Raw genomic sequence first — 110732 nt, 5'->3', positions numbered from 1 at the left:
CTCCTTGAACAGCGCGAGCACCCGCGTCTGCGTGGTCATGTCGAGCGCGCTGGTCGGCTCGTCGCAGATGATGAGCTCCGGCTCGAGCGCGAGCGCCCGCGCGATCGCGATGCGCTGCCGCTGGCCGCCCGAGAACTCCCGGGCGAGCCGCGAGCCGGCGTCGGCGGGGAGGCCGACCGCGTCGAGCAGCCGGGCGACGGTGCCGCGGGCGTCGCGACGCCCGACGGCGCGGAGCGGCTCGCCGAGGATGTCGGCGATCGTCATCGACGGGTTCAGCGACGAGTAGGGGTCCTGGAAGACGACCTGGATGCCGGCGGCCTCACGGCGCCGGCGGGCGCGCGGCATGCCCGAGATGGTGGTGCCGCGGAACTCGATCGACCCGCCCGTCACCGGTGCGAGCCCGAGCACCGCCCGCCCGATAGTGGTCTTGCCCGACCCGGACTCGCCCACGAGGCCGAGCGTCTCGCCGCGGGCGACGTCGAACGAGACGCCGCGGATCACCGGCACGGTGCGGCGGAACCCGGCGGGGAACGCGACCTCGAGGTCCCGCACGCGCAGGAGCGGCTCAGGCGACACGGTCGTCCTCCTCCGGGCTCATCGTCGCGGCGAGCAGCTCTCGCGTGTACGGATGCTGCGGGCTCGCGAACAGCGTCCGCACGTCCGCGGTCTCGACGACGCGGCCCTCGCGCATGACGCTCACCGTGTCGCAGAGGTCTGCCACCACGCCGAGGTTGTGGGTGACCAGGATCATGCCGAGTCCGCGCTCGTCGCGGATCTCGCGCAGCAGGTCGAGCACGTCGGCCTGGATGGTCACGTCGAGTGCGGTGGTCGGCTCGTCGGCGAGGATCAGGTCCGGATCGGCGGCGATGGCGCCGGTGATGAGCACCCGCTGGGCCATGCCGCCCGAGATCTGATGCGGGTACAGGTCGAACACGCCCTTCGGATCGCGGATGCCGACGCGCGCCAGCAGCTCGAGCAGGTGGCCGCGCGCCTGCTGCCGGCTCAGCGTCGTCGCGGCGCGCAGCCCGACCACGAGCTGCTGCCCGACCGTCAGCGTCGGGTCGAGGTTCGACATCGGCTCCTGCGGCACGTACGCGATCCGGCGGCCTCGCACCGCGCGGAGCGCGGCCCGGTCGCCGAGCAGCTCGGCGCCGTCGAAGCGCACCGAGCCCGCCGCGATCGCCTCCCTGGGCAGGATGCCGAGGGCCGAGAACACCGTCTGCGACTTGCCCGACCCCGACTCGCCGACGAGACCGTGGATCTCGCCGCGGCGCACGGTGATGTCGACGCCGCGCACGACCTCGCTCACCCCTGCGGCCGTCGGGTAGGCGACATGCAGGTCGCGGATCCGCAGCAGCGCCGCACCCGCGTCCGGCGTCGAGGCCGGCGCATCCGGGGACGCCGGACGGCCTTCGACCGCGCCCTCCCCGCCATGCCCGTCGGACCCTGCGACGAGCGACGCGCGCACCGCCGCCCGCTCGGCGCGCCGGAGGGCGCGCGGCGCCGACGACACCTGCAGCACGTCGCGCAGCGCGTTGCCGAGCAGCACGAGGGCGAGCGTGGTGATGCTGATGAGCAGGGTCGGCGCGACCACCGCGCCCGGGTTCGTGTAGATGCCCTGGAACGACGACTGCAGGATGCCGCCCCACGACGCGTCGCGCGGGTTGCCGAGCCCGAGGAACTCCAGCCCCGCCTGGATGCCGATGCCGGCCGCGAGCACGAACGAGCTCTGGATGATGACGGGCGCGCGCACGGCGGCGAGCACGTGCCGGAAGATGATGCGCAGGTCGGAGAGCCCGCTCACCCGTGCCGCGTCGATGTACAGCTCCTGCCGCACCTGCACCACGACCGCCCGCACGAGCCGGTAGTACGACGGCGCGATGAGCAGGCCGAACACCGCCATGGCCAGGAGGATCGACGGCCCGATCACGGTGTAGAGCGCGATCAGCAGCACCGTGCCGGGCAGCGCGAGGATCACATCCGAGATCCAGCCGGCGAGGCGCTCGGTCCAGCCGCCGAAGAAGCCGGCGAGCAGCCCGGCCGTGACGCCGACGAGCACCGACACCACGAGCACCACCACGCAGGCGAGCATCGTGCCCCGGGTCGCCCAGAGCAGCCGGGAGAGGATGTCGCGGCCGGCCGCGTCGCCGCCGAGCACGAAGTCGCTCGTGAACGGCTTCGCGTTGGTGAGCTCGATGCGGGTGAGGTTCTGGTCGAACGGCGCGATGAGGGGCGCGATCACCGCGACCACGACGATCGCGGCGAGGAACACCAGGCACACGACCGCCAGCGGGCTGCGGAGGATTCGGCGCACCAGCGACGAGCGGCGGGGCGCCTCCGCCGACAGGGCGGCACCGGCCGAGCCGGCGGCGATCTGCTCGACGCTCATGCGGCCGCCCTCGCCTTCGGGTTGATCCATGCCGCCACGAGATCCGCGAGCAGGTTGACCACGACCACCACCACGATCGTGAAGAGCACGCAGCCCATCACGGCCGGGATGTCGCCCTGCTGCGCCGTGGAGACGGTGAGGTCGCCGACGCCGGGGAGGGCGAAGATCCGCTCGATGAGCACGACGCCGCCGAGCAGGCCGATCGTCTGGAGCCCGAGGATCGTGAGCCCCGGGCCGGCGGCGCTCCGCAGCACGTGGCCGAACACGATGCGGCGCTCGCTGACGCCGCGGCTGCGCAGCGTGCGCACGAAGTCCTGGTTCAGCACGTCGGCGACGGCCCCTCGGAACTGCTGGGCCGACCCGCCGACCGATCCCACCAGCACCGACAGCACGGGCAGCACGAGAGCCACGAGCCAGCCGCCCACGCTGACCGACGGCGACACGTAGCCCGTCGCCGGCAGCCAGCGCAGCGACACGGCGAAGCCGAGCACGAGCAGGATCGCGACGATGAACCCGGGCACGGCCGACCCGAGCACGCTGAGGAACTGCAGCACGCGGTCGATCCATCCGCCGTAGACGGCCGCGGCGACGCCGACGAGCACGCTCACGACGGCGGTGAGCAGCAGGATGATCGCCGCGAGGCTGGCCGTGACCGGCACCCGTGTGGCGAGCATGCTCGTCACCGGCTCCTGGGTGAAGTAGCTCTGGCCGAGCGACCCGCTGAACAGGTCGCCCAGCCAGTGCAGATACTGCACCAGCACCGGCTGGTCGAGCCCGAGCTGCACCACCTTCTCGTGCACGGTCTCCTGCGTCGCCTCCTTGCCGAGGATGGCGCGCGCGATGCCGGGTCCGTTGCTGAAGATCAGCACGAAGGTCGTCAGGGTGACGACGACGGTCAGCACCACCGCCGATCCCAGCCGACGCGCGATCAGGCGCAGCATGACTCGCCGTCCGCTCCCCCGGCATCCGACCCGGACGTCACTTGCGGAAGTCCCAGAGGTTCGGGATCAGGTGGAACTGGTCGGTCTGGGTCGGCGAGATCGACTTCGACGTCAGCGCAAAGTAGCTCGAGGTGTCGACCCACGGCGCGTACCAGGCCTGATCGACCACGTACTCGTTGATCGCCCGGTAGTTCTCGTCGGCCTCGTCGCCCTGCAGCGTCTGCGCCTGGTCGAGCAGCGGCTGCAGCTCGGGCGACGCGGTCTTGCGCACGTTCCAGATCGAGTCCGGCTGCAGCGACTGCACGATGTCGAACAGCGAGTCGGCGGTGCCGAGCCCCACCGGGAACATCGGGAAGTCGCCGCGCAGGATCTTGTCCTGCGCCGTCGGGCCGGAGATGGTGACCTGGTCGACCGTGATGTTCAGCAGCTTCAACTGCTGCACGATCATCGGGTTCACCTTGCTGGCGCTGCCGTCATCGCTGGCCTGGTTCGGGATCTGGACCGTGAAGCCGTCCGCGTAGCCGGCGTCTGCCATGAGCTGCTTCGCCTTCTCGACGTCGTAGGGGTACTTCGCGTCGAGGTCCTTCACGTAGGCGGTCTCGTTCGGCGTGAAGATCTGCGTGATCGGCGTCGCATCGCCCTGGAACAGGCCCTTGGCGATCGCCTTCCGGTCGAACACCATGTTGATGGCCTGGCGCACGCGAACGTCGCCGAGCGCCGGCACCGTGTCGCCGGCGCGGTCCGCGATCACGAGCCCCTGCCAGCCGGAGAGGTGCTTGAGCACGTGGAGGCCGGACGAGGCGGCCTGTCCCGCCGTCGACTGATCGATCGCGGCGCCCTGGATCTCGTTCGACCGCAGGGCGTTCAGCCGCGCGTTCACGTCGGGCATCACCTTGATCACGAGGTTCTGGTACGGGTAGTTCTTCGCGTCCCAGTAGTCCTTGCGCTTCGTGTACGTGTACACCGACCCGGAGGTGGTCTTCGAGGTCACGAGCTCATAGGGGCCCGAGCTGATCGGGTCGGTGCCGACGCTCTTGCTCTCGAGCTGCTTCGGGCTCGCGACGATGCCGGGGGCGAAGCACATGAACGTCGGCAGCTGCCCGGTGGGCACCTTGGCCGTCAGTACGACGGTCGAGTCGTCGGGCGTCGTGATGGCGAGGTCTTTCACGCGGCCCGCGTCGCTGCCGCCGCCGGTCTGCATGTGCGCGATGGACGCCTTCACGGCCGCCGCGTCGACCGGCGAGCCGTCGGAGAACGTCATGCCGTCGCGCAGGTGCATCGTGAGCGTGGTCGCGTCGTCGCTCATCTCGTAGCTCTTCGCGGCGGCCGGGTTCACCTTGCCGTCCTGATCGCAGCGGAGCAGCGTGTCGTAGACGGCGTGCCAGCGCCAGATGAGGTCGCCCGCGCTCGACTGCAGCGCCGGATCGAGCGACGGCGGGCGGCCGCCGACGGCGAGCGTGAGGGTGTCGGTCGGCGCCGACCCGCCCGCCGTCGTGCAGGCGGTCAGGCCGGTGGCCGCGATGGCGAGTGCGCCGATCGCGACGGCGATGCGGCGGATGGTTGCAGGCACGTCCACTCCCTTGTCAACGTGATCCCGGGTCCGACGTCGGTGCCGGCCGGGGCTCGATTTAATCGATTAAAATCCAGAGTGCACGCGGTCGCCCGGCTTGTCAACCGATCGGCGGAGGACGGCTCGCGGTCCTGCGGGTAGCTCTGCGGCGTGGTTCACTGACGTTCGTGGCAGGTGGCGACGATCTCGGTCTGGCCGCGGTCGCGCGCCTCGCCGGCGTGTCGACCGCGACCGTGTCCAACACCATCAACCGCCCCGAGATGGTCACTCAGCGCACCCGCGACAAGGTCGAGGCGGCGATCCGCGAGCTCGACTTCTCGCCGAACCGCGCCGCCGCAGCCCTGCGCACCGGGTTCAACCGCCTCCTCGGTCTGGTGGTGCCGGACGTGGTCAACCCCTTCTACGCCGCCATCGTCGACGCGGTCTCGGATGCCGCGGATCGGCACGGCTACTCGGTGGCGCTCTGCGTCAGCCACGACGATCCCGCGCGGGAGCGCCGCCAGCTCGACACCCTCGCGGAGCAGCGCGCCGCGGGCGCCCTCGTGGTGCCGCTGACCGCGGACGACTCCCGCCTCAGCATCCTGCGACGGATCGGCTCGCGACTGATCCTCGTCGACCGCCGCGCGGATCCGGGCGTCAGCTGCTCCGTCGCGGTCGACGACCGGCTCGGCGGCGCGCTCGCCGTCGAGCACCTCGTCGGGCACGCCGACCGCGTCACCCTGGTCAACGGCCGCCGCACCATCCCGCAGTGCGCCGACCGCCGTGACGGCGCGCGTGACGCGATGCTCGCGGCCGGACGCGATCCCGATGCCATCGTCGAGTACGAGACCGACGCCATGACCATCGAGTCGGGCATCGAGATCGGCAGGCGGATCGCCGCGGAGGGCGCACCCCGGCGCATCTTCTGCACCAACGACCAGCTGGCCGTCGGCGTCATCCGCGGGCTGGCCGCCGCCGGCGTCGCGGTGCCGGATGACGCCGCCGTCGTCGGCTACGGCGACCTCTCGCTGTCCGGCGATGGCGAGCTGCCGCTCACCACGGTCGGCCAGCCGAAGCGCGCGATGGGCGACGCCGCAGTCGACCTGCTGCTCGCCGAGCTGGCCGAGGGGTCGGCACACCAGCACACGCTCACGCTGTTCGAGCCCCATCTGCTCGTGCGCGGCACGGCGTAGGCGGCGGTGAGCGCGCGCATCGAGGGCGTGTTCCACGTCCGCCTGGGATCGGGAGCACCCGTGCTCGCCCTGCACGGCGCCGGAGTCGACCACCGCGAGCTGATGCGGGCGCTCGAGGATCTGGGCGTCCTCGACCAGTGCCAGCGCGACTACGTCGACCTGCCCGGAATGGGCAGCTCTTCAGCCGAGGGCATCTCCTCGAATTCGGATGTCGTCTCGACGATCGAACGTCTCATGGACGAGCTCCTCCTCGAGCCGCCGATCATCATCGGCCACTCCTATGGCGCGTACCTCGCCCAGGCGATCGCCACCCGGCGTCCGCACGGCGTCCGAGCGCTCGTCCTCATCTGCACGGCAGGATCCGGGGCGGAGGGAGTGCCGCCGGGTCAGGTGGTCGTCGACGACGGCTCAGCGAAGGGCGCGCTCGACGCGGACCAGCTCGCGGCGTTCCATGACTACTTCGTGGTCCGCACCGCTCGCACCGCAGAGCTCTACCGCGACCGCGTTCAGCCTGGCGCAGCGGCGGTCGACGAGGCGGCCATGGAGCGGATCTTCGGCCGGTGGTCGCTCGACATCGATCCCGCGTCGTTCACCGGGCCGGTGCTCCTCATCGCCGGGAGACGCGACGGCGTAGTCGGTTTCGCCAACTCGGAGCGCCTGGCATCGCAGTACCCGCACGCGGAGGTGGAGGTGCTCGACGATGTCGGCCACGCGCTCATCCACGAGGCGCCCGGAGAGCTGGCGGGGATCCTGCGTCGATGGCTTCCCGCCGCGCTCGGCGCGTCCGGATAGACCTCGAGGGTGCGGGCGCCGGATCGCGGGTGCGGGTGCGGGTGGGCGCTCGGACCTGGACTATCGGCTCGGAGTCGCAGTTCGGTCGGCGGGTCGGCCATCCCGCGTCGTCGCTGCGTCCTCCGAGCACTACGCGAGCGGGCTCAGACACCGCAGGCGCCGCCACGATGCGCCCGAAGTCACCCGACGACGGCGATGACTGCAACACGCCCGAGCCGATGAGGCTGATCGCCTGACGTCCCGCGGAGGGCACAGGCGCCGAGGCGATCAGGCGATCACGAAGATCACGGTCACGGCCTCGTACACCGCGCCGATGATGAGCAGGGCGATCACCCAGATGTAGATCTTCAGGGTGGCACGGAGCCCCGCGCCGTAGCCCGCGCCGCGGGATCGGATGCCGTATGCGGCGGGCTGCAGGAACACCCGTCCGTGCACCCATGCGGCGAATCCGACCAGCACATATGCGGCGCCCTCGATCAGCAGGGTGACCCAGTGGATGAGGAACGTCGCGTCCTCGGCGCCCGCCGGAGTGAAGAGGATGCCCCAGGACAGTCCGCGGATCATCGTGATGACGACACCGAGGAACGGGACGATCAGGGTCGGCAACGTGGTCTGCAACAGCGAGGCGGAGAAGAGGTTGACCGCCAGGGTCACGACCGCGGCCAGCGCCACGTTGCCGCTGCGGTAGGAGTCGGCGATGACCTGTCCGAGGCCTCCCGCCGCAGGGTCGCCCTGCAGCGCCCCGAGTCCGCCAGGACGCAGCTCGGGGATCAGGACCGTGAGCAGGATGCCGAAGAGGAACAGGCCCAAGTACGTCGCGCTGAGGACGAGGAGACCGCGCCGGTGGGTTCGGGCGAGGTCGAGAGGAGCGGTGAGCACGGACATGGAGGAGACCACCTTTCGGCTGCGGACGGACGGGGAGAACGGAGGGGGACGCGAGCTCTTCGCATCGTGGCACGTCGTACCGGTACAGTGTGCCACACCCCAGAGGATCGCGGTGGGGTGCGACTCGACGCCCCGTACGATTCAGCGGAGGAGAGGAGAACGATCGATGGCCGATGAACGACGGCGGCAGATCATCGCCGCGGCGCGTTCGATGCTGAGCGAGGATCCTCACACCACGCTCTCTGTTCGCGCTGTCGCCCGACGTGCGGGCGTCGGGCCGAGCACCCTCCGCCACCATTTCCCCACTCAGGCATTGCTCTACGAGGTGGTCTACGAGTCGTTCTTCGAGGGCTCGGCGGGAGACCTGCGGATTCACGACAGCAGCGTGCCCGCGCGGGAGAGGCTCCGGGAATGCCTCCTCCAGCTCCTCCCGCCGCCCCACGCCCCGGAGTCCCCGCTGGACCCCTGGATCGCGGCCATTTCCTCCGTCTTCGGGTCGTCGGCGAACGCCGAGGCCCGCGCCGGGTGGTTCTCGTCCGTGATCCAGACGAGGCGGCAGATCGTCGGGTGGCTGCGCGTCCTGTCGCACGAGGGCGCTGTCGCCGGGGGGTCCGAGGAGCGGTCGGCGCGACTGCTCGTGACCGTGATCGACGGGCTCTCCTATGAGCGGGTCATCCCCGCCTCCCGACTCGAGCCCGACGTCGAGGCCGCCGTGCTCGAGGACGCCCTCTCGGCGGTTCTCCGGAATCGCTGACTCCGCACTCCCGCGGCGCGGCAGGTCTCGCAACTCTGCCGAGCCGGCGAGCGGCTCGAACAACCGACTGCCCGGAGGGCCGATCCGCTTCAGGAGGCCAACAGCAGCGCCGTCGCCATGACGCCGGCGAGCAGCAGGAGTGTCAGGGTCCAGTCCGGAGGGACATCCTGCGCGGCGGTCGCCCGCGAGCTGGAAACGGCAGGCCCGTCCGATGGGGATGCAGCTCGTGACCAGTACGCGCCCAACGCGAGGCGGTCGTCTTGCGAGGTCCGGAGGGCACGACCCGAACCCGATTTCCCGAAAGCGCACGAAATCCCTGGTGAACCGGGGCTTCCATCGAGCGGAGACGAGGGGATAGAAACCCGGGCACAGATCAGCCTTCAGCCCGCGGCGACGTGATCACGGATTGCCAGAGACACTGGGATCGCAACGTTGGAGGATTACCGGAAGGCGTGCGGCACTCACACGACGCTGAACCGCCCGGTGGAGGTTCCGCCGCCGAGGCCGCGATCCGTCACCGTGACCGTGTACTCGCCGGGCGGGAGCCGGTCGAAGCGGACACCCATCCCGTATCCGGTCGTGTCGCACCACGGCGAGGTCTGTCCCGGCGCTGCCCCGGCCGCGCTGGTGACGGTGACGGTGATGTCGCAACCGTCCTTTGCTGCAGTGCCGTCGCTGTGGGTGGAGGACCAGGAGATGTACGCGCCGGCGGTCGCCTGTGCGCTCGGCCGCGAGATGACCTTGGTGCCGTCGGCGAGCTCGCTGAAGCTCCCCCGACCGGACATGGGTCCGAACTTCACGGCGAACTGGGTGGCGGGTCCGCCGTACGCCGTCGGCGTCGGGTCGGGTTCCGGCTGGACCTGCAGCGCGTCGTGCGCCATGGGCCCCAGCGTCACCACGCCCATCACAATCGTCACCACGCTTGCGACCACGGCGAGCGCCGTCACCACTGGATGATCGGCACGGAACGACACGGCGGGCCTCCACGTTCGGGTCGGGGACTCGTCTCCTAGCCGGAGCGTATCGGCCCGGGACGGGAACGGGAACGGGAACGGGAACGGGAACGGGAACGAGACAATCGGAAACCTGACGCCATCGTGGTCCGGCCGGGCGGCAGCGACGCGTAGGACGTCGACGCCCCACCGTCCGACCACGGTCCGGGACTCCACCTCGTCGAATCACCTGCACAGCAGGTGCGGCTCATCGCTCGAACAGGGTCGGCGGCATCGCCGGCAGGGTGATCTCCACGACGTCACGGGTGAAGAAGAAGTCGATACTGCTGCCTGCCTAAAGGCGATCGAGGCGCGTGGGCTGTTCAAGCGACTCGCGGCGTCGGACGACGAGCACCTCGTCGACGCCGGGCGGTTCGGGCTGCGCCGCCTCGGTTGAAGCAGGCAAGACGCCAGTCCTCGGGTCAGGCGAGGACCTCGAGAAGCTGATCGACGAACGCCCACCCCAGGATGAAGATCGCGCACGCCGTGAACACGGCGCCTGCCCACATGGTGGATCGCAGCGAGTCGGGATCTCGATCGAAGGTCGTCGCGGCGCCTTCTCCCCAGATGTCGGCTGTCTGCTTGCGCCAGAAGGGCATCAGCCAGGCGCGGTTCGCCCAGACCCAGGCCAACGCGACGCCGAACAGCATCACAGAGACGAGCGCGCTCCCGATCCCGACCAGGTGCTCGATGCCGGCCTCCATAGGCTGACCGTAGCGCTCGACGACCGGATGCTGGGTCACGACCTTGACCGGAGAGGCAGGAATCGAGAGGCACTGCCGTCAGCGCGTCATCATCACAGGGAGCGCGGCCCGATCACGACGACGGAACAGGTCATGTGCGCAGGGGGCGAATTAGGGCAGAACGCCTCACGCGGCCGGAAGAAAACGCCTGTGATCAGGACTTTTACTGCGGAGACGAGGGGATTTGAACCCCTGGTCCCCTTGCGGGGACTCCACCTTAGCAGGGTGGTGCACTCGACCGGACTATGCGACGTCTCCTGGCTGATGCCTCGGCAATGATAGCCGAGCCGACCGCCAGGACCGAACGCGTCAGCCGGGCGTGCGACCGGATCAGCCCGAGTAGGCCTTCGCGCAGGTCTGCTGCGATGCGTTCTGGCCCTTGAGGCCGGAGATGACGCCCGCCGAACCGGATGCCGCGTCGGTCGGAGTGGTCGAAGGCGAGCCCGTGGTCGCCGGCGTGGTGGGTGCGCCCGTCGCGGTCGGATCCAGCTCGGATCCGCCGGCCTCGCCGACCGCCTTCGAGTCGAGGGCGATCGGGGTGTCGGCCTTGAGGGCCGACCACATCTTCGACGCGAGCTGAGTGTTCGGCTGCACCTTGCCGGCGTAGATGCCCGTGCCGCCGGTGCTGCCCGGATACTGCACGAAGACGACCTTCTCGAGCGGGATGTCCTTCAGCGCCCGCGCCACCGACACCATCGTCGTGACATCGGCGAGCGAGGTGGAGAGCTTCATGCTGGTCGACGCGGTCTGCGCGATCTTGAACAGGGCCGGCACATCGCCGAGGGTGCCCTCGTCCTTGAGCTTGCGCACGAGGGCCGACATGAACACCTGCTGCGAGCTGATGCGACCGAGGTCGCTGCCGTCGCCGACGCCGTGGCGCGAGCGGACGAACGCCGCCGCGGTCGCGCCCTGGATCACCGAGTGGCCGGCCGGGAGGTCGAGGCCGGTGTACGGGTCCTTGATCGCCTTGTCGACGCACACGTCGACGCCGCCGACCGCATCCGACATCTTCACGACGCCGTCGAAGGTGATCACGCCGGCGAAGCCGATCTCCAGGCCGCTGGCCTTCTCCACCACGTCGACGACGCACTTCAGCCCGCCGTAGGAGTAGGCCGTGTTCAGCGCGAGGCCGGTCGCCGCGGCCGACTTGTGCTTGCCGTCCTCGCTCGTGCAGGACGGGAAGGGCAGGATCATGTCGCGCGGGATGCTGACCGCGGTCGCGCTCTGATGGTCGGCCGAAACGTGCAGCAGGATGTTGACGTCGTTGAGCGTCGCACCGCCGCGCTTGCCGTACTGGGCGGCGCTCTGCGTCGGGTCGTTGTCGACGCCGACCACGAGGATGTTGAACCCGCCGTCGTAGGCGCCGATCGAGGGTGCGATGGCCTTGCTCGCGCCGCCGATGTCGACCGCGTTGTGCTTCACCTCGTCGCCGATGCGCCAGACGGCGATCGCGGCGACCGAGGCGCCCGCCACGAGCGAGACCGCGGCCGTGATGCCCAGGAACGCGAGGATGCCGCGGACGACGCCGCGACGCGGGCGCGCGCCGTGTCGCACGGACGCACGCGGGGTGCGGCCGGGACGGCGGGGGCTGTCGGTCATGGCGTATCTGCCTCGGGTCGAGGGGAGCGATGCGGCGCGGGCGGCCGGCGGCACTCGGGATGGGCGCAGTCGACCGCTGATTCTACCGGCGAAACCGGGGAGCGCCTGGGAGATCCGGCAGGCGGCCGCGAGTCGGGTGGCGGCGTCAGCGGGACGACAGGATGCGCGAGTCCAGGCCGGAGACGACGAGGTCCGCTCGCTCGCGCGTCGCCTCGATGAGCACGGCGTTCGCGCCGTCGACGTCGCGCGCCCAGGCCTCTGCCGCGGTGCGCGTGCGGCCGTGGCGGATGTGCCGGTCGACGAGCCGCGCGAGCCGGTCGGCATCCGGGGTCGCGCAGAACCAGCGCTCGCCGAGCAGCCGGGCCGCGCCGCGCCACGGCTCGGCGTCGACCAGCAGGTAGTTGCCCTCGATCACGGCGATGCGGTGGTGCGGCTCGACCGCGATCGAGCCGGCGACGGGCTCGTCGACGGTCCGCTCGAACGCCGGCGCGTAGACGGTCGCGTCGAGCTCGGTGCGCAGCCGTGCGACGAGCGCCGCGAACCCCGCGCCGTCGAACGTGTCGATCGCGCCCTTGCGGTCGTGGCGCCCGAGCCGGTCGAGGGTCGAGTTCGCGAGGTGGAAGCCGTCCATCGGCACGGCCACGGCATCCGCGCCGAGCCGCTCCACGAGCGTCCGGGCCAGGGTCGTCTTGCCGCCGCCCGGGCTGCCGGCGATGCCGAGCAGCAGCCGGCCGTCCGTGCGCCCTGCCAGCGCGCGCACCCGCTCGGCGAGCACCCCGACCGGGTCGTGCGCCTCGTCCATGCCGCTCCGTCATCCGCCCGCCTCGACGCGGGCTCCCCGCACCATACTGGGAGGCCGATGCCGCCCCGCCATACTGGGCCCATGACGGCGCGCCTCGAGCTCGAGATCGCGGTCGCGTCGACGGCGGACGTCCGCGCGGCGATCGGTGCGGGCGCGGACCGCGTCGAGCTGAGCAGCGCGCTCGAGCTCGGCGGCCTCACGCCCTCGATCGCCGCGGTCGAGGCGGCGGTGGCGACCGGAGCGGAGACGCACGTGCTCATCCGCTGCCGCCCCGGCGGCTTCGACTACGACGACGACGAGCTCGACGTCATGGCGCGCGACGCGGCCCGTGCGATCTCGGCCGGCGCGCGCGGCGTCGTGATCGGCGCGCTGACCGGCGACCGGGCGCTCGACGTCGCGGCCGTCTCGCAGCTGCGGGAGTCCGCCCTCGCGTCCCGCGCGGACGCCGCGGTCACGCTCCACCGCGCCGTGGACCTCGCCGCCGACCCCGTCGCGGCCGCGGCGGCCGCCTCGGCGCTCGGCATCGACCGCGTGCTCAGCTCCGGCGGGGCCGCCGCGGCGCGGGACGGCGTGGCGGCGCTGCGGCGGATGTCCGCACTCCCCGGCGGCGTGCGGATCATGGCAGGGGCCGGGGTCACGGCGGACGACATCCCGGGGCTCGCGGACGCGGGCGTCGCCGCCGTGCACCTCTCGGCGAAGCGCGAGGCCGACGCGGCGACCGGGGTGCCGCTCGGCGCGGACGGCGGACTCCGCCGCTTCACGGTCGACCCGGCGCTCGTCCTCGCGGCGCGAGCGGCCATCGACCGGCTCGGGGCGACGGCATGACCGTCGTCGCCCTCGCCGGCCGCGGCACGATCGCCCGCGACCACGCCCGCGCCTGGGCCGCCATCGGCGCCGAGGTGCGCTACGTGGTGGCGACGTCGCCCGGCCCCGGACTCGACGACGCCCCGGGCGCCCACGTCGTGACCGATCTCGGCGACGCGCTGGCCGATCCGGACGTGGCGATCGTGACCGTCGCGACGCCGACGCCGACGCATCCGGACCTCGCCGTCCGTGCGCTCGAGGCGGGTCGCCACGTGCTGCTCGAGAAGCCCGTCGCGCTGACGATCGCCGATGCGGACCGGATCGCGGCCGCCGCCGTCGACGCCGGCCGGGTGCTGCTCGCCGCGCAGGTGCTCCGCTTCTTCCCGGCGCACCGGGCCGCGGCGGACCTCGTGCACGCGGGCGCGCTCGGCGCCCCGATCGCGCTGCAGTCGAGTCGCGTCGGCGCCGCGGACGGCCAGGCCGCTTGGATGCTCGACGAGTCGAGCTCGGGCGGCATGCTGCTCGATCTCGGCATCCACGAGCTCGATCAGCTCGTCGGCCTGCTCGGCACGCCGACGGCGGTCACCGCGCGCCGGACGGCCGGCATCGACCTCACCGGTCTCGACGTCGAACTGACCTCGGGCGCGAGCGGCCACGTCGTGATCGGCCGTCCGCTCCCGTCGGGCAGCCCGTTCGCCGCCGGGCTCCGGGTCTGGGGCACCGAGGGCGCACTCGAGCTCACGTCCGGCGACGGCGGCGCAGCGCTGACGCTCCGGGATGCGGACGGCGAGCGGACCGTGCCGGTGGCGGACGCGGATCCGTTCGAGCTGCAGGCGCGGCACCTGCTCGCGCTCATCGACGGCGCCGCCGAACCGGTGGTGCCGTGGAGCGAGGTGCGGCTCGCGCTGCGGCTCGGGCTGGCCGCCCGCGAGTCGGTCGCGGCCGGCGGCGCGCGCATCCCGCTCGGCTGACGGGGCGCGCGGGAGCGTTCGTCAGCGCTCCTAGGATCGGAGCGTGCCGCCCGAGCCCCGCATCCTGTTCCTCGACATCGACGGCACGCTGGCCCACCGCGGCGTCGTGCCTGCGGAGCACGTGGAGGCGGTGCGCGCCGTGCGCTCGGCCGGGCACCGCGTGCTGCTGGCGACCGGCCGCCCGCGCTCGATGCTCAACGACGAGCTGCTGTCGATCGGCTTCGACGGGATGGTGGGCAGCGCCGGCTGCTACGCCGAGGTCGACGGCGAGGTGCTGCTCGACCGGACGTTCCCGCGCGAGCTGGCCGCGCCGCTCGTCGCCCGGCTCGTCGAGCTCGACGCCCTGTTCATCCTGGAGGCGCGGGACGAGATCGTCGCCCCGACCGGCGGGCTCGCGCGCCTGACGGCCTCGTTCGATGCGATCGGCGACGGCGCCAGCCACCGCATCCTCGCCGACATCGGCGACCGGCTGCGCGAGACGGACGACCTCGACGTGCCGTTCGCCAAGATCACCGTGTTCGACAGTCCGGTGCCGGTCGCCGACATCGCGGACGCCGCCGGCCCGGAGATCGGCGTCGTGCCGAACTCGATCGTCGGGCTCGAGGGCCACGCGGGCGAACTGCACCTCGCCGACGCGAACAAGGGCGTCGGGATCGACCTGGTGCTCGCCCGGCTCGGACTCGACCGCTCCGCGAGCATCGCGATCGGCGACGGCCTCAACGACCTCGAGATGCTCGAGCACGCGGGCACCGCCGTGGTCGTCGAGGGCGCGGACCCGCGCGTGCTCGCGCACGCCGACCTCGTCATCCCGGGCCCGGATCTCGCCGGGCTGGTGACCGCGTTCGAGCGGCTCGCGCTGCTCGACTGACGCTCAGACGGGCGGGGCTTCGAGACGGCGCTGGCGCGCCTCCTCAGCCGACGGGGGTGCCGGGGGTTCAGACCGGCGGCGGGGCCGTGCTCTCGCGGATGACGAGCTCGACGGGCACCATGAGCCGGCGCGGCTGCGCGTCGCCGCCGGAGATGCGCTGGAGCAGCGTCTCGATCGCGACGCGGCCCACCTGCTCGAACGACTGGCGCACCGTCGTCAGCGCGGGCCAGTGCACGTCGGTGTCCGGCTCGTCGTCGAAGCCGACGACGCTCACCTCACCCGGCACATCGATGCCGAGCTCGTGCAGCCGGCGGAGGAAGCCGAAGGCCATCCGGTCGTTCGCGACGAAGACCGCGGTGGCCCCGTCGTCGACGAAGCGGTCGGCGATCGCGGAAGCCGAGCGGCTGCTCCAGTCGCCGGAGATCGGCTCCGGCACCGGCCGGCCGTGCTCCTCGAGCGTGCGGCGCCACTCCTCGAGGCGCCGCGTCGCCGCGAACGACTCCCGCGGACCGGCGATGTGGTGCACGGTGCGGTGCCCGAGCGACAGCAGGTGCTCGGTCGCGAGGCGCGCTCCCCCGGCCTGATCGCTGTCGACGATCGTGTAGTCGTCGCCGCCGCCGGAGTCGACGAAGATCACCGGCACGCCCGGCGGCAGGGTGATGACGCTCTCGTCGTCCATCCGCCGCTCCGCGATGATGATCGCGCCGTCGACGCCCTCGTGGCCGAGCCGGTCGTACGCGTTGACGATCGTGTCGCCGTGCAGCTCGAAGGGGAGGAGCGTCACGGTGTAGCCGCGCTCCGCGGCGGTGGTCACGATCTCGCTGATCGTCCACATGTTGCCCGGCGAGCGCATGCCGGAGGTGAGCACGCCGATGGACTGGAAGCGACCGGTCGCGAGCGCCCGCGCCGCGAGGTTCGGGCGGTAGCCGAGCCGGCCCATGGTGTCGAGCACCCGCAGCCGGGTGGACTCCTCGACGTTGCCGGCGCCGTTGGCGACCCGGCTCGCCGTGATCGGGGCCACGCCCGCCTCGCGCGCCACGTCGGCGAGCGACGGGGTGCGTCGGGCACGTCGTCGGATCGGCTCTGCCGCGCGATCCTCCGTGGTGCTCACGGGAGTCACACTAGTGTCCCCGCGGGGCCCCGGAGCGTCGGATGGTAGCGATACCAATCCCGTCGTCGCCGGGCGCTCCGCCGAGGGTGCCTTACGAGTCTTCGCGGTCATCCCGCACCATCCACTCCGGACCGCGCACGCACGCGGTCGCGTTCCTGTCGACGTCGTCGTCGCGGATGCGAGACGGCCGGCTCCCGGACCGATCGGGAGGTCCGGGAACCGGCCGTCTGCTGGCTCCGGCTGCGGCGGTGCGTCAGCCGGTCATCCCGGTCTCCGCGATGCCGCGGACGAGGAACCGCTGCAGCGTGAAGAAGACGATGATGAGCGGGATCATCGACAGCAGCGCGGCCGTGAACAGGCCCGTGTAGTCGAAGGTCTGCGCCGTGAGGAACGTCGACAGGTACACCTGCAGCGTCGTGACCCCGAAGCCGTCGCCCGAGATGACGAGCGGCCAGAGGAACGCGTTCCAGCTGCCCACGAACCCGAGCACCGCGAGCGATGCGGTGAACGCGGCCTGGTTCGGCATCACGATGCGGAGGAACACGCCGAAGTGGCGCAGTCCGTCGAGCTTGCCGGCCTCCTCGAGCTCCCGGGGGAAGTTCAGGAACGCCTGGCGGAACAGGAACACCGTGAACGCGGCGAACAGCGTCGGCACGATCAGACCCTGCAGCGTGCCGACCCAGCCGAGGCTCGCGACGATGATGTAGTTCGGGATGAACGTCGTCGCCGACGGCACCATCAGCACGAGCAGCACGATCGCGAACACGACGTTCGAGAGCCTGCCCGGCACGCGCGCCAGTCCGTACCCGGCGAAGGCCGCGATGACGAGGGTCAGCGCGGTCGTGGTGATCGCCATCACGAGCGAGCCGAACAGCGCCGCCTGGAACGCCGGATCGGTCACGACCGTGACGATGTTGCCGAACTGCGGCGGGATCGGGAACACGATGAACTCGGGCGAGCTCACCTTGTCGTTCGTGGTGAACGCGAACTTCAGCAGCACCCAGAACGGGATCAGGAACAGCACCGTGACGATGCCGAGGATCACGTAGCGCACCGTCAGGCCGGGGCCCGACGGACGAAGCGGCCCACGGTAGTGGGCGCCGCGCGCCTTCCTGGGCACGTCGGCCCGGATCGACGCCGGTGCCGGCGTCTCGACTGTCGCGGTCATCCGGCCACCACCTTCTTCTCACGGCGCGCCTTGCGGCGCGGGGAGTCCTCGTCGTTGGCGCCGAACCCGATGAAGCGGTTCTGGGCGAGCGCGACGATGACCATGATCAACGTCAGGATGAGCGCGCCGGCGGAGCCGTGGCCGAAGTCCTGCTGCCCGAACGCGCGGGTGTACAGGTAGACCAGCGGCGGGCGCGCCGTCGGCCCCTGGCCGACGATGTTGTAGAACTCGTCGAACGCCTGGAAGCCGGCGATGAGCAGGAGCAGCAGCACGGCGCTCGACGTCGAGCGGAGCTGCGGCCAGGTCACCGACCAGAACATGCGCCAGCTGCTGCGCACGCCGTCGATCGACGCGGCCTCGTACAGCTGCTCGGGCACGCGCTGGAGCGCCGCCGAGAACAGCAGCATGTAGAAGCCGATCTGCAGCCAGAGACGGACCGACACGAGGAGGATCCAGAACAGCGGGAACTCGGTCAGCCACGCGTAGATCGGCGGGATGCCGAACGCGCCGAGCACCTGGTTCGCGAGGCTCGACTCGAGGCCGTTGAAGATGCCGAGCTTCCAGATCAGCGACGCCACCACGTAGGAGCAGGCGGTCGGCAGGAAGATCACGGTGCGGAAGAACCCGGCACCGTGCGGCAGCCGGTTCACCAGCAGCGCGAGCCCGAGAGAGCACGCCAGCGTCACCGGCACGATGAACAGCGTGAACAGGGCGAAGGTGCCCAGGCTGCCCAGGAACTCCGGGTCGGTGAGGAAGTCGATGTAGTTCTGGATGCCCGTGAAGCTCGTCGGGTAGACGGTGCCCCGCGCGTCGAACAGGCTGAGGACGAGGCTCCAGATGATCGGGAGCAGCGTGAAGATGAACAGGCCCAGCACGAAGGGGCCGACGAAGAGCCAGAAGGTCACCTCGTCCCGGCGCCGGGTACCCCGGCGCCGGGACGAGCCACCGCGGCTCGCGGTGAGAGTGGTCATCAGATCACTTGATCTGGGCCAGCGCGGACTCCACCTTCTTGGCGGCGTCCTCCAGCGTCGACTTGGGGTCGGCGCCGTTGACGATGATCTTCGTGCCGGCGTCGCCCATGGCGGTGCCGACAGCGCTGGTCACGTACGGGCCCTGAGCCTTGCCGAACTCCTTGAAGAGGTCGACGAACTCCTTGCCCGGGCCGGACTGCAGCTTCTCGGCCGAGTCGGCCACCGCGGTGACCGGCGGGATGTGGAAGCCGTAGCTGAGCGACCAGTCCTCCTGGTCGGCCTTCTGGTCGACCCAGAGCCACTTCACGAACGCCTTCGCCTTGTCGACGTCGGCGGCCTTCGCGGCGACCTGCTGGTTCCAGCCGCCGAGGATGACGGCCTTGGTGGCCTTCGAACCCGAACCCGGCATCGCGAAGATGCCGACGTCGTCGCCGAGCGCCGCGACGGCCTGCGGCACGGACCACATGCCGCCCCACTGGATCGGGACGACCTTGTTGGCGAACGGGGTGATGTCCCACCAGTCGGAGGGCTGACCCTGGAGGCCCATCTTCTCCTGCTGGATCTTCTGCAGGAACGAGTAGGACTCCGCGACCGCGTCGACGTTGTCGGCCCAGCCGGCCTTCTTGTTGTCGGAGGTGAAGAGCTCCGAGCCGGTGGCCCAGATGGTGCTGGCCCAGAGGCCGGCGCCGCCGTCGGTGTTCGAGAGGAAGATGCCCTTCTTGCCGCCCGAGGACAGCTTCTTGACGGCGTTGTAGAGGTCCTCCATCGTCTCGGGGACCTTCAGGCCGGCGTCCGCGAACGCCGACTTGCTGTAGTAGAAGGCCTGCGGGTCGATGATCATGGGGATGCCCCAGATCTTGCCGTCGATGGTGACGTTCTCGAGCACGGCCTGGTTGAGCTGGTCCTTGATCGGCTCGACGAGCGACGTCAGGTCGGCGTAGCGGCCGGCGCGGGCGTCGGCGATGTTGATCGCGTTGTTCTCGAACACGTCGACGCCGCTGCCGGCGAGGAGGCGGGTGTTGAGCTTCGAGGCGTAGTCGCCCGCGACCCAGTTGACGTTGACGGTCGCGTCCTTGTACGCGGCGGCGTACTTCTTGGCCGCCTGCTCCGTGCCCTTCTCGCCGTACTGGTGGTACCACTGCGAGATGGTGTTGCTGCCGCCGCCACCGCCGCCGGCACCCGGGCCTGCGCAGGCCGCGAGGAGGAGCGGCGTGGCCGCTCCGATACCGAGGGCCCCGAGCATCTGGCGCCGGGTGAACTGAGTGCTGTTGCCTGCCATGCGAACTCCTCGTTGAGTGCTGCGGGCGTCCACGCCCGCGGGGTTGTTTGGATGGTAGCGCTGTCATCCCCCGTGGTCCAGCGAAATCACCTGTCCATTTGCATCACGATTCCGAGACCTTCCCACGGGGTGCGCCGATCAGCGGCCTCCCCGCCGTACGGTGATCAGCCCGCCGGCGGGCACGGGGATGTCGGCGAGCCGGAGGTCGGCATCCGGCGGCTCCGCGATCAGGACGCCCGCCGCGTCGCGGACCGTCACGTGCTCGGCGGCACCGCCTCCGCGCAGCACGGCTCCGGCCTCCGCCCCGTTCGCGATGTGCCACTCCCGCCAGTCGCCGGCGGGGGCCTCGAGCGCGTCGCCGGCGTACCGGGCGGTCACCACCCGGTCGCCTCGGCGCGCGTGCACGGCAGTGTAGCCGCGGTCGACGCCCTCCGCCTCGAGATCGTCGCCGAGGAGCGCGTCGGCGTGCTCGCGCCAGAAGCCGAGCCAGTGCGCCAGCACGGCGCGATGGTCGGGCCGCAGCCGGCCGAGGTGCACCGAGATCTGGGGCACGCCGAACAGTGCGTGCACGAGGTGCTGGGCGACCCGCTCGGGCGAGTCGTCGTCGGCCCACATGACGGGGTCGCTGTGGATCGCGATGCCGCGGGAGGCGAGCCGCAGGTCGACGATGCCGATGCGGTTCAGCGCCGGGCTCAGCGGGCAGTCGCCCACGCGGAGCATGCTCGCGAGCTGCACGGCCTCCGGCGACAGGTACGGCTCCCGGAACTCGATCATCGGCTCGACGCCGTCCGGGAGCACGCCGCGCATCGCCTCGTGGAGCTGCTCGAGCAGCCGCAGGCCGCCGCGGGCCGTGTCCGGAGTGTCCGCGTCCGCCGGCACGGGTCCGCGGGCGGAGGCCCCGAAGCGCTCGAGGAAGTCGAGCTTGAAGCCCGCCGCGCCGCTGTCCTCCGCGAGCGCCACGAGCCGGTCGACGAGGAGGCGGCGGGTGGCCGGCGAGCGCGGGTCGAGCACCGCGGCCTCCATGCCCGGGTCGTCGTCCGCGAGCGCGTACTCGCCCTCGCGGTAGGCGCGGGAGCGGTACCCCACCCAGGGCGTGCCGATCCACCACAGCGTCGAGAGCCCCGCGGCCGCGAGCCGGTCGACGAGCGCGCGGCCGCCGCCCACCTTCGCGGGCTCGAGCTCCCAGTCGCCGCACGAGCCGTAGCCGCGCGAGGTGTCGTCGTTCTGCCAGCCGTCGTCGACGATGACCGTGCCGAAGCCCAGCTCGGCGGCCCGCTCGGCCTCGAGCGCCAGCTCCTCGGGATCGAGTGCCTGATGGAACGTGTACCAGGAGCAGTAGACCGGCGCGAGGCTGCGCGGGTCGACGGAGGGCCGGTGGAGGCCGATCGCCGCGCCGAGCGCCGGCACGGTCGCGGAGAACGCACCGCCTCCGGTCTCGAGCACGAGGTCGAGGTCGTCGCCCGGATCGTCGAGGTCGATCACGACGAGCAGCTCGGCGGTCTCCTCGACCATGCCGACCCGCACCCGGAGCAGGCTCGCGCCCGCGTGCGCCGCCCAGCCGAGCAGCACGCGATCGCCGCGCCCGACGAGCACGCCGAGCCCGGCGCCGTCGAACGGGCCGACCGCCGACGGCCCGGCCCAGGACGGCGCGAGACGCCCGCGGTTCTCGCCGCTGCCGGGCCGCCAGATGGCGATCGAGTCGGATGCCTCGGCCGTGAACGCGAGCGACCGTGCGCCCTCGCCGCCCGGCACCCGGATGCGGAGGGCCGTGCCGTCGACCCGCACCTCCGCGCTCGCCGCGCTGCCGGCATCCGCGGCGAGCCGCAGCCCGTCGATCCGCAGCCCGTCGATCCCGGCGAGCGGCACCTCCTCGGTGCGTGCCGCGCTCAGCGCGCCGGGTGCCCAGCTGCGGGTGTCGTGCATGCGGTGCCGCCTTCCGATCGCCGTCGATCCGCCGCGGCGTCCCGCTGCGGCCCGACCATCCTGCCGGGTTCTCAGGCCGGGGCGCGGCTCCCGGTTCGAGATGGCGCCGGATCCGCCGATCGGCCTGAGAACCGCGCAGCGCGGAGAGTCCGGCTCAGAGCCCGCGGGCGAGCCGGTGGTACGCCTGGTTCCAGGCGACCTCGCGCTCGAAGTCGACCAGGGTGGTGCCCTCGTCGATCACGAGCAGCTCGGTGCGGGTGAGCTTCGCGAAGTCGCGGAACACGTCGACGCCGAGCTGCGTCGTCATGACCGTGTGATGGGCGGCGCCGGCGGTGAGCCACGCGGCGGCGCTCGTGTGGAAGTCCGGGGCGGGCTTCCACACCGCGCGTCCGACCGGCAGCTTCGGCATCGGCTGCGGCAGCGCGACGTTCTCGACGGCGTTCGCGACGAGGCGGAAGCGGTCGCGCAGGTCCGACATCGCGACGACCACGGCCGGACCCGCGTCGGCCGTGAAGACGAGGCGCACCGGGTCGTCCTTGCCGCCGATGCCGAGCGGGTGGATCTCGAGCGTCGGCTTCGCCCTGGTCAGGCTCGGCGAGACCTCGAGCATGTGCGCGCCGAGGATGAGCTCCGCACCCGGCGTGAGGTCGTACGTGTAGTCCTCCATGAGACTGGCGCCGCCGGGCAGCCCGGCGCCCATGACGGAGGCGAGGCGCACGAGCACCGCGGTCTTCCAGTCGCCCTCGGCGCCGAACCCGTAGCCGTCGGCCATGAGCCGCTGCACCGCGACGCCCGGCAGCTGCTTCAGCGCGCCGAGGTCTTCGAACGAGTCGGTGAACGCGGTGAAGCGTCCGGCCTCGAGGAACGAGCGGAGGCCGAGCTCCTGCCGCGCCGCGTACACCACCGCGTCGCGGCGCGGACCGCCCGGACGGAGCTCGGCCACGACGTCGTAGAGCTCGTCGTACTCCGCGGCGAGCGCCACGGCATCCGCCTCGGCGACCGCCTCGACGGCCTCCACGAGCTCGTTGACGGGCCAGGTGTTCACGCTGACGCCGAAGCGGATCTCCGCCTCCGTCTTGTCGCCCTCGGTCACCGCGACGTACCGCATGTTGTCGCCGAAGCGGGCCACCTTCGTGGTCTTCAGCGCGGCGACGCCGGACGCGGCGCGGGTCCAGGTGCCGACGCGCCCCGCGACCGCCGGGTCGGACACGTGGCCGACCACGGTGACGCGCGGCAGGTCGAGCCGGGTCTGGATGTACGCGAACTCGCGGTCGCCGTGGGCGGCCTGGTTCAGGTTCATGAAGTCGAAGTCGATCTCCGACCAGGGCAGCGCCACGTCGGCCTGCGTGTGGAGGTGCAGCAGCGGCTTCGACAGCTCGGAGAGCCCGGTGATCCACATCTTCGCGGGGCTGAAGGTGTGCGCCCAGGCGATGATGCCGACCACGCGGTCGTCGGCGTTCGCCTCGAGGGCCATCCGGCGGATGGCGTCGGTGTCGGTGAGCACCGGCTTCCACTCGACCGTGACCGGCACGTCCGACGACGCCGCCAGCTGCTCGGCGACCCGGCGCGACTGCTCGGCGACCTGCCGCAGCGTCTCCTCGCCGTACAGGCCCTGCGACCCGGTGGCGAACCAGACGACGTTCTCGCGGAGGTCGGGGACGATGCTGCGGGTCATGGCGGATCCTTCGGTGCTCGGTGGGGCGGGCGGCGTGCTGGGGGTGGCGCGTGCGGCGCCGAGAGTGGTGCGGGCGCGTCAGAGCGCCGCGATGGCGGCGCGCTCGACGTCGAGGCCGGCGCGGTAGCGGTCGAGGTAGGCGGCGAAGCCGGCCACGTCGTCCGCGTCGGGGGCGGCGGTCGCGGTGTCGGCGCCGGCGAACACGCGCTCGTCGAGGAACGCGGCGAGATCGCCCCCGCCGGTGGCCGTGAACGCGGCGAGGACCGCGGCGCCCCAGGCGCCGCCCTCCCCCGCGCTCGCGGCGACGGCGACCGGCGCATCGAGCGCCGCGGCGAGGAAGCGCTGGGCCACGCCGGCGGTGCGGAAGACGCCGCCGTGCGCGCTCATCCGGTCGAGGGCGACGCCCTCCCCGTCGAGCACGCGCAGGCCGAGCGCGAGCGTGCCGAACACGCCGTAGAGCTGTGCGCGCATGACATTCGCGAGCGAGAAGCGGCTGTCGGGCGTGCGGACGAAGAGCGGACGCCCCTCCGCGGTGCCGGCGACCGGCTCGCCCGCGAGGTGGTTGTAGGCGAGCAGACCGCCGGCGTCCGCCTCGCCGGCGAGGGCCTCCCGGAACAGCGTCTCGTAGACGGCGTCGTCGTCGAGCGGGGTGCCGGCGGCGGCCGCGAAGCCGCGGAACAGGCCGACCCAGGCCGCGAGCTCGCTCGCGCCGTTGTTGCAGTGCACCATCGCGACCGCGTCGCCGACCGGCGTCGTGACGACGTCGATCTCCTCGTGCGCGCTCGCGAGCGGCCGCTCGAGCACCACCATCGCGAACACGCTGGTGCCCGCGCTGACGTTGCCCGTGCGCGGCGCGATCGCGTTCGTCGCGACCATGCCGGTGCCCGCGTCGCCCTCCGGCGCGCAGAGCGGGGCGCCCGGCGCGAGCGCGCCGGACGGGTCGAGCAGCGCGGCGCCGTCGGCGGTGAGCTCGCCGGCCGGGGCACCGGCGACGAGCACCTCCGGCAGCAGATCGCGGAGCGGGCCCGGCAGCGCGGACCCGGCGGCGTGCCCGTCGTAGCGGGCGAGCAGGTCCGCGTCGTAGTCGCGGACGGCCGGGTCGATCGGGAACATCCCGGACGCGTCGCCGATGCCGAGCACGCGGCGGCCGGTGAGCCGCTCGTGCACGTGCCCGGCGAGGGTCGTGAGGTGCGCGATGCGCGGCACATGCGCCTCGCCGTCGAGCACCGCCTGGTGCAGGTGCGCGATCGACCAGCGCTGCGGGATGTTGACGCCGAGCAGGTCGCTGAGCTCGGCAGCCGCGGCGCCCGTGCTCGTGTTGCGCCAGGTGCGGAACGGCACGAGCAGCTCGCCGGCGTCGTCGAACGCGAGATAGCCGTGCATCATCCCGCTGATGCCGATCCCGCCGAGCGCGGCGATCGCGACGCCGTGGCGGCGGCGCACGTCGTCCGCGAGGTCCGCGTAGGCGGCTCGCAGTCCCGACCACACGTCGTCGAGCGCGTAGGTCCAGCGTCCGTCGACGAGCGCGTTCTCCCACTCGTGCGCGCCCGTCGCGATCACGACCGCCGGGTCGTCGCCGACCAGGCACGCCTTGATGCGGGTGGAGCCGAGCTCGATGCCGAGCACCGCGCGCCCCGCGCGGACGGCCTCCGCCGCCGCGTCGGCCGCCGTCGTATCCGTGGTCATCGCCGGTCGTCCCCGTCCTGCCCGTACACGCCTTGGTAGCGGGCGTACAGCGCGTCGATCCTGTCCTGCGGGATCGGGATCAGCGGTCCCGCCTGCCGCGCGATGTGCACCGTCCGCGCCGCGTCCTCGCACATCACCGCGGCCTTCACCGCGTCGCGCGCCGAGACCCCGATCGCGAACGGGCCGTGGTTCTGCATGAGCACCGCGCGCGAGCGGTGCCCGCGCAGGGTGTCGACGATGCCGCGGCCGATCGAGTCGTCGCCGATGACCGCGAACGGGCCCACCGGGATCGGGCCGCCGAACTCGTCAGCCATCCCGGTGATCACGCACGGGATCTCCTCACCGCGAGCCGCCCAGGCGACGGCGTAGGTGGAGTGCGTGTGCACGACGCCGCCGACATCCGGCATCTCGCGGTACACGTAGGCGTGCGCCGCCGTGTCGCTCGAGGGGCTCCGCTGCGAGCCGGTGCTGCCGGGCACCACGTCGCCGTCGAGGTCGCAGAGCACGAGATCGTCGGCCGTGAGGTCGTCGTAGGCGACGCCGGAGGGCTTGATCACGAAGAGGTCGGTGCCGGGCACCCGTCCCGAGACGTTGCCGCCGGTCCAGACCACGAGGCCGTACCGCACCAGCTCCGCGTGGAGCGCGGCGACCTCGGCCCTAGCGCGCTCGATGGCGGCGTCGATGTCGCCCATCCGTCCTCCTCGACTGGATCGTGTCCCGAGATGTTATCGCTCACATTGCGCCGGGCGCCAGTGCCGCGCGCGTCGGCCGACGGCGATCGCGGCGGTCGCGCGCGACCTCAGACCGACGCCGTCGACGCCCGCTCCACCAACCACGGCGGCACCCGGTCGTCGACGCGGTCGGACGCCGGATGCCCGTCGTCGAGCCGGGCGACGAGCCGGGCGACCGCGCGCCGGCCGACCTCGTCGAAGTCCTGGTGCAGCGTCGTGAGCGGCGGGAGGCTGTGGGCGCCCTCCGGGATGTCGTCGAACCCGATGACGCTGACGTCGTGCGGCACCCGGCGGCCGAGGTCCGCCAGCCCGTGCACGAGGCCGAGCGCCATCTGGTCGTTGCCGCAGATCACGGCCGTCGTCGCGGGGTCGACGCGGGCGGCGGCGGCGTAGCCGGCATCCGCGCTCCAGTCGCCGGGCAGGTCCGGCCCGAGCTCGAGCGCCGCCGCGGCGGCCTGGCGATGCACCGCGGCGAGCCGCACGTCCGCCTCGAGGAAGTCGGGCGGTCCGGCGACGACCTGCACCCGGCGGTGCCCCAGGCTGACGAGGTGCTCGACCGCGAGGCGGGCGCCGAGCTGCTCGTCGACGGCGACGTCGCCCGGCTTGCCGGTCTGCAGGGTGACCCGCGGCAGATCGGAGGCGAGCCGCGCCACCTCGTCGAGCAGCACCGAGTAGGGCGCGATGACGACGAGCGCCTCGACCGACTGGTCGAGCAGGAACTCGAGGCTGTCGCGCACGGCCTCCGCGGTGACCGGCGTCGAGGTGACGAGCGGCTGGTAGCCGGCGGCGCGCACGGCCTGCTCGACGGACTGCAGGGTGCGCACCGGCCCGAAGTCGGCGCTCGCCGGAGCGAGCACGCCGATCGCCCGGGTGCGGCGCGTCACGAGCGACCGCGCCGCGAGGTTCGGCCGGTAGCCGACCTCGCGGATCGCGTCGAGCACCCGCTCGCGCGTCGCCGGCCGGATGCCCTCGAACCCGTTGAGCACGCGGGAGACCGTCTGGTGCGAGACGCCGGCGCGGTCCGCGACGTCGTACATGCTCGGGGCGCGCCGCTCGGTCATCCGCGCAGGCTACCGCCCCGTCAGTGCTCGACCGCCTCCATGGCGCCCTCATGCTCGGGCTTCGGGCGCGGGATGAAGATCGCGACGACGAGGCAGAGCACCGCGGCGCCGAGACCGAGCGCGAGGGCGAGCAGGAAGCCGTCCTCGCTCGGGCCGGCGACGCCGCCGACCACCGTGACCGACTGCGCGAGGATCGCCCCGACCACGGCGGACGCGACGCTCGTGCCGAGCGACCGCATGAGCGCGTTGAGTCCGTTCGCCGCGCCGGTCTCGTGCGCCGGGACGGCCTGCATGATCAGCGCGGGCATGGCCGCGTAGCCGAGCCCGATGCCGACGCCCAGCACGATGTTGATGATCAGGATCTGCCACGCCTCGGCGTGGAAGAGCAGCGCGCCGCCGTACGACAGCGCGATCACGCCGGCGCCGACCACGAGCAGCGGCTTCGGTCCGCGGCGGCGCTCGACGGCGCCCGCGACCGGCGACATGAGCATCATCGCGATGCCGGACGGCGCGAGGATCAGCGCCGCGACGACGAGCGAGAGGCCGAGTCCGATGCCGGTCGCGCGCGGCAGCTCGAGCAGCTGCGGCAGCACCACGTTCGACGCGAACAGCGCGAAGCCCATGGCCACCGACGCGAGGTTGGTGAGCAGCACCGGCCCGCGCGCGCTGACGCGGAGGTCGACCAGCGGGTCCTTCACGCGCAGCTCGACGACGCCCCAGATGAGCAGCACGACGACCCCGCCGACGAGGAGGGTGAGGGTGCGCGGGTCGCCCCAGCCCCACTCGCCGCCGCGCGAGACCGCGATGAGCACGCCGACCAGCCCGACGGCGAGTCCGATGATGCCGACCACGTCGATGCGGCCAGGGGTGCGGACCGTGCTCGCCGGCACGAGCAGCGCGTAGAGCGCGAACGCGAGCACGGCGATGCCGGCGGCCACCCAGAACAGGGCGTGCCAGTCGAGGTTCTCCGCGACCACGGCGCTGAGCGGCAGGCCGAGCGCCCCGCCGACGCCGAGCGTGGCACTGACGAGGGCGATGCCCGATCCGAGCCGCTCGCGCGGCAGCACGTCGCGCAGGATCGAGATGCCGAGCGGGATGACGCCGGCCGCCATGCCCTGCAGCACACGGGCGACGATCATCGTCGGCAGGTCGTTCGAGAGCGCCGCGAGGATCGCGCCGGCGGCCTGGAGCAGCAGCAGCGCCATCGCGACGCGGCGCTTGCCGAACATGTCGCCGAGTCGTCCGGCGACCGGCGTGCACACGGCGGCGGTGACGAGGGTCGCTGTGATGACCCAGGCGCTGTTGTCGCTGGTCGTGTGCAGCAGGCGCGGCAGCTCCGACTGGATCGGGATCAGGATCGTCTGCATGAACGAGGCACCGAGGCCCGCGAACGCGAGCACGGCGAGGATCGCGCCCGATCGCGGTCGCGCGGCGGCGGCCGCGGTCACGGGCACCTCGCTGGTCGGGGTCTGGGTCATGGTCGCGCTCGCTTCCGTTCGTGGTCCGGGAGCCGGGCTTCATCGACCGACCGTGAGACTGCGTCTCAGTCAGCGGACACCATATCATTCGGTAGACTCATCCGCATGAACGGCGGGGTGCGGGACCGGAGCCGCGCGCTCCTGCGCGCCGAGCTCGCCGACGCGGCCGCCGACTTCTGTGCCGAGCACGGCTTCGAGCACGTGACCGCGGACGAGATCGCGCAGGGCATCGGCATCTCGCGGGCGACCTTCTTCCGCTACTTCGCCTCCAAGGAGGACGCGGTCGTCGCCGCCGTGCGCACGGGCCGCACCTCGCTCGGTGCTCAGCTTCGGGCGGCCGCCCCGGCCCCCGGGACGGCCGCGATGGACGCCGTGCGCGCCTCCCTCGCCCCGACGGTCGCCATCGCGCTGCGGGATCCGAGGAAGCTGCGGGCGCGCATCCGGATGATCGGCTCCTCGGCGCCGTTGCGCACGCGCCTCGCCTCCGAGCGCGCCGAGCAGCGCGACGACCTCGCGGCCGCGCTCCTCGAGCTCGTGCCGGATCGCGCGGAGGCCCTCGCCGCCGCGACGGCGTCGATGGCCGCGATCGACCTCGCCTGGAGCCTCTGGACCGCGGACGACGACGCCGACTTCGACGAGACGCTCCAGCGCGCGTTCGCCCTGGTGCAGGGCGCGGGCGGCATCGCGATCGGGCGGCCCGCCACCCGCTGATCGCCGCCGATCGACGGGCTAGCCGGCCCAGACGCTCCTCGGGGTGAGCGGCACGAGCGACGGGCGCTCGACCGTGGTCGTGAGCTCGAGCGTGCGTTGCTCCCCGGCGGCGGCGAGCAGCCCGGTCATCACGTCGAGCGCGTGGAGGCCGAGATCGCCGCTCGCGCGGTTCGTGCCCGCGAGCAGGTCGAGCAGCCCGACCCCGCGCGACGAGTGCTCGTAGCCCGCGTCGACCGCCAGCTCGCGCCACTCGTCAGACCCGAGCTCGCAGAGCTCGACCGCGCCGTCGAAGCCGTTCGGGTCAGGCACGGTCAGGCTGCCGGACTCGCCGTGCACCTCGATCGGCCGGGCGCGCGTGGCGACGGCGTCGAAGCTCAGCAGCACGGTCGAGATCGCGCCGCCCGCGTGCTCGAGCGTGCCGGTGATGTGGGTGTCGATCTCGACCGGGACGGTCTGGCCCGCACGCGGTCCGGATCCGATCGTCCGCACGTCGCGCAGCCGCGACGCCATCCCCGAGACGCGCACGACGGGCCCGAGCAGCTGGATCAGCGAGGCGACGTAGTACGGGCCCATGTCGAGCACCGGCCCGCCGCCCGGCAGGTAGTAGAAGTCGGGGTTCGGGTGCCAGCGCTCGTGCCCCGGCGCGACCCAGCTCGCGCTGGCCGCGATCGGTCGCCCGATCAACCCGCGGTCGACGGCGGAGCGCGCCGTCTGGATGCCGGTGCCGAGCACGGTGTCCGGCGCGGTGCCGACGCGCACGCCGGCCGCGGCGCCGGCCTCGACGACCCGCCGTCCGTCGGCGAGCGTCACGGCGAGCGGCTTCTCGCCGTACACGTGCCGGCCGGCGGCGATCGCCAGCAGCGCGACGTCCGCGTGCGCCGCCGGGATCGTGAGATTCAGCACCGCCTCGACGTCGGGATGCGCCACCGCCTCCGCGGCGTCGAGCGCGACCGCGCCCGTCTCCGCCGCCACCTCCTCGGCGCGAGTGCGGTCGAGGTCCGCGACGGCCGCGATCCGCACGCCGGGATGCCCGGAAAGGGTGCTCAGGTACTGCCGGGAGATGTTCCCCAGCCCGACGATGGCTAGACCGCGCGGCTCGCCCACAGGATGCCCTTCTCGATGATGGTGCGCACGCTCGCGTGCTGCAGGATGTCGACGCTGTGGCCCGGCGTCGCGACGACGACCCGGCCCTCGCCCCACTCGCGCGTCCAGACGGCCGGGGAGGTGATCGGGCGGTGCCACGGCTGGTCCGGTCGAGCCGGATGCGTCGTGGTCGCGAGCACGTCGATGAGGTCGTCGTGCAGCACCCAGTACTGCTCGGTGGTCAGCTCGAAATCGTCGAGTCCGGCCGTGATCGGGTGCGCGCGGCCGAGGTCGGTGAGGTGCACCGTGTAGGTGAGGAAGGCGTCCGTGCCGTCGCCGAGCCGCTGCTCCGGCGGGCGGGACGGATGCGTCGCGAACTGCCCGCCGACGAGCTGGAGGTAGTCGGAGCTGTTCCGGAACGAGTCGGCGATGCCGCCGTGCCAGCCGACCAGGCCCGTGCCGCTCTCGACGGCCCCGCGGAGGCCGGCGAGCTCGTCCGCCTCGATCTCCGACATCGTCACCGACTGCAGGATGACGTCGACGCCGGCGAGGTATCCGGTGTCGGCGTAGACGGCCGTGCTCTCCTCGACCCGGACGTCGAAGCCCTGCTCGCGCAGGTACGGCAGGAACAGCTCGGTCGCGGCGACGGGCGCGTGCCCGTCCCAGCCGCCCCGGACGACGAGTGCGGTGCGCGTGGTCATGCGCGGGCTCCTTCCACCGGCGTGAGCCGGGATCCGTCGGCGGCGCTCGCCTCCACGGCGGCGAGCACCCGCTGCACGCCGAGCGCGTCGGCGAACGTCGGGCTCGGGTCGAGCTCGCCCGCGACGGCGCGCACGAAGTCGGCGGCCTGATGCGTGAACAGGTGCTCGTAGCCGAGCCCATGGCCCGGCGGCCACCAGGCCTCGAGGTACGGATGCGACGCCTCGGTGACCTGGACGCGGCGGAAGCCGGCCGTGTCGCCCTCCGCCGACTCGTAGACCTGCAGCTCGTTCATCCGCTCGAAGTCGAACGCGATCGAGCCGAGCTCCCCGTCGATCTCGATGCGGTTCGCGTTGCGGTTGCCGAGCGCCATCCGGGTCGCCTCGAAGACGCCCATCGCGCCGTCGGACAGCCGGGCCGTGAAGGCCGCCGCGTCGTCGACCGTGACGCGCCCGATCGGCGCGTCCTCGGCCGCGATGCCGCCCAGGCCGGCGGCGCCGCCGGTCGCCGCGGGCTGCGGGCGGGTCTCGACGAACGTGCGCAGCATCGCCGACACCGCCACGATGCCGGCGCCCGTGAGCCACTGCGCCGTGTCGATGCTGTGCGCGCCGATGTCGCCGAGCGCCCCCGAGCCGGCCCGCTCGCGGTCGAGCCGCCAGGTCATCGGCGCGGACGCGTCGCTGAGCCAGTCCTGCAGGTACTGCGCGCGGACGTGGCGGATGCCGCCGAGCCGGCCCTCGCCGATCATCCGGCGGGCGAGCGCGAGCGCCGGCGTGCGGCGGTAGGAGAAGCCGCACACGGCGACGACGTCGGCGGCGGCCGCGGCGTCGGTCATCCGCTGGGCGTCGGCGACCGAGTTCGCGAGCGGCTTCTCGCAGAGCACGTGCTTGCCGGCTGCGAGGGCGGCGAGCGCGATCTCCGCGTGGCTGTCGCCGGGGGTGCAGATGTCGACCGCGTCGATGTCGTCGCGCTCGACGACCGACCGCCAGTCGGTCGAGGCCTCCGCCCAGCCGAAGCGGCGCGCCGCCGCGGTGGTGCGCTCGGGATCGGTGCCGACGAGCACCGCCGGCACGGGAGCCAGCGGCAGGTCGAAGAACCGCGGCGCGGTGAGCCACGCCTGGGAGTGGATGCGGCCCATGAAGGCGGTGCCGATCTGGGCGATTCGGAGCTGGTCGGTGGTCATGCTGTCGTCCTTCGTCGTCGGAGGTCGGCGGACTCGCGCGGGTCGGCGAGCAGGCGTGCGATCGGGAGCTCGGCGGCACCGACCAGCAGCCGGTCGTCGGCCAGCCGGGCGATCGCGAGGTCGAGACGGTCGGCGGCGTGCGGCATCGCGAGCCGCGCGACGTCCGCGGCGAGCGGCGGCAGGGCGTCGTCGGCGAGGGCGGCGAGGAACCCGCCGAGCACGATGCGCGCCGGGTTCAGCGCGTTCGCGATGTCAGCGAGCGCGCGGGCGAGCACCCGGCGCTGGCGGAGCACCTCGGCCGCGGCCGCCGGCGAAGTCGATGCCGGCGCTCCGCGGAGCAGCCCGGCGAGCTCGGCCTCATCGCGGTCGGCGAGGCCGAGCGCGGCGAACAGCAGCCGCCGCGAGACCTCCTGCTCCAGCTCGCCGCCCGCGCGCAGGTCGGCGGCGTCGACGGCGACCCGGTTGTGGCCGAACTCGCCGGCGAAGCCCGAGACGCCGCCGAGCAGCCGTCCGCCGGCGATGATGCCGCCGCCGATGCCGCTCGCGCCGCCGTTGAGGTACACGAGATCGTCCACGCCGCGGCCCGCGCCCCAGGCATGCTCGGCGAGCGCGCCGAGGCTCGCATCGTTCGCGACATCGACCGGCAGTCCGGTCGCGTCCTCGAGCACGGCGCGCAGAGGCGCGTCCGACCAGCCGAGGTGCGGAGCGAGGCGCACGACGCCGGTCGACTCGTCGACGAGCCCGGGCACGGCGATCCCGATGCCGATCGGACGACGGGCGTCGCCCGGCTCCGCGAGGTGCGCGCGCAGCAGACGCGCCACGTCGTCCGCCGTGGGGGTGCGATCGACCGGGATGCGGATGCGCTCGAGCACGCGCGCGCCGAGCCCGACCCGGCCGATCGTCACGGCATCGACCTCGGGGTTCACGGCGAGCGCGACCACGCCCGGATCGGGCGAGACGGTCGGCGACGGGCGCCCCGCGCGCTGGGCGGGCGCGGCATCCCCCTCGACGACGAGCCCGAGCTCGACCAGCTCGGCGATGGCGTCGGCGACCGACGAGCGGTTGAGTCCGGTGCGCTGGGTGACCGCCGACCGCGGCAGGCCGGGGCTGCGGTGCACGAGCTCGAGCACCGCGGACAGACCGGGCCGTCGTGGGCCGGACGCCATGGACATGCGCTCAGTCTAGGGCTTATGTTGTGCGAACCGACATATCCGGTACCACCCGACCGCCATCACCGCAGATGAAGCTGGAGCACCCCATGGCAGCGACGCCCACGAAGTCCGACTACTTCACCTTCGGCCTCTGGACCGTCGGCTACAACGGCACCGACCCGTTCGGCGGACCTACGCGGCCGCCCCTCGACGTGGTGCACGTGCTCGAGCGGCTCGCCGAGCTCGGCGCGGCGGGCCTCACCTTCCACGACGACGACCTGTTCGCGTTCGGGTCGAGCGACGCGGAGCGGCAGCGCGAGATCGACCGGCTGAAGCAGGGGCTCGCCGACACCGGCCTCGTCGTGCCGATGGTCACGACCAACCTGTTCTCGCAGCCCGTGTTCAAAGACGGCGGCTTCACCTCGAACGACCGCGGCGTGCGCCGGTTCGCGCTGCGCAAGGTGCTCCGCAACATCGACCTCGCCGCCGAGCTCGGCGCCTCCACGTTCGTGATGTGGGGCGGCCGCGAGGGTGCTGAGTACGACTCGGCGAAGGACGTGCGCCAGGCCCTCGAGCGCTACCGGGAGGCCGTGGACCTGCTCTCGCAGTACGTCATCGACCAGGGCTACGGCATCCGCTTCGCGATCGAGCCGAAGCCGAACGAGCCGCGCGGCGACATCCTGCTGCCGACCCTCGGGCACGCGCTCGCGTTCATCGAGTCGCTCGAGCACCCGGAGCTCGCCGGCATCAACCCGGAGGTCGGGCACGAGCAGATGGCCGGCCTGAACTTCGCCGCGGGCATCGCCCAGGCGCTGTACCACGGCAAGCTGTTCCACATCGATCTCAACGGCCAGCGCGGCATCAAGTACGACCAGGACCTCGTGTTCGCCCACGGCGACCTGCACAACGCCTTCGCGCTCGTCGATCTGCTCGAGCACGGCGGACCCGGCGGGGTGCCCGCCTACGACGGACCGCGGCACTTCGACTACAAGCCGAGCCGCACGGAGGACGAGTCCGGCGTGTGGGACAGCGTCGCGGCGAACATGGCGAACTACCTGCTGCTGAAGGAGCGCGCGGCCGCCTTCCGCGCGGACCCGGAGGTGCAGGAGGCGCTCGCGGCGGCCCGCGTACCCGAGCTCGCCGTGCCCACCCTCGGCGAGGGCGAGGGCTACGCCGAGCTGCTCGCCGACCGATCGGCCTACGAGGAGTTCGACTCCGACCGCTACTTCGGCGGCGCCGGCTTCGGCTTCGTGCGGCTGCAGCAGCTCGCCACCGAGCACCTGCTCGGCGCACGCTAGGTTCCGCGAGCGTGACGCTCGTCGCGGGGGTCGACTCGTCGACGCAGAGCTGCAAGGTCGTCGTGCGCGACCTCGAGACCGGGCGGGTGGTGCGCTCGGGGCGCGCGCCGCATCCGGACGGCACGGAGGTGCACCCGGACGCGTGGTGGACGGCGCTGCTCGCCGCGATCGCCGACGCCGGCGGGCTCGACGACGTCGCCGCCATCTCGGTCGCCGCTCAGCAGCACGGCATGGTCGTGCTCGACGCGGACGGCGAGGTGATCCGCCCGGCGCTGCTGTGGAACGACACGCGTTCGGCCGCCGCGGCGGACGCGCTGATCGGCGAGGTCGGACGCGGCGAGCTCGCCCGTCGCACCGGATCGGTGCCGGTCGCCTCCTTCACGGCGACGAAGCTCCGCTGGCTCCGCGACGCCGAGCCGGCGCACGCGACAGCGGTCGCCGCGGTCGCCCTGCCCCACGACTGGCTCACCTGGCGGCTCCGCGGCTTCGGGCCGGCGACCGGCGACGCGCCGGATGCGGATCCGCTGGGTCCCGACCTCGACGCGCTCACCACCGACCGGTCGGACGCGAGCGGCACCTCGTACTGGTCTCCGGAGCGCGGCGAGTGGGACCGCCACCTGCTCGCGCTCGCGCTCGGCCACGACGCGGTGCTCCCCCGCGTGCTCGGCCCCGGCGAGTCGGCCGGGGCGACCGCCGCCCGGCCCGGGATCCCCGCCGGTCTCGTCGTCGGCCCCGGCGCCGGCGACAACGCGGGCGCGGCCCTCGGCCTCGACGCCCGACCCGGCGACGTGGTCGTCTCGCTCGGCACGAGCGGCACGGTGTTCGCCGTGACCGACCGCGTGGTCGGCGACGAGACCGGCACGGTGGCGGGCTTCGCGGACGCCGCCGGCGGCTTCCTCCCGCTCGTCGCCACGCTCAACGCCGCTCGCGTGCTCGACGCGGTCGCGCGGCTGCTCGGCGTCGACCACGACGAGCTCGGTCGGCTCGCACTCGCCGCACCGGCCGGGTCCGGGGGACTCGTGCTGCAGCCGTACTTCGAGGGCGAGCGGACGCCGAACCTGCCCGACGCGACCGCGTCGCTGTTCGGTATGACGCTGGCCTCCTCCACCCGGGAGCACGTCGCGCGGGCCGCGATCGAGGGGATGCTCTGCGGTCTGGCAGACGGGCTGGATGCGGTGCTCGCACAGGGCGTCGAGGCCCGGCGCGTGCTGCTCATCGGCGGCGCAGCCCGCTCCCTCGCGGTCGCGACGGTGGCGAGCGAGGTGTTCGCGCGGGAGGTCGTCATCCCGGCCGCCGGGGAGTACGTCGCCCTCGGCGCCGCGGTGCAAGCGGCCTGGGCGCTGACGGGCGACCGGCCCGCGTGGGCCCCCGCGGTGGAGAGCGCCCTGCCGGCGGGTCCGCCGAGCCCGGCGCGCGAGCAGTACGCGGCCGCCGGGCGGCCCGCCGCGGGACTCAGCTGAGCGGCGCCGCCGGCAGCCAGACCCGCATCGTGCTCGGACCCCGCGACGCCCACCGGTGGTACGGCACCAGCGCGACCGGCGCCGGAGTCGAGCGGCGGGCATCCGACTCGTCGGCACCGTAGGGCCAGCCGCCGTCCGTGAGCGAGTCGAACGACCCGGCCACCTCGACCACGTCGCCGCCCGCACGGCGGGGTGCGACCGAGGTGTCGAGCCGGAACGTGCCGAGGTCGTCCGTGCCGGCATCCACGCTCTCGAGGCAGTAGACGAGCGGACCGGCCTCGACCGCGACCGTGCCGCGCACGTCGTCGATCCGCGCGTCCGGCCGGGTGAGGCGCGGCACGACGGGGAGGTCGAGGCGCACGGTGCCGCCGGTGCGCGGTCCGGCGACCACCGCGTAGCCCGGTGCGACGGAGCTCGTGCTCCCGTCGACGGCCACGGTCGCGGCAGACGCCCATCCGGGCACCCGGAGGCGCAGGGTCCAGTCGCGCTCCGGCGCCTCGAGCACCTCGATGTCGACGCCGCCGTCGTGCGGATAGCCGGTGCGCACGGCTAGCCGCAGCGGCGAGCCGTCCGGCAGGCGGGTGTCGATGTCGCACGACACCGGGAGGTGCAGCTGCAGCCCGTCGGCATCGACCGTCGCCACGTACGCCGCCAGGCTCGCGATCGTGCGGGCGATGTTCGTCGGGCAGCACGACACCCAGAGCCACGGCGCGCGCTGCCCGGTGGCCGCGCGCACGGCGACCTCGTCCTGCGGCAGCGGGACGCCGAGCGTCGTCTGCGCGAGCGGGTTGACGTAGAAGAACCGGTCCCCCTCCTCGGCGATCCCCGCCGCGAGCACGTTGTAGAGGGTGCGCTCGAGGAGGTCGGCGTGCCGCACGTCGCCGGACTGCAGCAGCAGCCGCCACGACAGCATGATCGAGGCGATCCCGGCGCAGGTCTCGGCGTAGGCGCGGTCGGCCGGGAGCTCCCAGTCGTCGCCGAACGACTCGCCCTCGTGCCGCGATCCCATGCCGCCCGTGACGTAGGTGCGCCGCGCGACGGTCGCGTCCCACTGGCGCTCGACGGCGGCGCGCAGCTCGTCGTCGCCCGCGTCGACGGCGACGTCGTGGGCGCCCGCCGAGAGGTACAGCGCGCGCACCGCGTGGCCGCGGAGCGCATCCGCCCGCCGCACCGGCACGTCGTCCTGGTAGTAGGCGCGTCCGATCTCCGGATCGCCGAGGAGGCCGGAGCCGCGCCGCTCGACGAACAGCGCCGCCTGGTCGAGGTAGCGGCGTTCGCCGGTCGCCCGTGACAGCTCGGCGAGCGCGACCTCGATCTCCGGATGCCCGCAGATCGCGTCGCGGCCGTCCGGTCCGAACTCGGCGACGACGTGATCGGCGACGCGGACGGCGGCGCGCGTGAACTCGTCCTCGCCCGTCGTGCGCAGCCGGGCGACCGCGGCCTGGATCAGGTGCCCGAAGCAGTACAGCTCGTGGCCCCAGGCGAGGTCGGTGTAGCGGTCGGGGCGTCCCGGCACGCCGAACTGCGTGCTGAGGTACCCGTCGGGCTGCTGCGCCGCCACGACCCGGGCGGCCAGCGCGCGGAACGCCTCATCCGCCCAGGCGTCGCCGGTGCGCGCGTGCTCCCAGGCGAGCCCCTCGAGGAGCTTGTACGTCTCCGAGTCGGCGAACTCGCGGCCGGCGCGCGGGGCGTCGCTCCCGGCGGCGACGAGGTCGAAGTTCGCGTTCCAGCCGAGGCGCTCCATCCAGTCGAGCGCGTGGCGGAGGGTCGTCGCGCCGTTGACGGCTTGACGCTGCGCCCAGAAGCCGTCCGTGATCCGCACGTCCGAGAGCGGGAGCGGACGGAGCAGCGAGGACGAGGGATCGACGGGCAGCGCACGGGCGGCGTCGGCGGTGACGGGGTGCACGGGTCCTCCAGGACGGCGGCGGGCGGCGGGGTGTCTGGGAACCCTAGCCGCCCGCCGCCGCGGTCCGGGACGCGCGTGCCCCTACTTCGCGAGACTGCTCACTCGGCGAGACCGCTCACTTCGCCAGACCGCTCACTTCGCCAGACCGCTCACTTCGCCGGACCGCTCACTTCGCCGGACCGCTCACTTCGCGAGACCGCTCACTTCGCGAGGAAGGCGATCAGCGCGCGGTTGAACTCGTCGGCGTGCGTGACGTTGAGACCGTGGGGTGCTCCGGCGACCAGTACCAGCTCGCTGCCGGCGATCCCGGCGTGGGTGCGAGCACCCGATCCCTCGAACGGCACCACGCCGTCGCCGTCGCCGTGGATCACGAGCGTCGGCACGGTGACCTTCGGCAGGTCGTCGCGGAAGTCGGTCGTGCCGAACGCCTCCATCGCCTTCAGCGCCGCGTGCGTGTCCGCCTGCAGCGCCAGTCGGATGGCGTCCTGCTTCTGCTCGGGTGTCGCCTTCAGCTCGTCGCCGACCGAGTAGAACTGCGTCGTGAAGGTGTCGTAGAAGGCTGCCGGATCCGACCTCAGCCCGGCCTCCATCTGGTCCGCCTGCTCCTTCGACAGCGGCCCATCCGGGTTGTCGGGCGTCTGCGCGAGGTACGGCGGCACCGCGGCGGCGAACACGACGCTGTGCAGGCGCTCCGTGCCGAACTCGCCGACGTAGCGGGCGACCTCGCCGCCGCCCATCGAGAAGCCGACCAGTGTGACGTCGTGCAGATCGAGCTCGGTGATCACCGAGTCCAGATCGGCGGCGAGCGAGTCGTAGCCGTAGCCCGTGAAGGTCTTGTCGCTGCGTCCGAAGCCGCGGCGGTCGTACGTGATGACGCGGTAGCCGGCCGCGGTGAGCGCGGGCACCTGCTCCGACCAGGACTCGCCGGAGAGCGGCCAGCCGTGGATGAGCACGACCGGGCGTCCGGAGCCGCCGGTGTCGTCGACGTGGAGCTTCGTGTTCCGGAAGAGCCCGTGGTGGGCGGTGATCTCGGTCATGACTCCAGCATCGGCGCTCGTCCCGCCGAGACGGCAGAGCGCCAGGCGACGCCCAGCCCGCATCCGTCCTCCGTTCACCTGACGGTCACCGCACGCACATCTCCCGGCGACCGCCCCCGGTTGCGGGACTGTCCGCGGCCGCGCCACCGACCTACCGTCGAGGCATGCGCCGCGCACTCTCGATCCCGGCGGCCGCGGTGCTCGCCGCGGGCGTGCTCAGCGGATGCGCGCCGCTCTACGACTGGGACGCGCTCGAGCACCCGAAGTCGACGATGGACCCGATCCTCTTCAGCGACGTCGCCGCGACCACGGCGGCCGGCTTCACCGCCACGCCGCAGGCGCCCGAGGACGTGCTGCCGGCCTCGGAGCTCACCGCGAGCATCGACCCGACGTCGACGCGCTTCGAGGGGCACTGGGACGGCCGCGACATCTACCTCGCCCTGACGCAGGGCGGCTCCGTCGCGATGGTCACCGTTCCGGGCGGCACCGGATCGTCCGCCGGCAACACGGTGCTCGCGCTGTCGCGGCAGAGCGACGAGACCGGGGACTCGATCGACCTCGCCTACCTGCCCCAGGGCACCGGCGAGCTGCCGGAGGGCTGGAAGCCGATGACCGCCTGGATCGCCGTCCGCGAGTAGCCGCAGCCGCGTCCTCGGACTCGGCCGCGGACTCAGCGCGACGCGCCCGCGAGCCGTCGGCCGATCCGGAGATCCCGGCAGCCGAACGGACCGGCCTCCGGCATCGCGGCGCGGATCCGGGACTCGTCGAACGGCTGCGACGGACGGATGCCGACCGGCGGCTCCGGCGCGGGAGGTGCGGCCGCGCTCACGCTGTCGAAGGGCAAGCGCAAGAAGCACGCCCCCGCAGCAGCCGCAGCAGCCGCAGCAGCCGCAGCGAGCTGAGCTTCAGCCGCGCAGCGCCGCCGGGAGCCGGTCGCGGTGCGCCTCGAGCAGCTCGTCCGTCATCGCCCGCGCCTGCTCCAGGGTCAGCTGCGCGCTCGTCAGCGGGTCGAGCGCGACCGCGTGGTGCACGTGCTCGCGATCGCCGGTCAGCGCCGCGGCGAGCGCCAGCAGCTGCACGTTGATGTTCGTGCGGTTCAGCGCCGCGAGCTGCGGCGGGAGGTCGCCGAGCGCGACCGGCTGCACGCCGTTGCGGTCGACCAGGCAGGCGACCTCGACCGTCGCCTCCGCGGGCAGGTTCGAGATGAGCCCGTCGTTCGGCACGTTGCCGTAGATCACGGTCGGCACGCCGGTCACGACCGCGTTGACGATCGAAGCCCCGTACTCGACGGACGGCTCGAGGTGCTCCTTGAGCCGCGCCAGCTGCTGGTCGACGTCACCCTGCTCGTCGTGCGCGACGCAGATCTCGTAGTAGTCCCAGCGCTCCGGGATGTAGCTCTCCACGAGCTCGGCGTTCTTGCGGAAGTACGGCAGGTACTCCGACGCGTGGTGGCTCGACTCCGTCTGGAAGTAGCCGAACGCCTCCATGATCGTGGTGCGCACCTGCTCGTTGCCGCCCTCGTAGTCGGAGTCGCCCTCCGCGATGCCGGTGTGGTCGCCGTCGTCGGCGATCATGTCCGGCTTCGAGGGGCCCAGGCGGCCGGAGACGCCGGCCAGGTGCTTCGCGCGCATGAGCTCGTGCAGGCGCGGGTAGAGGTCCTCGCCGCCGCGCTTCAGCTCGAGCAGCCAGGCCTGGTGGTTGATGCCCGCCGAGACGTAGTGCATCTCCTCGTAGGGGATGCCGAGTGTGCGGGCGAGCATCCGCGTCGTGCCCTGCACGCTGTGGCAGAGCCCCACCGCGCGGATGCCCTGGGCGTTGAGGAAGCCCGTCGCCATAGCCATCGGGTTGGCGTAGTTGATGAACACGGCGTCAGGGCAGAGCTCGCGCGCGTCGGCGGCGATGGCGGCGTACGGGTCGACCGAGCGGAGGAAGCGGAACACCCCGCCGGGGCCGACCGTGTCGCCTACGGTCTGGTCGACGCCGTAGCGCCGCGGGATCTCCACGTCGTGGCGGTAGGCCTCGACGCCGCCGACCTGGAACGTGATGATCACGAAGTCCGCGCCGGTCAGCGCCTCGCGGCGGTCGGTCGTCTCGACGATGTCGGCGGCGAACCCGTAGTGGTCCCGCAGCTCGCGCGCGGCATCCGCGGTGCGGCGGAGGCGTCCGGCGTCGAGGTCCATGAGCACGAGCCGGGCGGACTGCAGCGCCGGGAAGCTCAGCAGGTCGCCGATCAGGCGGAACGGGAACACGAAGCCGCCGGCGCCGATGATGGTGATCTGAGGAGCAGCACTGGTCATGCGGCCACGCTACGGACGACGATCCCGGTCGCGCCTCCGACTTCCGCGCCAAGGCTTCCGGGATCCTCGCCGGGCGTCGTAGGGTGCGAGCGTGAGCGCTGGTGCCGACGCGGCGATCGACGTGCTCGCCGAGCCGCCGGGCATCTGGATGCACCACGGCCCGGCGCCGCGCATGCCGCGCGCCCACCGGCACGACGACCTCGAGCTCAACCTGGTCACGCGCGGGCGGCTCGACTACGTCTTCGGCGGGCGGCCGCTCAGCGTCGCGGCGGGACGCCTCGCACTGTTCTGGGCGGCGACGCCGCACCGGCTCGTCGAATCGCCGGAGATCGCGGAGCCGGCGGACGACGCCCCCGCCGAGGCGGCCTGGCTGCACATCCCGCTCGCCATCGCGCTCGGCTGGCGCCTGCCGGACGACGCCCTCGGCCGCCTGCTCCGCGACCGGCCCGTCGTCGTGGAGGCGGCCCCGCTCGGCGACCTGCCGTCGCTGTTCGCGCGCTGGGCCGCGGATCGGACCGGCTCCGACGCCGGCGACGCGGAGGCCACCGAGATCGCGCTGCTCGAGGCGCAGGCGCTCGTGCGCCGGGTCCTGCGCGCGGCCGACGCCGATCCGGTGCCCGCGCCCGGCGCCTCCGGCACGGTGTCCGACGGGGTGGCCGCGATGGCCGGCTTCATCGCGACCAGGTTCCGTGATCCGATCCGGGTAGCCGACGTGGCCGCGGTCGCGCACCTGCATCCGAGCACCGCGATGACGGCGTTCCGCTCCGCGCTCGGCGTCACGATCGGCGCCTACCTCGTGCGCTGTCGCGTGGCGGAGGCGCAGCGCCTGCTCATCACCACCGGCGCCTCCGTCGGCGGGATCGCCGCCACCTCCGGCTTCGGATCGCAGAGCGCGTTCTACGACGCCTTCACGCGCGAGACCGGGCGCTCCCCCGCCGCGTACCGGCGCGGATTCCGCGGCTGACCGCCCGGGGCCGCTAGCGTCGACTCGCTGACGGTCAGCCCGACACGACCCTGGAGGTTCCGACGATGGAGTCCCGCCTGCTCGGACGGACCGGCCTGCAGGTCGCCCCCGTCGCCCTCGGCACCGGCCCGATGGGCGAGATGTTCGGCCCGGCCACGATCGACGACGCCGTGCGCGTCGTGCACACGGCGCTCGACCTCGGGGTCAACCTCATCGACACGGCGCCGATGTACTTCAGCGCGGAGGAGCGACTCGGCGTCGCGCTGCGCGGACACCGCGACCGCGTCATCCTCGCCACCAAGGCGGGGCGCTACAGCGGCGAGCCGTTCGACTTCTCCCCGGCCCGCCTGCGGTCGAGTCTCGAGAACAGCCTCCGGCTGCTCGGCACCGACTACGTCGACGTGTTCCACCTGCACGACATCGAGTTCGTGCCGCTCGGCCCGGTGTTCAGCGACAGCGTCGCCGCGCTGCAGGAGCTCAAGGCGGAGGGCAAGGTGCGCTTCATCGGCATGACCGGGTACGCACTGCCGACCATGGAGCGGGTCATCCGCGAGACCGGCGTCGACGCGATCCTGACGTTCGCGCACGGCACGCTGCTCGACAACTCGCTCGCCGAGCGGATCGTGCCGCTCGCCGACGAGCACGGCGTCGGCGTCATGAACGCCGCGGCGGTCGCGCTCGGGCTGCTCGCGCCGCACGGCACGAACATGCCCGGGCAGCACCCGGCGGGCGAGGCCGTGCAGCGCAGCGCGGAGGCGATGCGCGCGCTCGCCGTCGAGCGCGGCGTCGACCTCGGCTACCTCGCGAACCAGTACTCGATCTGGCGCTCCGGCGCCGCGACCACCGTGGTCGGCACCACGAAGCTCGCGCACCTCGAGTCGGCCGTCCGCGCCGCGTCCGACCCGATCGACCCGGAGCTCGAGGCGGCGTTCACCGCACTGCGTCCGCCCGTCGACGAGAGCCAGTGGCCGATCGGGCTCGAGGAGAACCGCTAGCGCGGGGCACGGTTCTCAGGCTGCGCGGGCCGCGACGGCTCGACGGATCGACGACGCACCGGATGCGGCGCTCAGCCTGAGAATCGCGCAGCACCCGCTGCCGGTGCGCCTGCCCGCAGCACGGCGTCGAACGCGGCGACCAGGGTCGCGCCGACCGTCTCCGGATCGCCGAGGTAGCCGCCGATCATGGCGCCGTCGCGGAGCATCATGAGCTGGCCCCCGACCGCCTCGGCGTCATCCGCTCCGGCCTCGCGGGCGAGGTCGACGAACGCCTGCCGCATCCACTCGCGGTGCGCGTCGGCGACCCGCCGCGCCGGATGCTCGGGGTCCGGGTACTCGGCGGCCGCGTTGATGAACGGGCAGCCTCGGAAGCCGGGACGGCAGCTCTCGGCGCCGATGCCGGCCGCGATCGCGTGGAGCGCGACGACCGCGTCGTCCGCCGAGGCGCCCGCTGCCGCCGCCGCCGAGCGCTCCCAGGCGGCGCGGCGCTCGAGGTAGGCGACGACGAGGTCGTCCTTCGTGCGGAAGTGCCGGTAGAAGGTGACCTTCGTGATGCCGACCCGCTCGATGACGCGGTCGGCGCTCGTCGCGCGGATGCCGCCGGCGTAGAAGAGCTCGCTCGCGGCGTCGAGGATGCGCTCCCGCGTCGCCGCTCCGCTGCCCGCCACCCGCGTCGTCCTTCCATCCGCGGTTGCGCCGCGGGTCCGCATCACTCTATGGTCCATCATGTAGACGTACTAGTAACTCTACAATATCCAGCAAGCCCCGAGCGCGAGGAACCGCCATGTCGACCACAGCACCCACCACCCCGTCCCCGATCGCGGCGGTGCTCCGCCCGCTGTACTTCGCGCGCTTCGCGTTCGCGGTGATCTGGGCGGTGCTGCTCATCGCCGTCCCGGCTGCGGGGGCTCCGCCGCTGCTCACCGTGCTCGTGATCGTCTACCCGCTCGTGGACGCGGTCGCCGCCGCGATCGAGTGGCGCCGCGCGACCGATCCGTCGCGGTCCCGTGCGAGCGCGGCCGCGAACCTCGTGGTCAGCGTCGTCGCGGCGATCGCGCTCGGCATCGCCTCGCTGTCGTCCGTCGCCGCCGTGCTCGTGGTCTGGGGCGTCTGGGCGATCGCGTCGGGCGCCGCGCAGCTGCTCACCGGCGCCGGACGACGCCGGCTCGGAGGCCAGTGGCCGCTCATCGTGAGCGGCGGGCTCTCGGTGCTGGTGGGCTTCGCCTTCGCGTTCCAGGGCGTCCAGGGCGCGACGAGCGCCACCGGCGTCGCGGGCTACGCGATCGTCGGCGGGGTGTTCTTCCTCGTCTCGGCGCTGCGGCTGCTCCGCCGCTGAGCGCAAAGCCGGCGGCAGCCCCCGGTCGTGGCCGCGGAACGCGGGGTCGCAATGCGTCACGCACGGACGCATCCGGTCATCTTCCTGGCGCCGTCCACCCGATGGCGTGACACTCCTCAGCACGGCGCGACCGCGTCGACACGAGAGGGGAACGTCATGGGGGATCAGACGCCGGAGACGGTCACGACCGAGCAGCTGCGCGCGCTCCGGATCGAGGGGGCGCCGGCGATCGTGCTCGACGCGCGCGGCGGGCCGGTGCGCGAGAACCGCGACCGCTACCTGCGCGGCCACATCCCGGGCGCACGGTCGGCGGACGGCGAGGCACCGGCCCTGCTGCCGGGCGAGGCGATCGCGCTGCCGCCGACGGTCGCGCTGCCGCGAATCCAGCGGGCGGTGCGCCGCCTCGGCGTCACGCGCGACTCCGAGGTGATCGTCTACGACGACACGGACGACACGGTCGCGACCGCCACAGCGCAGCTGCTCGCCGGGTTCGGTCTGCGCACGCGCGTGCTGGTCGGCGGCGTCACCGGGTGGCTCGCCGCCGGCAACCGGATCGCGACGGGCGTGGCGGCCGCCCCGGTGCCGAGCCGCATCCTGCTCGGCTGAGGCGGGCGGCGTCCGGCTGAGCTGAGCGCGCGGCGGCGACTTCGTCGGTGGAGGTCGATCGGGATCCACTGCCGAATGAAGGAGATCCGGGCGGCCGACGCTTCGAACTGCAGCAGTCGCCGCCGCCGCGACGCGGAACTCCTTCATCCGGCAGGAGTTCCCTGCCGCCACTCCTTCATCCGGCAGGTCGGACCGCCGCACACGCCGTCGCTCTGAGGCTGGCGCTGTCCGGGTGAGCCGGGCGCGCGGCGGCGTCGCTCATCGGACGACGAGCGTCGCGACCGTCGCGGTCGCCGCGACGACGACCGCCCCGATCGCGATCTCAGCTACCGGACCCACCGCGTACCCGAGCCGGAACGACCCCGCGTGGCGTCCGTCGGGCTGCGCACGACGGAGGTCGGCAGCCCGCCGTCGGAGCAGTCGCCGAACCTCGACGACCACCAGGCCGATCCAGCCGGCGACGAGCACGGCCGTGATCGCCCAGGCCGTCGGCGACATCCCTACTCCCCCGGCGGGATCCGCGGGTCGACCTGGATCTTCGGCTTCGCGCGGAGCTCCTCCGGGATGTCGCCCGACAGGATGCCGGCGACGGCCTCGAGTCCGATGACGCCCGCCACGAGCTGGTCCGCGTTCAGGCGGCCGGCCGCGAACAGCTCGATGACCGGCACGAGCCCGCGCGACGCCCCGAGGATGCCGACCGCGGTGATGTCGCGGAACGCGAGGTAGCGCGTGTCGAGCGGGGTGGGCACGCGGGCGACGCCGATGAACGAGAGCCGGCCGGCCGGCTCGACCAGCTCGAGCAGCCGCTCCGGCGCGCTCGGCGCGCCCGAGGCCTCGACGGCGCCGATGTACTCCAGGCCGGGCGCCATCTCGGCGGTGAGGTCGTCCGGGCCGAAGACGGCCTCCGCGCCGGCGGCGAGCGCGGCATCCCGGCCCTCCTGACGCGGATCGACGGCGTGCACGCGCACACCGCGGTCGACGAGCAGCTGCACGGCCAGCAGGCCGATCGAGCCGACGCCCCAGACGAGCACCCGGTCGCCCGGCTGCGCGTGCACCGCGTCGATCGCGCGCCAGGCGTTGCCGCCCGGCTCGATGAGGGCGCCCTCGGTGTCGGTCATCCCGTCGGGGAGCGGCTTCAGCGCGACGACCGGCACCAGCAGCTGCTCGGCGAGCGCCCCGGGCAGATCGCCCCAGACGCCGATCTCGGAGCGGTTCGGGCAGACGTGGTGGCGCCCCGTGCGGCACAGCCGGCAGACGCCGCAGCCGACCATCGTGTCGCCGGTCACGCGCCGGCCGATCCACTCCGCGTCCGCCTCGTCGGCGGCCGTGACGGTGCCGACCCACTCGTGGCCGAGTCGGAGGCCCTCCGGCTTGCGGTGGCCCTCGTCGATGACGCCGCCGTGGAAGATCTCGCGGTCGGTGCCGCAGATGCCGACTCGCTCGACGTCGACGACGACCGCGCCGGGGCGCACGACCGGGCGCGGCACGAGCCCCACACCGCCGATCGACGGTCCTCGGACGACGAACGCCCGCATCAGGTCCGCGTCAGACATGCTCCGCCACCAGCTCCTCCAGTCGTGCGCGGACGTCCGCGTCGGGTGCGCCGACCGCCATGCGGCAGCCGGAGGCGGGGATGACCCCGCGGATCTCGAGCACGGTCTTCACCCGTGCGATGTCGCCGTCGATCGCCGTGACGGCGTCGTCGACCGCGCGCCGCGCGCGGGCCAGGGCATCCGCGTCGCCGTCGGCCAGGGCGGACCGCACCGCGAGGAACAGCTCCGGCAGGCACGACGAGACGCCCGACACGACCCCGTACCCGCCGAGTCCGACGATGTCGCCGACGAGCGCATCCTGCCCGGTGAGCACGACGAAGTCGTCGGGCACCGCGGCGCAGTACTCGGCGAGCGCGTCGGCGGACTCGCCGGAGATCTTCGCGCCGCGGATGCCGGGCAGGGTGGCGAGCTCGGCGAGCAGCTCCGGGTCGACCGCGACGCCGGTGCGCTGGCGGAACAGGTAGAGGTACAGCTCGAGCCCCGCCGCCCGCTCCGCCGCCTGCTCGAACCAGCGGACGACGTCGCCGCGCGATGCGGCGAGGTAGTACGGGGTGATGACCGCGATGCGGGTCGCCCCGGCGTCGCGCGCGTCGTCGATGAGCGCGCCGGTCTGCACGGCGCTCGCGGCGCCGGCGTGCACGTAGTTCTCGAGCCCGTCGAGCGTGCGCAGCGCGAGCCGGGTCAGCTCGTCGCGCTCGTCGCGCTCCAGCGCCGGGAACTCCCCGGTCGTGCCGGTGAGGAACCCGCCGTCGACGCCCGACGCGGCCACGAACTCGAGGATCGCCTCCGAGGCGGCGGCATCCAGCGATCCGTCGTCGTGGAAGGCGACGGGCACGGCCGTGATGATGCGGGGAATCGGTGGCGCCATGATGCTGCGGTCCTTCGCCTCTCTGCGAACGATGCGGAGGGCGAGGTCGGGATGCGATCGACGCCAGGGAAGATTCTGTCCGCCGCGAGGGGCCGCGTGCAACGGCGCGCGGGGGCGGATTCGTGCATCTTCATCGGACGTGCGGGAACGTCCCGTGCCGTCCTGATGTTCTCCTTCCCGAGAGCCGCAGCCAGCGGCTCCGACGAGACGAGGACCCCATGACCGACACGACCTACCGCAAGAGCCCCGAAGCCGTCGCGAAGCTCACCCGCAACCAGTTCGCGGTGACGCAGGAGGACGCGACCGAGCCCGCCTTCCGCAACGAGTTCTGGGACAACCACGCCGACGGCATCTACGTCGACATCGTGTCCGGCGAGCCGCTGTTCTCCTCCACCGACAAGTTCGACTCCGGCTCCGGCTGGCCGAGCTTCACCCGTCCGATCGAGAAGGCACACGTCGTCGAGAAGGACGACCGCAGCTTCTGGATGCGGCGCACCGAGGTGCGCTCCGCGAACGGCGACAGCCACCTCGGCCACCTGTTCCCGGACGGCCCTGCCGACCAGGGCGGCCTCCGCTACTGCATCAACTCCGCCGCGCTGCGGTTCGTCCCGGTGGACGAGCTGGAGAGCCAGGGCTACGGCGACTACCGGTCGCTCTTCGGCGCCACCGCGTAGTCGGGTGCCCGTCCTGCCGATGAGCACCTTCGTCGGCAGGACATCGCGGCACGATGGGCTGCGCCCCTCAGCGCACGGGTCCGCGGAGACCGTCGATCGGGATCTCGTCCCAGGTGTCGAACGGGTCGTCGCCGACCTCCGCCATGAGCGCGGGGCGTGCGGCGGCCGCGGCCTCCTCCGACTCCCAGATCGCGACGCCGACGAAGCGGCCGCTGTCGTCGTCGACGACGCCGGTCCAGAGGAGGCCCGGCTGCTCGCGGGCGACGCGGCCGTACCGCTGCATCGAGTCGAGCACGGCGGCCCGGTGCTCGGGCTTCGGCGAGTGCACGGACACGACGGCGAAGGTCATGCGCACAGTGGACCACAGCGGCGAGCGGGGCGCGAGGGGGCTTCGACAGGCTCAGCCACCCGAGGGCGGCTCAGCCACCCGAGGGCGGCTCAGTCATCGGGGTCGGGGTCAGAGCGAGTCGTCGCCGTCGAGCCACTTCTCGGCGAGGTGGTCCGCGATGACGCGACGGATGGTGCCGGAGCGGGCGCGGAGCACGATCGACTCGGTGCGGATGACCGGTCCCTTGCGGCGGACGCCGGACACCAGGTTTCCGTCGGTCACGCCGGTCGCGACGAAGAACGTGTTGTCGCCCTTCACGAGCTCGTCCGCCGTGTAAACGTGGTCGAACTGCAGCCCGGCGTCGAGGCCGCGCTGCTTCTCCTCGTCCGTCTTCGGCGCGAGCCGGGTCTGGATCAGCCCGCCGAGCGCCTTGATCGCGCACGCCGTGGCGACGCCCTCCGGCGATCCGCCGGTGCCGATGCACATGTCCAGCCGTCCGTCGTAGGACGCCGCGTCGATGCCGCCGGCGACGTCGCCGTCGAGCAGCAGCCGTGTGCCGGCACCCGACTCGCGGATCTCCTGGATCAGCCCCTCGTGCCGCGGCCGGTCGAGCACGCCGATCGACATCTCCCCCACCGGCTTGCCCTTCGCCTTCGCCAGCGCCCGGATGTTCTCCGCGACGCTCTGCCGCAGGTCCACCACCCCGATGCCCTCCGGACCGGTGACGATCTTCTCCATGTAGAACACCGTGTGCGCGTCGAGCATCGCCCCGCGGTCGGCCGCGGCGATCATCGAGATCGCGTTCCGCCGCCCCGACGCGGTCAGCGAGGTGCCGTCGATCGGGTCCACCGCGATGTCGCAGGCGGGACCGCGGCCGTTGCCGACGCGCTCCCCGTTGAACAGCATCGGGGCCTTGTCCTTCTCGCCCTCGCCGATCACCACGACGCCGTCGAAGTTGACGGTGCCGAGGAACTTGCGCATCGCGTCGACCGCGGCGCCGTCGGCCGCGTTCTTGTCGCCGCGCCCGATGAACGGCACCGCCCGGATGGCCGCCGCCTCGGTCGCCCGCACGAGCTCGAGCGCGAGGTTGCGGTCGGGGTGCAGGAACAGCGTGCCGGTCTCGGTCGACGGCTCCTCCATCGTCTGCGTGTCCGGCATCCGTCCTTCTTCCGCTTTGTATGGTCAGTACGTACACTACAGGCGTCGCGACACGGTTGTCCGGACGGCCCGTCCCGTCCATCCAGCGCGGACGGCTTATACGATCGACGGCGAGAGGGAGGCCCGACGTGACGCAGACCATCGAGCGCGACTCGCCGATTCCGTACTACGAGCAGCTGTTCGGCATCCTCCGCGACCGGATCGTCTCGGGTTCGCTGCCCGCCGAGGAGCGGCTGCCCAGCGAGATGGAGCTCTGCCGCGAGTTCGGCCTCTCCCGCGCGACGGTGCGGCAGACCATGTCGAAGCTGGAGTCGGAAGGGTACGCACGGCGGGTGCCGCGGCGCGGCGTCTTCGCCTCGTCGCCCGACCGGTCCGCGGGCTGGACGGTGCAGCAGGGGTTCCTCGAGAGCCAGATCCGCCAGGGCCGCACCGGCATCAGCACCGACGTGCTCGACGCGAGCTTCGTCGTGCCGCCGCAGCACGTCGCCGAGGCGCTCGAGACGGGCGAGGGCGGCCAGGTGTTCGCGCTGCAGCGCGCCCGCTCGCTCGACGGCAAGCTCGCCATGTTCAGCACGAACTGGTTCCCCGCCGACATCGGGCGCACGATCGCCGCCGCGACCGGCGTGCTCGACGGCACCGGCTCGGTCAACGAGACGCTGCGCGGCGCCGGGTTCGTCACGAGCGGTGCGCACCGGGTCATCCGCGCGATGCGCGCACCTGAGAACGTGGCGACGCACCTGCGGATCGACGCGGACCAGCCCGTGCTCCGGGTGCGCTCGCTCTCCTGGGACGCCGCGCACCGCCGCTTCGACTACTACGAGACCTGGGTGCTGACCGACATCATCCCGCTCGAGGTCGACGTCTCCGCCGGCTGAGCCGGGAGCCCGGCCGCGGGAGGCCTCAGCCGAGCATCGAGGAGGTGAAGCCGCCGAGCGCGCGCTGCGGATCGGGCGTCCAGTCGATCGCCTCCGCCGCGAGCAGCGCCGCACCGACCGCCGTCACCTGCGGCTCGAGCACCGGCGCGGCCCGGTAGCCGTTCACCGCGCTCTTGATCTCCACCCAGCCCGGCGACCGCGCCCAGCCGCCCGCGAGCCGGACGTCGCCCCGGCCCGCCGCACCCGCACGCACCGCGTCGACGGCCTCGCGTCCGGCGATCGCGAGCGCGCCGAGCACCGCGGAGGCGCGCACTGCCGGGTCGCGAGGCGTGTCGACGGCGTAGGACGGCCGACCGCCGCCGTGGCGCCCCGGCCGGAAGTAGCCGGAGTCGAACACGGCGATCGGCGCCGCGCTGCCGTCGAGCAGCGTGCGGATCTGCGAGGCCACGTCGGCGTCGTGCGAGGCCCACTGCACGTTGCGGGCCAGCTCCTCCACCCGCAGCAGGGTCGTGCCGGTCGAGCGGATGCCGGGCGCGACGTCGATGCCCTCGCGCGACGGCGGCGCCGACGCCGCGATCTGGGCGACGACGACCTCCGCGGTGCCCATGGAGTCGAGCACGGCGCCGGGCGACATCCGGTCGACGCCCCAGCCGGCCACCGGATGATCGTGCCCGCCCGCCACGACGACCGCGTCGTCGGCGATCACGCCGGCGGCGCGGAGATCCGGCGAGGCGAGCGGCCCGACGATCTCGCCGGTGGCGACGACCGGCGGCAGGAGGTCGGCCGACCCCAGCGTGAGCTCGACGCGGTCGAGGTCCCACCGGCGGTCCGTCGACCGCCACGCGGCGGTGCGCGACGCCAGGGTGTCGCTGAGGAACGCGCGTCCCGCCCATCGGGCGCTGACGAGGTCGGTCAGCGCCAGCCATCCGCTCGCCGCCGCGGCCTCGGCTTGATCCCGCGCCCAGGCCCAGCCGACGATGGTCTTCACGGCGTCGCTCTCGGCGTCGAACACCTCGTCGCCGTGGAGGCGGGGCCGCAGCTCGCGGAACACGCGCTGGCGCCGCGGATCGAACCACGCCAGGGCGCGCGTGAGCGGGCTGAGCCGGTCGTCGACCAGCACGCCGTCCTCGCCGACCCCCGCGGCGCTGACCGCGCGGATCTCGTACAGGCCGCCGCAGGCCGCCACCACCATGTCCTCGACGACCTCGACGAGCGCGCGGCCGTCGATGAGCAGGTCCTCGGAGTCGCGCGGGGTCGGGCGGATGACGCGCGCGACGACCGTGCCGGTCTCGTCGAGCAGCACGACCTTCGTGTTCGTGGAGCCGAGATCGACGCCGCAGGCGACCGCGATCCGCCCCGGGCTCCCCATGCTGTGCACGATACCCGGGCGCCGCCGACCGCTCCGCACACCCGGCACCGCCGGCGTCAGACGGTCAGCCCCGCGACCGAGTCCGGCACCACCGCGGCATAGCCGAGCGACTGCTTGGCTGCGGCGTGCTGGGCGGCGATCCGCGACTCCTGCGCGCGCGGCGCGAGGTCCGTGCGCTCGGCGGTCCACTGCGGGAACACCCCCTCGGCGGCCGCGACGCCCTGCATCGCGGCGCCCATCGTGACGTACTCGTCCGGCGCCGGAACCGAGATCGGGATGTCGACCATCTGGCCGAGCACCACCTGCACGGCCGGGCTCTGCGCGGCACCGCCGATGAGCAGCAGCCGCCGCGTCGGCACGTCGCAGGCGTGCAGTGCGTCGAGCATCTCGACCTGGCTGGCGAGCGTGCCCTCGATCACGGCGCGCGCGAAGTTCGGCCGGGTGAGGTTGACGAGCGAGGCGCCGTGCAGCGACCCGCGCGCCGTCGGCAGGTCGGGCGTGCGCTCGTGCTCGAAGTACGGCAGCAGGGTGAGGCCGCCCGCACCGGGGTCGGCCGAGAGCGCGAGCTCCGACAGCTCGGAGTGGCTCGTGCCGAGCAGCCCGACGGCGACGTCGAGGTTGCGCGCCGCGTTGAGCGTCGCGACGAGCGGCAGGTGGTCGCCCGTGGCGTCCGCGTAGCTGCAGACATAGCCGGCGTAGTCGTGCACCGGCGACGACGAGCGGGCGTAGACGACGCCGGAGGTGCCGAGCGAGAGCACCGCGTCGCCCTCCTCGAGCCCGAGCGCGAGCGAGGCCGCCGCGTTGTCGCCGCTGCCGACGCCGATCGGGATGCCGGCGCGCACGCCGGGGATGCCGGCGCCGGTCACGCCGGCGCGGTCGAGCGGGCCGAGCACGCGCGGCACGACGGCCTGCCGGCCGAGCGCGTGCTCGAAGAGGTCCATCGTGTACTCGCCGGTCTCGCCCGACCAGTAGCCGGTGCCGCTGGCCTCCGACCGGTCGGTCACGAGCTCGTCGAGCGCGCCCGAACCCGGGCCGAAGCCGCGGAGGCGCCAGGTGAGCCAGTCGTGCACGATGGCGACCGCGGCGGTGCGGCGCACCGCATCCGGGTGCAGCTCGCGCAGCCAGCGCAGCTTCGGCGCGGTGTCCGACAGCGTCAGCGGCAGGCCGGTGCGGCGGATCCACTCGTCGCGGCCGAGCTCGGTGTTGAGCTGCATCATGTGGGCGTGCGAGCCGGTGTCGTTCCACTGCGGCGACGGGCAGACGACGGCGCCGGTGTCGTCGAGGAAGATCGGCGTGTGCTGCTGGCCGCTCACCGAGACGGCCTCGACGTCGTCGAGCCCGCCGGCGCGGCGCACCGCGAGCAGCAGCGCCGCCCACCAGGCCTCCGGCTCGATGATCGTGCCGGCCGGGTGCGAGGCCTTGCCCTCGCGCACGGCCCGGCCCGTGGCGCGGTCGCGCACGGTCACCTTGCACGCCTGGGTGGACGAGTCGATCCCGGCGACGAGCGTCATCGCTCCCCTTTCGGTGTTCATGAGGGCATGGCCTTGAGGTGGTCCCAGCGGTCGCGGGTGTCGTCGCGCCACGCGGCCAGCCGGCCGCGGCGGTCGTCGTCGACGCCGACCTCGCGCGGATCGCACGCGGCCCAGTCGCCGGACTCGCCGGACGCGAGGGCCTGGGCGCCGCGCGAGACGACCTCCGGGAACCGGGAGACGGAGAGCGGCGTGCCGAGCAGGTCCGCCTTGAGCTGCAGCCAGAGCGGGTTGCGGGCGGCGGGCCCGATCACCTTGATGAGATCGGGGCGCGCGGGGAACAGGTCGAGCACGTCGAGGAACTGCACGGCCAGGCCGAGGAAGCTGCCGAACACGAGCTCGTCGATCGTGGTGTCGGTCACGACGCCGGCGATGACGCCCTGGGCGCGCGGGTTCTTCTCCGGCGGCGGCGAGCCGCGGAAGCGCGGCAGCACGAGCGGCACGCGGCCGAGGTCGATGCCGCCGGCGATCCAGCGGTCGTGGAGCGCCTCCGTCCGCGCGCCGAGCGCCTCGGCGTCGAGGGCGAGCAGGTGCTGGAGCGTCGCGAAGGCGGATCCGCCGGTCGGGATGGACGCGAACAGGGTGAACTCGTCGCCCGCGCACGCGATGCCGTTGGCGAGCTTGGCCCGCTCGGCCCAGGTCTCGGTGCTCGGGTGGTCGTCGAGCATGAGCACGCCCTCGGTGGTGCCGGTCGAGTCGAACAGCTCCCCGCGCGCCGACTGGGCGCCCACCGCGCCGACCATGTGGTCGTGGCCGGCGACGTGCACCTGCACGGCCGGGTCGAGCCCGAGGTCGCGGGCGACGTCGCGTCGCAGGGCCGTGCCCTGCGACGCCGTGCGGAGCTCCGGCAGCACCGCGACGTCGACGCCGAGCAGCGCGCACGCCTCCGCCGACCAGGTCCGCGTGCCGAGGTCGAGCGCCATCGTGCGGCTCGCGAGCGAGTACTCGGCCCAGCGCTCGCCGGTCAGCAGCGCCGCGAGATGCTCGGCGATGTTGAGCCACTGGGCGCCCCGGGCGGCGCCCCGGGCGGCGCCACGGGCGGCGCCACGGGCGAAGTCGAGCGCCCAGGCGATCTTCGAGAGCGCATAGCTGCCGCTCGCCGGGATGCCGGTGATCCGGTAGAGCAGGCTGCGCTCGGCGTCGTCGAGCTCCGCGAGCCGGCTCGCGCCGCGCTGGTCGTCCCACAGGATCATCGGCGAGGCGAGCGTGAGGTCCGGCCGCACGAGGCCGCCGGACGAGCCGACGCCGGTGATCGCGATGCGGCGCACCGCGGCGCGCTCGGCGGGATCGAGCCCGTGGATGAACTCGCCGACCTGCCGCTGCAGCGACTCCACCTCGTAGATCTCGCCGAGGCCGTCGCCGCGGGTCGGCGTGCCGAAGCGCGCCGAGGCGGTGACGCGTCCCTCGGCGTCGAACACCCCGAGCTTGACGCTCGTGGTGCCGATGTCGACGGTGATGGCGGGCTGCATGGCGACGGATCCGATCAGGCGGCGGACGGGTTGAACTGCCGGATGCGCGCCTCGACGACATCCGCGATGGCCGCGACGGCGTTCTTCGAGACGCGGATGAGCGACACCTCGTTCGGGTCGGCGATGTACGCCTCGCCGAAGCTGCGGATCATGGCGTTGCGCAGGTCGCTCGCGACGTTGACCTTGACGACGTCGAACTCGGCGAGGCGGCCGAGCTGCTCCGGCGGGAGGCCGGAGCCGCCGTGGATGACGAGCGGCACGCTGCTGGCGTCGCGCACCTGGCCGAGCAGCTCGAAGTCGATGCGGGCCGTCGGCGAGTAGCCGTGCACGTTGCCGACCGACACCGCGAGCATGTCGGGGCGCACGGCGTCGACGAACTCGACGACCTGGCTCGGGTCGGTGGTGTGCTCGATCTCCGGACCGTGGTCGTCCTCCTTGCCGCCGATGCTGCCGAGCTCGGCCTCGAGCGCGAGGGAGGCCGGGGTCAGCTCGCGGGCGATCGCGGAGATGCGCAGGTTCTCCTCGTAGGGCTCCTCCGAGGCGTCGATCATGATCGACGTGAAGTCGGCGGCGAGGGCGCCCTCGACGGCGGCGAGGTTCTTGCCGTGGTCGAGGTGGAGCGCGACCGGCACCGGGCAGTCGGCGAGCCGGCGGCTCACCATGTCGTAGATGTACTCGTAGCCGGAGAGCGCGACGTTGGTCGGCGCGACCTGGATGAAGGTCGGCACCCCGACGCGCTCGATGGCCTGGACGATGCCCATCGTGGTCTCGATGTTGGTGGTATTGAACGCGCCGGCGACGAGACCGCGCGAGGTGCACTCGCCGATGACGTCGAGTCCGCTGACGAGGGGCATGGAGGTCCTTTCGATGGTGTTGTACGCATCGTACTGCTTGTACGTACAGCACCTGAGACGAGGGTGACGCGTGGGTGGGGGTCGGGCGCCCGGAGGCGCCCGACCGGGCTCACTCGAAGTTGCGGTGGCGGGCGACGAGGTCCTCGAAGCGGGCGCCGGTGCGCTGCACGAGCAGCAGGTAGAGCACGTCCCAGAAGATCCAGAGCGACTGCTCGAACAGGCTGCCCATCGGCTGCACGGTGTCGACCACGTCGCCGTCCGCACCGTAGGTGCGGGCCGGGATCTGCAGCACGATGTCGGCGAGCCGCGCGGTCGGGCCGTCGGGCATGGCTGTGGCGACGAGCAGGGTCGCGCCCGTCTTCTTCACCTGCTCGGCGATGTAGTGCAGGTGCGGGATGTTCGCCGGGCCGCTCGGCATGATGAAGAGGTCGTCCGCCGTGACGGCCGGCGTGGTGTCGTCCCAGCCCCAGTGCACGGTCTTGCCGAAGTGGGTGAGGCGCATCGCGAACGCCTTCGACCCGAGACCCTCGCGGCCGATGCCGAGCACGAAGATGCGCTGGTGGCGCTCGAGCGCGTCGAGGGCGGCCTCGATGTTCTCGAGCGGCACGCGCTGGAACACCTCGCCCAGCTCGGCGACGACGGTGGCGCTGATGGTGCGGAGATCGGACATGGTGTCCTCCTGTCGGACGTGGTGCGAGGGAGCTAGGAACGGGAGCCGCGCGAGCCGAAGCGGCCGACGAGCAGGGCGAGCAGGATGACGCCGCCGTAGACGGCGTTGATCCAGAAGGTCGGCACCCCGGCGAGCGTGAGCACGTTGGTGAGGGTGCCGAGCAGCAGCACGCCCATCAGCGCGCCGACGATCCGGCCCTGACCGCCGGTGAGCTGCACGCCGCCGATCACCGCCGCCGCGAGGGCGCTGAAGATGAGGTTCTCGCCCATGCCCGAGGTGACGGACGCGAGGCGGCCGGCGAGCATGAGGCCGGCGAAGGAGGCGAGCGTGCTCGCGACGACGAAGGTGACGATGAGCACCAGGTCGACCCGGATGCCGGCGGCGCGCGCCGCATCCGCGTTGCCGCCGATCGCGTAGAGCGCGCGGCCCCACGCGGTGTAGCGCAGCACGAGGCCCGCGATGAGGAACAGGATCGCGGTCACCCAGATCGCGGCCGGGACGCCGAACCAGCGGGCCGAGCCGATGTAGCGGAAGGCGTCCGGGAGGCCCGCGAGGGTCTTGCCCGAGCTGACGCCGAGCGTCACACCGCGCAGCAGGATGAGCATCGCCAGCGTCACGATGAACGGGTCGAGCTTCACCTTGACGACGAGCAGGCCGTTGATGAGCCCGATGGCGGCGCCGATCAGCAGCGTGAGCAGGATCGCGGTGAACGGGTCGATCATCGTGCCGAGCCCGCCCATGGCGGCCGGGATGAGCAGCCATGCGGCGACCATCGGCGCGAGGCCGACCGTCGACTCGAGCGAGATGTCGAGCTTGCCGGTGAGCAGGATGAACGTGAGCCCGATCACGACGATGCCGAGCTCGGCCGACTGGCGCAGGATCAGCGTCAGGTTCGCGGCCGACAGGAACGCCGGGCTCACGATCGCGCCGATGATCGCGACGATGATGAGCCCCGGCAGCACGCTGAGCTCTCGGACGTTGCGCACGACCGCGCCGAGCACGGGGTTCTTGACGCGGGTGGTGCTGATGACGGTGGTGCGGACGCTGGTCACGGATTCACTCCAGGCCTTCGATGGCTCGAACGATGTCTTCTTCGGTGGGATCGGCGAGCTCGGCCGCGACGCGGCCCTCGCGCATGATGAGGACGCGCGAGCTGACGAGCAGCTCCTCCACGTCGTCGGAGATCAGCACGACGGCGACGCCGTCGGCGAGCGCGCGGAGGATGAGCGCGTAGATCGCATCCTTCGCCGCGATGTCGACGCCCGCCGTCGGCGAGATGAGCACGAGCACCCGCGGATCGCGGGCGAGCGCGCGGGCGAGCACGACCTTCTGCTGGTTGCCGCCGCTGAGGCCCGAGACGGCGAGCTTCGGGTTCGGCGGCACGAGCGCGACGTCCTGGATGAGCGTCGCGGACATGGCGGTCTGCTTGCGCGGGGAGAACACGCCGCGGGGGGCGAGCTTGTCCATCACGCCCATGGTCATGTTCTCGGCGACGCTGAGCTGCGGCACGTAGCCGTCCTTGTGGCGGTCGGCCGGCACGAATCCGATGCCCGCGCGCTGGCTGGCCTTGACGCTGCCGGTGCGCACCTTGCCGCCGTCGGCCACGATCGCGCCGTCGCCGAGACGGCGGAGGCCGGCGATCGCCTCGCCGACCGAGTACTTGCCGGAGCCGCCGACGCCGCCGATCGCGACGAGCTCGCCCGGCGCGACGCGGAACGACAGGTCGGTGAACGCGCCGCCGCGCTCGGAGGCGCCGCGCACCTCGAGCGCCGGAGCCGCGTCGGGCGCGGCGGCTGCGCTCTCGACGCGATGGCGCCGCTGCTCCTGCCCGGCGAGGAGCGCGTCGACGAGGTCGTCCGATCGCACGTCGTCGCCGGTGCGCGACCAGAGCAGCTTCCCGTCGCGGAGCACGCTGGCCGAGTCGCAGATCGCGGTGACCTCGCGGAGGAAGTGCGACACGAAGACGAAGGTGACGCCCGCCTCCTGCAGCTCCTGCACCTTGTCGAACAGGCGCCGGATCGCGGAGCCCTCGAGCTGCACGGTCGGCTCGTCGAGCAGCACGATGCGGGTGCCCGCCTCGAGCGCCTTCGCGATCGTGAGCATCTGGCGCTCCTCGATCGGGGCGTCCGAGAGCAGCGAGCGCGGGTCGAGGTCGATGCGCCAGTCGCTGAGGATGCGCTCCGACTCCGACACCATGCGGCGCCAGGAGACGCGGCCGCCGTTCTGAGGCAGGCGTCCCGCGAACAGGTTCTCCGCGATGGTCAGGTTCGTGAAGACGGAGGGGCGCTGGTAGACGCAGGCGACGCGCTGCTGCCACGCCTTCGCGTCGGCCGCGGGCGGGGCCTCCTCGCCGAAGAAGCGCACGGCCCCGGTGTCCGGGGTCTCGAGGCCGGTGATCATCCGGAGCAGGGTGGACTTGCCGGCGCCGTTGCGGCCGATCAGCCCGTGCACCTGGCCCGGGAGGATCGAGACGGAGACGTCCTGCAGCGCCTTCGTCGCCCCGTAGGTCTTGCTGACGCGATCGATCTCGATCGCGGGCACGGTGGCGGTTGAGGATGTCATGACGTCTCCGTCTCGATCGGTGGGAGTGCGGCCGGACTACTTCGAGGCGCCGAAGGCCTCGAGAGCGAACTTCTTGTTGCCCCACAGCTCCGGGTCGTCCACGTTGTCCTTCGTCACGACCGGGGTCGGGAGGAGGTCGACGAGGTTGCTGCCGCGCTTGACGATCTCGCTGCCGTGGTCGGTCTTGCCGACCTTGAACTTCTCGCCCTTGATCGCCCGCACGAGGTAGTCGGCGCCGAAGTCGATGTAGTCGGTCATCGGCTGCGCGACGGCCGCGTCGAGCGAGCCCTCGCGGATGGCGGTCATGGCCATCGGGCTGGCGTCGACGGACACCTGCACGAGGTGGCCCTCCTCGCCGACCGGCTTGAGGCGCCCGAGCGAGTCGAGCGTGTCGAGGATGGTCGGGAAGAACGTCGCGTCGCTCTGGTTGTAGATGCCCGAGATGTTGTCGTACTGGTTCAGCGCGGTCTCGATGCCGGTGGCGGCCTTGGCCGGGTCCCACTCGGTGGCGACGTTGACGAGCTTCACGTCGGGGTAGTTCTTCTTCATGCAGTCGTTGAAGCCGTTGGTACGGTCGCGGCCGTTCGAGGTGACCGGGTCGCCGTCGAGCGTGATGACGGCGGTGCCCGCCTTGACGCGCTTGCCCATCTCCTTGTACGCGAGCTCGCCCATGTGCACGTTGTCGGCGCGGACGATCATCGCGATGCTGCCGGAGGCCGGCGCCTCGTCGATGGCGACGATCGGCACGTTCTGGTCGTTGGCGTACTCGATCGCGGGCACGATGGCGTCCGCGTCGCCCACGGAGATGACGAGACCCTTGGCGCCCTTGTTGATCAGCGTCTGGATGTCGGTGATCTGCTGGGCCGGGTCGCGGTCGGCGTTGGTCGCCGAGATCGTCGCGTAGCCGAGCTCCTTGAAGCGCTGCATCGATCCGACGTTCTCCGCGTTCTGGAACGGATCGGTGTGGGGCTGGGAGTAGCTCAGCTGCGTGTCGGCCGGCTTGGAATCGCCGGAGGCGGCGCTCCCGGTCGAGCAGCCGGTGAGCAGCAGGGCGCCGACGCCGAGGACGGCGACTCCGGCCAGTGCTGTGGTGCGCATTTGCGGACTTCCTCTCTGAAGTAGCACGACGTATGCACGATCCCCGTTGATCCGGCGTCATCGCGCGGGCTGTACGTCTTGTCCGTACAGAATGTACATGAAGTACGGGATCGCGCAAGACCGGCGTCGGGGCAGGACGCGGAACGCCCCGCCCGGAGCAGCCGGACGGGGCGTTCTCGATGGGGCGATCAGGCGACGCGCGCGGCCTGACCCGGGTCCTGATCGGTGCGGAGCACGCGCGTGAGCAGCGCGCCGACGACGTACATCCCCGCGAACACCCAGATGAGCACGGCCATGCTGCCGACGCCGCCGAGCAGCGCGACGAGCGCCGGGCCGACGAAGGCCGACAGGCCGGCGGCGAGCGTGTAGACGGCGAGCGCGCTGCCGCGGTCCTCCACCTTCACCATCGAGGGCACGAGCGCGGTGAGCGGCACGAAGCCGGCGAGGCCGATGCCGAAGACCGCCCAGCAGATGACCGTGACCCAGAAGTTCGGGCCGACGAGCAGCGGCACGTAGTAGACGGCGAGGATGCCGACCGCGCACATCACGCAGCCGAACCAGGTGACGGTGCGCCGCCATCCGAACCGGTCGCCGACGAGGCCGAACAGGAGGTTCGCGAAGATGTTCGCCGTGTAGACGATCGTCACGATGAGGAGGTAGTCCTCCTGGCGGAAGCCGACCTGCTGCACGAAGAAGAACGGGGCCACCACGAACAGCGCGAAGTTCGGCGTCGTGTTGACGAGGCGCACGACCGCGCCGGCCGCGACGCGCGGCTCGCGCCACAGGATCGTGAGCCCCTTCGCCAGCTCGGAGAACGCGCCGTCGGACTCGTTCCGGGTCGGCCCCGCGTGCCGGAGATCGCGCACGCCGAGCACGGCGACGAGCAGTCCCGCCAGCACGATCGCCGTCGACAGCCAGAACGTGCCGACCTCGCCGAGGTGCGGGATGGTCCAGCTCGCGATGAGCGAGCCGAGCGTCGGCAGTCCCGCCCCGAAGACGAACCAGAACCAGCCGACGCTGCTGCCGCGCTGATGCGCGGGCGTCGCCGTGTTGAGCCAGACCAGGAACGCGTAGGCGAAGAACGGATAGCCGATGCCGCGGAGCGCGTACGCCGCGATCGCGACCCAGGTCACCTGCGCGCCGATGCCGACGGCGAGGAAGAGCACCTCGAGCACGATCCACAGGATGCCGCCGATGAGCATGACCCGGCGCGGGCCGAGGATGCTCGACAGCGTCCCCGCGAACCAGGATCCGATCGCCACGAAGATGCCGTAGAGGCTGATCGTGATGGCCGCGGACGACTCCGCGAGCCCCGGCTGCTCGGCGAGGAACGTCGACAGGTAGTTCGATTCGACGCCGTCGCCGATCATGAACAGCAGCACGCCGATGAAGCCGGCGAGCAGCGGGGCCGGGATGCCGATCCGATCCAGGAACCGGGTCGTGGCGGTGGGCGCCTGGGTGGTCATGGTCCTCCTCGCACGGGATCTCAATCTGTACGTGCCGTACGTACATTACGCGGTGCCGGGCGGACGACCGACGCGTCGGGCCGCCCGACCGCGTCGATCTGTGCGCTGGGTGGCAGTGCGCCCACCCCGCTCGACCCCGAGCGACCCTGGATGGCATGAGCGCGGATCGGAGCAGCGAACCAGGGTGGCCGATGTGCCCGTCATGCGCGCTGCCGATGTTCCTGGTCGCACACGGGTACCACTGCCCCGAGTGCCGGATCACCCGCATCGATCGCTGACGCGCGGGCGCCCGGCGCCCGACAGCGGCCCGCCGCGACGTCGGAGCGGACCCCGGCCGACCGCTACCGTTGCCTGGACATGACCACGACGCTCAAGGCCTCGGGGCTCGCGGCCGGCCACGGCGCGCGGGTCCTCTTCTCGGGACTCGACCTGGTCATCGCACCCGGCGACGTCGTCGGGCTCGTCGGCGTCAACGGCGCCGGCAAGTCCACGCTGCTGCGGATGCTGGCCGGCGAGCTGGCGCCGACTGACGGCACGATCACCGTGAGCCCGGCGAGCGCGACGATCGGGCACCTCCCGCAGGAGCCCGATCGGCGCCCGGGCGAGACGGTCGCCGCGTTCCTCGCCCGGCGCACCGGCGTCGCCGCCGCGCAGGTGGAGCTGGATGCGGCCGCCGATGCGATGGGCGCCGGCGAGCGCGGTGCCGACGACCGCTATTCCGACGCGCTCGAGCGGTGGCTCGCGCTCGGCGGGGCCGACCTCGACGAGCGGATCGGACAGGTGCTCGCCGAGATCGGGCTCCGGATCGATCCGGACGCGGCGGAGATGACCGGCCTGTCCGGCGGCCAGGCGGCCCGCGCGGGGCTCGCGGCGCTCCTGCTCTCCCGCTACGACGTGCTGCTGCTCGACGAGCCCACGAACGACCTCGATCTCGACGGCCTCGAGCGCCTCGAGCGGTTCGTCTCCGCACGGGGCCGCGCCCGCCAGGGCGGTCCGACCGTCATCGTCAGCCACGACCGCGAGTTCCTCGCCCGCACGGTCGATCGCATCGTCGAGCTCGACCTCGCCCAGCAGCAGGTCGGCGTCTACGACGGCGGCTACGAGAGCTACCTCGCGGAGCGGGCGGTCGCGCGCCGGCACGCGCGCGACGCGTACGAGGAGTACGAGGACAAGCTCGGCGGGCTCAAGGATCGCGCGCAGATGCAGCGCAACTGGATGGCGGCGGGCGTGCGGAATGCCCGCCGCAAGACGACCGACAACGACAAGATCGGGCGCGCCACCCGCGCGGAGTCGAGCGAGAAGCAGGCCGCGAAGGCCCGCCAGACCCAGCGGATGATCGAGCGGCTCGACGTGGTCGAGGAGCCCCGCAAGGAGTGGGAGCTGCGGATGACGATCGCGGCCGCACCGCGCTCCGGTGCCGTGGTCGCGAGTCTGCGCGGCGCGGTCGTGCGGCGCGGCGCCTTCGCGCTCGGGCCGGTGGACGCGCAGGTGGACTGGGCCGACCGGGTCGTCATCACGGGAGCGAACGGCTCCGGCAAGTCGACCCTGCTCGCCGCGCTGCTCGGGCGCATCCCGCTCGACGAGGGCGACGGCGGGCTCGGCTCCGGCGTGCGGGTCGGCGAGATCGACCAGGCCCGCGGTCTGTTCCTCGGGCCCCAGCCGCTCGCTCGCGCGTTCGGCGACGCGGTGCCGGACCTGCCGGAGGCCGAGGTGCGCACCCTGCTGGCGAAGTTCGGCCTGACCGGAGCGCACGTGCCGCGCCCGGCCGAGTCGCTCTCCCCCGGCGAGCGCACGCGCGCCGCGCTCGCGCTGCTGCAGGCTCGCGAGGTCAACCTGCTGGTGCTCGACGAGCCCACCAACCATCTCGACCTGGCCGCGATCGAGCAGCTCGAGGAGGCGATCGACGCCTTCCCCGGCACGGTCCTGCTCGTCACCCACGACCGGCGGATGCTCGACACGGTCCGCAGCACGCGCCGCTGGACGGTGTCGGAGGGACGGCTCGCCGAGGACGCCTGACCAGCGGCGTCGATCGGCCGGGACGGACGGCCGGCGCGGCCGTCAGACCGCGGAGCGGACGCGGTACTGCTGCCAGACGACTCCGGTGTCGAACGGCCGGGTGCCCACGAGCTCGAGCTCCGCGGACCCGGGCCCGGCGAAGAGCGGGATCCCCGCTCCGAGGATCACCGGGTTGACCTTGAGCACCAGCTCGTCGATCTCCGGCAGCAGGGTCGAGGCGAGTCGGCCGCCGCCGCACAGCCAGAGATCGCGTCCCGGCTCCCGCTTGAGCGAGCGGATGCGGGCGAGCGGGTCGGCGCGGATCCGCTCGATCCGCGGATCCAGCTCCGGCGCGGTCGCGGAGACGACGACGTGGTGCAGGTGCGGATAGGCGTCAGGGATGCCCGCGTCGAGACCGACCTGGTGCGTGGCACGGCCTTCGATCACGGTGTCGAACCGCGCGACCCCGGCGACGCCGAGCGCCTCCCGCACGAAGAACGGCAGCGTCTCGGGGTACTCGGCGACGAGGGCGTCGATGTGCGACCCCTCGGTCGGGAACGCCGACGTGCTGCCGTCGGGCGCGGCGATGAAGCCGTCCGCGCTGACCGCCACGAGGTAGACGAGCGACCTCGCGCCGGCGCCGTCGACGGTCATGCCGCGCCGTCCGGCGCGATCCACCAGTCGGTGAACGAGCTCGCCCGGCCGTCCGCGGTCAGCCGCAGCACGATGAGGTTGTCGTACCGCTCCCGCTTCGCCGTCGCGCCGGGATACGAGGTGCGTCCGCGCACGACCGCCACGTCGCCGTCGACCGCCACCAGCTCGTGCTCGAACGACCAGGTGCCCGGCTCATCCCGCTGGCCGAGCCAGCCGGCGACGATCTCCTCCGGGCCGGTCCACGGCGGGGTCGAGGGCCCGTCGCGGTACTCGGCGTCGGCGGTGAAGAGCGCCCGGATGTCGTCCGGATCGTTCGTCGCCCACGCGTGCAGGTAGCCGGCCATCCAGCGCTCCGCGGCGTCCGCCGCCGCTCCCCGATCGAACATCCGCCCAGTCTCGTCGCCAGTCGGGATGCCGGCAACGACTACCGCGGCGGTCGCTCCACACCGGCCCCGAGCCGGTAGGTGAGGTGGCCGCCGAGGTAGCCGCCGACGCCGACGGCGCCGAGGGCTCCGAAGAGCAGCACGCGACCGAGGCCGTGGCGGCCGGACCGTCGTGCGGCCCACGACAGGCCGGCGAGCGCCGCACCGGCCGCGTTGGATCCGCCGTGCGCCACGCCGATGCGGCGAGCGCGCTCGGAGTCGAGCCGCTGCCAGTCGGCGAGGCCGGTCCACGCCGACGGCGCGACGAGCAGCGCCCCGAGCCCGACCAGCGTCCTCGCGGACTTGCGGCGGCCGCGGCCGGGCAGCGCGTCGAGCACGACCGCCGACGTCCACGCGCCGAGCGGCACGGCCACGATGAGCGGATGCAGGGCGTGGCCGAGCGGTTCGCCCTGGAGCACGCGCAGTGCCGGGGCTGGGAGGAGACCGCCGACCCGGCGGTATACCCGGGCGACCGTGTCGAGCACTGCGACGTCGCCGATGCGGTCCGCGGCGAGCGCCAGCCGCTCGCCGATCCTGCTCGCCGTGCCACCCGATGCCGAACCCGTCTGCGTCATCCCCGAACGGTAGGCCCCGGTCGCGAGGTCGGCACCGTCTGGCGGCAGGTCCCCAGGTGGCGGGTGGGGCGGCTAGCTCAGCACCAGCCGGAGCTGCCGTCCGCCGAGGAACCACTCCGTGAGCAGCACCGCACCGTGCGCGTCGACGGCGATGCCATGGGGGCTCCGCAGCACGCCGTCGCGCACCTCGGGTCGCTCCAGCCGTCCGTCCCGCTCCACGTTCGGCCACGCCTCGTCGCGCACCGGATCGGCGATCGGGAGGATCGCCTCCACGCGGTCGTCGCCGTCCACCCGCAGCAGCGCGCCGTGCAGGTCGGTGACGAGCAGATCGCCGCCGCGCAGCGCGAGCGAGCTCGGGTAGCTGAACAGCGGGTCGGCGATCACGCGCTCGAGCGTCCCGTCGCGATGGAACGCGACGAGCCGGCGGTTGACGCGGTCGGCGACGACGACCAGCGCCTCCGCTCCCCGGTCGTCCACCACGACGCCGTGCGGGCAGTCGAACGGCGTGCCCGTGGCGGACCCGTCGATGCTCACGACGGACCCGTCCAGGCGGAAGCCGTGCACCAGGCTCTGACCGTAGCCGTCCGCGACCCAGATGGTGCGGTCCGCGTCCACGGCGACGGCGGTGGGGCGCCATCCCCGTTGCACGTCGGCCGACGGCCGCACCGCGACCTCCGACTCCCCCGTGCCCGGCGACACCCGCAGTACCTGCGCATCGCCCTCGCCCGAGCCGATGTCGGCGACGAGCAGGTCGTCGCCGTCGGCGACCATCCCATGGCCCACCCGCATCGGCAGCCCGAGGATCACCGCGCCCGCGTCGTCGAGCGGATCGACCAGCACGATCCGCCCCTCGCCGGGAGCCGAGAACGCGACCCGCCCGTCGGGCAGCGCGGCGATGCCCGAGTGCGACCACTCCGGGATGGCATGCCCCTCGGTCCAGAACGTCGACCAGCCCGTCACCGTCGTCACCATCGACCGCACCCTCCCGCCCCGCGCGGGGCATCGGTCGACGATACGGGTCGCGGCCGGCCCGGCGGCATGACGGACGGAGTCAATACCTGGACGATCCGACGCCGCGGGCCGAGCCCGATCGGCGATCCACCACCATTGGCCCATCGAGTTCGGGCCGAAACGGACCTGCTGTTCGGGACAATCGGCCCGTAGCGTCATGCACGTGACCACGTCGACGCGAGATGCCCTGCCGGTGCTGCGGGCGTCGCAGCTCATCACCTCCATCGGCGACGGCGGCTACTACACGACGTCGGCGCTGTTCTTCACGCTCGCGGTCGGCATCCCGGTGTGGCAGGTCGCACTCGGCCTCACGATCGCCTGGACCGTCGGCTTCGCCGCGTCGATCCCGCTCGGCGCACTCGTCGACCGGATCGGGGTGCGCCGCACCTCGGCGGCCTCCGCGGCGGCGAGCGCGCTCGCGCTCGCCGCCTACCCCGCACTCCTGCTGCTGCCGCGGCCCGGGCTGCTGCTGCCCGCCCTCGCGGTCGCGGTCGTGTACTCGGTCGCGCAGAGCTCGCTCGGCGCGACGCGGCAGGCCGCCGTCGCCGTGCTCGTCGCACCCGTGGACCGCACGCGCGTGCGGTCCACGATGCAGGTGCTCGGGAACGTCGGGATCGGCACGGGCGCGGTGCTCGGCGGCGTGGTGCTCGCCGTCGGCAGCACGTGGGCGTTCACAGCGATCCTGCTGCTCGACGCGGTCGCGTTCGGCGTCGGCGCCGCGCTGCTGTCGCGGATCCGGGAGCCGGAGCGATCGGATGCGGCGCCTGAGACCCGGGCGGCCGGCCGTCCCGCCTCCGGCCCGGTCCGGCAGGCGCTCCGGGCGCCGGGTCTGGTGCGCGCGGCCGCCCTCAACGCCGCGCTGCTGCTGTACATGCCGCTCCTCAGCGTGGTGCTGCCGCTCTGGATCGAGTCCAGCTCGGACGCGCCGGCGTTCGCGGCCGCCGCGGCGTTCCTGCTCAACACGGTCGGCGTCGCGGCGCTGCAGGGGCGGGCCTCGCTGCGGGTCGTCGACCTGCGGTCGGCCACGCGCTCGTTCCGGGCCGGCGGACTGCTCCTCGGCGTCGCGGCCGTCGTGCTCGGCGCGGCGGCCGTCGTGCCCGGCGCGGTCGGCGCGACCGCGACGGTGCTCGTCGGCGTCGCGATCCAGACCGTCGCCGAGGTGGCGTTCGCCGCGGGGAGCTGGGCCATCGGGTTCGCGCTCACGCCCGTCGGCGCCGAGGGGGCCGCGCAGGCGGTCTGGGGCGCCGGCGTGCCCGTGGCCCGGGCCGTCGGACCGGTGCTGCTGGCCGGTGCGATGATCGCCGCCGGACCCGTCGGCTGGCTGGTCGCCGGCGTCGCGTTCACCCTCGCCGGGATGTCGATGGAGCCCGTGCTGCGGCGGGCGGGCGTCGACCCGGCCGCGTGACGAGACCGCGTGACGCCACCCGTCAGGCGTCCTCCGCGAACACCCGCTCCGCGACCTGGATCGCCGACATCGCCTTCGGCCAGCCGCAGATGGCGCCTGATCCTCCGGTCGGGAGCCTCCATGGTCGCGCTCGTGCCGCCACCGTCCGAGGTGCCGTCGGCGCCCCTCAGCTGATCGGCGGGACGGCCCGATCGGGCTCCCCGCCGACACGATGCAGGTCGATCTCGCGCATGTGGGTCTCCGCCCAGTCCCGCAGCACGCCGAGCGGGCCGTCGAGCGAGCGGCCCAGCTCCGTGACCGAGTAGAAGGTGCGCGGCGGCACCGACTCCTCGACCCGCCGCGCCACGAGCCCGTCGGCCTGCAGGCTGCGGAGCGTGCTGGCGAGCATCTTCCTCGAGACGCCCGGCATCCGGCGCCCGAGCTCGGCGAACCGCACCTCGCCGCCGGCCGGCTCGGCAGCGAGCACCTTGATCGCCATCGACGTCCACTTGTCGCCGATGCGGTCGAGCGGGCCCCGCGTCGCGCAGGTCGGATCGAACAGATCGCCGCGCGCTCCCGGGGGCGGTAACCGCCGGGTGACGTCTTCCGTTCGCATCCGCCGCCTCCTAGCCTCGGGTGGTCACCAATGGTAACCACCCGAGACGAGGAGGCCGAGATGGCACCGGGTCGAGCGCTCGCGATCGCCGTGGACGGCGGCGCCCTGCATGTCGTCGTGCGCGGCGACGGGCCGGTGGTCGTGCTGCTGCACGGCTGGCCGCACACCCATCGGCTCTGGGACGCGGTCGCGCCGCGGCTCGCCGAGTCGCGGACCGTGGTCACCCCCGACCTCCGCGGCACCGGCGCCAGCAGCCGGAGCGCCGGGGGCTACGACGCCGGATCGGGCGCGGACGACATCCTCGCCATCGCGACGGCGGTGAGCCCGGATGCCCCCATCGACCTCGTGGCGATCGACGCGTCCGTGCCGGCCGCGTTCCTCTTCGCCCATCGCCACGCGGACCGGCTCGCGCACCTCGTGCTGTGCGAGTCCCTCCTCGGGCCGCTGCCGGGCGCGGAGCGCTTCCTCGCCGCGGGCCCGCCATGGTGGTTCGGCTTCCACGCGATCCCGGGCCTCGCCGAGACCGTGGTCGAGGGAGCCGAGGACGACTACCTCGGCTGGTTCCTCCGCGCCGGCACGCACGACGGCGGCGGCATCCCGCCCGCGATCGCCGACGCCATCGTCGACGACTACCGCGGCCGGGACTCGCTCCGCGGCGGCTTCGAGTACTACCGCGTCGCCGAGCAGAACGCCCGGCAGATCCTCGCCGCGGCCGACGCGGGCGGCGTCCGCGTCCCGGTGCTCGCCGTCGGCGGCGACACCGTCGGCGACGCGCTCGCCCGCCAGCTCTCGGGCGTCGCGGCCGACCTCACGTCGACGCTGCTGCCCGAGTCGGGGCACATCATCCCGCTCGATCGCCCCGAGCAGCTCCTCGACGTGGTCGAGCCCTTCCTCGCGGATCGAGGCGACCGGATCCCCGCCCGCGTCGAGGCCGGCACGGCGACCGGCTAGCGCACGGCGGGGACGCGGACCCGCACTCAGATCGAGCGCGCCACCATGTCGATCACGCCGACGAGCACGGCGATGGAGCCGGCCGCGCCGACGACATGCACGATCAGGCCGACGGGTGCGCGCCTCGGCGCGGCCGCCGCCACGGCCTCGACCGCCTCGATCAGGCTGGATCGCGGGTCGAGCTCGGTGCCGTCGGCGGTCATGGCGACGAAGCGGTCGTCGATCCGCTCGATGAGGCCGGCGAAGCGATCACGGCGGTCGCGGCCCATCCAGGTGCCGGCGCCGGCGGGACGCCAGACGAGACCCCGGCGCGACAGCACGTCGGCACGGCGGTCCGGTCGACGGAACGTGATGAGCACCATGAGCTGACCTCCACGGACACCGCGGGGCCGGCAGCACACGGCTCCGGCGCGCGCTGGAGGGGGGCTCGACACCCCCGTGCCGCACCCGCATCCACGTCACCCGAACGACGTGTGGTGCCCTTCCGACCCGAACGGAAAGGACTGTTGCCGCCAGGGTAGGCGCGCCTCCCGGGCGCGCGCGGCCCCCGGTTCGGGTGACGTGCGGGCGGCATGAGGGCATCGAGGCGGACGGCCGCGTCATGCCGCGAGCGAACGGGACGCGCCGCGAGCCGGAGCACGTGCCACGATCGCCGCCATGACCACCCCGACGACGCTCGTGATCACCGGCCTGCCCGGCGCCGGCAAGTCGACGCTCGCCGAGGCCCTGGCGCGCGAGGCCAGGGTTCCGGCGTTCGCGAGCGACTGGCTCCTCGGCTCCCTCGAGCCGGCCTTCCGGGTGCTGGTCGAGCTGACCCGGGACGAGCACGTCGGAATGGACCGCAGCCTGCTCCTCACGTTGGCACTCCGTCAGGCGATGTTCGGCCAGTCCTCCATCCTCGACTGCATCGCCGACGACGAGGTGCTCGAGGCGTGGCGCTCCCGCCTGGCCGGGCACGGCAGCCGCCTGCTGGTCATCGAGTGCATCTGCAGCGACGAGGCCGTGCACCGCAGCCGCATCGAGGGCCGGGTGCGCGGCATCCCGGGATGGCACGAGATCGACTGGTCGCACGTCGAATGGATGCGCGAGCGGATGCCGCCCATGTCGGTCGACCGGCTGGTGCTCGACGCCGTGGAGCCGCTGTCGGCGAACCTCGAACGGGCGCTCGCGTTCACCGCGGGGATGACCGCCCCGGGATGACCGCGCGACGCCCGGCCGCTCAAGCTCCGGCCGGACGATCCGCCTCCGCGAAGCCCAGCCGCTCGTACAGCGCCTGGGCCGGATTGCCGCGGGTCACGATGAGCGCGATCTCCGGATCGCCCGAGGACTCGCGGGCGGCCGCCACCTCGGCGAGCAGCGCGCCCGCGAGGCCGCGTCCCTGCACGTCGAGGCGCGTGGCGACGAGGGCGATGAACGGGGTGCCCCACCACCGCGTCGTGATCGTGAACGCGGCGATGCCGGCTCCGTCGCGGATGGCCAGCCACTGCTCGCGCAGGGGCTCGCCCCACGCTCCGTCCACCGAGGTGCGCAGCTCGGCCGCGACCTCCTCATCGGTCTCGCCCTCGTCGTCCACCCCGCCGCGCATCGCCGCCGCGAACATCCGGGCGGCCTCCTCCAGATCGTCGTCGCGGAGCACCTCGAACGCGCGCGTCTGATCGCGGTGCGCGGCCACCAGGGCCGTGTGCGCCCGGAGATACGGTCGGCGCGGGATTCGGCGGGCGGAGTCGGCCATGCGGCGAACCTAGCGGCACCTCGCACGGGCCGCCGCCGGCACACGAGTCCACGGTAGCCGTCCGGTTCCGCGGCTACGGCGCGAGCGAGGCCGACGACGCGTCGCCGGCACGATCGGCCAGCCCGTCGATCAGCTCGGCGAGCGCCGTCTCGGCCGAGACCCGCGGTGTCCAGCCGAGCTCCGTCCGCGCACGCTCCATCGACATCAGCGGCACGGTGGTGGCGAGATCGAGCCATCCGGGATCGGATGCCTGGAGCCGCAGCCGCCACGATGCGGCCATCACGGCGCGGAGCGCGCCGGTACGGATGCGCAGCCGACGAGCGCTGAGCGCCGCGGCGAGCTCGTCCGGGCCGATCGGGTCGGGCGCCGCGAGGTTGAACGCCCCTCCGGCAGCACGGTCGAGGATCGCCTCCACCGCCGACCCGAGGTCGTCGGCGTGCACGACCTGCGCGCGCAGCCGATCCGGCAGCGGCACGGCGGGCAGGATGCCGCGGGCGAGCAGTCCGGCCGGCGTGACGGAGCCGAGGAACAGCCGCGCGATCTCGCTCGCAGCCCCCCGCTGCATCACCAGACCCGGCCGCAGCCGGGAGACGACGATCTCGGGATGCGCGGCCTCGAAGCGGTCGAGCAGCCGCTCCCCCGACGCCTTGTGCCGCGCGTAGTGCGAGGTCGCGATGCCGCCGGTCGGCCAGCTCTCGTCGACGCCGCGCAGCTTCGGACCCGGGCTGTAGGCGCCGACCGAGGAGGCGACGACCACCTGGCGCACGCCGGCGCCTGCGGAGGCCCGGAGCACGCGCGCGAGGCCGCCGACGTTCGTGCGCGTGATCGCCGGGAGGTCGTGGTTCGGCTGCAGCGCCCACGCGAGGTGGACGACCGCATCCGCCCGCGACAGCGCTGCGCGAAGCTGCGCGTCGGCCGCGCCGTGCGCGATGTCGATCTCGTGCGCGTCGACGTGCGCCCACGCCCCCTCGGCCCGCGGCCGCCGCCGCGAGATGCCCACGAGCTCGACGTCACGCCGGGCGGCGAGGCGCCGGACCACCGCCGAGCCCACGTTGCCGGTGTGGCCGATGACCGCGATGCGCATATCGGCCACGCTAAGCCGGAGCCCCGGGCTCGGCGCCGACTCGCACGCGGCCCCCAGTCGAGCGGGACGGTGCTGGGGGTCGTGTGGCAGTCGGGGGATGCGGCGCCGGCGGCACGTAGACCGGACCCATGCGCGCCCTCACCTTCCAGTCCCCCGGCCACGTGACCGTCGAGGATGTCCCCGATCCGCGGATCGAGCAGCCGACCGATGCCGTCATCCGCATCACCTCGTCGGCGATCTGCGGCTCGGACCTGCACCTCCTCGACGCGTTCGGTCCCTTCCTCGCGAAGGGCGACGTGCTCGGTCACGAGCCGATGGGCGAGGTGATCGAGGTCGGATCCGGCGTCACGAGGCTGTCCGTCGGCGATCGCGTCGTCATCCCCTTCGTGATCGCCTGCGGCGACTGCGCGATGTGCCGGCTCGGGCTGACCTCGCAGTGCGAGACCACCCAGAACCGCGGGAGCGGATCGGGTGCCTCCCTCTACGGCTACACGGAGCTGTACGGGTCCGTGCCGGGCGGGCAGGCCGAGTTCCTGCGCGTGCCGCTCGCCGACTTCAACGCCTATCCGGTCGGTCGCGAGCTGCCCGACGAGCGGTACCTGTTCCTCAGCGACATCCTGCCGACCGCCTGGCAGGGCGTCGACTACGCCGACGTGCCGGAGGGCGGCACGCTCGGGGTGCTCGGACTCGGGCCCGTCGGCCAGTTCGCGGCGCGGATCGGCGTGCACCGCGGCTACCGGGTCATCGCGGTCGACCCGGTTCCCGAGCGCCGCGCCATGGCGGAGCGGCACGGCGTCGAGACGATGGATCTCGACGGGGACACCGTCGAGCGCCTGCGCGACGCGGTCGACGGACGCGGACCGGACGGGATCGTCGACGCGGTCGGCATGGAGGCGCACGGCGACCCGCTGATCGCGTTCGCGCAGAACGTGATGGTCCGCTTCCCGGCGAAGGTCGCCAAGAAGCTCATGACGACGGTCGGCGTCGACCGGCTGACCGCGCTGCACACCGCGATCGACGCGGTGCGCCGAGGCGGCACCGTCTCGCTGTCGGGCGTCTACGTCGGCACCGCCGACCCGATGCCGCTGATGACCATGTTCGACAAGGGCCTGAGCCTGCGGATGGGCCAGTGCAACGTGCAGTCGTGGCGCGACGCGATCCTGCCCCTCGTCGAGGACCCGGCCGATCCGCTCGGCACCGAGGATCTCGTGACGCACCGGGTGCCGCTCGAGCGCGCGTCGGAGCTCTACACGACGTTCAAGGAGAAGGCGGACGGCTGCATCAAGGTCGTGCTCGATCCCGCCATGCCGGCGTGATCCGCGGGGTCGCCGTGCGGGCCGGACGCCGCTGGAGCGCCGACGAGAACGGGGCCCGTCGTCGGTCACCGGGTGACGGACGACGAGCCCCGCGCCAGGCGCTCTCCGTGAGCTAGCGGCGATCGAGCAGGGTGCTGATGTCGATCGGCTCGGTGGGTGCGAGCTCCTCCCACCGCACGGCGTCGGCGGTCACGCGCGGGTGCGCGATCCGCGACGGCCCACGATGAGGCCGAAGATCAGCAGCACGATGAGCGCGCCGACGATCGCGGCGACCCACGAGCCGAGCTCGAAGAAGTTGTTGTAGACGTCGAGGCCGAACAGGCCGGCGATCCAGCCGCCCAGCATGGCGCCGAGCACGCCGAGCACGAGCGTCAGGATGATGCCGCCGGGCTGCTTGCCGGGGATGATCAGCTTCGCGATCGCTCCCGCGATCAGGCCGAGGATCAGGAATGCGAGAAAGCCCATGGGGTCCTCCAATTGGGTCGGGTACCCCGGTCGCCGGGTTCGGCGGTGGAGCCTTCGAACCGTAGTGAGCGCGGACGGCACGCGGCGAATCGACTCGGGTGACGTCCAGGTTCGGCGACTGACGCGCGGTGCCGCAAGACGCGGGTCACCTGGGAGAACCCGCGCGCGCCCGCTCGTCCGCGGCGCGGCGCATAGCGTCGCAGCGACGAGAGGGCGTTCCCATGAGCGGCACCGCCACCATCCCGGACGCCGGCCCGTCCGATCCGGCCGAGCGCGGGTCGAGAGCGCACCGGGCGATCGCGACCGACGGGATCCTCCAGCCGGTGCGGCTCGGCACGGCCGGGCCGGTGGGCATCCCGCTCACGGGGGTCTCGTCGATCACCGACGCGCTGCGGACCGCGACCGCGCTCGCCACGACCCTGCGCGCGCCCGCGTCCGGGGGCACCCGGACCCTCTGGGCGACCCTCGCGACGATCGCCGCCCACGACGTCGGCGCCGCACGGGCGGTGGAGCCGCACCTCGATGCGCGCGCGATCCTCTCCCAGGCCGGCGACGCGGCAGGGCTGCCGGCATGGGCGGACGACCCCTCCCTCACGTGGGGTGTCTTCGCGGCCGAGGGCGGCGACCCGCTGCGAGTCGAGGACGCCGGCGACGGCGCGGTGTTGAACGGGATCAAGCCGTGGTGCTCCCTCGCCTCCCGGCTCGACGCGGCCCTGATCACCGCGGCCTGGTCGGACGGCGAGCGCCAGCTGTTCGCCGTGGACCTCGCGCAGGGCGGCATCGCGGTCGACGAGTCCGCCTGGCGCGCCCGCGGACTCCGCGACGTTCCGAGCGGACCGGTGCGATTCGCCGCGGTGTCGGCGCACCCCGTCGGCGAGCGCGGCTGGTACGTGGACCGGCCGGGATTCCACTGGGGCGCGCTGGCCGTCGCGGCCTGCTGGACGGGCGGGATGATCGGCGTCGCCCGCCAGGTGAGGGAGTCCGTGCGTCGCCGCGTCGAGCGCGACATCCTCGCGATGCATCTCGGCGCGATCGACGAGAGCATCTCCAGCTGCCTGGTGCTGCTGGGCGACGCCGCGGACCGCATCGACGCCGGGGCCCCGGCGCAGGATGTGCGCCTGCTGGCGAAGCGCGTCCGCGCCGCCGTCGCCCGGAGCGCGGAGGACGTCCTGACACGAGCCGGTCACGCGCTGGGGCCCGCCCCCTTCGCGCTCGATGAGGCCTTCGCGAAGCGGACCTCGGACCTCGCGCTGTACCTGCGTCAGGATCACGCGGAGGCCGACCTCGCGTCGCTCGGCCGTGCGAGCGCGGAGCGCTCCGAGTGGTGAGGTTCGACTCGGACGAGCCGGGGACCGCAGCGGCGGCATGGAGCGGCGTCGTCGGAGCCGCGCCGGCCGAGCTGGTCGACTTCGATGGCCTCCGGCACGCGCTCGTGGTCGCAGCCCACGCGGACGACGAGACACTCGGTGCCGGCGGACTGCTGAAGCGCCTCGGAGATCGGGGGATCCGCACGACGGTGGTCTGCGTCACCGATGGCGGCGCGTCCCACGCCGACAGCGCCGTCGGCTCGCGCGCACGCCTGGCCTCCGTCCGCTCTCGCGAGCTCCACGCCGCCGTCGCGGTGCTCTGTCCCGACGCGGCGGTCGTCGAGCTGGGCATCGCCGACGGCGCCACCCGGGAGCATCGCGACCTCATCGAGGAGCGGCTGCGGGGGCTCGGTGCGGGCGCCGACCTCGTGATCGCGCCGTGGATCGGGGACGGCCACCGCGACCACCGCGTCGTCGGAGAGATCAGCGAGGACCTGGCTGTCGCACTCCGGGCCCGGCTGCTGGCCTTCCCGATCTGGCTCTGGCACTGGGGTGATCCGACCGACCCGGTCGGGTCGATGGAGCAGATGCGAGTGCTCCCGCTCACCGACGAGGAGGTCGCCGCGAAGCGCCGGGCGATCGCCTGCTACCCGTCGCAGACGGGCGGCGAGCGTCCCGTGCTGCATGACGGCGTCCTGGCGCATTTCCGGCGCGACCGCGAGACCGTGATCGTGCCGCTCGCCGGCGATCGGCGCGCCCGGCACTTCGAGCGACTGCATCACGACGACGCCGACCCCTGGGGTGCGGACAGCACCTGGTACGAGACCCGCAAGCGCGAGCTGCTGCTGGCCGCGCTCTCCTCCGAGCGCTACACGGCCGTGCTCGAGCTGGGCTGCTCGACGGGGCACACCACGGTCCGGCTCGCCGATCGAGCGGATGCCGTCGTCGCCGTCGACCTCTCCCCGACGGCGATCGGCACCGCACGCGACCGCACAGCCGGCTCGCCCGGCGTGGAGTTCGTGCTGGCGGATCTGCGCGACGACGTGCCCGACCGGACGGTCGAGCTCGTCATCATGAGCGAGCTCGGCTACTACCTCAGCGCGAGCGAGCTCGACCGGGTGCTCGACGGCCTGGTCGGCGCTTCGCCGGGCGCCGAGTTCGTCGCCTGCCATTGGCGTGGACGTTCGGACGACATGAGCCGGAGCGGTGACGAGGTCCACGCGCAGCTCGACGCGCGACTCGTCCGCTCGGCGGAGTACCGCGACGGCGACATGCGCATCGCGTCGTATCGGCTCGACGGTGCCGCATGATCCGATCGCAGGTCTCGGTGATCGTCCCCGCGCGCGACGAGGCGGATCGGATCCCGACAGCGGTCCGCGCCATCCTGCGCGCCCGCGACCGGCTGCTCGAGCTCCGATCGGACGTCCTGGTCCGCGTGCTCGTCGTCGCGGACGGATGCGCCGATGACACGGCTGCGGTCGCCGGGGCCGCCGGGGCCGATGTCCTCGTGCTGTCGGGCGGGGGCGTCGGCGCTGCGCGGCGCGCCGGTGCGTCGCGTGCGATCGACGAGCAGGCCGTCCCATCGCGCCACCACGTCCTCGCCTTCACCGACGCCGACAGCGAGGTCCCCCCGGGGTGGCTCGACATCGCGGTGCAGCGCGTCGAGGCCGGGGCCGATCTGGTCATCGGCACCGTCCGACCGCGGCTCGATGAGCGGTCGGCCGCCTTCCGTGCGTTCTGGCACGCGACGCATCACCCGGGTCGGCCGAACGGCCACGTGCACGGCGCGAACCTCATCGTGCGCGCCTCCGCCTACGAGGCCGTCGGCGGATTCGACGACCGGACGACCGGCGAGGATGTGGCGCTGGTCGCCCGGCTGCGCGCGGCGGGTGTCGTCGAGCTCCACGACGACGCCGGCGAGGTCCTCACGTCCGCTCGGCTCGAGGGCCGAGCCGAGCGCGGCTACGCGGCCCACCTCGCGTCGGTCGAGTCCCGCCTTCGCGACGATCGCGCCGCAGAGGATCGAGCCTCCTGACGGGCGATCCGCGGCGCGGATGCGGTGCCGGGCGCCGAGTCTGCGCACCGGCCGCGGATGAGCCGCACCCCGTGCGGACCGTGCGGGGCGCCCATGCGCGACCACCCGGCCTGAGGGCTGCCCGAGATGTGCGGCGTCCGGAGGCGGACCGCGGCGGAAGTCCCGTAGACCGGAGGCGTGACCGCGAGTACTCCGACGATCCGACCGACCGTGTTCGCTCTCCATGCTCTGGGCTCGAGCGGCGACGCCTTCGAGCCGCTCCGCGAGCTGCTCGCCGACCGCTTCGAGGTCGTGCCGCTGGAGCTGCCCGGATTCGGCGGGCGGATGGACGATCCGGCCGGCTCGGTGGATGACATGGTCGACGATGCGATCCGCCGGATCCGGCGCCGGCATCCGCACCGGTGGCTGCTGCTCGGGCACAGCATGGGCGGCAAGATCGCCACCCTGGTGGCCGCCAGGACGCTGGACGGCACCGCGCCCCTGTTCGGCCTGGCCGGCGTCGTGCTGCTCGCTGGATCGCCTCCCGGCCCGGAGCCGATGGACGAGGAGCGCCGCGCGCGGATGCTCGGCTGGACCGCCGACGGCACCGCCCCCGACGCGAGCGCGGCGCGCGAGTTCGTCGACGGCAACATCGGCGCTCCGCTGCCGCGCGAGCTCGACGCGCGCGCGGTCGACGATGTGCAGCGGGCGTCCGCGGCGGCGTGGACGGGATGGCTCGAGCGCGGGAGCCGCGAAGACCGGCGGGACTCGGCCGGCATCCTCGACCTCCCCGCCCTCGTGCTGGCCGGCGGGGACGACGGCGATCTCGGCGAGGACGCCCAGCGCGCGCTGAACGGCGCCGTGTACCCGCGCGCGCGGGTCCAGGTGCTCGACGGTGCCGGACACCTGCTCCCGCTCGAACGGCCCTCCGAGGTCGCCGCAGCCCTGCGGCGCTGGTGGGACGACGAGGCGGGACGCGCGCCGGAGGTGCCGGACGACTTCGCCGGGATGCTCGCGGGGCCGCGGACCGCCCGACGCGTGCGCGCCGCCCTGGCCCGACGCGCCGTCGCCGACGACCCCGCCTACCGGGCTCGGGCCCTGACCGCCGAGCAGCTGGAAGGGCTCCGAGCGCTGGCGAGGGTGCTCGTGCCGCAGCCGGGCACGCCGATCGACCTCGCGGCGCGTCTCGATGCCCGGCTCGCGTCGGGCGACGGCGACGGCTGGCGGAACGCCGCCCTGCCGCCCGATGCCGAGGCGTATCGGATCGGACTCGAGCTGCTCGAGCTCCCGGCATCCGACCCCGAGGCCGCCGCCGAGCGGATCCGGGCGGTCGCCGCCGGGGAGGTCGCACCCGCCGGTCGATGGAGCGCGGCGCAGCTGGGCGCGTGGCTCGAAGATGCGCGCGCGGACCTCGTGCAGCAGTGGCTCGCCCATCCCGCCACCGCGGCGGCGATCGGCTACGACGGCATGTCGACCGGGGGCGAGGTGCTCATCGGGTTCGAGCAGCTGGGCGCCGGCACCCGGGACGAGTGGGAGCCGACGATGGGCAGCGGCCGATGAGACTCGCATCCCAGCGCCGCCACGACCTCGACGAGGAGGTCGACGTGGTCGTCATCGGCACGGGAGCGGGCGGCGCGCCGCTGCTCGCGTCGCTCGCACGTCGCGGGCTCCGCGCCGTGGCCCTGGAGGCAGGGGCGAATCTGCCGCCCGAATCGCACACGCCCGACGAGCTGGATGCGGTCGAGATCAACTGGATGCAGGAGCGGCTCAGCGGCGGCGGCACCCCGGTGGCGTTCGGCCAGAACACGAGCGGTCGCGGGGTGGGCGGATCGACGCTGCACTGGGGGGCGTTCGTGCCGCGGCCGGACGCTCGCGACCTCCGCCTGCGCTCGGAGACCGGGCTCGGGGCGGACTGGCCGATCTCCGCCGACGAGCTCACCTCGTACGTGCGCGAGGTCGAGCGGTTCCTCGCCGTGTCAGGTCCCGAGCGCTATCCGTGGGATCCGTCGCGCCGGTATCCGCTCCCGCCGCCCGGACGCAACGCCTCGGCGGACCTGGTCGCCGCGGGCGCGGAGCGGCTCGGCATCCGCACCGCGGATGCGCCTGCCGCCCTGGTGAGCCGAGACCACGAGCAGGAGGGCGGCGCGCTCCGACCCGCGTGCGCGGCCTGCGGCGCCTGCCACCAGGGCTGCCGCAGCGGCGCGAAGGTCAGCATGGACACCAGCTACCTCCCCGCCGCCGTCGCGGCCGGTGCCGAGATCCGCCCCGACTCGACCGTGCACGGCTTCGAGCGGGACGCGACGGGCCGGATCACGGCGGTCGTCTACCGCCGTGACGGCGTCGACCGGCGCCAGCGCTGCCGGACGGTCGTGCTGGCTGCCGGCGGCATCGAGACGCCCCGGCTGCTGCTGCACTCCGGCCTCGCGCTCGGCAGCGGTCAGGTCGGCCGCAACTTCCTCGCGCACGGCGGCGTGCAGGTGTGGGGGCGGTTCGACACGGAGATCCGCAGCTACCGGGGGTACCCGTCGTCCCTCATCAGCGAGGACATGGTGCGACCCGACGACGCGGACTTCGCCGGCGGCTACCTGATGCAGAGCCTCGGCGTCATGCCGCTCACCTGGGCGACCGGACTCGCCCGGGGGGCCGGCCTCTGGGGCCGGCAGCTGGTCGACACCATGCTCGACTACCGCTTCATGGCCGGCATCGGCATCAACGGCGAGTGCCTCCCGTCGGACCTCAACCGCCTGGTGCTGTCGGAGGAGGTCGACGACCTCGGCATGCCGCTCGCGGCGATCGAGTTCACCGCGGGAGCCAACGAGCAGGCGATCGACACGCACGCGGTCGACGTGATGGAGCGGATCCTCGTGGCGGCGGGCGCCCGCTCCACCATCACCGTGCCGCGGGTCGCGCACACGCTCGGCACCGCGAGGATGGGCTCGGATCCCTCGGAGTCGGTCGTCGATCCCGACGGACGCGCACACGACGTGCCGAACCTCTGGATCGCGGACACCTCGGTCTTCCCGAGCTCGCTGACCGCGAACCCGGGGCTCACGACCATGGCGCTGTCTCTGCGGACGGCCGACGCGATCCTGCGCCGCGGTGCGGCATGACACGGCGGCGGGCGGCGATGCCTCCCGTGCGCGAGCGCACCTGCGCCCGATGCGGCCGGCGCATGCCGGCGGGGGCGGCGGCGGATGCGAGGTGGTGCTCGGCGCAGTGCCGGCGGAAGAAGCTCACCGCGCTCGATCGCCGGCTGGAGGCGGCGCTGGTCTCCGCGCTCGACCGGCTGCCGGCCGGATCGACGATGTGCCCGTCGCAGGTCGCGCGCGAGGTCGGCGCCGACGACGAGTGGCGCTCGCTCATGGAACCCACGCGCCAGGCCGCGCGGCGACTCGTGGCGGCCGGCAGCGCCGAGATCACGCAGCGGGGCACGGTGGTCGATCCGTCGACCGCGAAGGGCCCGATCCGGGTCCGGCCGGTGCGGCGGTCCGGCGCGGTCCGCACTGCCGAGGGCGATACGGATGGGGTGCTCGACGGCGGCGGTCCAGCCCGACGTCGCTGACCTCGTCCTCGGCCGACGGCGGGTGCCGCCGGCGGACGTGACGAGGTCTAGGCGAGACGGCGGCGGACGGCGGTGCGAGCCCGGCGCGCGGCCTTCGACGCGCGAGTTCGCGCGGTACGCAGGGCTCGACGGGTCTTGGGATCGCGGACGAGCCGCTCGATCTGCAGGCGGGCCGGTTCGGGCCGAGGCCCGCGGAATGCGCGTGCGCCGATGACGAAGGCGAGGAGGCCGAGGCCGCCGATGAGGAGGAGCTTGGTGCGCATGGGTGCTGGCCTGTCTGTGGGATGCGACGCGTCGTGGAATGCGACGTGCTGGTGCCGGCGGGGGGCCCGGAGCTCGGGCCCCCCGCCGGAGGTCACTTGCCGGTGAGCTTGTCCTTCGCGTCGGCGACCGCGCCCTTGGCGCCCGCCGCGAGCTGGTCCGCCTTGCCCTCGGCCTCGAGCTTCGGGTTGTCGGTCGCCTTGCCGACGGCCTCCTTGGCCTTGCCGGCCAGGTTCTGGGCGCCGTTCTTGATGTCGTCGTCGAGTGCCATGGTGGTGTCCCTTCTGAGGTAGACGGCCCGTCGATCGGGGCTTCAAGACAGAGACGACTCGAACGGCCGATTCGTCACGCGGGCGAGCTGGCAGGATCCTGGGAACTGCAGGGGGCCGCCGCCCCATCGATGATCTGAACCCCTCCCGGGCGTTGCCTCGGAGCGGGTCGCCGGCTCGCCGCGGACGCGCATGCTGGCAGGAACGGAAGGAGCTCATCATGAGCGATCCCAGGCAGCTGAACCCCGATGGTGCCGGACTGGACTCGGCGGATGTGGTCGGCGGCGGACAGCCCGAGGGCGACTCGGTCCAGGGCGTCGACCCCGACCTCGACCCGACGGGTGCGGACGACCCGACGGAGGAGGGGGCCCCGTGAGCGACCGAGCCGAGGCGACGCTGTCGAGCGTGGCCGCGTGACCGACCAGTTCGCATTCGTCGACCCCGTGCACCGCTATCCGTCCATCCACCCGCCGCTGCAGTCGCAGCCCGAGCCGGGCGTCGAGAGCGAGATGATCCCGCGGCCGGATCTGGGCGAGGACACCTACCGCGGCACGGGGCGGCTCCGGGGCCGCAAGGCGCTCATCACGGGCGGCGACTCCGGCATCGGCGCGGCGGTCGCGATCGCGTTCGCCCGTGAGGGCGCCGACGTGGCGATCGCCTACCTCGACGAGCATGACGATGCGCGCCGGGTGGCCGGCCTGATCGAGGATGCGGGACGGAGCGCCGTGCTGCTGCCTGGCGACATCGCCGACGCCGGCCACTGCCGTGCCATCGTCGCCGACGCGGTCGCCGCGCTGGGCGGACTCGACATCCTCGTCAACAACGCCGGCAAGCAGGTCGTCGTCGAGCGTCTCGAGGATCTGTCGGACGAGCAGTTCGAGTCGACGTTCCGCACCAACGTCTTCGCGAACTTCTGGATCACCAAGGCGGCGCTGCCGCACCTCGTGCCGGGCTCCACGATCATCAGCACCGCGTCGCTCGAGGCCTATCAGCCTGCTCCCGAGCGGGTCGACTACGCCGCGACCAAGGCCGCGATCAACAACCTCTCCAAAGGACTCGCCCAGCAGCTCGCACCGCGGGGCATCCGTGTGAACGTCGTCGCGCCCGGCGCCGTCTGGACGGCCCTGCAGCCCTCGCACGGTGTGAGCGACGAGCAGCTGACGAGCTACGGCGAGGAGACGGGCTACGGGCGATCGGGGCAGCCGGCGGAGCTGGCGCCGGCGTACGTGTTCCTCGCCTCGCCCGAGTCGGGATTCGTCTCGGGAGCGACCATCAACGTCAACGGCGCGATGATCACACCCTGAGGATCCGGCCGATGCGGCATCCGACGCCGGGCACGGGCGAGCCGCGACGATCGGTCGCACAGTGGCGGAGAGCGTGGGATTCGAACCCACGGTGCAGTCGCCTGCACGCCAGTTTTCAAGACTGGATCCTTCGGCCGCTCGGACAGCTCTCCCGGTGCTGTCGAGGGTAGCGCCTGGGAACCGGGTGCCCATCGGGCGGCGGCGCACGGCCCGCGCCTACCGTGGCGGCATGAGCGATGAGCGACCGTCCGACGTCGAGCCCGAGCCGGCCGTGCTGCCCGACGGGTCGCTGGAGCCCGGCGGCACGACCGATCGACCCGGCACCGCCGACCCCGAGGACCGCGAGGTGCGGGAGGGGCTGCGCGAGCCGCAGTCGCCGAGCGACGAGGACGCCGAGCGGCTCGTCGAGGGGAACCGGGTCGCCACCGCGGAGGACATCGAGCCGTAGGCGGGCCGGCCCTTCGGCAGGCTCAGGGATCCGATCTGCGGCTCAGGCGGGCAGCAGCCTCCGCAGGGCCATCGCCACGCCATCCTCGGTGTCGGGGAGGGTGACCTCGGTCGCCGCCTCGATGACCTCGGCGGGCGCCTGGCCCATCGCCACGGCGACGCCGCCGCCGGAGGCGGCCCAGCGGAACATGTCGATGTCGTTGCGGCCGTCGCCCATCACGATCACGTCGGCGTCGTGGATGCCCAGCTCGTCCTGCACGAGGTCGAGCGCGGTGCCCTTGTTCACGCCGTCCGGGGCGATGTCGAGCCAGGCGGTCCAGCCGATGTTGTAGCTGACCTTGTGCAGGCCCATCCGCTCGACGACGGCGAGGAAGTCCTCGAGCACGTGCTCTGGCGAGATCACCACGACGCGCGTCGCCTCGACGCGGAGCAGCTCCTCGAACGGGGTGGAGATGCTGGCGGCGCCGAGGGCGCCGTCCGGGAAGGCGCCGGCGTAGCGGTAGGCGCCGTCCGCATCCTCGACGGCGTAGCTGGCGTCGCCGAGCTCGTCGCGGATGGTGCGCAGCACCTCGCTCGGATCGAACGTCTCGACGTGCGCCCGCACGTAGCCGACCGGCGCCTCGTCGTCGCGGCGGAGCACCACCGCGCCGTTCGCGCAGACCACGTACTCGGGCACGATGCCGAGCCGCTCCAGCACCGGCAGCGTCGTCGACGCGCTGCGGCCGGTGGCGAGCAGCACCTCGTGGCCCGCGGCGGCGACCCGCTGCACCTCGGTGATCACGGCATCCGAGATCACGCCGGTCTCCTGCAGCACGGTGCCGTCGACGTCGAGCGCGATGAGCTTGCGGGGCGCCCCGTTCATCGGGCGGCGACCGGCTCGAGCACGTCCACTCCGAGGAACGGACGCAGCACCTCGGGCAGCACGACCGAGCCGTCCGCCTGCTGGTGCGTCTCGAGGATCGCGACGATCCAGCGGGTGGTGGCGAGCGTGCCGTTCAGCGTCGCGACCGGCGTCGTCCTGCCGGACTCCGTTCGGTGCCGGATGTCGAGGTTGCGCGCCTGGTAGGTGGTGCAGTTCGAGGTGCTCGTGAGCTCGCGGTAGCGGCCCTGCGTCGGCACCCACGCCTCGATGTCGAACTTGCGCGCCGCGCTCGAGCCGAGGTCGCCGGCGGCGGTGTCGATCACGCGGTAGGCGAGGCCGAGGTCGCCGAGCAGCTGCTCCTCGAGCGCGAGCAGGCGCTCGTGCTCCGCCTCGGCGTCGGCCGGGTCGACGTACGCGAACATCTCGAGCTTCTGGAACTGGTGCACCCGGATGATGCCGCGGGTGTCCTTGCCGCCCGAGCCCGCCTCGCGGCGGTAGCACGTCGACCATCCGGCGTACCGGATCGGACCGGCGGAGAGGTCGAGGATCTCGTCCTGGTGGTAGCCGGCGAGCGCCACCTCGCTCGTGCCGGTGAGGTAGAGGTCGTCGGCCTCCAGCCGGTAGATCTCGTCGGCGTGCCGGCCGAGGAAGCCGGTGCCGGCCATGATCTCCGGGCGCACCAGCGTCGGCGTGATCATCGGGATGAAGCCGGCGGCCATCGCGCGCTGCACGCCGAGGTTCATGATCGCGAGCTCGAGCTGCGCGCCGACGCCCTTGAGGAAGTGGAAGCGCGATCCCGACACCTTCGCGCCGCGCTCCATGTCGATCGCGCCGAGCAGCTCGCCGATCTCGAGGTGGTCACGGGGACCGTCGGGGAACAGCGCCGGGTCGAACGTCGGGATCGTGCCGACCTCACGCAGGGTGACGAAGTCGTCCTCCCCGCCCGCGGGCACGCCCTCGATGACGATGTTCTGGATGGCGCCGACGATCTCGTCGAACGCGGCCTCCGCATCCACGACGCCCTGCTGGGCCGCCTTCACACGCCCGGCCAGCTCCTGCGCCTGCGCCACGAGCGCGGCCTTCTCGTCCTTCGGCGCCTGCGCCACCGTCTTGCCGAACGCGTTCTGCTCGGCCCGGAGCGCCTCGAACGAGGTGATCGCCGCACGTCGGGCGGCATCCGCCGCGACGGCCTCGTCGACCGCCTCCTCGCGCTCCCCGCGGGAGCGCTGCGACCGCTTCACGGCATCCGGGTCGTCGCGGAGCAGCTGGGGATCGATCACCAGCCCATCCTATTCGGGGGCTCGACCCCTACCTTGAGGGTATGACCCCGCCTGGGAGCCCCTCCCCCCGTCGCGCCGCCATCGTCTACAACCCGATCAAGGTCGACATCGACCGCCTCCGCGCCGCCGTCGACGCCGCCGAGCAGCGGCACGGGTTCTCCGAGTCGATGTGGCTCGAGACCTCGGAGGAGGATCCCGGCGGCGGCCAGACCGCCTCGGCCGTCGGCGCAGGCGTGGAGGTGGTGGTCGCGGCCGGCGGCGACGGCACCGTGCGCGCGGTCGCTGAGGCGCTGCGCGACTCGGACACCGCCCTCGCGCTGCTGCCCTCCGGCACCGGCAACCTGCTGGCGCGCAACCTCGACCTCACCCTCAACGATCTCGAGAACTCGATCGAGACCGCCTTCACGGGCGACGACCGCAAGATCGACCTCGGCATCGCGCGGCTCGAGCGCGAGGACGGCACCCGCGAGGAGCACGCGTTCCTCGTCATGGCCGGCATCGGCATCGACGCCCAGATGGTCGTCAACACCGACCCCGAGCTGAAGAAGCGCGCCGGTTGGCTCGCCTACGTGGATGCGATCATCCGCTCCCTCCGCGACCGCAACCGCCTCCGCGTGCGCTTCGAGCTCGACGACGAGCCCCCGCAGACCATGCGCGTGCACACCCTGCTCGTCGGCAACTGCGGCTCGCTGCCCGGCAACCTGCTGCTGCTGCCGGAGGCGGCGGTCGACGACGGCGAGTTCGACATCGTCGCGCTGCGGCCCGAGGGCTTCATCGGCTGGGTGCAGATCTGGATCAAGATCGTGTGGGAGAACGGCGTGCTGCGCCGCAGCTCGGTCGGCCGCAAGATCATGTCGCTGACCAAGGAGGTGCGCACCCTCCGCTACCTGAAGGGGCGGCAGTTCACCGTGCGCATCGAGAAGCCGGACGAGTTCGAGCTCGACGGCGACGTGTTCGGCGAGGTCGTCGCGTTCCGCACGACGGTCGATCCGCTCGCGCTCGCGGTGCGCATCCCCGCCGGGCACCGGCTGTCCACCGACAAGCCGGACGCGGAGGTCGCGGCCTAGGGTCCGGGCGGGCGGGTGTCGAGCGGGTCGTCCGGGGACGACGCGCTCCCGATCGGCCGCGACCAGGCGACCTCCCGGTCGAGCTGCCCCGTCTCGCGGAACAGGCGCACCTGGTGCGCGTCCGCCAGTACTCGCGCGAGCTCGTCGCGGTCCGCCGGCTCGAAGCCGAGCCGCCGCCAGAAGGGCCCCGACCGCCGGCTGAACAGCCACGCGGTGCGCGCGCCCTCATCCGCCGCCCGGTCGAGGGCGAAGCGCGCGAGCCCGGCGCCGCGGCCGGCGGATCGGGCGGACGACCGGACGGCGACACTGCGGATCAGGGCGTGCGCGCCATCCGTCCCGAGCTCGTAGCCGGTGGTCGCGACGACGTCGCCGTGCTCGTCGCGCTCGATCCACAGCCGCACGGCCGGCTCGTCGAGGCCGCTCAGCGTGAGGTCGACCTCGGCGAGGAACGCGCGGAGGTCGGGCAGGTCGGCGGCGACGACGCGCCGCGGCACGGGGCCGCTGCTCACGCGCGCGTCCGCCGCCGGCTCGGCGCGAGCAGTCCCGCGGTCAGCGCGGCGATCAGCAGCACGCCGGCGGCGATCGCGGGGCCGTCATCGAGGATCCGGAGGGTGGACTCGATCACCCGCACGGCGACGTCCGTCGCCGGCGTGCGTGCCGCCGACGACTGCAGCCAGAGGCCGAGCGCGTTCGAGGAGATGAGCACCGGCGACGCGGCGGCGACGGCGGCGAGCACGAGACCGAGCACGACCGCGACGACGACGCGGGCGATCCAGCGCGGCGTGCCGGTGTCGGTCCCGGTTCCGGTGCCGGTTCCGGCTCCGGTCCCGGTTCCGGTCGCCCGAGGGCGGTCCGGGCGCCGGATCGCGGGCACGAGGAGCGCCGCCGCGACGGCGACGGTCCCGGCGACGAGCATCCCGCTCGCGAGGAAGCCCGCCATCACGGCGGGGCCGAGACCGATGTCGACCGTGTAGCCGTCGTCGAGGGTGCGCAGGTGCAGCGCGTAGGCGATCGAGCCGGCGACGCTGCCGAGCCCGAGCAGGATGCCGAGCACCCACATGATCGCGCTCGCACCCGGGACCGGCCGGGCGAGCCGCACCCCGCGGGCGCCGGCGATCACGGCGGCGCCGATCGCCACGGCCGCGACGACGGCGAGCAGCGAGCCGGCGCCGAGCCCCGAGCGGACGGGTCCGAGCAGCTCGAGCTGGCGGAACACCTGCCCCAGCCGGGCGTTCGTGACGGAGTCGTTCGCGCCGCTCGAGGTCGCGAGCACCTCGTTCGCGGCCCGGTCGAGCTCCGCGGCCTGCTGCTCGACCGACAGCCAGGCGATCACGCACACCGCCGCGGCGATCAGCAGCCCGACGAGCGTGCGGAGCGTCGCCGGGTCGGGCAGGCGGAGCGCGGGGCGCTCAGTCATCCGCGCGCTCGTCGTCGACGGCGCGCTGCGGCGGCGCGTACAGCAGCAGGGCGATGCCGACCACCGCGGCGACGCAGCCCGCGACGGCCATCGGCGTCGGCGCGGACTGCAGCAGGATCGACGGGAAGCGGTCCGGCCGCGAGAGCAGCGCATCCCCGGCGGTCACCGCCACCGACAGGATGCGCACGATCGAGAGCGACGCGGCGAGCAGCACGGCCGCGACGACGAGCAGCACGACGCCCGGGACGGAGACGCCGCGACGGACGGGGTGCTCCGGTGAAGCTGCCGGTGCCGGCGTCGTGGCGGGGGCACCCTCCGAATGAAGGAGATCCGGCGGTTCCGCCGCGGGTCCCGGCCCGGACGAGGTCGTCGGTGGTGCATCTCCTTCATTCGGCAGCGGCGACCCGCGCCCAGGCCCGGCCGCAGCCCGGCCCCCGCGCGCGCCTCCGCGCCCGGCCGACCCGTCCGCTCCGTGCCGCGAGGGGTCGTAGCCGCGCTGGAACCGCGGGTCGAAGCGGCGGTCGACGTCGTCGTCGGAGGCGGGGCTCACGGTCGCTCTACGACTCCGGCTCGCCGCTGAGCAGCCCGCGCAGCCAGTCGCGGGCCTCGACGAACGCCTCGTCCGTGTAGCGCGGGCTGACGGAGGGCACGTGCCCGTCCGCTCGCGGATACGAGCCGAGGAAGGTCACGCGCGGGCTGAACCGGCGCAGGCCGAGCAGGGCGTCGGCGACCCGCTCGTCCTCGAGGTGGCCGTCCAGGTCGATCACGAAGCGGTAGCGCCCGAGCTCGTCGCCGATCGGCCGCGACTCGAGCAGGCTCATGTTCACGCCGCGGGTGGCGAACTGCTCGAGCATGCTCAGCAGCGATCCGGCCTCGTCGGTCGGCAGCTCGGCGATGATGCTCGTCTTGTCGGCGCCGGTGCGCGCGGGGATGCGGTGCGCGCGCTCGACGAGCACGAACCGGGTCACCGCGCTCGGGTTGTCGCCGATGCGGGCGGCGAGCTCGACGAGCGGCAGGTGGTCGGTGATGCCGGGCGGGGCGATCGCGGCATCCGCCAGCTCCGAGTCGAGCAGGAAGCGCGGTGCCGCGACGTTCGACGTGGCCGGCAGGTGCGCGTGGTCCGGCAGCTCGCGGTCGAGCCAGAGGTGCGTCTGCGCGTACGCGACCGGATGCGCGGCTACGGTACGGACATCCGCGAGCGCCGTGCCCGGACGCGCCACCAGGATGAAGTCGACCGGCACGAGGTACTCCCCCGTGATGCGGAGGCCGGGGAGGCTCGCGAGCGCATCCTGCGTCGCGCTGACGCCGCCCTCCACGCTGTTCTCGATCGCGATCACGGCGCCGACGCTGCGGCCGGCGATCACGTCGTCGAGCGCCTCGCCGACGTTGTTGACGCTGCGCCACTCGGCGCCCTGCGCCGCCGGCACCTGGTTCAGGGCCGCCCAGGTGAAGGTGCCGACCGGGCCCAGATAGCTGTAGGCGGTGGCGGCGTCCGCGGACATGGGGCGAGCCTAACGGGTGCCCGCGGGCCCGTCCCGACGGCCGAAGACCTCGTCGAACGCGAGGTGGAGGCGGCCTGTCGCGACGGACGCATCCGGGGCCGCGGGTGCGGTCGGCGCAGGTGCGGCGGGCGCGGGCGCAACCGGTGCTGCGGGCGCGGCGGCGGCCGTGGGCTCCGGCGCGAACGCGGCATCGAACACGGCGTCGAGCGGGCGGGGCGCTGCAGGTCGCTCAGGCTGAGCGCGCGCGGCGGCGGCGTCGGACACCGGATCGGCGCCCTGGCCTGAGAACCGCGCACCGCCGACCATCGGGGTCGGCGCCGTGTCGGCCGTGTCCGGCTCCCGTTCCGCCTGCACCGCGGGCACGCTCGGCGGGGTCGCGTCCGAGGTGTGCCGGGTCCAGATGCGACCGTCCCACCATCGGAGCTGGGGCAGGCCGGACGGGTCGGGATACCAGCCGGCCGCGATGCGCGTCGGGTCCGCCACCGCTTCCTCCTTCTTCCTGTCTCGGAGTCTAGGCATCAGCCCACCACCTGGTGACCCGCCGTGCCCCCGGTGCCAGACTGTGCCCGTGAGCGATCGAGCGGGACAGCCGGCACAGGAATCCGATCTCGTCGACGTGCGGGAGCTCGTCGACGCGTACTACGCGCTGACGCCCGACGTCGCCGATCCGGCGCAGAAGGTGGTGTTCGGCACGAGCGGCCACCGCGGCTCCAGCCTCGACACGGCGTTCAACGAGGCGCACATCGCCGCGATCACGCAGGCCATCGTCGAGTACCGCACCGCCCAGGGCACGACCGGTCCGCTGTTCATCGGCCGCGACACCCACGGGCTCTCCCGCCCGGCCGAGACGACCGCGCTCGAGGTGCTCGAGGCGAACGGCGTCGAAGCCCTGACCGACGCGTACGACGACTACGTGCCGACGCCGTCGCTGAGCCGCGCGATCATCCGCTACAACCGGGCGCTGAAGCCGGGTCAGCCGCAGGCGGACGGCATCGTGATCACGCCGAGCCACAACCCGCCCCGCGACGGCGGCTTCAAGTACAACCCGCCGCACGGCGGCCCCGCCGACTCGGATGCCACCGGCTGGATCGCCGGACGCGCGAACGAGCTGCTCGCCGACGGCAACCGCGACGTGCGGATGCAGGAGCCGAGCGCCGTCGAGGGCTACGACTTCCGCGGCGAGTACGTCGCCGACCTGGCGAACGCGATCGACGTCGAGGCGATCCGCCGGTCCGGCATCCGCATCGGCGCCGACCCGCTCGGCGGCGCGTCCGTCGGCTACTGGAAGCTCATCCGCGAGCACTTCGGACTCGACCTCTCCGTCGTGAACCCGCTGGTCGACCCGCGGTGGGGCTTCATGACCCTGGACTGGGACGGCAAGATCCGCATGGACCCGTCGTCGCCGTCGGCGATGGCCTCCGTGCTGCAGCACCGCGCGGACTACGCCGTGCTGACCGGCAACGACGCGGACGCCGACCGCCACGGCATCGTCACCCCGGATGCCGGGCTGATGAACCCGAACCACTACCTCGCGGTGGCCATCCAGTACCTCTACGCGCACCGGCCCGGCTGGCGCGCCGATGCCGCGATCGGCAAGACGCTCGTGTCGAGCTCGATGATCGACCGGGTCGCGGCCTCGCTCGGCCGCCGGCTCTGGGAGGTGCCGGTCGGCTTCAAGTGGTTCGTGCCGGGGCTCATCGACGGCTCCGTCGGGTTCGGCGGCGAGGAGAGCGCCGGCGCCTCGTTCCTCGAGACGGACGGCCAGGCCTGGACGACCGACAAGGACGGCATCCTGCTCGCCCTGCTCGCGAGCGAGATCACCGCGGTGACCGGCAAGAGCCCGTCGCAGCTCTACGCCGAGCTGACCGAGGAGTTCGGCGCCCCGGCCTACGCGCGCGTCGACGCGGCCGCCTCGAAGGAGCAGAAGGCGCGGCTCGGCAGGCTCAGCGGCAAGGACATCACGGCCGACACGCTCGCCGGCGACCCGATCACGCAGCGGCTCTCGGAGGCGCCGGGCAACGGCGCCGCGGTCGGCGGCGTGAAGGTCGTCACCGAGCACGCCTGGTTCGCGGCCCGCCCGTCGGGCACCGAGGACGTCTACAAGATCTACGCCGAGTCGTTCCGCGGCCCCGACCACCTCGCCGAGGTGCAGGCGGAGGCGAAGCGGATCGTCGACGCCGCGCTCGGGTGAACCCGGCCGGCTCTCTGTCCGATCGCGGCTAGGTGGTGGTCTCCACGCCGGCGGTGTACTCCATCGTGAAGCCGAGCGCGGAGTCCGTGGTGCTCGTGCAGAAGATCCCGGTGCTGAGGCTGATGGTGCACTCCCACGTGTAGTGCTGCACCGGGGTGTCGTACTCGACCGTCGTGGCGCCGGCGAACGACGGGTCGCTCGACGGCCAGATCACGCGATCGCGCGTGCTCAGCCCGACGGTCACGCCGGACGCCGCCTGGTTCTGCGGCGGGGGCGAGTACTTGATGTTCTTCTGGTTGCAGATCACGCTGCCGGGCGTCATCTCGCAGCGGATGTTGCCCGACTTGCTCGCGAACGCGTACGGCGTCGTGTCGGCGCTCGGCTTCGGCGACGGAGTGGTCGACGGCGTCGCGGAGGCGGAGGGCTTCCCGCTCGGATCGTCGCTCGGGTCATCCGACGGCTGGTCCTGGGCGGTCGTGTCGGTCGGCTGCGAGAGCAGGTAGGCGGTCACACCGCCGCCGGCCGCGAGCACGAGGACCAGCGCGATGATGCCGAGCACGAGCGGCAGCCGCGAGCGCGTGCGGCGCGGCGGGGGCGGCGGACCCTGGCGTCCGGCCGGGGGCGGCGGCGGACCCTGCTGACCGCCGCTGATGAGCGAGGTGAAGGGCTGCTGTCCGGTCGACGAGAACGGCGGCGTCGGAGCTCCTCCGTAGGGCCCGGTCTCGGTGTACGGCCCGGTCGCGGCGTGCGGCCCCGTCGCGCCGAACGGCGGCTCGGGCTGCGGCCCGGTCGCCTGGCTCAGCGGCCACACGCCCGGCTGCTGCAGCAGCGGCGGCGCGTCCTCGGGCGGCGGGGGCGGCCCGCCGGCCGCAGGGTACGAGCTCGTCGGCTGCAGCTGGGTCGGCTGCTGGCCGGTCGGCGGGGCCTCGGCGGACGGGACCGGGAGGCCGCAGTGCGGGCAGAACCGGTCGCCGGGCACGAGCGCCTGGCCGCAGCGGGAGCAGGTCATGGTCGGGTCCTCACTTCGCGTAGTCCGGAGCAGCGGGCAGCCCGAAGAACTCCTCGAGCGTGGTGACGCCGGTGTCGTGCATCTCGGTGGCGAGATCCACGCCGACGTAGCGATAGTGCCAGGGCTCGAAGTCGTAGCCCGTCACCGACTGCTTGCCGTCGGGGTAGCGGAGGATGAACCCCCACTTGTACGCGTTCTGCGCGAGCCAGGTGCCCGCGGTCGTGGTCGCGAAGCAGGCGGCGAGCCCGCATCCGCCGGTCGTGCCGACGAAGTCGATGGCGAGCGCGGTCTGATGCTCGCTGTAGCCGGGGCGGGCGGTGATCTTGTCGGCGGCGGCCTGCCCGCGCGAGGCGACGGACTGGTTGTAGACGCGCACTTGCGACGTGTACGGGCGGTAGTCGCTCTGCGAGTTCAGCCCCTGCCCGGTGTCGGCACGGAACTGCGCGGCCAGCTGGTCGACGGCGGTCGCCGCCTCCGGACGCAGCTTCAGCGCGCCGCCGGCCGCGCCGACCTTGATGGTCTGCAGCGGCGGCACGTACTCCTTCGGGTCGAGCGGGCGCAGCTTGTTCACCACGACCCAGTCGCTCGTCGGGTCGTCGATGGAGAACGCCGACCTGTCGAAGCCCCCCGCCGTGGCGCTCGGAGACGGGTCCGGCGTCGCGCTCTGGCTCGAGCTGGAGCTCGGAGACGACGAGGTGGACGGGGTCGTCGAGCCGCCCGCCGTCGGCGCGGTGCGCGGCTGGAGTCCGACGATGACGGCGACGATCGCCGCGACGATCACGACCGCGAGCACGCCGAGCAGGATCCTGCCGCGGCGCACCGCCCGGGGATCACGTCGCCGACGCGGAGCCTGCGGATTCGCCACGCCCGTCAGTGTACGGATCCCACCCGGCGCACCCGGGCGCACGCGGCGCACCCGGCCCGCGGCGATCGGCCGGCGTTCCGCGCCCATCGGTGCGTTCCGCGCCCGTCTGAACACCTGCCGAACGCACAGACGGGCGCGGAACAGACGCGGGCGGGTCCGGCGTAGCGTGAGCCGCATGAGCGCCGAGCCGGAGTACAACGTCGTCGACCTGCCCGAGTCGGACCGGTTCGCACTGCGGAAGGACGGCGACGACATCGGGTTCGCCGCGTACCGCCGCGAGCGCGGCGCGATCGTGTTCACCCACACCGAGATCGACGAGTCGCAGCAGGAGCGCGGACTCGGATCGCGCCTCGCGTCCGGGGCGCTCGACGCCGTGCGGGTCGGGTCGGAGGACCGCGTCATCGCGCAGTGCCCGTTCATCGCGCACTTCGTGTCGGAGCATCTGGAGTACCAGGACCTGCTCGAGCGCGGCCCGGAGGAGCTGCGCCCGGGCATCACGTTCTGACGGCGACGCCTGGGCCGCGGGCGGGCGGCGCGACGCCGGCGGCGCGCGGCGCGGCGACGCCTAGTGCAGGTCGATGCGGACGCTGCCTCGGTACACGCCGTCACGATCGGCGCCGCGGTCGCCGGGCACCGGTGCGGGAGCCACCAGCTCGGTCTGCCGCTCGAGCTCCTGGAGGGCCTCGTGGCGGGTCGGCGCGAACACCTCGTCGACCGCGCCGAGCGAGACGCCGCCGCCGCGACGCACGCTGCCGCCGCTGAGATCGATCAGACCGTGCCGCTGCGCGAGCACGCCGAGCGGGATCAGCGCGACCACCACGATGCCGGCGACGATCCAGTCCATGCGGGGATGGTAGGCACGTCGCACCGTGATCCGGATCCGCCGAACGGATGAGACCCGCCAGGTTCAGGGTGAACCCGGACCCCTACGGCACCCGGTAGAGCCACTCGTCGGTGGCGAACTTCTCCCGCACCAGCGCCTCCGCCGCGGCCAGCTCCGCGGGCGTGAGCTCGCCCTCGGTGAGGCCGTGCAGCGAGCGGAACGTCTCGATCATCCGCTGGATGACCTCCTCGCGCGGCAGGCCCGTCTGGCTCCGGAGGGGGTCGACCCGCTTGGCCGCCGACTTGGTGCCCTTGTCGCTGAGCTTCTCGCGGCCGATGCGCAGCACCCGCGCCATCTTCTCGCCGTCCATGTCGTACGACATGGTCACGTGGTGCAGCACGCCCCCGCCGCCGAGCCGCTTCTGCGCGGCGCCGCCGATCTTGCCCGCCGGCGAGGTGATGTCGTTGAGCGGCTGGTAGGTCGCGTCGATGCCGAGGGACTGCAGCGCCTTGATCGTCCAGTCGTCGAGGAACGCGTAGCTGTCGGCGAACGTCATCCCGGCCACGAGATCGCCGGGCACGTAGAGCGAGTAGGTGACGGCCGAGCCGGGCTCGATGAACATCGCCCCGCCGCCGGAGATGCGCCGGACGACCCGGAAGCCCTCCGCGTCGGCCTGCTCGGCATCCACCTCGTTGCGGACGGACTGGAAGCTGCCGATGACGACCGTGCGCTCCGCCCACTCCCAGATGCGGAGGGTCGGCTTGCGTCGGCCCTGGCCGACCTCCTCGGTCAGCACCTCGTCGAGCGCGAGGTGCATGTGAGCGGAGAGCGGACCCGGGTGCACGAGCTCCCACTCGTAGTCGCTCCAGTCGGTGGAGGTCGTGATCGCGCGGCGGATGGCGGTCGCGACCGACTCCGGCGAGAACCCGAGCAGCAGCGAGCCCTCCGGCAGCGCCGCCTGGACGACCGCGGCGAGGTGGCGCGCGTCGGAGTCGGCCGGCAGCCCGTTCACTGCGCCGTCGATGGCGGCGAGCGCCTCGTCCGGCTCGAGGAAGAAGTCGCCGGCGAGCCGGAACTCCGCGATCCTGCCGTCGACCACATCCAGGTCGACGACGACGAGCTTGCCCCCCGGGACCTTGAACTCACCGTGCACGCAGCCAGCCTAGATCCGGCGCCGGGGGCTCCGCCGGGCTGGGGCCTCGACGGGCTCGGCCGTCCGGAACCGGCTCAGCGCCGGCGGCGCGGGGGCACGTACTTGAGGTGCGCGTCGAGCCAGGTCACCAGGTCGGCGATGACCTCGTCGCGATTGGTCTCGTTGTAGACCTCGTGCCGCGCGCCCTCGTAGACCCGCTCGGTCACGTCGGTGAGCCCGGCGGCGCGGTAGGCCTCGGCGAGCAGCCGGATCGACTCCGGGCCGCCGAGCGTGTCGTCGCTGCCGATCTGGATGAGCAGCGGCACGTCGCGCTCCATCCGCTCCGGCTTGCCGAGCAGTCGCAGCGCCTCGCGGATGCCGAACAGCTTGCGCACCTTCGCGTCGAAGGTCAGCGGGTCGTCGAGGAAGCGGCGCCCGACCTCGGGATCGCGGCTCAGCCACTCGACGCCGGTGCCGCCGCGGCCGCGGTGCCGCTTCGCCAGGTCGCCGCCGTTCATGTGCCGCATGGTGCGGAACGCCGTGCCGCTGAGCACGACCGCATCGACGGGCGGCAGCGCGCCGTCGAGCGCGAGCTGCACGATGAGCGAGCCCCAGGAGTGCCCGAGCACGGCGACCGGCACATCCGGATTCTCCGCCTTGACGAGGTCCACCAGCTGGATGAGGTCGGCGACGACCGCGCGGATGCCGCCCGGCCCGAGCCGCCCGAGCCGGCGGGTGTCGCCGCGGTGCTGCTCGAGGCCGGTCTGCCCGTGGCCGCGCTGGTCGATCGCCCACACGGCGTAGCCGGCGTTGACGAGATCCTGGGCGAACGTCTCGTAGCGCGCCGCGTACTCGCCGACCCCGTGCGCCAGCACGATGATCGCCTTCGGCGCGACGCCCGTCCAGACGTGGAAGTGGATGACGACGCCCTCGGCGTCGACGAACGTGCGCTCGTCGCGCTCGACGATGAACCGCGGCATGGTGCCCCCTCGCGGTCATCCTAGGGCGGGGGCGCTCCGCCGGCGATCGGCTTGCTCGACCCGACACTTAGCTCGGCTAATGAGCTAGACTAATTAGCAATGGTGAATGAAACGGACCCGGACGAGCTGCGCATCCTCGTGCAGCGCCTCGCCCGGCGCATCCGCGCCAATCGCGCGGGCACGGGGGTCACCGACGCGCAGCTGTCGGTGCTGTTCCACCTCGAGAAGCACGGCGACTCCGCTCCCGGCCGGCTGGCCGAGCACGACGGCGTGACCCCGCCGTCGATGAACCGCACGCTCAACGGACTCGAGGAGTCCGGCTGGGTCAGCCGCTCCCCCGACCCGGACGACGCCCGCAAGGTCGTCGTCAGCCTCACCCCCGCCGGCACGGATCTCATCGCCGAGACCCGCCGACTGCGCTCCGCCTGGTTCACCCGGCGGCTCTCCGAGCTCAGCACAGACGAGCGACGCCTGCTCGAGGGGGTGACTCCCGTCCTGCGCCGCCTCGCCGACTCGTGAGCAGCGCGTTCCGCTCGCTCGGGCTGTTCAACTACCGCGTCTGGTTCGCCGGCGCGACGGTGTCGAACATCGGCACCTGGATGCAGCGCACGGCCCAGGACTGGATCGTCCTCACCCAGCTCACCCACAACGACGCCACCGCGCTCGGCGTGACCATGGCCCTGCAGTTCGGGCCGCAGCTGCTGCTCGTGCCGATCACCGGCTGGGTCGCCGACGTCATGGACCGCCGCACGCTGCTCAAGATCACGCAGCTCGTGCAGGCCGGCCTCGGCCTCACCCTCGGGCTGCTCACCGTCACCGGCGTCGTGCAGCTCTGGATGGTGTGGGGCTTCGCGCTGCTGCTCGGCATCGCGACCGCCTTCGACGCGCCCGCGCGCCAGACCTTCGTCGGCTCGCTGGTGCCGAAGGAGTACCTCTCCAACGCCGTCGGCCTCAACGCGATGTCGTTCAACACCGCGCGGCTGATCGGCCCGGCCGTCGCGGGCCTGCTCACCGCCGCCGTCGGCGCCGGCTGGGTCTTCCTGCTCAACGCGTGCACGTTCGCCGCGACGCTCGTCGCGCTGAGCATGTTCCGCGACGACGAGCTGACGCCCCTGCCGCGCGCGGCCAAGCGGAAGGGCGGCATCCGGGAGGGGTTCAGCTACGTCCGCTCCCGCAGCGACCTGAAGATCCTGTTCGTCATGGTCTTCCTCATGGGCACGCTGGGCATGAACTTCCCGCTGTTCGCGTCGACGATGGCGAGCGTCGTGTTCCATCAGGGGGCGGGCGAGTTCGGCATCCTCTCATCGGCGCTCGCGATCGGGTCGGTGGTGGGCGCCGTGATCGCCGCCCGCCGCGAGCGTCCGCGGCTGCGGAACGTGGTGCTCGCCTCCGCGGGCTTCGCGCTCTCGCTGCTCGCCGCCGCCGCGATGCCGACCTACCTGACCTTCGGGCTCGTGCTGCCGTTCATCGGCATCTGCTCGATCACGATGCTCAACAACGCGAACGCCTACGTGCAGACGACGACCCCGCCGGCCCTCCGTGGCCGCGTCATGTCGCTCTACATGGCGATCCTCATGGGCGGCACCCCGATCGGCGCGCCGCTGGTCGGCTGGGTCGCCGACACCTGGGGACCGCGCTGGGGCCTCGTGGTCGGGGCGAGCGGCGGCATCATCGCGGCCGGGCTCGCCGCGATCTGGTTCATCCGCGAGCGCGGGATGCAGCTGCACACCCGCCGCGCGATCTGGCCCTTCATGCTCGACTCGGCGGCCGAGCGCGAGCTCGCGACGACCGAGCTCGCCGTGGTGGAGGCGGAGTCGGCGCGGAGCTGAGATGCGACTGGGCTTCGATACGGCCCTGGCGGGCCTACTCAGCCATCGGGATCCAGAGCCCTGAGGTGCCTGATCAGCCGTCGGATTCGAGCAGCGCCCGCAGGTAGCGGCGGCGCACCACCGACTGCGCGAGCAGGAGCAGCGGGAAGAGCGGACGCCACACGCCGCTCGCCGCGGGCAGCGTCAGCGAGCGGATCGTGAGGAGCACCTCGTCGCCGCGGCGGTGCACGATGAACGCCTCCTCGCCGGACACCGGATGCCCCGGCAGCGTGCGATAGGCGAACCCGGCGCGATCCGGGTCCGCCACGACCTCGACGACGCGGACCGGCTCGACGATCCGCAGCCAGAGCACCGGGACGGCGATCCGCACCTCGACGCCGGCCTCCACCGGCTCGCGATCGTCGACCGCGAAGCCGCTCCGGGTCTTCACGCGCCAGTGCAGCACGTCGTCGGCGGCGCGGACGAAGACCTCGTCGCCCATGCCGATGACCGCCGTGCGCTCGGAGCGGAGGTACCGCGGCGAGCCGGGCGGCGCCGGCTCCCACTCCGGCGATCCCGGCGTGGTGAGCGACACCGTCAGGCCTCGCGCGTGATGTCGACCTTCACGAACAGCGCCGACGAGGACGGACCGGCGTACACGCCGCGCAGCGGCGGCACGTCGGAGTAGTCGCGGCCGCGGCCGACCGACACGTGGCGGTCGCCGATCTCCAGCAGGTTGGTGGGGTCGAAGCCGCGCCACGTCCCGCAGAACCACTCCACCCAGGCGTGCGACTCGCCGGCCACGGTCTGGCCGACCTCCGCGTCCGGCACCGGGTGCAGGTAGCCGCTGACGTAGCGTGCCGGGATGCCGACGGCGCGGAGGGCGCCGATGGTCAGGTGCGCGATGTCCTGGCAGACGCCCTTGCGGTGGTCCCAGGCCTCGGCGGCCGTCGTGCCGACACCGGTCACGCCGGGCATGTACTCGATCCGCTCGCCGATCTCGGTGGCGATCGCGAGGGCCGCGGCGCACGGGTCGCCGGCCGATCCCGCGATGCCGCGGGCGAGCTCGGCGACCTCGTCGGGCGGCGCGGTGCGCGGCGCCGCGCCGAGCTGCTCGACGTACTCGGTGGCCGTCTCGACGTGCCGGGCGAGCGCGTCCCAGTCCATGCCGTGTCCGGAATGCGGCCGCGGCCGCACCTCGACGAGGCTCGTCGCCGCGAGCGACAGCTCCGGATGCGGCGTCAGCACCTCGAACGTCGAGACGCGGGTGCCCCAGTAGTCGACGTACCCGTGCGTGTTCGAGACGGGCGTGATCTCGAGGCTCGAGTGCAGCACCAGCTGGCCGGGCGCGTTCTGCGGCAGCATCCGGGCCTCGTTGTACGACGCCGTCGCCTCGCCCTCGTAGCGGAAGCCGGTCTCGTGGCGGATGCGCAGGCGGTTCACGTGTTCTCCCCCACCCAGCTCGGCGCGGCGCCGGTCGGGAAATACCGCTGCCGGATCGCCTCGCTCGCCGCGCTGGTGGCCGACTGCACGGTGTCCATGTGATGCGGCAGGTCGTCGATGATGTCGGCCACCGGGCGGAACTCGATCTCGCTGCGGATCCGGCCGAGGATGAGCTGCGACTGGTCGCTCGTGCCGACCCGGCCGGTGCGCGGCTCGATCTCGCGCAGGCACTGCTCGGCCCGACTCACCGCGAACAGGATGCTGCGCGGGAACAGGCGGTCGAGCAGCAGGAACTCGGCGGCGTTGCGGGCGCTCGGCACGCCGCGGTAGGTGCGGAGGTAGGCCTCGTAGGCGCCGACCGAGCGGAGGATCGTCGTCCACGACGGACCGGACGCCTCCGTCAGCGAGCGCGTCGCCAGCAGCCGGGCGGTCATGTCGGCGCGCTCCAGGGACCGGCCGAGGGTGAAGAAGCTCCAAGCCTCGTCGCGGCTCGTGCTCGCCTCGACGATGCCGACCGCGAGGGCGCTGCGCTCGCGCACCCAGCCGAAGAACTCGTGCACCTTGTCACCGGCGACGCGGCGCGGCATGCGGGCGCGGGTGGTGTTGAGCACCTCCCACAGCTCGGTGGAGACGACCTCTCGCGCGCGGCGGGCGTTCTCGCGGGCGGCGTTGAGCGAGTAGGCGATCGACGCCGGCTGGTTGCGGTCGACGGCGAGGAGCGCGAGCACGTCCGTGCGGCTCAGCGGCCGGTCATCCGCGACCTCGGTGCCCATCACGCCGAGGAGCGAGCGGCAGGCGATGTCCTCCTCGATCCACGGGTCCTCGAGCAGCAGCTGCAGGTGCACGTCGAGGATGCGCGCGGTGCCGTCGGCCCGCTCGACGTAGCGGCCGATCCAGAACAGGCTCTCGGCGATGCGGCTCAGCACGGCGCGCCCCCGGTCCCGTCACCGGCGGTGCGCGCCTGCTGCTGCTGCTGCTGCTGGTCGCGCTTCGGGGCATCCGCCGGATTGTGGTCCTGCAGATGCTCCCCGCCGATGATCGGGATCGACGTCGTGATCGCGGCCTGGTCGGCGACGAGCGACTGCACGTCGTGCTCCGGCGTCGTCCAGGCCGCATCCGATCCGACGACCCAGGTGTCCTTCGAGCCGCCGCCCTGCGAGCTGTTCACGACGAGCTGGCCCTCGGGCAGCGCGACCCGGGTCAGGCCGCCCGGCAGCACCCACACGTCGGATCCGTCGTTCACCGCGAACGGGCGGAGGTCCGCGTGGCGCGGGCGCATCCCGTCCTCCACGAGCGTCGGGATGGTCGACAGCTGCACGACCGGCTGGGCGATCCAGCCGCGCGGGTCCTCGCGGAGGCGCGTGGCGAGCTCGTCGAGCTGCGCGCGGGACGCGTCCGGTCCGACGACGAGCCCCTTGCCGCCGGAGCCGTCGACCGGCTTCACGACCAGCTCGTCGAGGCGGTCGAGCACCTCCTCGAGCGCACCCGGCTCCTCGAGGCGCCAGGTCTGCACGTTGGGCAGCAGCGCCTCCTCGCCGAGGTAGTAGCGGATGAGGTCGGGCATGTACGTGTAGACGAGCTTGTCGTCCGCGACGCCGTTGCCGACCGCGTTCGCGATCGTCACGTTGCCGAGGCGCGCGGCGAGCATGAGGCCCGGCGAGCCGAGCATGGAGTCGGCGCGGAACTGCAGCGGATCGAGGAACTCGTCGTCGACGCGGCGGTAGATCACGTCGACGCGAGTCGGGCCCGCGGTGGTGCGCATGAACACGCGGCCGCCGGAGCAGAACAGGTCGCGGCCCTCCACGAGCTCGACGCCCATGAGTCGGGCGAGCAGCGTGTGCTCGAAGTACGCGGAGTTGTAGACGCCCGGCGTCAGCACCACGACGGTCGGGTCCTCGACGCCGCGCGGAGCCGAGGCGCGCAGGGCCTGCAGCAGCTTCTGCGGGTAGTCGCCGACCGGGCGCACGCGCATCGAGACGAACAGCTCCGGCAGCGTCTGGGCCATCACGCGGCGGTTCGAGATCACGTAGCTGACGCCGGACGGCACGCGCACGTTGTCCTCGAGCACGCGCCAGACGCCCTGCTCGTCGCGGATGAGGTCGATGCCGGAGACCTGGATGCGCACGCCGTTGCCGCTGACGATGCCCGCCGCCTGGCGGTGGAAGTGCGTCGAGCTGGAGATCAGCCGGGCCGGGATGATGCCGTCGCGCACCGCGTGCTGCGCACCGTAGACGTCGGAGAGGAACGCCTCGAGCGCGCGGACGCGCTGCTTCACGCCGGACTCGACGACGGCCCAGTCGGCCGCGTCGATCACGCGCGGCACGGCGTCGAGCGGGAACGGCCGCTCCTCGCCGGCGAAGTCGAACGTGACGCCCTGGGCGAGGTAGGAGTCGGCGAGCGCGTCGGTGCGTCCGCGCAGCTCCTCCTGCGTCATCCGGGACAGCGCCTCGTGGATGTCGCGGTACGGAGCGCGGGCGGAGGCGGGGTCGGCGAACATCTCGTCGAACGGCGGGGCGCCGCGACGCCGCGACGGCACCGCGCCGTAGCCCTCGAACAGGTCGCCCATGTCGCGAGCCTAGTTCGGGCCGTGTTGCGGGGGTGTTTCGCGGGGTCCGGGCGCCGCGCACCCGGTCGCCGCGGGTCGTCAGGGCGGGTCTCCCCCGCGCGGGGGCGACCCCTTCTGGGACTGATCCGGGCGCCGCCGCGATCCGTAGCGTTGCCGCATGCTCTCCGCCTCCGTCTCCGCCACCGGACTCGCCGAGCACGCACTCGAGCGGGGCGTCGAGCGGGTGCTCGCCGCGAAGAGCGGCATGCCCGCATTCGTGATCACCGAGCGCGACGGCGTCCGCGAGCTGCACGAGTTCACGACCGAGCGCACCGGCCAGAGCGCCGGCGCCGCGCGCTTCTTCCTCCGCGCCTCCGAGGACCTCGACCGCGCCGTGCTCATCTGGGACGGCTACGTGACGAGCATGGGCAAGCGGATCGACGCCGTGCTCGCCGAGTACACCGAGCGCGGCGCCGCCGAGAGCGTCATCACCGCGCGCCGCTACCGGCCCGCGAGCCTGCTCCGCAAGCCGGTCGCGCTGCCCGGCATCCTGCACGTCGGCGAGGGCCACCCGCTGTTCTGAGCGGGCGCGGCGGTCCGACGCGCTACCGGGAGGGCAGCGGGGTGCGGTCGCGGGACTGCTCGTCCTCGTCCGCGTCCTCGGAGGCCGCCACGCCCACCGCGACGCCGCGCCGGCGCAGCAGCCGGCGCACCTTGCGCGCCAGGCGGAGCGCCCGGGCCGCCGGCGTGCCGACGAGCAGCGCGATCCGCCCCGCGAGCGACGTGTCGAGGTCGCCGAGCGCCTGCTTGCGGTCCCACGCCACGCGAAGCCGCCCACCCGCGGTGCCGGCGAGCTGCGCGCGCAGCGGCAGCTCCCCCGCGTCCCGCGCCGCGATCATCGTCTCGACGCGCCGGACCCAGTCGTCGTCGGCGCGCGGGTGGAAGTAGTTGTCGTCGAGCCAGCCGGGCTCGGGCAGCCGGAAGCGCCCGGCCACGAGCTCGTCGCTCGGCGCGAGCACGCCCGAGCCGAGGAAGACCGTGTTGATGAGCCCGTCGCGCACGCCGAAGTCGTCGATGCAGAGCACGGGGACGCCGACGCCGAGCGCCTCGAGCGCCGCCGTCGAGCTGACGGTCACGAGCCCGGCCGCACCGCGGAGGTGCTCCGACATCGGCCCGGCGAGCACCACGAGGTTCGGCGGCGCCGGCGGATCGAGCTCGCCGAGCAGCTCGGCGTACTCGTGCCGCTCGAGGTGCGTCTGCGTCTCGCCCGCCTGGGCCCGCACCTTGATGACGACCTGGCGGTCCGGACGCGCGCGGGCGGCGTCCGCGAGCGCGCCGAGCAGGTGCATCCGCTCGCTCCGCACCGCAGGCACCTTCGCCTGCGTGGCGAAGATCACCGGGCCGTCCGGGTCGGAGACCGCCTCGGAGCCGAGCTCGCGCACGAACGGCAGCCCGGCCAGCCCGAAGTGCTGGGGCACGCCCATCTTCTCCGCCAGGGCGGCGAACTCGCGGAGCTCGCGGCGCGAGTGCACGACGAGCAGGTCGACCTGGCTGCGATACGCGATCGCGCGGCGGGTGGCGGGGATCGAGATGCCCGGCATCCCGGAGAGCAGGATCGGCCGCGGCCCGGGCACGGCGTCGAGGACCTGGCGCAGGGCCACCTTCACGGCCGGCCCGCGCATCGCGAACAGCACGGCGTCCGGCGGCTCGGCGGCCACGCGCTCGGCGAGCTGCTCGAGCGACACCACCGTCGGCGGCGTGCCGTGCCAGCGCGTGCCGGCGACCGCGGCCGTCAGCTGATCGGCGCTCGGACGCCACAGCGTGTCGAGCACGACCACGTCGCGCTGCCAGTCGTCCGGCATCGCGTCGATCAGGAAGGCACCCCACTTGACGTAGGAGTCCGAGTCCCCGATCGCGAGGATCCGGCGGTGCGGGGTCGCGCCCCGCTCCGCCGGGTCGACGGGAGGAGGGGTCACGCGCCCACGCGGCGCAGCTTCGCGAGCGGCGCCTCCTCGCCAGGGAACACCCGCTTCACGCCGTCGCCCAAGGCCTCGCCGATGACGCGGATGTCGCGCACGAGGTGCTCGAGGCCCTGCGGCTCGAGCGAGGCGGCGTGGTCGGAGCCCCACATGGTGCGGTCGAGGGTGATGTGGCGCTCCACCACCGTGGCGCCGAGGGCGACCGCGGCGAGCGAGATCTGCAGGCCGCGCTCGTGGCCCGAGTAGCCGACCGGCACGCCCGCGTAGCGCTCCTTCAGCGTGGTGATCATGCGGAGGTTGGCCTCCTCCGGCGGGAGGGGGTACGTCGAGGTCGCGTGCAGGATCACCAGGTTCTCCGTGCCGAGCGCGTCGACGGCGGCATCGATCTGGTCGAGCGTCGACATGCCGGTCGAGAGGATGATCGGCTTGCGGGTCGCGCGCAGGCGGCGCAGCATCCCGAGATCGGTCACCGACGCGGAGGCGACCTTGTGCGCGACCACGTTGAGGTCCTCGAGGAAGTCGACCGAGGGCTCGTCCCACGGCGACGCGAACCAGTGCAGGCCGCGCATCGTGGCGTGGTCGCCGATCTCGATGTACTGCTCGCGCGAGAACTCGACGCGGTAGCGGTACTCGAGGTAGGTCATGGTGCCCCACGGGGTGTCGCGCGGGGTGGCCTTCATGTGCTCCGGCGTCGAGATCTCCGGGGTGCGCTTCTGGAACTTCACGGCCTGGGCCCCCGCCTCGGCGGCGACGTCGATCAGGCGCTTGGCGATGTCGACATCGCCGTTGTGGTTGAGGCCGATCTCGGCGATGACGTAGACGGGCTGGTCGTCACCGATGGGCTGCGAGCCGATGTGCACGGTCATGACGCTCCTCCTTGTGGGTGTGGTGATGGTCGGCCGGTGCGACCGGGCGCGAGCGGAGCAGGCGCTCCGCGAGCTCGCGCACGGCGCCGTGTCCGGCGGGGCTGGTGAGCACGATGCGGGCGGCGGCGCGCACGGCGGGTCCGGCGTCGGCGGTGCTGACGGGCCAGCCGACGAGGGCGAGGCACGGCAGGTCGTCGTCGCTGCAGCCGAGGTAGGCGACGCGCTCGAGCGGCACGCCGTGCTCCTCGGCCCACCACTGCAGGGCGGCGGCCTTGTCGTCGCTGCCGTGCACGAGGTCGACCGGGAGGCTGCGGACGCGCGCCGCGGAGACGCGGTGCACCTCGCTCGAGAGGATGAGCAGCGGCACGCCCGCCTCGCTGAGCATGCGCACGCCCGCGCCGTCGGCGCGGTTCGCGAGCACGTACTCGTCGCCGTGGTCGGCGACGATGACGCGGTCGTCGGTCTGCACGCCGCCGAAGTCGGTGACGAAGGCGTCGGCGTCGATACCGGCGAAGCCCTCCTCCGGCTCCCCCGCCGTGCGCTCCGGACGGTCCTCGAGCAGCTCGGCGATCGCGGTGGCGATCTGCAGCTCCTCGACCGTGTCGATCTCGAGCGCGCCTCGCGGGTCGACGACGGCCACGCCGACGCGGCCGAAGAAGCGGTGCCCCGCGGCGCGGAAGCCCTCGGCGCGCATCACGTAGAAGGCCCCGGTCTCGGCGTACTCGGCCTCGCGGTCCTGGCGGCGCGGGCGGAACGACTTGTCGTGGTTGACGCCCTCGGCGCCCTCCACCGTCGAGCGCCAGAGGAAGAGGTGCGACTCCGTGGCGGAGAAGACGACGTCCTCCGGCCCGTTCAGCACGCGATCGACGGCGGCGTCGAGCGCGACGGTGTCGATGAACGGCGAGGTCGCCTGCAGGAAGACCAGCACGTCGCCGGCCTCCCGGCCGGCGTCGATCGCGTCGAGCGCGTGGACCAGCGCGGACTCGGAGGTGGCCGTGTCGCCGGCGATCTCGGCCGGGCGCTCCACGATCTCCGCTCCGGCGCCGGCGGCGGCGCGGGCGATGGCGCTGTCGTCGGTCGAGACGACGACACGATCGATCGCGGGCACGGCCAGGGCGGCGAGCACGGCGCGCACGACGAGGGGCACGCCGCCGACGGGGCGGAGGTTCTTCCCGGGGACGCCCTTGGAGCCCCCGCGGGCCGGGATGACGGCGATGACGGACACGCGCTCCCCCTTCCACGACCGTGTTGTCGAGCGACGCTAGGCGCGCAGTGAGACCCGGCGAGGACCCTCGGGTGAACCGCTGGTGACCGTCAGGTGTCCGACAGCCCGCCCCTCGCCGCTGTGGAAGGCTGGCGGGATGACGACGCCGGTCGATGACGACGCGCGCCTCGAGCTCCTGGCGACGGGGGACGAGTGGGCGGAGGGCCCCGTGTACACCCGCGACGGGAGGGTGCGCTGGAGCGACATCCCCGGTGACCGGGTGCGCGAGTACGACCCGGCGACCGGCCGCGACGAGGTGGTCGACGCGCACGCCGAGTTCGCGAACGGCCGCACGCTCGACCTCCAGGGGCGGATCGTGCAGTGCTCGCACGGCCGCCGCCGCGTGGAGCGGGTGGATGCCGACGGCACCATCACCTCGATCGTCGACGCCTTCGAGGGGCACCGGCTCAACTCCCCCAACGACGTGGTCGTCTCCTCAGACGGCGCCGTCTGGTTCACCGACCCGCCCTACGGCATCCAGCCGGAGGGCACGGAGGGCCATCCCGGCGAGGAGGAGTACGGCGGCTGCCACGTCTTCCGCTACGACGAGGCGACCGGCGAGCTCGCGGCGGTCGTGCTCGGCATGGCGCATCCGAACGGGCTCGCCTTCAGCCCCGACGAGTCGCTGCTCTACATCGCCGACACGGCGGCGTACCGCGACGATGTGTGGGTCGGGCGCATCGAGGTCGTCGACGTGGCGGACGGACGCTGCGGCCCGCGCCGCCTCCTCGTCGAGCTCGACGGCATCGTCGACGGCTTCCGGGTCGACGTCGAGGGCCGGCTCTGGGTGTCGGCCGGGCCCGGCGTCCGCGTGCTCGACCCGGAGGGCCGGGAGCTGCACCGCATCGAGGTGCCGGAGACCGTCGCGAACCTCTGCTTCGGCGGCGAGGACGGACGCGACCTCTACATCACGGCCTCGGCGGGGCTCTACCGGATCCGCACCACCACGACGGACGCGGCCGGGAGACCCCCGGGGACCGGGGCATAGGCTCGATCCCATGCCCGCCCGCGGACCGTACGCCAAGACCGCGAGCCGCCGCGACGAGATCCTCTCCGCCGCGCTCCGCATCATCTCCGAGTCCGGCTGGTCGGGCGCGACGCTGCAGCTGGTCGCCGACGAGGTCGGGATGTCGAAGCCCGGCCTGCTGCACCACTTCGGCTCGCGCGACGCGCTCTTCACGGCCGTGCTGGAGCGCCGCGACGAGATCGACAAGGCCGCGCCGATCGGCGACGACCCGCTCGACCAGCTCGTCGGCGTCGTGCACCACAACGCCGAGGTGCCGGGGCTCGTGGCCCTCTACTCGGCCCTGTCCGGCACGGGTGCGACCGAGCAGCCGGGCTCACCCGGCCGCGACTTCCTCGCCGAGCGCTATCCGGTCGTGGTCGAGCGCTACGTCGACGCGATCCGCGCCCGGCAGGCGGCGGGCAGCATCCCGTCCGAGCACGACCCCGCCCAGCTGGCGCGGCTGCTCGTCGCCGCGGCGGACGGACTCCAGACCCAGTGGCTGCTCGACGGCGACGTCGACATGGCCGCGCACCTCGACACCCTCATCGGGCTGTTCGCCCGGAAGGAGCACTGATGGACCTCAGGATCTTCGTCGAGCCCCAGGAGGGCTCGACCTACGACGAGCAGCTCGCCTGCGCGCAGACCGCGGAGCGCCTCGGCTTCGACGCGTTCTTCCGCAGCGACCACGTGCTCGCGCAGCACGGGGACGGGCTGCCCGGCCCGACCGACTCGTGGATCACGCTCGCCGGGATCGCGCGCGAGACCTCGCGCATCCGCCTCGGCACGATGGTGTCCGCCGCGACCTTCCGGCACCCGTCGATGCTCGCGATCTCGGTCGCCCAGGTCGACGCCATGTCGGGCGGCCGCGCCGAGCTCGGGCTCGGCACCGGCTGGTTCGAGGCCGAGCACCGGGCCTACGGCATCCCGTTCCCCGCTGCGCGCTTCGGCCCGTTCGAGGAGCAGCTCGCCATCATCACCGGCCTCTGGTCGACCCCGCTCGGCGAGACCTTCTCGTTCTCCGGCGAGCACTGGACGCTGATCGACGCCCCGGCCCTGCCGAAGCCCGTGCAGTCGCCGGTGCCGGTCATCGTGGGCGGCGGCGGCGCGAAGCGCACGCCCGAGCTCGCGGCGCGCTTCGCCGCCGAGTACAACATCGGCTTCGTTCCGGAGCCGGTCGCCGCCGAGAAGTTCGCCGTCGTGCGTCGTGCCTGCGAGGCGGCCGGACGGGATCCCGAGGACCTCAAGTACTCGGTGGCGCTGCCGACGATCGTCGGCACGGACGAGGCGGACTACCGCCGCAGAGCGGAGGACCGAGGCGTGGACCCGGACGACTACCGGCAGCACAACATCGCGGGCGGCCCGCAGGAGGCGCTCGACCGCATCGCGCGGCTCGGCGAGCTCGGCGCGGACCGGGTGTACCTGCAGACCGACAGGGCCGCCGACCTCGACCTCGTCGAGGTGCTCGGCACCGAGGTGCTGCCCCACGTCGCGGGCGTCGGAGCCGCCGCGTGACCGCCCTCCGCCGGCTCGGGCCGGTCGGCGCCGAGATCCCCGCGATCGACGCCGGCGACGGCATCCGCGACCTGCGTCCGCTGACCGCCGACATCGACGGCGCATTCCTCGCCGCGGACGGCGTCGCCCGGGCCCGCGCGGCCGCCTCCGACCTGCCGCTGCTCGACGGCGCCCACCGGATGCGCGTCGGCGCGCCGATCGCGCGGCCCTCCGCCGTGCTCTGCATCGGCCAGAACTACGCGGCGCACGCCGCCGAGTCGGGCAGCCCGCCGCCGGAGTGGCCGATCCTGTTCTTCAAGCACCCGAACACGGTGATCGGGCCGTTCGACGACGTCGTCATCCCCCGGGGCGCGACGACGGTCGACTGGGAGGTGGAGCTCGGCGTCGTCATCGGCACGCGCGCGTCCCGCCTCGCCGACGACGCCGATCCGCTCGCCCACGTGGCCGGGTTCGTGGTCGGCGACGACGTGTCGGAGCGCACCTGGCAGCGCGACGAGTCGGGCGGCCAGTGGTCGAAGGGCAAGAACGCGCCGACGTTCTGCCCGGTCGGACCCGACCTGGTGCCCGCCGACGAGATCGACCCGCAGGCCCTGCACCTCTGGTCGCGGGTGGGCGGCGAGCCGCGCCAGGACTCCTCCACGGCCGACATGGTGTTCGGGGTCGCGCACCTCGTGCGGCACCTGTCGCAGTACCTGACGCTGGAGCCGGGCGACCTGCTGCTCACCGGCACGCCCCAGGGCGTTGCGATGTCGGGGCGGTTCCCGTACCTGGCAGACGGCGACCTGCTCGAGATCGGGATCGACGGGCTCGGCACGCAGCGCTCGCGGCTCGTGCAGGGCTGAGGAACGCTACAGCGGCTGCTCGGTGGCCTCGGCCGTCGCGAGCTTGCGCGTCAGCACCTCCGCGAGCGGCGCGTCCTCGGCCGCGATCGCGTTCTCCACGGCGAGCGCGTACCAGTGCCGCGCGGCCACGGACTCCTGCTCGTCGAGCGCCGCGTCGCCGAGCAGCGCGCTGACCTGCGCGGCCCGGCGCACCTCGCCGCCGGCACGTGCGGCGTCGCAGGCGATGCGCCCGATCGCCTCGCGCAGCAGCACGGCGCGGCGATCGCGGGTGAGCCGCTTCGTCTCGGCCTCGAGCGCGCCGATCAGCTCGAGCACGACCCGCTCCGGCGGCATGCGGAGGATGGCGAACATCCGGATGCGATCCGGCCGCTTCGCCCCGGCGGTGCCGAGCTCGAGCCGCCAGACCCGCGCCGACGGCCCGACGATCCCGCGCAGCGGGGCCGGGAGGTGGAGGCGGAGGTGCGCGCCGCGTCCGCCGTCGTCGACGACGTCCCACGGCCACTCCGCCCCGGGGTTGTGCTCGCTGAGCGCGTCGAAGGCGCGGCGGGAGGCGGCCCAGGTCACAGCTGGTCGAACCCGGCGAGCCAGGCGTCGGCGATGAGGCGGGAGCCGAGCGCGGTGGGGTGCACCCCGTCCTCGGCGATGGCGGCGGCCCCGTGCTCGGCGGCCGCGGCGGTCAGCAGCCCGTGCAACGGGATGAGCACGGTGCCGAACTCCTCGGCGAGCCGCAGCACGGCCTGCCGCTTCGGGTCGAGGTCCTCGTGCCAGGTCTCCTGCCCGGCCGTGACGGGGGTGAGGAAGGGCTCGACGAGGATCAGCCGCGGCTGGGAGGCGGCGACCGCCTGGCGCAGCAGGTCGCGGTAGCCGGACTCGAACGCCTCGGCCGACGTCGGATCGGCGCTGTCGTAGCGCCGCCACGTGTCGTTGATGCCGATATAGACGCTGAGCACGCTCGGCTCGAGGTCGAGCACGTCCGTCTGCCAGCGGGCGGCGAGGTCGACGACCCGGTTGCCGGAGATGCCGTGGTTGACGACGGCGCGCTGCTCGCCGCGGGCGGCCAGCGCCTCCGCGACGATCCGCGCCCAGCCCGATCCGAGGCCGTGCGGATCCTCGCGTCGCCCGGCGTCGGTGATGCTGTCGCCGAGGAGCAGAACGGGTCCGGTCACGACGGCCAGCATAGGACGCCGTCCAGCATCGGACCTCGCCGACCGGGCAGGATGGTGACGTGACCTCGATGTCGATCGTCGTGCTGCCGGGAGGCGGCTACCACGGACACGCGCCGCACGAGGACGGTCCGGTCGTCGACTGGCTCCGGTCGCTCGGTGCCGACGCGGTCTCGTTCCACTACCCGGTGGCGGACTCGCACCCGACTCCGCTGCATCCCCTGCCGCTGCACACGGTGCGCG

At 73.2% G+C, this 110732-nt stretch carries 113 protein-coding genes and 2 tRNA genes (2 of these 115 running past the window's edge); 41 read left to right on the top strand and 74 right to left on the bottom strand.

Annotated features, from left to right (window positions below):
• The 4 genes in view from AC1RSJ_RS01715 to AC1RSJ_RS01700 are tightly spaced (at most 37 nt apart) and all read right to left on the bottom strand, a layout consistent with a single transcriptional unit that may run on beyond the window.
• On the bottom strand, positions 1-576 hold the 5' portion of the coding sequence (locus tag AC1RSJ_RS01715; protein WP_493116589.1) for an ATP-binding cassette domain-containing protein. 315 nt of this gene lie to the left of the window's left edge; the window shows 576 of its 891 coding nt (coding positions 1-576); the start codon lies at positions 574-576; its stop codon lies beyond the left edge, outside the window.
• Positions 566-2389 (bottom strand): dipeptide/oligopeptide/nickel ABC transporter permease/ATP-binding protein, encoded by a 1824-nt coding sequence (locus AC1RSJ_RS01710; protein ID WP_493116588.1) that lies wholly within the window; start codon positions 2387-2389, stop codon positions 566-568. Before AC1RSJ_RS01710 ends, AC1RSJ_RS01715 begins: the two co-directional genes overlap by 11 nt.
• A complete protein-coding gene (locus AC1RSJ_RS01705; protein WP_493116587.1) occupies positions 2386-3330 on the bottom strand; it encodes an ABC transporter permease in 945 nt (314 codons plus the stop codon). Before AC1RSJ_RS01705 ends, AC1RSJ_RS01710 begins: the two co-directional genes overlap by 4 nt.
• Before the next feature lie 37 nt (positions 3331-3367).
• Positions 3368-4900 carry an ABC transporter substrate-binding protein gene (locus AC1RSJ_RS01700; RefSeq protein ID WP_493116586.1) on the bottom strand — a complete coding sequence of 511 codons (1533 nt, stop codon included), beginning with the start codon at positions 4898-4900 and terminating at the stop codon, positions 3368-3370.
• 167 nt (positions 4901-5067) lie between these two features.
• Between AC1RSJ_RS01700 and AC1RSJ_RS01695 the strand changes: the two genes are divergently transcribed.
• On the top strand, positions 5068-6072 hold the full coding sequence (locus tag AC1RSJ_RS01695) for a LacI family DNA-binding transcriptional regulator (protein ID WP_493116585.1): 1005 nt from the start codon (positions 5068-5070) through the stop codon (positions 6070-6072).
• 6 nt (positions 6073-6078) lie between these two features.
• Positions 6079-6864, top strand: coding sequence for an alpha/beta fold hydrolase (locus AC1RSJ_RS01690; protein ID WP_493116584.1), 786 nt, complete (start codon positions 6079-6081; stop codon positions 6862-6864).
• Between the two features lie 267 nt (positions 6865-7131).
• On the opposite strand, the gene AC1RSJ_RS01685 is transcribed toward AC1RSJ_RS01690, so the two are convergent.
• Positions 7132-7749, bottom strand: a complete 618-nt coding sequence (locus AC1RSJ_RS01685; RefSeq protein ID WP_493116583.1) for a hypothetical protein — start codon at positions 7747-7749, stop codon at positions 7132-7134.
• A 166-nt stretch (positions 7750-7915) separates the two neighbouring features.
• On the opposite strand from AC1RSJ_RS01685, the gene AC1RSJ_RS01680 reads away from it, so the two are divergent.
• Entirely contained in the window at positions 7916-8503 is a 588-nt protein-coding gene (locus tag AC1RSJ_RS01680; RefSeq protein WP_493116582.1) for a TetR/AcrR family transcriptional regulator, read from the top strand.
• Between the two features lie 461 nt (positions 8504-8964).
• Here AC1RSJ_RS01680 and AC1RSJ_RS01675 read toward each other — a convergent pair whose 3' ends face one another.
• The 5 genes from AC1RSJ_RS01675 to AC1RSJ_RS01655 all read right to left on the bottom strand — a co-directional run bounded on the left by AC1RSJ_RS01675 (position 8965) and on the right by AC1RSJ_RS01655 (position 12639).
• Positions 8965-9450: a hypothetical protein gene (locus AC1RSJ_RS01675; protein WP_493116581.1), complete on the bottom strand. Its 486-nt coding sequence runs from the start codon at positions 9448-9450 to the stop codon at positions 8965-8967.
• A gap of 467 nt (positions 9451-9917) precedes the next feature.
• Positions 9918-10238 carry a hypothetical protein gene (locus AC1RSJ_RS01670; RefSeq protein WP_493116580.1) on the bottom strand — a complete coding sequence of 107 codons (321 nt, stop codon included), beginning with the start codon at positions 10236-10238 and terminating at the stop codon, positions 9918-9920.
• Positions 10239-10407: 169 nt separating this feature from the next.
• Positions 10408-10496: transfer RNA gene (locus AC1RSJ_RS01665), tRNA-Ser, on the bottom strand.
• A 72-nt stretch (positions 10497-10568) separates the two neighbouring features.
• Positions 10569-11837, bottom strand: coding sequence for an LCP family protein (locus AC1RSJ_RS01660; protein ID WP_493116579.1), 1269 nt, complete (start codon positions 11835-11837; stop codon positions 10569-10571).
• A gap of 145 nt (positions 11838-11982) precedes the next feature.
• Positions 11983-12639, bottom strand: a complete 657-nt coding sequence (locus AC1RSJ_RS01655; RefSeq protein WP_493116578.1) for a nucleoside/nucleotide kinase family protein — start codon at positions 12637-12639, stop codon at positions 11983-11985.
• An 81-nt stretch (positions 12640-12720) separates the two neighbouring features.
• Between AC1RSJ_RS01655 and AC1RSJ_RS01650 the strand changes: the two genes are divergently transcribed.
• The 3 genes from AC1RSJ_RS01650 to AC1RSJ_RS01640 are packed head-to-tail and all read left to right on the top strand — an operon-like array spanning position 12721 to position 15282.
• A complete protein-coding gene (locus tag AC1RSJ_RS01650) occupies positions 12721-13464 on the top strand; it encodes a copper homeostasis protein CutC (RefSeq protein ID WP_493116577.1) in 744 nt (247 codons plus the stop codon).
• Positions 13461-14414, top strand: coding sequence for a Gfo/Idh/MocA family protein (locus AC1RSJ_RS01645; RefSeq protein WP_493116576.1), 954 nt, complete (start codon positions 13461-13463; stop codon positions 14412-14414). The genes AC1RSJ_RS01650 and AC1RSJ_RS01645 overlap by 4 nt, the downstream gene beginning before the upstream one ends.
• 43 nt (positions 14415-14457) lie before the next feature.
• Positions 14458-15282, top strand: coding sequence for an HAD-IIB family hydrolase (locus tag AC1RSJ_RS01640; protein WP_493116575.1), 825 nt, complete (start codon positions 14458-14460; stop codon positions 15280-15282).
• 67 nt (positions 15283-15349) lie between these two features.
• Here the strand turns inward: AC1RSJ_RS01640 and AC1RSJ_RS01635 are convergent, their stop codons facing one another.
• The 10 genes from AC1RSJ_RS01635 to AC1RSJ_RS01590 all read right to left on the bottom strand — a co-directional run bounded on the left by AC1RSJ_RS01635 (position 15350) and on the right by AC1RSJ_RS01590 (position 28365).
• Entirely contained in the window at positions 15350-16393 is a 1044-nt protein-coding gene (locus tag AC1RSJ_RS01635; protein WP_493116574.1) for a LacI family DNA-binding transcriptional regulator, read from the bottom strand.
• Between the two features lie 253 nt (positions 16394-16646).
• Positions 16647-17561: a carbohydrate ABC transporter permease gene (locus AC1RSJ_RS01630; protein ID WP_493116573.1), complete on the bottom strand. Its 915-nt coding sequence runs from the start codon at positions 17559-17561 to the stop codon at positions 16647-16649.
• Positions 17558-18532: a carbohydrate ABC transporter permease gene (locus AC1RSJ_RS01625; RefSeq protein ID WP_493116572.1), complete on the bottom strand. Its 975-nt coding sequence runs from the start codon at positions 18530-18532 to the stop codon at positions 17558-17560. Before AC1RSJ_RS01625 ends, AC1RSJ_RS01630 begins: the two co-directional genes overlap by 4 nt.
• A gap of 4 nt (positions 18533-18536) precedes the next feature.
• Positions 18537-19811 carry an ABC transporter substrate-binding protein gene (locus AC1RSJ_RS01620; RefSeq protein ID WP_493116571.1) on the bottom strand — a complete coding sequence of 425 codons (1275 nt, stop codon included), beginning with the start codon at positions 19809-19811 and terminating at the stop codon, positions 18537-18539.
• Between the two features lie 138 nt (positions 19812-19949).
• Positions 19950-21734: an alpha-amylase family protein gene (locus AC1RSJ_RS01615; RefSeq protein ID WP_493116570.1), complete on the bottom strand. Its 1785-nt coding sequence runs from the start codon at positions 21732-21734 to the stop codon at positions 19950-19952.
• Positions 21735-21888: 154 nt separating this feature from the next.
• Positions 21889-23409, bottom strand: a complete 1521-nt coding sequence (gene araA, locus AC1RSJ_RS01610) for an L-arabinose isomerase (RefSeq protein ID WP_493116569.1) — start codon at positions 23407-23409, stop codon at positions 21889-21891.
• Between the two features lie 78 nt (positions 23410-23487).
• Positions 23488-25095, bottom strand: coding sequence for a xylulokinase (locus AC1RSJ_RS01605; protein ID WP_493116568.1), 1608 nt, complete (start codon positions 25093-25095; stop codon positions 23488-23490).
• Positions 25092-25787, bottom strand: coding sequence for an L-ribulose-5-phosphate 4-epimerase (locus AC1RSJ_RS01600; protein ID WP_493116567.1), 696 nt, complete (start codon positions 25785-25787; stop codon positions 25092-25094). The genes AC1RSJ_RS01605 and AC1RSJ_RS01600 overlap by 4 nt, the downstream gene beginning before the upstream one ends.
• 107 nt (positions 25788-25894) lie before the next feature.
• Positions 25895-26887, bottom strand: coding sequence for a LacI family DNA-binding transcriptional regulator (locus AC1RSJ_RS01595; RefSeq protein ID WP_493116566.1), 993 nt, complete (start codon positions 26885-26887; stop codon positions 25895-25897).
• Between the two features lie 20 nt (positions 26888-26907).
• Positions 26908-28365 (bottom strand): MFS transporter, encoded by a 1458-nt coding sequence (locus tag AC1RSJ_RS01590; protein WP_493116565.1) that lies wholly within the window; start codon positions 28363-28365, stop codon positions 26908-26910.
• 105 nt (positions 28366-28470) lie between these two features.
• On the opposite strand from AC1RSJ_RS01590, the gene AC1RSJ_RS01585 reads away from it, so the two are divergent.
• Positions 28471-29076: a TetR family transcriptional regulator gene (locus AC1RSJ_RS01585; RefSeq protein ID WP_493116564.1), complete on the top strand. Its 606-nt coding sequence runs from the start codon at positions 28471-28473 to the stop codon at positions 29074-29076.
• Between the two features lie 18 nt (positions 29077-29094).
• Here the strand turns inward: AC1RSJ_RS01585 and AC1RSJ_RS01580 are convergent, their stop codons facing one another.
• From AC1RSJ_RS01580 to AC1RSJ_RS01565, 4 genes are read right to left on the bottom strand one after another with little or no spacing between them, the layout of a single operon-like run.
• A complete protein-coding gene (locus AC1RSJ_RS01580) occupies positions 29095-30180 on the bottom strand; it encodes a Gfo/Idh/MocA family protein (RefSeq protein WP_493116563.1) in 1086 nt (361 codons plus the stop codon).
• Complete coding sequence (locus tag AC1RSJ_RS01575) at positions 30159-30860, bottom strand: ThuA domain-containing protein (RefSeq protein ID WP_493116562.1); 702 nt, start codon at positions 30858-30860, stop codon at positions 30159-30161. Before AC1RSJ_RS01575 ends, AC1RSJ_RS01580 begins: the two co-directional genes overlap by 22 nt.
• A complete protein-coding gene (locus AC1RSJ_RS01570; protein WP_493116561.1) occupies positions 30857-32041 on the bottom strand; it encodes a Gfo/Idh/MocA family protein in 1185 nt (394 codons plus the stop codon). The genes AC1RSJ_RS01575 and AC1RSJ_RS01570 overlap by 4 nt, the downstream gene beginning before the upstream one ends.
• Complete coding sequence (locus AC1RSJ_RS01565) at positions 32038-33213, bottom strand: ROK family transcriptional regulator (RefSeq protein WP_493116560.1); 1176 nt, start codon at positions 33211-33213, stop codon at positions 32038-32040. The genes AC1RSJ_RS01570 and AC1RSJ_RS01565 overlap by 4 nt, the downstream gene beginning before the upstream one ends.
• A gap of 86 nt (positions 33214-33299) precedes the next feature.
• On the opposite strand from AC1RSJ_RS01565, the gene xylA reads away from it, so the two are divergent.
• Positions 33300-34490, top strand: a complete 1191-nt coding sequence (xylA, locus tag AC1RSJ_RS01560) for a xylose isomerase (protein WP_493116559.1) — start codon at positions 33300-33302, stop codon at positions 34488-34490.
• Between the two features lie 11 nt (positions 34491-34501).
• Complete coding sequence (gene xylB / locus AC1RSJ_RS01555) at positions 34502-35950, top strand: xylulokinase (protein WP_493116558.1); 1449 nt, start codon at positions 34502-34504, stop codon at positions 35948-35950.
• Here xylB and AC1RSJ_RS01550 read toward each other — a convergent pair.
• Positions 35943-37856 (bottom strand): glycoside hydrolase family 127 protein, encoded by a 1914-nt coding sequence (locus AC1RSJ_RS01550; RefSeq protein WP_493116557.1) that lies wholly within the window; start codon positions 37854-37856, stop codon positions 35943-35945. The genes xylB and AC1RSJ_RS01550 overlap by 8 nt on opposite strands.
• A gap of 200 nt (positions 37857-38056) precedes the next feature.
• Entirely contained in the window at positions 38057-38893 is an 837-nt protein-coding gene (locus AC1RSJ_RS01545; protein ID WP_493116556.1) for an alpha/beta fold hydrolase, read from the bottom strand.
• Positions 38894-39057: 164 nt separating this feature from the next.
• Between AC1RSJ_RS01545 and AC1RSJ_RS01540 the strand changes: the two genes are divergently transcribed.
• Entirely contained in the window at positions 39058-39531 is a 474-nt protein-coding gene (locus AC1RSJ_RS01540; protein ID WP_493116555.1) for a hypothetical protein, read from the top strand.
• 267 nt (positions 39532-39798) lie between these two features.
• Here AC1RSJ_RS01540 and melA read toward each other — a convergent pair whose 3' ends face one another.
• Positions 39799-41190: an alpha-galactosidase gene (gene melA / locus AC1RSJ_RS01535; protein WP_493116554.1), complete on the bottom strand. Its 1392-nt coding sequence runs from the start codon at positions 41188-41190 to the stop codon at positions 39799-39801.
• A gap of 91 nt (positions 41191-41281) precedes the next feature.
• Here melA and AC1RSJ_RS01530 point away from each other — a divergent pair, with 91 nt between their 5' ends.
• Together AC1RSJ_RS01530 and AC1RSJ_RS01525 are read left to right on the top strand one after the other, a co-directional pair.
• Entirely contained in the window at positions 41282-42154 is an 873-nt protein-coding gene (locus AC1RSJ_RS01530) for a helix-turn-helix domain-containing protein (RefSeq protein WP_493116553.1), read from the top strand.
• Between the two features lie 65 nt (positions 42155-42219).
• Entirely contained in the window at positions 42220-43149 is a 930-nt protein-coding gene (locus AC1RSJ_RS01525; protein WP_493116552.1) for an aldo/keto reductase, read from the top strand.
• A 71-nt stretch (positions 43150-43220) separates the two neighbouring features.
• Here AC1RSJ_RS01525 and AC1RSJ_RS01520 read toward each other — a convergent pair whose 3' ends face one another.
• Positions 43221-43817 (bottom strand): TetR/AcrR family transcriptional regulator, encoded by a 597-nt coding sequence (locus AC1RSJ_RS01520; protein WP_493116551.1) that lies wholly within the window; start codon positions 43815-43817, stop codon positions 43221-43223.
• A 116-nt stretch (positions 43818-43933) separates the two neighbouring features.
• On the opposite strand from AC1RSJ_RS01520, the gene AC1RSJ_RS01515 reads away from it, so the two are divergent.
• Both AC1RSJ_RS01515 and AC1RSJ_RS01510 read left to right on the top strand, forming a co-directional pair.
• Positions 43934-44485: a hypothetical protein gene (locus AC1RSJ_RS01515; protein ID WP_493116550.1), complete on the top strand. Its 552-nt coding sequence runs from the start codon at positions 43934-43936 to the stop codon at positions 44483-44485.
• Between the two features lie 156 nt (positions 44486-44641).
• Positions 44642-45091 carry a rhodanese-like domain-containing protein gene (locus tag AC1RSJ_RS01510; RefSeq protein ID WP_493116549.1) on the top strand — a complete coding sequence of 150 codons (450 nt, stop codon included), beginning with the start codon at positions 44642-44644 and terminating at the stop codon, positions 45089-45091.
• Positions 45092-45349: 258 nt separating this feature from the next.
• Here AC1RSJ_RS01510 and AC1RSJ_RS01505 read toward each other — a convergent pair whose 3' ends face one another.
• The 3 genes from AC1RSJ_RS01505 to AC1RSJ_RS01495 are packed head-to-tail and all read right to left on the bottom strand — an operon-like array spanning position 45350 to position 47512.
• Complete coding sequence (locus AC1RSJ_RS01505; protein WP_493116548.1) at positions 45350-45589, bottom strand: hypothetical protein; 240 nt, start codon at positions 45587-45589, stop codon at positions 45350-45352.
• Between the two features lie 2 nt (positions 45590-45591).
• A complete protein-coding gene (locus AC1RSJ_RS01500; protein ID WP_493116547.1) occupies positions 45592-46644 on the bottom strand; it encodes a zinc-dependent alcohol dehydrogenase in 1053 nt (350 codons plus the stop codon).
• On the bottom strand, positions 46637-47512 hold the full coding sequence (locus AC1RSJ_RS01495) for a dihydrodipicolinate synthase family protein (RefSeq protein WP_493116546.1): 876 nt from the start codon (positions 47510-47512) through the stop codon (positions 46637-46639). The genes AC1RSJ_RS01500 and AC1RSJ_RS01495 overlap by 8 nt, the downstream gene beginning before the upstream one ends.
• Before the next feature lie 218 nt (positions 47513-47730).
• Here AC1RSJ_RS01495 and msrB point away from each other — a divergent pair, with 218 nt between their 5' ends.
• Positions 47731-48186, top strand: a complete 456-nt coding sequence (msrB, locus tag AC1RSJ_RS01490) for a peptide-methionine (R)-S-oxide reductase MsrB (protein ID WP_493116545.1) — start codon at positions 47731-47733, stop codon at positions 48184-48186.
• A 67-nt stretch (positions 48187-48253) separates the two neighbouring features.
• On the opposite strand, the gene AC1RSJ_RS01485 is transcribed toward msrB, so the two are convergent.
• Positions 48254-48535: an antibiotic biosynthesis monooxygenase gene (locus AC1RSJ_RS01485; RefSeq protein ID WP_493116544.1), complete on the bottom strand. Its 282-nt coding sequence runs from the start codon at positions 48533-48535 to the stop codon at positions 48254-48256.
• A 108-nt stretch (positions 48536-48643) separates the two neighbouring features.
• Complete coding sequence (glpX, locus tag AC1RSJ_RS01480) at positions 48644-49672, bottom strand: class II fructose-bisphosphatase (protein WP_493116543.1); 1029 nt, start codon at positions 49670-49672, stop codon at positions 48644-48646.
• A 128-nt stretch (positions 49673-49800) separates the two neighbouring features.
• Between glpX and AC1RSJ_RS01475 the strand changes: the two genes are divergently transcribed.
• Positions 49801-50547 carry a GntR family transcriptional regulator gene (locus tag AC1RSJ_RS01475; RefSeq protein ID WP_493116542.1) on the top strand — a complete coding sequence of 249 codons (747 nt, stop codon included), beginning with the start codon at positions 49801-49803 and terminating at the stop codon, positions 50545-50547.
• 25 nt (positions 50548-50572) lie between these two features.
• On the opposite strand, the gene AC1RSJ_RS01470 is transcribed toward AC1RSJ_RS01475, so the two are convergent.
• From AC1RSJ_RS01470 to AC1RSJ_RS01430, 9 genes are all read right to left on the bottom strand, one after another.
• A complete protein-coding gene (locus AC1RSJ_RS01470) occupies positions 50573-51916 on the bottom strand; it encodes an FGGY-family carbohydrate kinase (RefSeq protein WP_493116541.1) in 1344 nt (447 codons plus the stop codon).
• Between the two features lie 56 nt (positions 51917-51972).
• Positions 51973-53427: an FGGY family carbohydrate kinase gene (locus tag AC1RSJ_RS01465; protein ID WP_493116540.1), complete on the bottom strand. Its 1455-nt coding sequence runs from the start codon at positions 53425-53427 to the stop codon at positions 51973-51975.
• 17 nt (positions 53428-53444) lie between these two features.
• Positions 53445-54914: an FGGY-family carbohydrate kinase gene (locus AC1RSJ_RS01460; RefSeq protein WP_493116539.1), complete on the bottom strand. Its 1470-nt coding sequence runs from the start codon at positions 54912-54914 to the stop codon at positions 53445-53447.
• 14 nt (positions 54915-54928) lie between these two features.
• Entirely contained in the window at positions 54929-55768 is an 840-nt protein-coding gene (locus AC1RSJ_RS01455; RefSeq protein ID WP_493116538.1) for a class II fructose-bisphosphate aldolase, read from the bottom strand.
• 109 nt (positions 55769-55877) lie between these two features.
• On the bottom strand, positions 55878-56438 hold the full coding sequence (locus AC1RSJ_RS01450; RefSeq protein ID WP_493116537.1) for an SIS domain-containing protein: 561 nt from the start codon (positions 56436-56438) through the stop codon (positions 55878-55880).
• 32 nt (positions 56439-56470) lie between these two features.
• Positions 56471-57490, bottom strand: coding sequence for an ABC transporter permease (locus tag AC1RSJ_RS01445; protein WP_493116536.1), 1020 nt, complete (start codon positions 57488-57490; stop codon positions 56471-56473).
• Between the two features lie 4 nt (positions 57491-57494).
• Positions 57495-59000 (bottom strand): sugar ABC transporter ATP-binding protein, encoded by a 1506-nt coding sequence (locus AC1RSJ_RS01440; RefSeq protein WP_493116535.1) that lies wholly within the window; start codon positions 58998-59000, stop codon positions 57495-57497.
• A 36-nt stretch (positions 59001-59036) separates the two neighbouring features.
• Positions 59037-60098, bottom strand: coding sequence for a sugar ABC transporter substrate-binding protein (locus AC1RSJ_RS01435; protein ID WP_493116534.1), 1062 nt, complete (start codon positions 60096-60098; stop codon positions 59037-59039).
• Between the two features lie 188 nt (positions 60099-60286).
• Positions 60287-61564 (bottom strand): MFS transporter, encoded by a 1278-nt coding sequence (locus tag AC1RSJ_RS01430; protein ID WP_493116533.1) that lies wholly within the window; start codon positions 61562-61564, stop codon positions 60287-60289.
• Between the two features lie 357 nt (positions 61565-61921).
• Between AC1RSJ_RS01430 and AC1RSJ_RS01425 the strand changes: the two genes are divergently transcribed.
• Entirely contained in the window at positions 61922-63580 is a 1659-nt protein-coding gene (locus AC1RSJ_RS01425) for an ABC-F family ATP-binding cassette domain-containing protein (RefSeq protein ID WP_493116532.1), read from the top strand.
• 42 nt (positions 63581-63622) lie between these two features.
• Here AC1RSJ_RS01425 and AC1RSJ_RS01420 read toward each other — a convergent pair whose 3' ends face one another.
• From AC1RSJ_RS01420 to AC1RSJ_RS01405, 4 genes are all read right to left on the bottom strand, one after another.
• The gene (locus tag AC1RSJ_RS01420) at positions 63623-64213 is read right to left on the bottom strand and encodes a dihydrofolate reductase family protein (RefSeq protein ID WP_493116531.1); all 591 of its coding nucleotides are present in this window, start codon (positions 64211-64213) and stop codon (positions 63623-63625) included.
• Positions 64210-64599, bottom strand: a complete 390-nt coding sequence (locus AC1RSJ_RS01415; RefSeq protein ID WP_493116530.1) for a nuclear transport factor 2 family protein — start codon at positions 64597-64599, stop codon at positions 64210-64212. Before AC1RSJ_RS01415 ends, AC1RSJ_RS01420 begins: the two co-directional genes overlap by 4 nt.
• A 38-nt stretch (positions 64600-64637) precedes the next feature.
• The gene (locus AC1RSJ_RS01410) at positions 64638-65210 is read right to left on the bottom strand and encodes a DUF2231 domain-containing protein (protein WP_493116529.1); all 573 of its coding nucleotides are present in this window, start codon (positions 65208-65210) and stop codon (positions 64638-64640) included.
• Between the two features lie 72 nt (positions 65211-65282).
• Entirely contained in the window at positions 65283-66182 is a 900-nt protein-coding gene (locus AC1RSJ_RS01405; RefSeq protein WP_493116528.1) for an NHL repeat-containing protein, read from the bottom strand.
• Positions 66183-66384: 202 nt separating this feature from the next.
• On the opposite strand from AC1RSJ_RS01405, the gene AC1RSJ_RS01400 reads away from it, so the two are divergent.
• Complete coding sequence (locus AC1RSJ_RS01400; protein WP_493116527.1) at positions 66385-67626, top strand: MFS transporter; 1242 nt, start codon at positions 66385-66387, stop codon at positions 67624-67626.
• Positions 67627-67792: 166 nt separating this feature from the next.
• On the opposite strand, the gene AC1RSJ_RS01395 is transcribed toward AC1RSJ_RS01400, so the two are convergent.
• Positions 67793-68221 carry a winged helix-turn-helix transcriptional regulator gene (locus tag AC1RSJ_RS01395; protein ID WP_493116526.1) on the bottom strand — a complete coding sequence of 143 codons (429 nt, stop codon included), beginning with the start codon at positions 68219-68221 and terminating at the stop codon, positions 67793-67795.
• Between the two features lie 60 nt (positions 68222-68281).
• Between AC1RSJ_RS01395 and AC1RSJ_RS01390 the strand changes: the two genes are divergently transcribed.
• Positions 68282-69172, top strand: coding sequence for an alpha/beta fold hydrolase (locus tag AC1RSJ_RS01390; RefSeq protein ID WP_493116525.1), 891 nt, complete (start codon positions 68282-68284; stop codon positions 69170-69172).
• A 26-nt stretch (positions 69173-69198) separates the two neighbouring features.
• Here the strand turns inward: AC1RSJ_RS01390 and AC1RSJ_RS01385 are convergent, their stop codons facing one another.
• Positions 69199-69534: a hypothetical protein gene (locus AC1RSJ_RS01385; protein ID WP_493116524.1), complete on the bottom strand. Its 336-nt coding sequence runs from the start codon at positions 69532-69534 to the stop codon at positions 69199-69201.
• Between the two features lie 295 nt (positions 69535-69829).
• On the opposite strand from AC1RSJ_RS01385, the gene AC1RSJ_RS01380 reads away from it, so the two are divergent.
• Positions 69830-70372: a P-loop nucleotide/nucleoside kinase family protein gene (locus tag AC1RSJ_RS01380; RefSeq protein ID WP_493116523.1), complete on the top strand. Its 543-nt coding sequence runs from the start codon at positions 69830-69832 to the stop codon at positions 70370-70372.
• 19 nt (positions 70373-70391) lie between these two features.
• Here AC1RSJ_RS01380 and AC1RSJ_RS01375 read toward each other — a convergent pair whose 3' ends face one another.
• Both AC1RSJ_RS01375 and AC1RSJ_RS01370 read right to left on the bottom strand, forming a co-directional pair.
• On the bottom strand, positions 70392-70904 hold the full coding sequence (locus AC1RSJ_RS01375; protein WP_493116522.1) for a GNAT family N-acetyltransferase: 513 nt from the start codon (positions 70902-70904) through the stop codon (positions 70392-70394).
• Between the two features lie 73 nt (positions 70905-70977).
• On the bottom strand, positions 70978-71988 hold the full coding sequence (locus AC1RSJ_RS01370; RefSeq protein WP_493116521.1) for an NAD-dependent epimerase/dehydratase family protein: 1011 nt from the start codon (positions 71986-71988) through the stop codon (positions 70978-70980).
• Positions 71989-72116: 128 nt separating this feature from the next.
• Here AC1RSJ_RS01370 and AC1RSJ_RS01365 point away from each other — a divergent pair, with 128 nt between their 5' ends.
• Complete coding sequence (locus AC1RSJ_RS01365; protein ID WP_493116520.1) at positions 72117-73304, top strand: alcohol dehydrogenase catalytic domain-containing protein; 1188 nt, start codon at positions 72117-72119, stop codon at positions 73302-73304.
• A 189-nt stretch (positions 73305-73493) separates the two neighbouring features.
• On the opposite strand, the gene AC1RSJ_RS01360 is transcribed toward AC1RSJ_RS01365, so the two are convergent.
• Complete coding sequence (locus tag AC1RSJ_RS01360; protein WP_493116519.1) at positions 73494-73769, bottom strand: GlsB/YeaQ/YmgE family stress response membrane protein; 276 nt, start codon at positions 73767-73769, stop codon at positions 73494-73496.
• Positions 73770-73990: 221 nt separating this feature from the next.
• On the opposite strand from AC1RSJ_RS01360, the gene AC1RSJ_RS01355 reads away from it, so the two are divergent.
• From AC1RSJ_RS01355 to AC1RSJ_RS01330, 6 genes are all read left to right on the top strand, one after another.
• Positions 73991-75097, top strand: a complete 1107-nt coding sequence (locus AC1RSJ_RS01355; RefSeq protein ID WP_493116518.1) for an acyl-CoA dehydrogenase — start codon at positions 73991-73993, stop codon at positions 75095-75097.
• Positions 75091-76386, top strand: a complete 1296-nt coding sequence (locus AC1RSJ_RS01350; protein ID WP_493116517.1) for a PIG-L family deacetylase — start codon at positions 75091-75093, stop codon at positions 76384-76386. The genes AC1RSJ_RS01355 and AC1RSJ_RS01350 overlap by 7 nt, the downstream gene beginning before the upstream one ends.
• On the top strand, positions 76383-77111 hold the full coding sequence (locus AC1RSJ_RS01345) for a glycosyltransferase family 2 protein (RefSeq protein WP_493116516.1): 729 nt from the start codon (positions 76383-76385) through the stop codon (positions 77109-77111). Before AC1RSJ_RS01350 ends, AC1RSJ_RS01345 begins: the two co-directional genes overlap by 4 nt.
• Before the next feature lie 210 nt (positions 77112-77321).
• Positions 77322-78650 (top strand): alpha/beta fold hydrolase, encoded by a 1329-nt coding sequence (locus tag AC1RSJ_RS01340; protein WP_493116515.1) that lies wholly within the window; start codon positions 77322-77324, stop codon positions 78648-78650.
• Positions 78647-80200, top strand: coding sequence for a GMC family oxidoreductase (locus AC1RSJ_RS01335; RefSeq protein WP_493116514.1), 1554 nt, complete (start codon positions 78647-78649; stop codon positions 80198-80200). The genes AC1RSJ_RS01340 and AC1RSJ_RS01335 overlap by 4 nt, the downstream gene beginning before the upstream one ends.
• Positions 80201-80262: 62 nt before the next feature.
• Entirely contained in the window at positions 80263-80652 is a 390-nt protein-coding gene (locus AC1RSJ_RS01330) for a DUF3253 domain-containing protein (protein ID WP_493116513.1), read from the top strand.
• Positions 80653-81007: 355 nt separating this feature from the next.
• Here AC1RSJ_RS01330 and AC1RSJ_RS01325 read toward each other — a convergent pair whose 3' ends face one another.
• Positions 81008-81184, bottom strand: a complete 177-nt coding sequence (locus tag AC1RSJ_RS01325; protein ID WP_493116512.1) for a CsbD family protein — start codon at positions 81182-81184, stop codon at positions 81008-81010.
• 218 nt (positions 81185-81402) lie between these two features.
• Between AC1RSJ_RS01325 and AC1RSJ_RS01320 the strand changes: the two genes are divergently transcribed.
• Positions 81403-81558, top strand: coding sequence for a hypothetical protein (locus AC1RSJ_RS01320; protein ID WP_493116511.1), 156 nt, complete (start codon positions 81403-81405; stop codon positions 81556-81558).
• A 37-nt stretch (positions 81559-81595) separates the two neighbouring features.
• The gene (locus AC1RSJ_RS01315; protein ID WP_493116510.1) at positions 81596-82486 is read left to right on the top strand and encodes an SDR family oxidoreductase; all 891 of its coding nucleotides are present in this window, start codon (positions 81596-81598) and stop codon (positions 82484-82486) included.
• A 62-nt stretch (positions 82487-82548) separates the two neighbouring features.
• Here the strand turns inward: AC1RSJ_RS01315 and AC1RSJ_RS01310 are convergent.
• Positions 82549-82638 (bottom strand) — tRNA-Ser (locus tag AC1RSJ_RS01310).
• Between the two features lie 77 nt (positions 82639-82715).
• Between AC1RSJ_RS01310 and AC1RSJ_RS01305 the strand changes: the two genes are divergently transcribed.
• Positions 82716-82934, top strand: coding sequence for a hypothetical protein (locus tag AC1RSJ_RS01305; RefSeq protein WP_493116509.1), 219 nt, complete (start codon positions 82716-82718; stop codon positions 82932-82934).
• Between the two features lie 42 nt (positions 82935-82976).
• Here the strand turns inward: AC1RSJ_RS01305 and AC1RSJ_RS01300 are convergent, their stop codons facing one another.
• Entirely contained in the window at positions 82977-83795 is an 819-nt protein-coding gene (locus AC1RSJ_RS01300) for an HAD family hydrolase (protein ID WP_493116508.1), read from the bottom strand.
• Positions 83792-85075 (bottom strand): serine--tRNA ligase, encoded by a 1284-nt coding sequence (gene serS, locus AC1RSJ_RS01295; protein ID WP_493116507.1) that lies wholly within the window; start codon positions 85073-85075, stop codon positions 83792-83794. Before serS ends, AC1RSJ_RS01300 begins: the two co-directional genes overlap by 4 nt.
• Positions 85076-85116: 41 nt before the next feature.
• On the opposite strand from serS, the gene AC1RSJ_RS01290 reads away from it, so the two are divergent.
• The gene (locus tag AC1RSJ_RS01290) at positions 85117-86142 is read left to right on the top strand and encodes a diacylglycerol/lipid kinase family protein (protein ID WP_493116506.1); all 1026 of its coding nucleotides are present in this window, start codon (positions 85117-85119) and stop codon (positions 86140-86142) included.
• On the opposite strand, the gene AC1RSJ_RS01285 is transcribed toward AC1RSJ_RS01290, so the two are convergent.
• The 5 genes from AC1RSJ_RS01285 to AC1RSJ_RS01265 form a co-directional block, all read right to left on the bottom strand.
• Positions 86139-86651, bottom strand: a complete 513-nt coding sequence (locus tag AC1RSJ_RS01285; protein WP_493116505.1) for a GNAT family N-acetyltransferase — start codon at positions 86649-86651, stop codon at positions 86139-86141. The genes AC1RSJ_RS01290 and AC1RSJ_RS01285 overlap by 4 nt on opposite strands.
• Positions 86648-87559, bottom strand: a complete 912-nt coding sequence (locus AC1RSJ_RS01280) for a hypothetical protein (protein WP_493116504.1) — start codon at positions 87557-87559, stop codon at positions 86648-86650. The genes AC1RSJ_RS01285 and AC1RSJ_RS01280 overlap by 4 nt, the downstream gene beginning before the upstream one ends.
• On the bottom strand, positions 87552-87794 hold the full coding sequence (locus AC1RSJ_RS01275) for a hypothetical protein (protein ID WP_493116503.1): 243 nt from the start codon (positions 87792-87794) through the stop codon (positions 87552-87554). Before AC1RSJ_RS01275 ends, AC1RSJ_RS01280 begins: the two co-directional genes overlap by 8 nt.
• A gap of 322 nt (positions 87795-88116) precedes the next feature.
• Complete coding sequence (gene pheA / locus AC1RSJ_RS01270; protein WP_493116502.1) at positions 88117-89061, bottom strand: prephenate dehydratase; 945 nt, start codon at positions 89059-89061, stop codon at positions 88117-88119.
• 9 nt (positions 89062-89070) lie between these two features.
• Positions 89071-89544: a DUF2510 domain-containing protein gene (locus tag AC1RSJ_RS01265; protein ID WP_493116501.1), complete on the bottom strand. Its 474-nt coding sequence runs from the start codon at positions 89542-89544 to the stop codon at positions 89071-89073.
• 85 nt (positions 89545-89629) lie between these two features.
• Here AC1RSJ_RS01265 and pgm point away from each other — a divergent pair, with 85 nt between their 5' ends.
• Entirely contained in the window at positions 89630-91252 is a 1623-nt protein-coding gene (pgm, locus tag AC1RSJ_RS01260; protein WP_493116500.1) for a phosphoglucomutase (alpha-D-glucose-1,6-bisphosphate-dependent), read from the top strand.
• Between the two features lie 28 nt (positions 91253-91280).
• Here the strand turns inward: pgm and AC1RSJ_RS01255 are convergent, their stop codons facing one another.
• A complete protein-coding gene (locus AC1RSJ_RS01255; RefSeq protein ID WP_493116499.1) occupies positions 91281-92261 on the bottom strand; it encodes a zinc ribbon domain-containing protein in 981 nt (326 codons plus the stop codon).
• A gap of 10 nt (positions 92262-92271) precedes the next feature.
• Positions 92272-93081 (bottom strand): M15 family metallopeptidase, encoded by an 810-nt coding sequence (locus AC1RSJ_RS01250; protein WP_493116498.1) that lies wholly within the window; start codon positions 93079-93081, stop codon positions 92272-92274.
• 220 nt (positions 93082-93301) lie between these two features.
• Here AC1RSJ_RS01250 and AC1RSJ_RS01245 point away from each other — a divergent pair, with 220 nt between their 5' ends.
• A complete protein-coding gene (locus AC1RSJ_RS01245; RefSeq protein WP_493116497.1) occupies positions 93302-93631 on the top strand; it encodes a GNAT family N-acetyltransferase in 330 nt (109 codons plus the stop codon).
• Positions 93632-93691: 60 nt separating this feature from the next.
• Here the strand turns inward: AC1RSJ_RS01245 and AC1RSJ_RS01240 are convergent, their stop codons facing one another.
• The 3 genes from AC1RSJ_RS01240 to AC1RSJ_RS01230 all read right to left on the bottom strand — a co-directional run bounded on the left by AC1RSJ_RS01240 (position 93692) and on the right by AC1RSJ_RS01230 (position 96061).
• A complete protein-coding gene (locus AC1RSJ_RS01240; protein ID WP_493116496.1) occupies positions 93692-93970 on the bottom strand; it encodes a hypothetical protein in 279 nt (92 codons plus the stop codon).
• Between the two features lie 82 nt (positions 93971-94052).
• Positions 94053-95102 carry a lipoate-protein ligase LplAB gene (lplAB, locus tag AC1RSJ_RS01235; protein WP_493116495.1) on the bottom strand — a complete coding sequence of 350 codons (1050 nt, stop codon included), beginning with the start codon at positions 95100-95102 and terminating at the stop codon, positions 94053-94055.
• 74 nt (positions 95103-95176) lie between these two features.
• On the bottom strand, positions 95177-96061 hold the full coding sequence (locus AC1RSJ_RS01230) for an alpha/beta fold hydrolase (RefSeq protein WP_493116494.1): 885 nt from the start codon (positions 96059-96061) through the stop codon (positions 95177-95179).
• Positions 96062-96160: 99 nt separating this feature from the next.
• Between AC1RSJ_RS01230 and AC1RSJ_RS01225 the strand changes: the two genes are divergently transcribed.
• On the top strand, positions 96161-96580 hold the full coding sequence (locus tag AC1RSJ_RS01225; RefSeq protein ID WP_493116493.1) for a MarR family winged helix-turn-helix transcriptional regulator: 420 nt from the start codon (positions 96161-96163) through the stop codon (positions 96578-96580).
• On the top strand, positions 96577-97890 hold the full coding sequence (locus AC1RSJ_RS01220) for an MFS transporter (protein WP_493116492.1): 1314 nt from the start codon (positions 96577-96579) through the stop codon (positions 97888-97890). Before AC1RSJ_RS01225 ends, AC1RSJ_RS01220 begins: the two co-directional genes overlap by 4 nt.
• Before the next feature lie 73 nt (positions 97891-97963).
• Here the strand turns inward: AC1RSJ_RS01220 and AC1RSJ_RS01215 are convergent, their stop codons facing one another.
• Genes AC1RSJ_RS01215 through AC1RSJ_RS01200 form a run of 4 tightly spaced genes read right to left on the bottom strand, consistent with a single transcriptional unit; the run spans position 97964 to position 101878 of the window.
• Positions 97964-98464: a DUF1990 domain-containing protein gene (locus AC1RSJ_RS01215; protein WP_493116491.1), complete on the bottom strand. Its 501-nt coding sequence runs from the start codon at positions 98462-98464 to the stop codon at positions 97964-97966.
• A 2-nt stretch (positions 98465-98466) separates the two neighbouring features.
• Positions 98467-99312, bottom strand: coding sequence for a transglutaminase family protein (locus AC1RSJ_RS01210; RefSeq protein WP_493116490.1), 846 nt, complete (start codon positions 99310-99312; stop codon positions 98467-98469).
• Entirely contained in the window at positions 99309-100238 is a 930-nt protein-coding gene (locus tag AC1RSJ_RS01205) for an alpha-E domain-containing protein (protein WP_493116489.1), read from the bottom strand. The genes AC1RSJ_RS01210 and AC1RSJ_RS01205 overlap by 4 nt, the downstream gene beginning before the upstream one ends.
• Positions 100232-101878 carry a circularly permuted type 2 ATP-grasp protein gene (locus AC1RSJ_RS01200; protein WP_493116488.1) on the bottom strand — a complete coding sequence of 549 codons (1647 nt, stop codon included), beginning with the start codon at positions 101876-101878 and terminating at the stop codon, positions 100232-100234. The genes AC1RSJ_RS01205 and AC1RSJ_RS01200 overlap by 7 nt, the downstream gene beginning before the upstream one ends.
• A 157-nt stretch (positions 101879-102035) precedes the next feature.
• On the opposite strand from AC1RSJ_RS01200, the gene AC1RSJ_RS01195 reads away from it, so the two are divergent.
• Positions 102036-102440 (top strand): hypothetical protein, encoded by a 405-nt coding sequence (locus AC1RSJ_RS01195; RefSeq protein ID WP_493116487.1) that lies wholly within the window; start codon positions 102036-102038, stop codon positions 102438-102440.
• A 22-nt stretch (positions 102441-102462) separates the two neighbouring features.
• On the opposite strand, the gene AC1RSJ_RS01190 is transcribed toward AC1RSJ_RS01195, so the two are convergent.
• Genes AC1RSJ_RS01190 through AC1RSJ_RS01180 form a run of 3 tightly spaced genes read right to left on the bottom strand, consistent with a single transcriptional unit; the run spans position 102463 to position 105927 of the window.
• Positions 102463-103833 (bottom strand): DUF6716 putative glycosyltransferase, encoded by a 1371-nt coding sequence (locus AC1RSJ_RS01190; RefSeq protein WP_493116486.1) that lies wholly within the window; start codon positions 103831-103833, stop codon positions 102463-102465.
• Complete coding sequence (locus tag AC1RSJ_RS01185; protein WP_493116485.1) at positions 103830-104702, bottom strand: N-acetylneuraminate synthase family protein; 873 nt, start codon at positions 104700-104702, stop codon at positions 103830-103832. The genes AC1RSJ_RS01190 and AC1RSJ_RS01185 overlap by 4 nt, the downstream gene beginning before the upstream one ends.
• A complete protein-coding gene (locus tag AC1RSJ_RS01180; protein WP_493116484.1) occupies positions 104668-105927 on the bottom strand; it encodes a cytidylyltransferase domain-containing protein in 1260 nt (419 codons plus the stop codon). The genes AC1RSJ_RS01185 and AC1RSJ_RS01180 overlap by 35 nt, the downstream gene beginning before the upstream one ends.
• A 136-nt stretch (positions 105928-106063) precedes the next feature.
• Here AC1RSJ_RS01180 and AC1RSJ_RS01175 point away from each other — a divergent pair, with 136 nt between their 5' ends.
• Genes AC1RSJ_RS01175 through AC1RSJ_RS01160 form a run of 4 tightly spaced genes read left to right on the top strand, consistent with a single transcriptional unit; the run spans position 106064 to position 109326 of the window.
• Positions 106064-106954: an SMP-30/gluconolactonase/LRE family protein gene (locus AC1RSJ_RS01175; protein ID WP_493116483.1), complete on the top strand. Its 891-nt coding sequence runs from the start codon at positions 106064-106066 to the stop codon at positions 106952-106954.
• Positions 106955-106964: 10 nt separating this feature from the next.
• Positions 106965-107546, top strand: a complete 582-nt coding sequence (locus AC1RSJ_RS01170; protein ID WP_493116482.1) for a TetR/AcrR family transcriptional regulator — start codon at positions 106965-106967, stop codon at positions 107544-107546.
• Positions 107546-108484: an LLM class F420-dependent oxidoreductase gene (locus AC1RSJ_RS01165; RefSeq protein ID WP_493116481.1), complete on the top strand. Its 939-nt coding sequence runs from the start codon at positions 107546-107548 to the stop codon at positions 108482-108484. Before AC1RSJ_RS01170 ends, AC1RSJ_RS01165 begins: the two co-directional genes overlap by 1 nt.
• Positions 108481-109326, top strand: a complete 846-nt coding sequence (locus AC1RSJ_RS01160; RefSeq protein ID WP_493116480.1) for a fumarylacetoacetate hydrolase family protein — start codon at positions 108481-108483, stop codon at positions 109324-109326. The genes AC1RSJ_RS01165 and AC1RSJ_RS01160 overlap by 4 nt, the downstream gene beginning before the upstream one ends.
• Positions 109327-109332: 6 nt before the next feature.
• Here the strand turns inward: AC1RSJ_RS01160 and AC1RSJ_RS01155 are convergent, their stop codons facing one another.
• Positions 109333-109890 (bottom strand): hypothetical protein, encoded by a 558-nt coding sequence (locus AC1RSJ_RS01155; protein WP_493116479.1) that lies wholly within the window; start codon positions 109888-109890, stop codon positions 109333-109335.
• Complete coding sequence (locus AC1RSJ_RS01150) at positions 109887-110492, bottom strand: SGNH/GDSL hydrolase family protein (RefSeq protein ID WP_493116478.1); 606 nt, start codon at positions 110490-110492, stop codon at positions 109887-109889. Before AC1RSJ_RS01150 ends, AC1RSJ_RS01155 begins: the two co-directional genes overlap by 4 nt.
• Positions 110493-110560: 68 nt before the next feature.
• Here AC1RSJ_RS01150 and AC1RSJ_RS01145 point away from each other — a divergent pair, with 68 nt between their 5' ends.
• Positions 110561-110732, top strand: partial view of an alpha/beta hydrolase gene (locus AC1RSJ_RS01145; protein ID WP_493116841.1) — the 5' end (the start) only. Its footprint extends 482 nt past the window's final position; 172 of the gene's 654 nt are visible here — the first part of the coding sequence; its start codon is at positions 110561-110563; its stop codon lies off the right edge, out of view.

The organism is Schumannella sp. GW821-FHT10F01 (genome assembly GCF_058809295.1).
Note: the sequence above shows the minus strand (reverse complement) of the source record. Positions and strands in the feature narration are given on the sequence as shown.

Coding starts and splice junctions, on each gene's coding strand:
- AC1RSJ_RS01620 (WP_493116571.1), bottom strand. CDS start 19,811: ATGGCAGGCAACAGCACTCAGTTCACCCGGCGCCAGATGCTCGGGGCC.
- AC1RSJ_RS01460 (WP_493116539.1), bottom strand. CDS start 54,914: ATGCAGCCCGCCATCACCGTCGACATCGGCACCACGAGCGTCAAGCTC.
- AC1RSJ_RS01435 (WP_493116534.1), bottom strand. CDS start 60,098: ATGCGCACCACAGCACTGGCCGGAGTCGCCGTCCTCGGCGTCGGCGCC.
- AC1RSJ_RS01605 (WP_493116568.1), bottom strand. CDS start 25,095: ATGACCACGGATACGACGGCGGCCGACGCGGCGGCGGAGGCCGTCCGC.
- AC1RSJ_RS01165 (WP_493116481.1), top strand. CDS start 107,546: ATGGACCTCAGGATCTTCGTCGAGCCCCAGGAGGGCTCGACCTACGAC.
- AC1RSJ_RS01470 (WP_493116541.1), bottom strand. CDS start 51,916: ATGGGGAGCCCGGGGCGGATCGCGGTCGCCTGCGGCGTCGATCTCGGC.
- AC1RSJ_RS01615 (WP_493116570.1), bottom strand. CDS start 21,734: ATGCACGACACCCGCAGCTGGGCACCCGGCGCGCTGAGCGCGGCACGC.
- AC1RSJ_RS01390 (WP_493116525.1), top strand. CDS start 68,282: ATGGCACCGGGTCGAGCGCTCGCGATCGCCGTGGACGGCGGCGCCCTG.
- AC1RSJ_RS01565 (WP_493116560.1), bottom strand. CDS start 33,213: ATGTCCATGGCGTCCGGCCCACGACGGCCCGGTCTGTCCGCGGTGCTC.
- AC1RSJ_RS01330 (WP_493116513.1), top strand. CDS start 80,263: ATGCCGGCGGGGGCGGCGGCGGATGCGAGGTGGTGCTCGGCGCAGTGC.
- AC1RSJ_RS01600 (WP_493116567.1), bottom strand. CDS start 25,787: ATGGGCGACATCGACGCCGCCATCGAGCGCGCTAGGGCCGAGGTCGCC.
- melA (WP_493116554.1), bottom strand. CDS start 41,190: ATGACCAGTGCTGCTCCTCAGATCACCATCATCGGCGCCGGCGGCTTC.
- glpX (WP_493116543.1), bottom strand. CDS start 49,672: ATGCCGGACACGCAGACGATGGAGGAGCCGTCGACCGAGACCGGCACG.
- AC1RSJ_RS01575 (WP_493116562.1), bottom strand. CDS start 30,860: ATGACCACGCGCACCGCACTCGTCGTCCGGGGCGGCTGGGACGGGCAC.
- AC1RSJ_RS01590 (WP_493116565.1), bottom strand. CDS start 28,365: ATGACCCAGACCCCGACCAGCGAGGTGCCCGTGACCGCGGCCGCCGCC.
- AC1RSJ_RS01410 (WP_493116529.1), bottom strand. CDS start 65,210: ATGACGCAGACGGGTTCGGCATCGGGTGGCACGGCGAGCAGGATCGGC.
- AC1RSJ_RS01325 (WP_493116512.1), bottom strand. CDS start 81,184: ATGGCACTCGACGACGACATCAAGAACGGCGCCCAGAACCTGGCCGGC.
- AC1RSJ_RS01430 (WP_493116533.1), bottom strand. CDS start 61,564: ATGACCACCCAGGCGCCCACCGCCACGACCCGGTTCCTGGATCGGATC.
- AC1RSJ_RS01335 (WP_493116514.1), top strand. CDS start 78,647: ATGAGACTCGCATCCCAGCGCCGCCACGACCTCGACGAGGAGGTCGAC.
- AC1RSJ_RS01320 (WP_493116511.1), top strand. CDS start 81,403: ATGAGCGATCCCAGGCAGCTGAACCCCGATGGTGCCGGACTGGACTCG.
- AC1RSJ_RS01395 (WP_493116526.1), bottom strand. CDS start 68,221: ATGCGAACGGAAGACGTCACCCGGCGGTTACCGCCCCCGGGAGCGCGC.
- AC1RSJ_RS01300 (WP_493116508.1), bottom strand. CDS start 83,795: ATGAACGGGGCGCCCCGCAAGCTCATCGCGCTCGACGTCGACGGCACC.
- AC1RSJ_RS01685 (WP_493116583.1), bottom strand. CDS start 7,749: ATGTCCGTGCTCACCGCTCCTCTCGACCTCGCCCGAACCCACCGGCGC.
- araA (WP_493116569.1), bottom strand. CDS start 23,409: ATGACCCGCAGCATCGTCCCCGACCTCCGCGAGAACGTCGTCTGGTTC.
- AC1RSJ_RS01365 (WP_493116520.1), top strand. CDS start 72,117: ATGCGCGCCCTCACCTTCCAGTCCCCCGGCCACGTGACCGTCGAGGAT.
- AC1RSJ_RS01380 (WP_493116523.1), top strand. CDS start 69,830: ATGACCACCCCGACGACGCTCGTGATCACCGGCCTGCCCGGCGCCGGC.
- AC1RSJ_RS01415 (WP_493116530.1), bottom strand. CDS start 64,599: ATGTTCGATCGGGGAGCGGCGGCGGACGCCGCGGAGCGCTGGATGGCC.
- AC1RSJ_RS01545 (WP_493116556.1), bottom strand. CDS start 38,893: ATGACCGAGATCACCGCCCACCACGGGCTCTTCCGGAACACGAAGCTC.
- AC1RSJ_RS01510 (WP_493116549.1), top strand. CDS start 44,642: ATGGGGGATCAGACGCCGGAGACGGTCACGACCGAGCAGCTGCGCGCG.
- AC1RSJ_RS01175 (WP_493116483.1), top strand. CDS start 106,064: ATGACGACGCCGGTCGATGACGACGCGCGCCTCGAGCTCCTGGCGACG.
- AC1RSJ_RS01505 (WP_493116548.1), bottom strand. CDS start 45,589: ATGTCGCCGACGGCCTGGGCGATCACGGCCGTGCTCGTCGCCGGCTGG.
- AC1RSJ_RS01650 (WP_493116577.1), top strand. CDS start 12,721: ATGACGGCGCGCCTCGAGCTCGAGATCGCGGTCGCGTCGACGGCGGAC.
- AC1RSJ_RS01485 (WP_493116544.1), bottom strand. CDS start 48,535: ATGACCTTCGCCGTCGTGTCCGTGCACTCGCCGAAGCCCGAGCACCGG.
- AC1RSJ_RS01450 (WP_493116537.1), bottom strand. CDS start 56,438: ATGTCCGATCTCCGCACCATCAGCGCCACCGTCGTCGCCGAGCTGGGC.
- AC1RSJ_RS01680 (WP_493116582.1), top strand. CDS start 7,916: ATGGCCGATGAACGACGGCGGCAGATCATCGCCGCGGCGCGTTCGATG.
- AC1RSJ_RS01705 (WP_493116587.1), bottom strand. CDS start 3,330: ATGCTGCGCCTGATCGCGCGTCGGCTGGGATCGGCGGTGGTGCTGACC.
- AC1RSJ_RS01455 (WP_493116538.1), bottom strand. CDS start 55,768: ATGCCCCTCGTCAGCGGACTCGACGTCATCGGCGAGTGCACCTCGCGC.
- AC1RSJ_RS01540 (WP_493116555.1), top strand. CDS start 39,058: ATGCGCCGCGCACTCTCGATCCCGGCGGCCGCGGTGCTCGCCGCGGGC.
- AC1RSJ_RS01345 (WP_493116516.1), top strand. CDS start 76,383: ATGATCCGATCGCAGGTCTCGGTGATCGTCCCCGCGCGCGACGAGGCG.
- AC1RSJ_RS01225 (WP_493116493.1), top strand. CDS start 96,161: ATGGTGAATGAAACGGACCCGGACGAGCTGCGCATCCTCGTGCAGCGC.
- AC1RSJ_RS01625 (WP_493116572.1), bottom strand. CDS start 18,532: ATGACCACTCTCACCGCGAGCCGCGGTGGCTCGTCCCGGCGCCGGGGT.
- AC1RSJ_RS01595 (WP_493116566.1), bottom strand. CDS start 26,887: ATGACCGAGCGGCGCGCCCCGAGCATGTACGACGTCGCGGACCGCGCC.
- AC1RSJ_RS01375 (WP_493116522.1), bottom strand. CDS start 70,904: ATGGCCGACTCCGCCCGCCGAATCCCGCGCCGACCGTATCTCCGGGCG.
- AC1RSJ_RS01405 (WP_493116528.1), bottom strand. CDS start 66,182: ATGGTGACGACGGTGACGGGCTGGTCGACGTTCTGGACCGAGGGGCAT.
- AC1RSJ_RS01710 (WP_493116588.1), bottom strand. CDS start 2,389: ATGAGCGTCGAGCAGATCGCCGCCGGCTCGGCCGGTGCCGCCCTGTCG.
- AC1RSJ_RS01195 (WP_493116487.1), top strand. CDS start 102,036: ATGCTCTCCGCCTCCGTCTCCGCCACCGGACTCGCCGAGCACGCACTC.
- AC1RSJ_RS01185 (WP_493116485.1), bottom strand. CDS start 104,702: ATGACCGTGCACATCGGCTCGCAGCCCATCGGTGACGACCAGCCCGTC.
- AC1RSJ_RS01240 (WP_493116496.1), bottom strand. CDS start 93,970: ATGGACTGGATCGTCGCCGGCATCGTGGTGGTCGCGCTGATCCCGCTC.
- AC1RSJ_RS01465 (WP_493116540.1), bottom strand. CDS start 53,427: ATGACGCTCGTCGCCGGGATCGACTCGTCCACCCAGGCGTGCAAGGTG.
- AC1RSJ_RS01245 (WP_493116497.1), top strand. CDS start 93,302: ATGAGCGCCGAGCCGGAGTACAACGTCGTCGACCTGCCCGAGTCGGAC.
- AC1RSJ_RS01645 (WP_493116576.1), top strand. CDS start 13,461: ATGACCGTCGTCGCCCTCGCCGGCCGCGGCACGATCGCCCGCGACCAC.
- xylA (WP_493116559.1), top strand. CDS start 33,300: ATGGCAGCGACGCCCACGAAGTCCGACTACTTCACCTTCGGCCTCTGG.
- AC1RSJ_RS01280 (WP_493116504.1), bottom strand. CDS start 87,559: ATGACTGAGCGCCCCGCGCTCCGCCTGCCCGACCCGGCGACGCTCCGC.
- AC1RSJ_RS01495 (WP_493116546.1), bottom strand. CDS start 47,512: ATGGCGCCACCGATTCCCCGCATCATCACGGCCGTGCCCGTCGCCTTC.
- AC1RSJ_RS01515 (WP_493116550.1), top strand. CDS start 43,934: ATGTCGACCACAGCACCCACCACCCCGTCCCCGATCGCGGCGGTGCTC.
- AC1RSJ_RS01660 (WP_493116579.1), bottom strand. CDS start 11,837: ATGACCGACAGCCCCCGCCGTCCCGGCCGCACCCCGCGTGCGTCCGTG.
- AC1RSJ_RS01440 (WP_493116535.1), bottom strand. CDS start 59,000: ATGACATCCTCAACCGCCACCGTGCCCGCGATCGAGATCGATCGCGTC.
- AC1RSJ_RS01525 (WP_493116552.1), top strand. CDS start 42,220: ATGGAGTCCCGCCTGCTCGGACGGACCGGCCTGCAGGTCGCCCCCGTC.
- AC1RSJ_RS01500 (WP_493116547.1), bottom strand. CDS start 46,644: ATGTCTGACGCGGACCTGATGCGGGCGTTCGTCGTCCGAGGACCGTCG.
- pheA (WP_493116502.1), bottom strand. CDS start 89,061: ATGTCCGCGGACGCCGCCACCGCCTACAGCTATCTGGGCCCGGTCGGC.
- AC1RSJ_RS01630 (WP_493116573.1), bottom strand. CDS start 17,561: ATGACCGCGACAGTCGAGACGCCGGCACCGGCGTCGATCCGGGCCGAC.
- AC1RSJ_RS01370 (WP_493116521.1), bottom strand. CDS start 71,988: ATGCGCATCGCGGTCATCGGCCACACCGGCAACGTGGGCTCGGCGGTG.
- AC1RSJ_RS01570 (WP_493116561.1), bottom strand. CDS start 32,041: ATGACCACCGACCAGCTCCGAATCGCCCAGATCGGCACCGCCTTCATG.
- AC1RSJ_RS01305 (WP_493116509.1), top strand. CDS start 82,716: ATGAGCGATGAGCGACCGTCCGACGTCGAGCCCGAGCCGGCCGTGCTG.
- AC1RSJ_RS01425 (WP_493116532.1), top strand. CDS start 61,922: ATGACCACGACGCTCAAGGCCTCGGGGCTCGCGGCCGGCCACGGCGCG.
- AC1RSJ_RS01200 (WP_493116488.1), bottom strand. CDS start 101,878: ATGGGCGACCTGTTCGAGGGCTACGGCGCGGTGCCGTCGCGGCGTCGC.
- AC1RSJ_RS01230 (WP_493116494.1), bottom strand. CDS start 96,061: ATGCCGCGGTTCATCGTCGAGCGCGACGAGCGCACGTTCGTCGACGCC.
- AC1RSJ_RS01420 (WP_493116531.1), bottom strand. CDS start 64,213: ATGACCGTCGACGGCGCCGGCGCGAGGTCGCTCGTCTACCTCGTGGCG.
- AC1RSJ_RS01290 (WP_493116506.1), top strand. CDS start 85,117: ATGACCCCGCCTGGGAGCCCCTCCCCCCGTCGCGCCGCCATCGTCTAC.
- AC1RSJ_RS01360 (WP_493116519.1), bottom strand. CDS start 73,769: ATGGGCTTTCTCGCATTCCTGATCCTCGGCCTGATCGCGGGAGCGATC.
- AC1RSJ_RS01655 (WP_493116578.1), bottom strand. CDS start 12,639: ATGGACGAGGCGCACGACCCGGTCGGGGTGCTCGCCGAGCGGGTGCGC.
- AC1RSJ_RS01170 (WP_493116482.1), top strand. CDS start 106,965: ATGCCCGCCCGCGGACCGTACGCCAAGACCGCGAGCCGCCGCGACGAG.
- AC1RSJ_RS01355 (WP_493116518.1), top strand. CDS start 73,991: ATGAGCGGCACCGCCACCATCCCGGACGCCGGCCCGTCCGATCCGGCC.
- AC1RSJ_RS01385 (WP_493116524.1), bottom strand. CDS start 69,534: ATGGTGCTCATCACGTTCCGTCGACCGGACCGCCGTGCCGACGTGCTG.
- AC1RSJ_RS01585 (WP_493116564.1), top strand. CDS start 28,471: ATGAACGGCGGGGTGCGGGACCGGAGCCGCGCGCTCCTGCGCGCCGAG.
- AC1RSJ_RS01255 (WP_493116499.1), bottom strand. CDS start 92,261: ATGACCTGCTCCCGCTGCGGCCAGGCGCTCGTGCCCGGCGACCGGTTC.
- msrB (WP_493116545.1), top strand. CDS start 47,731: ATGACCGACACGACCTACCGCAAGAGCCCCGAAGCCGTCGCGAAGCTC.